This is a genomic window from Sulfurimonas sp., from assembly GCF_041563495.1.
Taxonomy (GTDB): domain Bacteria; phylum Campylobacterota; class Campylobacteria; order Campylobacterales; family Sulfurimonadaceae; genus Sulfurimonas.
The window spans coordinates 1-115,343 of record NZ_JBFFMZ010000005.1 but is presented as its reverse complement, the minus strand read 5'-3'; the positions used below and the strand labels follow the sequence as shown (position 1 = coordinate 115,343).

Below are 115,343 nucleotides of genomic sequence, written 5' to 3'. Positions count from 1 at the left end.
TGTAAAGTGGCTTGAAGATAAAGAGTTTAAAGATGAAGCTGTTATCTGGGTGATGAGCCTTGATACAAAAAAATGGATAGACGGCAGAAAAGCTTTTTACTCACTGACAGATAAAACACCTATGGGGTATGGATTTGGTGCGTATGAGAAAAAAGCTCCTACGCATGTAGATTTTGATACAATGCGATTAAGAATGTTAAGAGGTGAGACTCTTAATAATCCACACATAAGAAAACAACTCTTAGGAAGCTAATAGCATTAAATGGAAACGGTAAATATATTAACTATTATGAGCATAGCCTTCCTCGGGTCTTTCGGTCATTGTATCGGTATGTGCGGAGGCATAGTACTGGCATACTCTACTATTAAAATAGAGCCCAAAAGTTCTAAAGTCTCACAAAGTGTCGCTCACTTACTTTACTCATTGGGAAGAGTTCTTACTTACTCTATTCTTGGTGCAATGTTTGGCGCACTTGGAGGAGTAGTTACCTTTTCAAATAATGCCAATGGAGCTTTGCTTATATTTGCCGGAATAGCCATGGTTTTAGCAGGGCTTTCTCTTATGGGTAAAATAAAGTTTTTAACTCTCATAGAGCACTCATTTTCTTCATCACCACTATACAAAAATGCGTTTAAAAAAGTTTTAAACTCAAAATCAAACCTTAGTTTTTTTGTTCTCGGTATGTTAAACGGTCTACTGCCTTGCGGGTTTGTATATTTCTTTGCTATAACAGCAGCAAGTACGGCTGATCCGTTGTATGGGGCTTTAGTTATGGCAATATTCGGGATTAGTACTATACCGGCTATGTTTGGGCTTGGATTTTTGGCATCACTTACTTCTGCTACAAGTTTTAGAAATATGATGATGAGTCTTGCATCCGTGGCAGTAATATTATATGGCACATATACAATTTATAACGGTTATGATTACATAGTAAACCCAAAAAAAACATTAACAAATTGTCACAATTAAGTTTTATAATATGTAAAAAATAGTATCATTAATGCATTGAGGTGTGCTATGCATAGTGAATTTCATAAGAATTTTTTTAAAATATTATTGACTGTTATTTTGCCGATTGTATTGGTTGTGGCAGTCTTCAGCTTATATCTTTTTGACAGACTTATAGATGAGAAGAAGAAGTTTCTTTTAGAAAAATCTGCAACAATGTCCGGTCTGATCGCTAATGTAGCAGGTTTTGACAGAAAATTCTCAATAGAAAAAGACTTTAATAATCAATCTTCAGCCGCTACAATTTTCCAAATTCAAAACACATTTCAAACTCTTGATGAAAGAGTTCTAAAATTAGAATATGCAATTGGAGAAATATCTGATGGTAAAATCAATTTTATAGCCTATTCCGGCGGTCAAAAACCTCCATCTATAAAACTCGAAGATGCAAGTATGCACTTACCAATGAGAAAAGCACTTTTTGGAGAAGAAGGTGTAGGAATAGGAATCGATTACAAGAGGCAAAAAGTTTTTGCTTCTTATTCACCTATAGCAGATACGAAATGGGGACTTGTGATTAAACAGCCGTATTCTTCTCATATGAAACCTTTTTATAAAACAGCTTGGATGAGTTCATTGACATTATTGATTTTCATGGTTATTTTATATCTTATTTTACAAAGGTATGATGCAAAAACCAGAAAAAAAATTGCATTCAGTGAGCATAGATATCAACAACTTGTAGAAAGCAGTGATGATTTTATATGGGAAGTTGATGTTAACGGAGTATATACCTATGCGAGTAAGCAGTGTGAAAATCTTTTGGGTTATAAAAGTCAGGAAATGATAGGAAAAACACCGTTTGATTTTATGAGTCCGCAAGAAGCTAAAAGAGTAGCTGCAGGTTTTATGAAAATTTTTTCCAGAGAAGAAAAAATCACAAATCTTGAAAATGTAAATTTACACAAAGACGGACATGAAGTGTGTCTTCTGACAAACGGTTCTCCGTTTTATGACGATAAAGGAACACTAAGCGGTTACAGAGGAGTTGACAGAGATATCACACCTCTTAAACAGAAACAAAAAGAGATTGAGTATCTGGCTTTTTACGATGCCTTAACAGGTTTGGCGAATCGTCAAAACATCAGTGAAAGAATCTCTCAAGAGATAAATTATACACAGAGAAATCATATAGAATCAGCACTTTTATTTCTTGATTTGGATGATTTTAAAATTATTAATGACACAGAGGGGCATGCTCACGGTGATGAAGTTTTAAAAGTCGTCTCTAAGAGAATATTAAAATCTATCAGAAGTTTCGATATTGCAGGAAGAATAGGCGGTGATGAGTTTGTTATTTTGGTCCGCGGTACAAATGAAGATGATGAAAGCACTTTAAAGCACTTGGATAGTTTGATTGCTAGGGTAGTTGATGAGATAAATAAACCAATTATTTTTGGTAAAAATATGTATCATGTCGGAGTAAGTATAGGTGTGGTAATACTGCCTAAAGACGGTGATACTCTTGAAGAAATATTAAGTAATGCCGACGATGCTATGTATGAAGCAAAGCATCTTGGAAAAAACCGTGTGGTATTTCATAAAAAAGTGATATAATAAATCTAAAAAAGGACTGTTGTGAAAAGTTCGATTGTTGATAGTATAAAATCTCTTCCTCCTCTTTCAAAAACAATTGTTGATATAAATAGGATTTATGCAAATGAAGAGGCTTCTATACATGATTTAGCAGAAATTATTGAACATGATCCTATGATTGTGGCAAACCTATTAAAGGTTGCTAACTCACCGCTTTACAGCTTTGGTAAAGAAATAAGAAATATTGGACAGGCAGTAAGTCTATTTGGTATGGGTATGACTCGAACTATAGCTTTAGGAAACTCTGTAAGGAAGCTTTTAAATGTTGATATGCAGCCATACGGCATAAGCTCTGAAAAATTTGCACATATTTCAAACCTACAAGCTAGTTTTGCTCATAAATGGTATAAAAATATAGATAAAGAAAAAGCAGATAAGTTATATCTTAGTGCATTTTTACAAGAGACTGGAAAGATACTTATAGCAAGTGCGATTATTGAAGAAGATGAGACAATCAGTTTTAAATCAGAAGTAGAAAATTCAAATGATTTAGCTATGGTTGAAAAATCTTATGTTGGAGTTACGACTTCTCAGATAACCGCTGAAGTATTTGAACACTGGGGATTTGACAAAGAGTTTATTGAAATAATAAGATATGCAGATAATCCAAAAGAAGCTTCAGAGGATTTACGGGAATACAGCACTGTGCTTCATATTGTAAAGACCATAATACCGGTTAATCAGCCGTTTTCTGAAAGATCTATAAACTTTGGACTCAAAGAGGCCCAAGATGCAGGATATGATGTAGCATTAATAGAAAGTGTTATCAAAGAGTTTAAAGATAACCACATAGAAATAGCGTCAGACGCAGAGGATTAGAATGAGCAAAACGGTTACAATTATAGATACATTTGGTTTTTTCTTCCGTAGTTTTTATGCACTCCCACAACATTTAAAAAACAAAGATGGCTTTCCAACCGGACTTTTAACAGGTTTTACGAATTTTATATCAACTTTGCAAAAACAACATGACAGTGATTATTTGGTATTTGCCATTGACAGTAAGGGTGATACTTTTAGAAATGAGATAGACCCAAATTATAAGGCAAACCGTACGGCACCACCGGAAGAACTAAGTATGCAGCTTCCAATAGCCATAGAGTGGATAGATAAGATGGGTTACAAGACACTTGGTCAAGTAGGTTTTGAAGCCGATGATATTATTGCAACGGTTGTAAAGTATGCAAAAGAGAAAAACTATAACGTCAGAGTCGTTTCTCATGACAAGGACCTTTACCAGCTAATAGATGATGGACGGGTTGTAGTCGTAGATGCCATAAAACGAAAGAGCATGGACGAAGATGCTTGTTTTGAGAAGTATGGTATTTCTCCAAAGCAGTTTATAGATTATCAGTCTATTCTTGGAGACAGTGCAGATAATGTACCAGGTATCAGGGGTATAGGTAAAGTAGGCGCAGAGAAGCTTTTAAAAGAGTATGGTAGTCTAGACGCAATATATGAAAATATTGAGTCTATAAAAGGTGCAAATCAAAAAAAACTTATAGAATCAAAAGATAATGCTTACATGTCAAAAAAGCTTGTTACCTTAAGAGATGATGTCTTAGATGAGTTTGATTTTGAAGAGTATAAAATGGATATCGAGCATCCGTTTTTAAATATCTATGATGAACTTGTAAAGTATGAACAAAATGCTGTTCTTAGAGCTCTTCATGCTAAAAATATGATAAGTGATGAAAAAAAAGAAGAAGCAGAAGTTAAACTTAAAGATGTCAAAGAGAGTAATAATCTTGATTTTAAAGCTACACTTATTACAGACTCAAAAGAGTTAGATCAGATTTTAGACACTTTAACAGCTCAAACAGTCGTAGCTTTTGATACTGAGACAACAGGACTTGATTATGAAAAAGATAAGCTAGTCGGTTTTAGTTTTTGTTTTAATGATTCAGAGGCGTATTACGTGCCGTTTGCTCACAACTATTTAGGAGTACCTGAACAGATAAGTGAACAAGATGCTGTAGTTGCTATAAAAAAAATATTTGGCTCAAAAACAGTTGGACATAACATTAAATTTGATCTTCATTTTGTAAGCAGATTTTTAAATGAAGATAGTTTAAATGTCTATGCGGACAGTATGATTTTGGCATGGCTTATAAATCCGGAAAGTGCGCTAAGTCTTGATAAACTGAGTGAAAAACTTCTAGAGCATACAATGGTAGCATTTAAAGAGACTGTAAAAAAAGGTGAGACTTTTGCAAGTGTTGAACTTGAAGATGCAGCCAAATATGCAGCTGAAGATGCTTACATAACTCTAAAGCTTTTTAATCTCTTCAATGAAAAACTTCGTTTGCAAAATGCAGAGCATCTCATAGAAGAGTCACAAAAAGTAGAGGTGCCTTTCATAATTACTCTTTTGGATATGGAAAAAGCCGGTATAAAAGTGGATGCAGAGTTTTTAGAAAAGTTTTTGGTAGAAGTAAAAGAGACTTTATCGGATTTGACCAAAAAGATATATGAACTTGCGGGAAGCGAGTTTAACATCAACTCCACAAAACAACTTGGTGTTATTTTGTTTGAACATCTAGGATTGCCGGTAGGTAAAAAGACAAAGACAGGTTACTCAACAGATGAAAAAGTACTAAGTTCTTTAAAAGACAAGCATGAGATAATCTCTTTTCTATTAGAATATCGAGAAGTCTATAAACTATATTCGACATATATAGAACCTCTTATAAAACTTTCTCGTGAAGATAAAGACGGCCGTGTTCATACATCTTTTGTTCAAACGGGAACAGCAACGGGAAGGCTTAGTTCCAAAAACCCTAATCTTCAAAATATTCCTGCAAGAAGTGCTCTTGGTCTTAAGATAAGAGAAGCATTTGTCGCACCTGAGGGTAAAAAACTAATCGGTATAGATTATTCGCAGATAGAACTGAGACTTCTGGCGCATTTTTCACAAGATTCCGTTTTGGTGGATGCATTTAAGGAAAATAAAGATATTCACTTACAGACTGCAATAGCACTTTTTGGCGAAGACGAAGCACCAAATAAAAGAGCAATAGCAAAAACGGTAAACTTTGGACTCCTTTACGGGATGGGGCAGAAAAAACTCTCTGATACATTAGGCATCTCAACAAAAGAGGCCAAAGAGATCATAGAAAAGTATTTTGAGTCATTTTCAACGGTAAAAACATACTTCAGAGCTATTGTAGATAGTTCTAAAGAGAACGGTTTCATAGAGACTCTGCTTAAAAGACGCAGATATTTTGACTATGAAAATGCCTCTCCAATGTTTAGGGCTGCTTACGACAGGGAATCAGTAAACAGTGTGTTTCAGGGAAGTGTGTCTGATATCATTAAACTTTCTATGAATAAAATAGCAAAAGTTATAAAAGAAGAAAAACTAAATGCCAAAATTCTTTTACAAATCCATGATGAATTGATCTTTGAAGTAGAAGCCGGTGAAGCACAGATGCTTGGAGAGAGGTTTCAAGAGATGATGGAAACTATATATGAGTTAAACATCCCACTCAAAGCCAGCCTGAATATAGGTGACAACTGGGGTCAACTAAAATAAATCAGGACTGAGTGTTGCTCTTTAGTATTGGTTCGGGTTCACAAAATAGATAACCTTGTGAATACTCGATTCCCAACTTATCTATTATCTTTTGAACTTCAATATTATGCACAAACTCTGCTATACAAGGGATATTTGCATTTTTAGCAAAAAATACTATAGCTTTTGTTATCTCATAACTTTTTGTATTTTTGTAGATATCTTTAATGTATTTGGCATCTATCTTTAAGTAGTCAATATCCAAATCAAGTACTCTCTCAAAATTAGAATATTCAGAGCCAAAATCATCTATAGCTATAGAGTAACCTCTATTTTTTAGCTGGGTAAGCTGTCTTACATGACTTTTCTTACCGTTAGCACTGATTCCCTCTAATATCTCTAAAATAACCCGGTTACTTGATATCCCGTACTCTAGCTCTTTTTCATTTAGATACTCTAAAAGGTAATCTTTACTTAAATCATCTTCAGCGATGTTGATAGAGAATGTGTAGTTGTTAGAAGCCATAAATTCAAAACTTTTATCTATCATAGCTTTTGTTATTTCTGGAAGCAGACCGGATAAGCGGGCAGGCTCTAAAAATTCATAAGGAGAAATTATTTCTCCATCATATTCTATTCTTGCAAGAACTTCATACTTTGTTATCTCTTTAGTCTTGTTGTTTCGTATACCTTGAAAGTAGGGAATTACTTTGCCTTCATTCAGTGCACTGTGTAAAATATTATTTAGTGCTATAAAGGTTTCTCTTTGTGAATGTCCGATGCTGTCCGCATCTTGATTGAAAATATATAGGTTGTTTTTTCCATTTTCTTTAGCCTGCTTAAGAGCAAGGGCACTGTTTCTTAGAAGATTATTGATTCCTTGTGCGGCGCCATAGGTGAAAGATATATTTAAAGTAATATTATCTATTACAATCTCTTTGTTGTAGAAGTAATCTTGTATATCTTCAGTGATATGCTTCATATCCACATATTCATCAAAAAGAAGGGCAAACTCATCGGAGTTAATTCTGCATGTACTCTTTGTATTAAATTGATTTTTAAGTATATTTGCAAGTTTTATAAGTAGCTTATCACCGACTTCAAATCCGTAGGCAGTGTTTATGTAACTAAAGTTATTTACGTTAAGAAGTAAAAGAGTTTTTTCTTTATCCGTATTTAGCAGAAGCTCAAGCTGTATTTTATTACAAAGTCCTGTCAATGAGTCCTTATACGCCATGTTTTCTATCTTTTTTTGCGTATTTTTAAGTTCTGTAAGGTCACTAAATACAGCAAGGTAGTTATAGTTTTTATCGTGGTCGTCGTATAAAGAACTGATACTCATCCATTGGATAATTTCAGTGCCGTCTGCTCTATGGTTGATTATTTCTCCTGCCCACTTTGACTCATCGTGTATACTTTTCCACATCTGGGCATAAAATTTTTCATCGTGTTTTTTAGAAGAGAGTATATTTGGATTATGACCAAGGACTTCCTCTTCTGTATAACCGTAAATATCTTCAAATGCCTGGTTTACTTCTACGATTTTATTATGCTCATTTGTTATAATCATACCGTCTGCGGCGTTTTGGGCAGCGGCTGCAAACAGTTTGACGCGTTTTTCTATGTTCTTGTTTTTAAGTATGATATTTACAATCGAAGCGGATGTTTGAAGCAGTTTTTTATGAAATGGAGCAGGTGAGCGCTGCTCAAAAGAAGATAGGGCAAAAGATCCTATTGCATTGTTGTTTTCATCACGAATCGGCATAGACCAGCATGCAGAGAGATTAAAATCAACTGCAAGTTTACGTAAATCTTTCCATCTGGGGTCGGTAAAAGTGTCTTGCACATACTGAGGTTCATTGTGAAAAACTGCATTTCCGCATGAGCCTCCGCTAGTCCCGGGCTTTAAGTTTGCCAGGGCATCGTGACCTACTTGAGGTACGGACGGAGCAGACAGTACATTCATTAGGCCGCTGCTTTTATCAATAAGCATAATAGAAGCTACAGAGTTAGGAAGTAAACTCTCTGCTAAGGTACATAAGTTCGTTAGAATATCTGTACAATGATCTCTTGAGGCGATCATATCCAGTATAGTCTGTTGCATCTCTAGAATGTCAGTGTATTCCTGTGAAGTAATCGGTACTTCATCAAGTGAAATATCCCTTTTAGAATTACAAGAAAATTCTTTTGTCATAATAGCTTCTTATATAAATTTGGTTATGAATTCTATCTGAATAATGTAAATTGTATGTTAAATGGTCTATTTATTTGTTGTTTTATAAATAAAACTAAAAACTTCGGCGACAGCTTTATACAATGCGGCGGGAACTTCTTTGTCAATTTCTACTTTTGAGAGTAGTTCAATAAGATCTTCATCTTTTTTTATCGGCAGATTATGAAGCTCTGCAATCTTTATGATGTTTTCTGCACTTTTACCTTTCCCTTTGGCAATAACCCTGGGTGCAGATTCTTTTTCTGTGTTATATCTTAGTGCTGCTGCTTTTCTCATGCTTTTATCTCAAACCCCACATTTATGTTATCAGAAGAACTTTCATATGAAGATGCGGGAACTTTTTTGCTTGCATCCAGTAAACGTATCTCTCTTGGTGTTATGTGAGACTCTATAAGTGCTGAGCGAAGAGAAGGAATGTTCTCTTTTATAATCTTTTTAAACTCTTCGTTGTCTGAGTGTATCTGTATGTTTAGCTGATTTTCTTCATAGAGAACCAGTCTGAGACTTAACTCTCCATACTCTTTTAGTTTTAGCTCGATATCGCAGTAAAACTTATCTTCTTCAGCTTTTTTGATGTTTATATTTCCTTTTTCCAAGGCATCCCATGAAAATGGCAGATAAAGCAAAGATGAGTTTGAGAGATGTGACATAAGCTGATAGTAATCTATTTGCAGAGCAAGTTTATCGAGGTTTTTAAGTATCTCGGCTTGGTTCGGATACGAAGATTTTGCTATATCGTTTTGAGTATTTAAAATGAGTGCTTTAAGGTCATTTGCAAGTATCTCTTTTATATTGTTTGAAGAAGAGAGCTTCTGTGTGCCGTTCATAGAACTCAGTTTATTTAAAAGCAGTCCGACTTCTTTTGAAAAAAGAGGATCAGCTTTATTAATTGCAGATTTTAATGAGAGCATCGCATTTTGTACTTCTTGAGGCATCTTTGTGTTGGCAAACTCTTTTAAAGAAGTGTTTGAATTTAGTTGCAGTATCTTTGCCAAAGCATCCATCAGGCCCTTTGCTTCGCTAAGGGCACTTCTGTTTAACACTAAAGTGAGTTGTCCCATTGTATCTTGTATGGCTGATAGTTTGAAGTTCTCAGGAGTTAGTAGTTTTGCCTGCATCTGATGTTCAAGTTTATCCAGCAAAGTTCTAACTCTCTTAGTTGTTGCTACATCGCCTTCTTTTAGGTTTGTCTGTAAGGTATCCATAATCTTTTCGATGCCTTTTGCAAGTAGAGATAAAGCTTTTTTATCATCTGTAGCAGTTTGTGTAAGGGAAGTGTTGGAGGCATTTTTAAGCGTTTCGCTATTTAACATTGCATCTATATGTTTTGCTAAAGATTTTACAGGATATATAGAACTTTTTTCTACCAAAGACTGGAGTGACTTTAGAGTCTCTTTAAGCTCTAGCTGCGGGTTTTGTGCATTTTTAAGTTTTGATTCTAAAAATATACCGGAATCTATTATCTTAGATTTTAATTCCGTACCGCTGCCGAGCTGTTTTATATCTCCTAAAAACTCTTTAAGCACTTTTTCTATCGGCAGAGGAGCGTTTGTCTTCTCCGATGTTGTATTGCCGAGTGCATCTTTTAAGCTTGACAAATCAATGTCTTTGATGTTTGATTGCAGAGTTGTCAGGACTTTTTCAATTGACTTGCTCAGCTGTGCCAATGATTGGGCTGATGCAGCGGAAGATGAGTTTTTAAGTGCTTCGTTATTTATGAGGTTTTTTATCTCCGAACTTAAAGACTTTACAGGAAATGAAGAGCTTTTTTCTACTACGTCAAGAAGTGATTTGAATGTACCTTTTAGTTCGCTTTGTGCATCTTGTGTTTTTGAGCTATGGGTATTAATATTTTTTTCACTAGGAGGCATATCGCTGAGTTTTTTCATCTCAGAGATAAATTTACTTAAAATTTTCTCTATCGGTAAAGCCTCTTGACCTGCTTTTAAAGAGCTTAATAACTCTTTTATAGTGGCAGAAACATTGCCAAGCTCTTTAAGTGTAGGGTTGTTTTTTAGCATCTGCAAAAGCACTTTGTCAGAGGCAGAATTTTTTGAGGTTTCGCTTAAGAGTGAGCTTACAACCGATCCAAGGTCTTTACTCTTTGTAATTACTTCAAGCTCCTGCGGTGATGCACTGCTGAGAACTTCTTTTAAAGCTTTGTTTGTATTAGGTAAAATAATGTCAAGTTGCTTGTTGCCTGAGATCTTAATCATGGATTAGTATAGCATCTATCTATTGAAAATATCAATACTTCCATATATCAAGTTCATCATAAATATGCTGTGATATAATCATATCATGTTAAAGCAGTACAAAGAAGCCATTGAAAAAAGCAATATCATCTCAAGAACGGATGTTAATGGAATCATAACATTTGTAAATGATGAATTTTGCAAGATCTCAGGTTATTCAAAAGATGAACTTATCGGTAAAAACCATAATATCGTAAGACATCCGGATGTAGATGCTTCAAAGTTCAAAGCGCTTTGGGATACTATAAATGATAAAAAAATATACAAAGACACTGTTAAAAACCTAGCAAAAGACGGCTCTACTTTTTATGTAAATACAACCGTCATCCCTATCTTGGATAAAGACGATAACATTGCCGAATTTATCGCCATTCGTTACGATGTCACAAAAGAGGTCTTTTATAAAGAGCAGCTTTTAAAAAAAGAAAAAGAGCTAGAAGAGCTGAACAAGACTCTTGAACAAAGAGTTCAGGATAAGACAAAAGAGCTGGAAGAGTTAAATATTACGCTTGAGCAGCGTGTACAAGAAGAAGTCTCTAAAAATGAAGAGAAACAAAGGGTGATGTTTTTACAGTCTCGTCAGGCAGTTCTTGGTCAGATGCTTGCAAATATTGCCCATCAGTGGAGACAACCGCTAACAGAGTTAAATCTTGCAATGTTTAGCATGAAAAAAGCGGCTATAAATCATGAAGCACAAAAACTGAATGAGCTTTATGATGAGAGCAAGAACATCATCAAAAATATGTCTGATACTATTGATGACTTTACAAATTTTTTTAATCCCCAAAAAGAAAAACATCCATTTAATGTATGTGACAGCATCAATGAGTCGCTTAGCCTTTTAGACAAGATGCTTGATTCTGAGATGATAAGTGTAAAAACAAATTTTCAAGAGCTGAGAGTTCTTGGCATCTCTAATGAACTCAGCCAAGTAATCATAAACCTTATAAAAAATGCAAAAGATGCTTTTGTAAGTAACAGTATTCTCATAAGAGAGATAAGTATAACGACAAAAAAAGAAGAGGAGTTTGCACTTATAGAAGTCAAAGATAATGCAGGCGGCATCTCTAAAGAAAACATTGAAAATATTTTTGAACCGTACTTTACTACAAAGCATCAAAGCAAAGGAACTGGTCTTGGTCTTTTTATGTCCAAGATGATTTGCGAGCAGGGTATGGATGGTCATTTAGATGTTATAAGTAAAAAAGGTACCACGACCTTTAGTATAAAAATACCGCTGGTAAGTCATGAGAAATAAGTCGTTAAAAAACCTGCGGGTGCTTCTGGTAGAAGATGAAGAAAACATTGCAAGACTTCTAAAGGGTGCCATAGGAGACAGCTTTCATAGTTTTACTATTGCCAAAGACGGTAAAGAAGGTTTAGAGAAATTTATACAGATATCACCTGATATCGTTATAACAGATATCAATATGCCTCGCCTTACGGGTCTGGAAATGGCAGGAGAATTAAAGAAATTCAATCCTAACGTACCCGTTATCATTCTTAGTGCTTTTAGCGAGCGAGAAAAGCTTTTCAATGCGATAGACGTGGGCGTAGCAAAGTACTTTTTAAAACCATATGACCCTGATGAGATACTTGAGTATATCTCAAGCATTGCAGATGAACTTGGCAGTAAGACGGTGGAACTTTGTGACGGTTTTAGTTTTAACAAGACGACACACGCTCTTTACAAAGAGTCAAGGTTTGTAGCCCTTTCTAAAAATGAGAAGAAGTTTATAACACTGCTTGTAGAAAACGAGAACACTATCCTAGACGATGAGACTATAAAACACAGTGTATGGGGCGAGAGTGTTAGTGATGAGAGACTCAGGACTTTTGTTAGACGTCTTAGAAGCAAGACTTCAAAGACTCTTATCATTAATATTAAGGGTCTAGGCTATAAACTCAGGTTTTTTTCTTAGTTTGAGTAATGCAACATTATTAAATATTATCAAAATAGGTCAGCATTTTCATCTATCCATTTAAAATATTCTATAATATCCTTAATCTCCTGATCTTTCATATTTTGATTAGGCATTTTTAGATTAAAAAACTCAATCAACTTCTTCATATACGGTTCGTGAAATTTACTTTTAGGATTTTTAATATACTCCGCAACCCATTGTTCTGCATTTCTATGCCGTTTTAGAACACCTATTAAATTTGGACCAGAACTGACTCTTCCTATAACATGACATCCAGAACATCCTCCTTCACGAAATGCTTCTTCTCCTCTTTTTGCTTCTTTTGATTTTGATGTAGCTAGAGTAGCTACAAGAAGGTCTTTTGCTCTGATAGCAGAATCTGCAGTTTTAATCATGTACTGCCACACCATATTTTCAAAAAGAACCGCATTCTCTAGATTATTCTTGTTATATGCTTTTGTAGCTTTTTCTCTTTGAGAATTAATCTTTGCATATTGATCTTTCGCATCGTTTACAAGGTTGTTGATTGTGGGATACTTAGTGTAATCTCTATCTTTTAAAAATGTAAATAATGACTTAATAACACGATCAGTTGCCTTGTTGTTAGCTGTAATTTTTTTATATTCTTTTTGTAGCTCTTTTGTGGACAATCCTTTTATTTTAGTTTTTTGAATCCATTCATAATTCTTATTTGAATCTTTAACCAACATATATCCCATCATTTCAATGTGCAAAGCGGAACAAAATTCTGTACAGTAGTATGGAAAAACCCCCTCAATATCCGCTACAAAGTCTATTTGGACTGTTTCTCCCGGTTCCACAGAAGCATGGATGTCATGATGATCAATAGTAAAACCGTGTGTCTCATCTTGAGCTCGTTCTACATTAGTGATATACATCGTGACTTTATCTCCCTTGTTTAGAGTGATATGTTCAGGATTGATATGAGAGCGCACCATGGTTGAATAAATATACACATGATTTCCTTTTCGCTCAATTCTTTCTTCACCAGCGAGTGTTTTTCCTACGTGAGGTTTTCCCGTTTTGGAATTGCTTCCCATATTGTATCTGACCTCGGGGTGAATCTTACTTGCTCTGATTGAAGCAGCCTGATGCGGTTCTCCAAGTGGAACAGGCATATCATAAAGAAGCTCCATCTTTTTTTTACCAATTTCTATAAGCTGATTATTTTGTGGATGCAATGGTCCTACTGGCAAAAATCTGTCAATGGAGAGTTTATTGAGAGCAATAAGGTATTCTCCCTGTGGATCAGCTGATTTACCTTCCATAGCTTCTAGATGACCGACATTGTAATGTATGTTGACTCTATCTATAAGTTTTAAGCGCTTGTAATCCCATTTTACAATTTGAGAATCCACATACAAAGAACTATAAACTATACCATCCTCTTTGCCAAAAGTATTGTGTAAATGTCCAAGCCCAAGCTCTAGCTGTCCATACAATGATTTTTTCATATCTAAAATCGGTATGCCATAGAGATCCTTTCCAACATACTCTTTATTTTTTATTTGCTTTAAAATTTTTTTAAAATCATAAACAGATGCGTGAGTATCTAATTTACCAGAAACTATAATATATTGACCATCTGGGGTTACATCAACTCCATGAGGAGATTTATTTTCGGGAATTAAAAAAAGTGCATCGTTTTTAATAGCTATTTCTATGGGCACTATTTTGTGACCATTGATTATTTTAAAATTTTTCTTATCTTTGACTAACTCTGCTAATTTTTTCCAATTATATACATGTAAAAAGTCTGTATCATTACGACTACACCCAGCTTCAAATGGAGGAAGACCTTTTTCTATGCCTCCTGTATAAAGTTCAGAATTAAAGGAGTTTGTAAATGCCCAACCATTTGAAATACCCTTACCTGTGTCTGTTAAATCTTGCATATAAGGAGGGAGTTCAAGAGTAAAAGAATCTTTTTTTAAAATCTTTCCTTTTTCTTTAGCAAACTTCCAAAATGTTATTCCTCCTCGATAAACATCGCTATAAGCTTCCATAGGATAATAATCATTTGTAAATGGAGCCGCATATTGGCAAGATTCTAGTATGTACTCTGTATTAGGGGTAACAAATGCACCTCCGTGACTTGATTTAAAGATGGGATTTACTACAATTTGAGAAGTTTCAAAGTATTGTAAATCAATTACAGCAATTCTAGCATTTGCCTTATCGTTGATAAATAGATATTCTCCATTATACTTTCCTTCTGTTTCAGAAAGAGCAGGGTGGTGTGTATCTCCCCAATTAATCTCTCTTCCTCTGATATTCCCTTGTCTTAAAATTTTTTTTGAGTCAGTATCGAAGCCATACCCTTGCCATGGTTCTGGGGTAAAAACAGCAATATATTTTAAAATTCTCATGGAGGGGATACCATAAACCAATACTTGACCAGATTGTCCTCCACTGGCAAAAGCATAATATTCATCATGTTTACCACTTGGGTTATAGACTTTAAGTGCTGCAAGTGCATCTTTTTCAGTAAGTCCGCGTTTTTTCATTATTTTTTGAAACTCTGATTCGGCTACCACAGTCTGTGTCATAATCAATAGAACTATTACTACATTACAAGCAATTTGTAAACATTTTTTCATTCTCATTTCCTTGGCTGTGTTTATTGATCTTTAAATGTTGCAATCTCTTCGACAAGTTCTTTCATATCTGTATCTGATAAGTACTCAAAAACAGCTATATGCATCTCGTCTTCACTCGCTTTAAGATTGAGTGTTTTTTTTGTTAATTCATCTTTATTCAATTCAACAAGTTTGGGTCCTATATTACCTTCTCCGCTGGCTCCATGGCATGGAGCACAATTGCTTTTATACATTGTACTTACCTTGAATTTTCCAACAGATCCAGCTCTGTTTTCCAATGATTTTATTTTTGTTTCTTGTTCTATTCTTTGATTTTCTCTCTCTTTTAGAATCGCCTCTTTTTGTTCTTTTGTGGAGTTGGATGTCTCTGTAATGGTTAGTGGTTTAACTTTTGAAGAATTGATTAGAGTAGAAATTTTCCCTAAAGTATCTACTTCGATATCAGTTTTTAAAACATGTGCACTCACTCCTATCCCCACCAACAAAGTAATAATAAAAATATAATGTTGCAGAGGTGTTGCTTTTTTTGATGGTTGTTTTTTTAGTGATTTTGATTTAAGCCACCATGCTATTAAGGAGAAGATACTAATAGCTAACAACACCCAAAAACCAACGACAGGATAGGCATGTGTTGTAAATTGTGCTACTTTGCCATCACCCAATATAACAGGAGTAAATGGTTTAATAGTGATAGCTCCCGCATGAAGATTATGTCCAAACCAATAAAGCCAATAAGAATATATTCCTAAAAATATAAAGGGTAAAAGTACAGGAATTACCATAAATCGGTTAACCCATTTATTGTCATAAATAATAAAAAGCATAAATAGCATCGCTAAGAAAATAAGTGCATAAGGAGCAAGAAAACTTTCGTATACTCCTCCTCTTTCCATGCTAGCCATGCCTACATAATGATTAATAGTATTCATCTCATGAACTTCTCCGCTCAAACCATCAAAATGGATATATACGGGAAGTCCATATGGAAAAGCTTCTTTAGGATAGTTAGGTGCCTCTAAAGAAAAATTCCATATCGGCAGTGATGGCACTCCTATCTCTTCAGATATTTCAATCATTTTTTTTAGGTTGCCTCTAGCTTCCTTTTGAGTATTGATACCAATATATTTACCTTTTTGATAAAAATTCCAAATTGGATAAACATATGAAGGAATATTTTCAACTTTATTATCTTTGATACGCTCCAATGTCCCATTAAAACTTACCGAGGGTATGATAAAGCCATACGTTAAAAGTATCAAGGCAATGCCGGCAAAGACCTTTGCCATCAAAGAACTAATATTCACAAAAACTCCTTGTATGAAAATTATATCAACTATGTTGTAAAGAGTATATTAATAATTAAATTCTTGAAAGTATGTTGCAATGACGCTAAGCACTGTTCTTAAAAGCTTTAATGCAGATTGTATGGGGCGAAGATGTAAGTGATGAAAAACTCAGGTTTTTCTCTTAGTCTTGTTTGTTGCCTGAGCCGTTAGCGGGTCATTCGGCCAGTAGTGCTTTTTGTACTTTCCTCTTAGCTCCTTTTTTACTTCGTCATAAGTGTTTGCCCAGAAACTTTCCAAGTCTTGCGTTACCTGCATAGGTCTGGATGCAGGAGAGAGCAGGTGGATCATCAGTTTTACTTTGCCATTCATTACCGTGGGTGTGGTTTTCGTGCCAAACATCTCTTGAAGTCTTACTGCAAGAACGGGTTTTTGTGCATCTGAATAGTCAATGTAGATATTTGAACCGCTTGCGACTTTCATCTTGGCAGGTGCCAAAGCATCTAACTCCTGCATCTGCTCCCATGTCAGTAAGCCTGAAAGTATGGAATAAAGGTTTAAAGATGCAAGAGACTTTAGTGAGTTCTTGCCATCTAAGTAGGGGAGTAACCACTCTTGCATCGTCTCAAGCAGATGCTCATCACTAAAGTCTGGAAATTCACAACTCATTTTAAGAGCCTTGTGAGCGTTTATAAAGTTTACCCTATCTCTGAGACCAAGAGAGTCTTTTGTCCATGCCAGAGAGTCTAATCCTGCTTCTTTTATGCCATTTAGTAAGACTTTTGAGACTTCTTCGTTTGAAGAGCTTTGCATCTGAGTCTCATCTATGACAATACTTCCGAGATAGCTTTTTTTTCTGGATTCGACTCTTTGAAGTTCAGAGTTCCATAAAACACTCTCTTTTGTTTGTATGTTATCAGCCAGATAAAGTTCTATTTGCGCTTTTGTTATGGACGCTGCTTTGTAGATGAGAGCATTTTGCCCCAGGGCACCCTCTCTGGCTACGCAATTCACCTTGTCACTTTTTGCATCCAAATCACAGACAACTAAATATGCGGAGTCAAACAGTTCATGGTCTTCTTGATGCAGATAAGCACCCTTTTTGTTTGAAAGAAGATATGAGCAACTGTTCTTCTCTCTGCGTTTTGCAACTCTCTCAGGGTAGGCTAGAGCGAGCAAAACACCAAGCATCTCCAAGTTGATATCGCTCTTTTGTTTTTTCTCAATCTTGGATGCACTTTGAAGTAAAAACTTGCACTGTTTTATGTCTATGTGAGATGCGTTTATGGAGATGCCGCAATTTACTTCGTGTAAAACAGAGACTCTTTCTCTAATGTCTGAAGATTTGTACGCTGAGGTGTAGATGTCTTTTTCTTGTATTAACACACAAAGCAGAGACGCTTCGTATGAGAGTCGCATCTCTTGGGCTTTTATTGTCATGTGGGCAAGGCGCGGATGCATACCAAAAGATGACATCTGTTTGCCGTGCGCAGTTATTTTGCCTTTTGCATCTGTTGCTCCGAGTTCAAACAAAAGCTCTTTTGCATGAGTCATAGCAGCCTCAGGCGGTAAATCCATCCATTGAAGCTCACTTATCTCTTCATTTCCCCAAAGAGAGAGTTCGAGCAGCATCTGAGTCAAGTCTGTTGAGAGAATCTCAGGTTTGTCATGTTTTTGAAGTATCTTGCCCTTGTGCCAGAGACGGTAACATTTTCCTGCACTCAAACGCCCAGCACGACCCGCTCTTTGAGTGGCCGAATCTTGCGAGATAAAAGAGCTTTGAAGTCTGTTCATCCCGGAACTTGAGTTAAAAACAGAAGTGTTGGCAAGACCAGAGTCTATGACTATTTTGATGCCCTCAATAGTCAGACTTGTTTGTGCTATGTTAGTCGATAGGACTATTTTTCTTTTGCCTTTTGGCGGTGCTTTTATGGCTTTGTCTTGCTCTTCTTTGGATAGGTTTCCATAAAGGGCGGAGACAAAAACAGCGGAGTTGTTAGTCTCTTTTAGCATTTCAGCTATGAGCATCTGAGTCTTTTTAATCTCAGCCATTCCAGGCAAGAATACAAGTATGTTACCATCGTCACTTTTTAAAACATCAGTTATAAGTTTAGATACAAAATATGGAAGTTCTTTTTTAGTCGGCTGAGTGGTCTTGGCATCCAGATAAACGTTCTCAACCGCAAAACTGCGACCTTCGCTCTCTATAAGCGCAGCATTGCCAAGAAGCTCACAAATTGCATGAGTGTTTAGAGTAGCTGACATAACAAGCAGTTTTAAATCTTCTCGTATTAATGCTTGAGACTCAAGTGAAAGTGCCAAAGACAAATCCGCATGGATGCTTCTCTCATGAAACTCATCAAAGATTATTAGGGCAACGTCTTCCAAACTAGGGTCGGCTTGGAGTTTTCTGGTTAGGATTCCCTCTGTGACTATGAGTATCTTTGTATCTTTACTTTTAAGAGAGTCCATTTTTATCTGATAGCCAATCCTTTGACCTACCTTTTCACCCAGAAGTTCCGCCATACGGGATGCACAGGAACGAACAGCCAAACGACGAGGTTCTAGCATGATAATGATTTTATCTTCAAGCCAAGGCTCATCCAAAAGTGCAAGAGGAAGAACCGTACTCTTTCCAGCTCCAGGAGGCGCTTGAAGCACAAGACGGTTGGAAGTTAATAGCTCAGATTTTACCTGAGGCAGGACTTGGTTTATGGGTAGGTTTTGCATGTGCAATTATACTAGAACTTTAGAACGTTTGTTTTTGCTCCGACACTATTATGTTTTCCATCTCCATGAGCATTAACACGAGCCGACACACAACCTGAGAAAATAAGAATGGTTATGATGCTAATGGTTAGTGTTTTCATCTCTAACGAAAGTTAACTCTGTTTATCTTCGGTTTGTAAGTAGGGTCTTCTCCCTCTACTGTCCACAGTTTTTTAGCCATAGCACTGACTGAGTGAGAGAATTCTTCATCTATAGGTTCTAAGAAGTCCACATCAGCGAAGTTTGTTTTAAGCAGGTTCTTTTCGTACTCAAACCCTGAACCTTTTGGTTCAAGTTTTATAGCTTTTTTAGTTGTCAGGTTTGCAAGTACCCAAAGTGCCAAGAACTCTTCAGAGAACTTGTTTAAAATGGCATCTGAGAACTCTTCAAAGTTACTGTAAGCGCTGAGTTCGTAGAGCTTGATTATGAGTTCAAGCGTCTCATGCAGATGCACTAATGGAACCATGGAAAAAAGCATACGACCGACACTTTGTCCCGTAGTGTGAACTGCACCTATGAAGATTCTAGCTCCTCCGTCCGTGTCACCGAAGTTGTTAGTCTTTAGACCGACCAGACCTATGTCCGTATGTCTGTGTCTTCCACACCCTTTTATACAGCCTGAAAAACCGATTGTGATGCCGTGCTGGGCTATTTTAGATAGAGGCAGATATTGTGTCTCGTTTTTTATACTCCAAAATGAGTAAGGACAAAGACTTCCCGCACAAGTGACTATGGTAGAACTCTCTTTTGGAGATGCAAAAGGAGTAGATGCATCTTTTAGACCAAGCAAGTATATGTTTTGGTCAACTCCTATTCTTATCTCTACGTCATTATCAGATGCGAATTTTGATATCTCTTTCATCTCATCCGCATTTAGACGGGCGAAGTCTGTCTGGTAGCAGTAAGAGTAAGTCCCGTCTTTAAGTTTTTCATTTTGTGAGAAAAGTTTTTTATCAAGTTGCAGTTCTCCGCTTGATTCAAACGGTTTGCCGTACTCTTTTTCTACATGAGCTTTTAGAGCGTCGATTCCAATATCTTCTATGAGATAAAACAGACGTGTCTTAGAGCGCGAAAAACGTGAACCGTGCAGGTAAAAGGCTTCTACGAAAGCTTTGAAAAAGTCAAATACTTCCGTCTCTAGCAAAAAGATGTCCGCATCTTGAGCTATCTCCGTGTTTTTACCGCCCATGTAGACATTAAAACCGTAAACATCTCCTTTTTTTGCCAAAGCAAAATACAAGTCATTTGCAAAAAATGATGTTACACTTGCAGTGTTTCCTGATATTCCGATGCTGACACGGCGCGGAAGCATCCCGACATAGCGTGGATTTTTCAAGATGTATTCTTGCATCTGCATGACAATAGGATACGTCTCTATTTTGTTGTATTTTCCGCATCCGTCAAAAACATCTGTAACGATATTTCTGATGTTGTCACCAAAGCTTTGCCAAGTTGTAAGAGAGTGAGAGTTTAGTTTTTTCCAGATTTCTAAAACATCATCGACATCAATGTTATGGAGTTGAAGACCGCCCCTGGCAGTCGTGATAAGAGTCAGGTCATATTCTTCGACTATATCGGCTATATAAGCAAACTGTTCGTTTGTTATTCTTCCTGCTGGAACGCGAAGACGCATAGTAAACTCATCTTCTAAAAAGTCGGTAGTAAAGATACCAAAGTCTTGAAGAAAAAATCTGTCTCCCTCTCCAAGGCTCTCAAAGTCAAGCTCTTCAAACTCTTTAAAGTAGTCTATTGGTCTTAGTCTTGCTTTGTATCTCTCACGTTTGTTCAGCTTTTGTTCTAGCTCTTGTGTCTGCATAAAAATCAACTCCGATGTTTTTAATGCTTTATTTTATCTAATAATTATTATTAAAAAATTGATATATGTTAACGCCAGACAATATTTAGCTTATCTGAGAGAAGTGTTTCATCAAAAGGACTCGAACCTTCACCGATGCCGGCAATGCTCTCTCCAGTGTCTTGAAACTTTTGAATATAGTAGTTTTTGTCATAACCTCTTAAAGTAAGGTCATCTATGATGCTGTTTATGTCATCAGGATTTAGTAAATCAGAGTGCAGGGTTGTTCTTACTTCAAAATCTGTGAAGTTTTGTATGAGAAAATCCAGTGTTTTTGAGAACTCATCATACTTGTTTGAATGGGTGATTTGTGTAAACTTTTCTTTTGGTGCTTTATAGTCCAACGCTACGAAGTCCAAGAGTTCCAGTTCAAGCAGTTCTTTTACTTGTGAGAAGTAAGTTCCGTTTGTGTCGAGTTTGATTTTAAAACCGAGTTTTCTTACTTCTTGGCAGAATTCTACCAAGGTATGTGAGCTTGCTTCTCCGCCTGAGAGTACTACAGCTTCGAGCAGGTTTACCCTTGTCTCTAAAAACTCTAAAACTTCGGCAACAGTATAGCTTCCACTCTTGGCAAATACAATCTCTTTGTTGTAGCAGTAATCGCATCTCATGTTGCATCCGCTAAACCATACTATACAAGCTAGGTGGTCAGGATAGTCAACATGAGTGAATTTTGTTACATCGTAAACAGTCTTAACACTCTGTAAATTGTTTTCTTTGTTTGTGCTCACCAGTTTTCCCTACATTGAAACTTTCAACAGGTCTGTGGTAACCCATAACTCTCGTATATACAATACACTTTTGTCTTTTGTCTTTTAGTAACGCCAATGCTTCATTTTTACTCATAATATTTTCCTTTGTTTTGGTTTTAATTTATGAAACTTCAAGTTTCAGTTTTTCTTGCTCGTGAATCAGTTCATCATCACATTTCGGACAGTACTCGTGTTCTCCTGCAATGTATCCGTGTTTTGGACATACAGAGAAAAGAGGTGTCACAGTGATGTATGGAAGTCTAAAGTTTGAGATAACGTTTTTAACTAACTTCCTACATGCCTCAGTTGAACTGACTTGCTCTTGCATATATAGATGCAGAACTGTTCCGCCCGTATATTTACATTGTAAATCATCTTGAAGAGTTAAGGCTTCAAAAGGGTCGTTTGTTAAATCAACCGGAATCTGAGAAGAGTTGGTATAGTAGATGTTTTTATCCATTCCGGCTTGTAAAATAGAATCACCGTATCTTTTCTTGTCTTCTTTTGCAAACCTGTAAGTTGTTCCTTCTGCAGGCGTAGCCTCAAGGTTGTAAAGATTTCCTGTGTCTTCTTGAAACTCTACCATTCTGTCTCTCATATGGTTTAAGATCTCAGTTGCAAACTCTATGCCTTTTTCCGAACTGATATCAAAAGCATCTGAAGTGAAGTTTCTTATCATCTCGTTGATTCCGTTTACACCGATAGTAGAGAAGTGGTTTTTAAAGCCCGGTAGATATCTCATAGTATATGGAAAAAGTCCTCTGTCATACATCTCTTGGATAAAAACACGTTTTTTCTCTAAAGTGTTTTTCGCATGTTCCATAAGCTGGTCAATGCGAAGCATAAGAGCCTCTTTGTCACCTTTGTAAAGAAAACCAAGTCTGGCCATGTTTAGTGTAACAACACCGATACTACCGGTCATCTCAGCACTTCCAAAAAGTCCGCCGCCACGCTTAAGCAGTTCTCTAAGGTCAAGTTGAAGTCTACAACACATACTTCTAACATGCCCTGGTTTGTAAGCTTCTTCATTAGCTATAAGCTCACCGTTTTTATCTCTTTTATACTGAGAGCCTATAAAGTTTTGAAAGTAAGAAGAACCGATTTTTGCAGTGTTTTCAAAAAGAACATCCGTGTTTTCTCCATACCAGTCAAAATCTTCCGTAATGTTTACGGTAGGGATAGGGAACGTAAAAGGTTGACCTGTCTTGTCGCCCTCAGTCATTACCTCATAGTAAGCTTTGTTTATCTGGTTCATTTCAGGTTGAAAGTACTTGTATGTCATTTCTTCAAGTGATTTACATCCTCTGTTCTTTGCCTCGGCTTCTAACTCACTGTCAAGAAGATTCTTAAAAAGATGCGTCTGTTTAGATGTCGGTATTTGGTCTTTAAGGTCTTCTGGAACAGTCCAGTCGATTGTTACGTTTGTAAAAGGAGACTGACCCCAGCGTGCAGGTACATTTAGGTTGTAGATGAAACTTCTTACAGCCTTTTTAATCTCTTTGTACGGAAGTTTGTCACGAAAAACGTAAGGAGCCAAGTATGTATCAAACGATGAAAATGCCTGAGCACCTGCCCACTCACTCTGCAAGATGCCAAGAAAGTTAGCCATCTGTCCAAGAGCTTCACGAAAGTGCTTAGGCGCGTCACTCTCAACCCTGCCGCGAACACCGTTAAAACCTTCATCTAAAAGTACACGAAGACTCCAGCCTGCACAATAACCAGTAAGACAGTCTAAGTCGTGGATATGATAATCACCGTTTCTATGAGCATAACCCTCTTCTTTAGAGTAGATTTTATCTAACCAGTAGTTTGCTATTACTTTACCAGCAGTGTTGTTTACAAGACCTGCGTTTGAATAGCCAGTGTTAGAGTTTGCTTTGATTCTCCAGTCACTTTTGTTGATGTACTCTTCAATAGTCTGAGTAGAGTTTATGTAAGTAGTGTCTTCATCAAGAAGAGCGTCTCTTTGCATTTTGTGCATATGTCTGTAGAGGATAAAAGAGCGCATTACATCAAAGTATCTGCCTTTGTAAAGCTCTTTTTCTATAGCATCTTGGATATCTTCAACAGCAACAACACGCTTACTTTTAAGACGGTCTAATACATTAAAAAATATAGAACTGTCATAAATAACATGTTCACTCTTGAAAGCTTTTTTTATTGCATCTTCTATCTTAAACGATAAAAACTCTTTGTGCGTGCCATCTCTTTTTAGAATTGTTTCAACCATAGATAATCCCCTTTTAGTTGTTGAGAGAATTTTATAGGAAGATGATTTAAAGAGTTATAATAAAATCTGTCACTTTCGTGTCACTAAAAGCTCTATTAATTGCTATAGGGTATAATTGTGCCATGAATAAAAAAATAGAAAAAGTTTTAGAAATTTGGCATAATCATTTTCTTGACGAAGAAAAACAATATTCTGAGTTTGAGAGTTCAGATATAGAGTATTTTGTAGGTTGTATGTTATACAATCATTTTAATTTTTCAACTGCTCTTGATACTATGAAGACTATAGACTTGTCATATGATTTTTTAAGTTCTTGCGATAAAGAGTATGATGAGATAAAAGATATTATAAAGAGCATAGAATTTGATGATGAGAGAGATTCTATAGCTTTCTTGCAAGACTTCATAGCACAGGCACAGAAGAAGTACAGCGGTGATGAACTCTACTTGTTAAATCGTTTAGCTTATCATGTAAATGGAGTTGCCCAGAGATACAAAAGCGGTGAAGAAGCCAAAAAAGTAGACTTTGTAGCTCCTGTTAAAAAGTCACCTAATCCTCTTTTGAGATAAAGATGGAGAAGTATCTTATAACCTCAAAAGAGTTTTATACAGATATTCCCACCACCTTTCGTGACATCTTATATGAGCAGTTTAAAAAGCACAAACCTACATATGCTCTTTACAGAGATAAATCAAATCCCAACTATGACAATCAAGCACTTTATTTTGTAGAAGTTTGCAAACAGTTTGAAACTATAAAAAGCTTTATACACAGAGATGCCAAACTGGCAAAAAGCTTAGACGCGACCGGTGTGCATCTGACATCTACTCAGTTTGATGAGATACAAACGGCTAAAGAACTTGGCTTGGAGGTTATCATAAGCACACATACTCACGAAGAAGTCTTAAAAGCAGAGTTGCTCGGTGCCGATGCCGTAACATACAGTCCTATCTTTGCATCTCCTGACAAGGGTAAACCAAAGGGCATTGATGATTTAAACAATCTTCTTAAAAAATGCAAGATAAAAGTCTTTGCCCTAGGCGGTATAGTGACACAAGAACATGTCAATAAAATACAAAAAAGCAGGGCTTACGGCTTTGCATCTATCCGTTACTTTTACTAAATATAAATTGTCTTTAAAATATCTCACAAAAAATCACAAGTTTTATTCTGTGTTAATTAAATTTCATTATAATAATAAAAATTAATTGAGGATTTTATATGTTTTTACTGAAAACCTTTAAAGCGCGTCTTATGGCAGTAAGCGTAATGTTTATGCTGTCATTTCTTATTTTAGGTATTTTTTCTTACTTGTCTTCAAAAGACATGGAAGAATTGTCTCAAATAAAATATGAAGTTAAAAATGTTGAAACAACAATACTTAAACTTCGGCGTAATGAAAAAGATTTTCTCTCCAGAAAAACTTTAAAGTATCAGGAAAAATTTCAAAAAAACCATAAGCAATTAGTACAAAGCTTAGAAAAACTCTCTCATGATTTTGAAAAGCATAATATGGAAAAAAAAACATTAGTCGCTCTATTGGATATTGTAAATACATATTCTAAGGATTTTAATCAAATAGTATCGATTCAAAAAATTATTGGTTTAAATCCAAAAGACGGACTTTACGGTTCATTAAGAGATAGTGTGCATAACTTAGAAGATTTACTTAAAAAAGAATCTAACTATAAATTGCAGGTTGATATGCTTATGCTTCGTCGTGCTGAGAAAGATTTTATGCTAAGAAGTGATTTAAAATATCTTAAAAAGTTTGATAAATCATTTGCTAAATTTTTAAAAGATAACGAAGAAGAAAAACTCAATGGTAATGTCACAAACTATTTAAGTGACTATAAAAGAGATTTTTACGCTTTAGTCGATGGATATAAAAAAATTGGTTTAACACCAAAAGACGGCGCTTTAGGTGATTTAAGAGACACCATACATAAAACGGATACTTTACTTAAAAAACTTATTGTAACCGCAGATTTAACTTTAAGTGTAAAGAAAAGCAGTGTACTCAATATTATGACTATAACTTTTGTTATATTGTTGATAGTAATGGGAACATTTACACATGTTATTTCGAGAAGTATAAACAGACAAATAGAAAAAATTTCTAAAGCAATAAATACAATTACAAAAAACAAAGATGTTTCTCTTGCTATTCCTGTAGAAGGGGAAAACGAAATAAGTGCACTGGCTCAAAACTTAAATAAAATGTTCAGTGAGTTAAGAGATACCATAAAAGATGCTAAAAATAGTTCTACAGAGAACGCTTCTATCTCTCATGAACTCTCTACAAGTTCACTTCAAGTAGGTAAAAATGTAGAGACGTCAGTTCTTATTATAAAAGAAGCTACAGAGAAAACCGCAAATATAACTAACGAAATAATACAAGCAGTAGAAAATTCTAAACAAAATAAAAAAGAGATGGTAGATGCAAACAACATGCTCAATGACACAAGAGATGAGATAGTAAATTTAGCAGTAAAAGTTCAACGTACTGCAGAAGGAGAAGCAGAACTTTCTACTAATATAGAAAACCTTGCAAAAGATATGGACCAGGTTAAAGAGGTACTAACAATCATATCTGATATAGCAGACCAAACAAACTTGCTTGCACTTAATGCAGCTATTGAAGCGGCAAGAGCAGGTGAACATGGAAGAGGTTTTGCCGTTGTTGCAGATGAAGTTAGAAAATTAGCAGAGAGAACACAAAAAACACTTACAGAGATAAATGCAACTATTAACGTTATTGTACAGTCAAGCAGTACCGCAAGCGAGCATATGGAGATAAACTATAAACAGATGAATGAGTTGGTTGATATTTTTACAGAGATAGAGACTAAGATAAATAAAACGACTACGATTGTAAACAACGCTACAAAAGCAAGCGATAAAACTGTAACAGATTTTGAAAATACTGGTCAGGGAATAAACTCAATCTCTAAAAGAATTAGCGAAATAAATTCTATATCAACGGAAAATGCAAGAAGCGTAGAAGAGATAGCATCTGCATCTGATCACTTAAATGGAATGACTCAATCATTAACAAATAAGCTAGAGCAGTTTAAAACGTAGAACTTGTTTCTGAGTCTTCTTTTTTAACGGGTTTTTTTTTCTTTGCAAAACCCGCACCCTTTTTTACTTTAGCTTGAAGTTCTAAGGCTTCAACAATAGAGCGAAAATCCATTCCTTCTTTATGCATAGATGCAAAACATGTGATTATCACGGCTATCGTATTTGGCACTTCGCCTTTTTGTTTATAAGACTGAAGGTTCTTCTCACTTACCTTTATGAGTTTGCTGAATTTTGGTAGAGTAATTTCAGCATCTAGCAGTAATTTTTTAAAATCTATAAATGTCATAATAATTCTTTGTAATCTTTTTGTAACCATAATTATAGCAAATTTGTTGACATTGATATATATAAAGTGTATAATCACTATAATTTATTACTAAAAGTAAGTAATAAGTCAAAAACTTAACCTCAAAAGGAGCCTCAAATGGCAAAAGAACTAAAGAAAAAAGCTATCAAAAAAGTTGTAGCAAAAGCAACAAAGAAAGCTGTAAAGAAAAATGTTGTTAAGAAAAAAGATGCAAAGTCTGTAGCAAAAAGCATTGCTAAAACTGTTACAAAGAAAAAACCGGCTAACAAAAAAGCTGCAAAAAAACTTGTAAAAAAAGTTTTAAAAAAGTAGTAGTGTCAGTTTTTTAATTCTCCTGCCAAATAACCGCTGGCAAAAGACCATTGGAGGTTATACCCTCCGCATGGTCCATCTAAATCCATAACTTCTCCGCAAAAATACAATCCTTTTATTATTTTACTCTGCATTGTCTTAGGGTCTATCTCTTTTAAAACTATTCCGCCGCGTGTAATCATCGCCATTTTAAAGCCGTCATGTCCAGCAACGGTAAGCGGTGTCCACGCAAGATAGTTTATAAGTTTTGCTCTTGCTTTGCCTGGAACAGCTTTTAGTTTTGCATCAGGATCAATATCACTTTGCAGGCATAACTCTAAAGCTAGAGGACTTGGAAGCAGGGTAGAGACAAGTTCGTGTATACTCGCATCTTGATTTTTTAGAGCTTCATCTTTTAGATGCTTTGTTATCTGCTCTTCATTCATCCCTTTTGTAAGGTTTAAGATAACAGGTACTTCGCCGTATTTGTCTATAAGAGGAGTTATCTCCCTTGCAAAGTCCAGGACGACGGGACCTCTGATGCCGTTTTTTGTAAAGATAAGGTCACCGTAGGCTTTCAGTTTTTTATGTTTTTTCATATCTACGCGAATTTCTACTTTTGGTATGGTGTCGGCACGACAATTTTGAACCCATGTCTCTTTTGTGCGGAGTGGCATCATCGCCGGATGCAACTGAGTTGTTTTGTGTCCAAGCTCGTGAGCAAGTGAGTAGCCGTCACCCTCAGCACCCAAAGCCGGATAACCTAAACCTCCTGTTGCTATGATGACATTTGGAGCTGAAAATGACTCAGTTGATGTTTGTACACCGCTTACATGATTGTTTTGGCTGAGTAGTTTTTCAACTTTTTGTGAACATAAAACATCGATGCCGAGTTTTTGCATCTCAAGCGTGAGTGCCGAGATTATAGTAGCAGAGCTGTGAGAAGTCGGAAAGACTCTAAAGCCGTCAGGGGCATGAGTCTCTACTCCTATTTCATCAAAAAATCTTATTAGGTCTTTATAGTCAAATCCATTTAGAGCATCCTGCATAAAACGGCCATCTCGTCCGAATTTTGCCATAAACTCTTCATTTGAGAGAGTGTTTGTAAGGTTACAGCGACCACCTCCCGTAGCACGGAGTTTTGCGCCTATTTGGGAGAGTTTTTCCAAAAGAAGAACATTTTTAGCATCTCTTGCAGCCTTTATGGCAGCTATCATTCCTGCCGCACCGGCTCCGACAACGATAAGATCATAGTTTTTTGACAAGAGACGTCCTCTGGGTTTTAGCGTTTTAATAGATGCAATTGTAGTATAATAAAACTATGAAAAATCTCATTTTAATTTTTTTTACCATTTTTATTTTAGCAGGATGTTCTACAAGCTCTTTGAAACTTAACAAAGACAAAGAGCTTATTCTTAACTACAGTTCCAATGAAGTCTTACTTACAAACAAAATCGTAGATTCAAAATTTTTGAACTTTAAAGACCTCTTTGTGACGATATATAAACTTGAAGATGAAAATGGCAGAGTGCTTTTTTACGAAGATGCAAGAACCGCACTTAACTTTGAGTTTAACTTTAATGGTTTATATACTGTTATGTATATTTTTGATGATAGAAAAAATTATGATTTGGTGTATGAAAGAAATAACCTTATGCTGGTTCAGTTTCACCTAAGAGACAAGAGTCATCTAAACGTAATGATTCAAGCGAGCGATTCACAGGGGTACTTATATGTCTATGGATTTTCAAACAAAGAGTTCATGGAGCTTGCAAACAGAGTAAAAGTAAAAGATGGCGATGAGATACAAGAGTTAAAACATGAAGGAACACTGCTTCATCGTTCATCAGACATTTTGAGTGACTGGAATGATATATTGGTTTTTTTTACACCGCTTATAACGCCTCTTCGTACAATGGAGAGACGTTGAAAACATATTTTGCAGATAGAGAAAAGTGTTACCGATGTTACAGGCCTAAAAGTTCTTGCATGTGTACTCATGTGCAACAAATAAAAACTAAAACAAAATTTGTTATACTTATGCATCCAAAAGAGTTTAAAAAAGTAAAAAACGGGACAGGGCATCTGACCCATTTGTCACTTGGGGATTCTGAGCTTTTTATCGGTGTTGATTTTACCGAGCATAAAAGAATAAATGAGATCATACGAGACTATGACAGTTTTGTTTTATATCCATCACAAGATGCTATAAACCTTTCCAAAGAGAAGCCTGCCGTTGAAAAAGACATGGCTGTTTTTATTATAGACTCTACTTGGTCTTGTTCAGTGAAGATGTTGCGGGATTCTAAAAATCTGCAAGCTTTAAAACATGTGAGTTTTGATTCGACAAAGCTCTCACAGTTTAAGATAAAGCAGCAGCCTGCAGACTTTTGTCTCTCAACCATAGAATCAACTCTCAGTGTTTTGGAGTTGTTAAATAAGTACGGTATTGAAGATTTAAGCAAAGAGGACTTGGATGGATTTTTAAATCCTTTTGAGCAGATGATAGAGTATCAGCAAGAGATAATCGCCAACCCGATTAGTAATGCTGTTAGATTCAAACGAAGACATTAGAGGTAGTTTATGGACATTAAAACTTATCTTTACAAAAACAAAAATTGGAATGAGATGCTCGATGAGGGTATGGATTCTGAAAACACTTTGGTTATCGTGTTTGGAAGTACAAATATCCTAAAAGTAAAAAGCGGGATTGATGATATACTCAAGACATATTCCAAAGCAACAATAATCGGTGCTTCAACTTCCGGTGAAATATACGGCAGTGAGATTTTTCACGATTCCTTGAGTGTATCTGTTGTCCGATTTCAAAAAAGCAGTTTTAAAGTCATAGTCAAAGATATAAGCGAAGCCAACTCATATGAGGTTGGAAAAGAGATTGTAAAAAATCTGCCAAAAGAGGATTTAAAATCAATTTTTCTTTTAAGTAATATTTTAAACGTCAACGGATCTGAATTAACAAAAGGTTTGAGTACAAATATCCCAAAAGATTGTGTCATTTCAGGCGGTCTGGCAGGAGACGGCGTCGAGTTTAACAAGACCTGGATTATGCTTAATTGTCAGTTGATGAAAAAACAGATTTGTGCGGTTGGTTTGTACGGAAAAGACCTGCATGTTCACAGCGGATGTAAAAGTGGCTGGACAAGATTCGGACTTGACAGAAAAGTCACATATTCCGTAGAAAACGTTTTATATACGCTTGATAACAAACCTGCCTTAGAGTTATACAAAAGGTACTTGGGAGATCACGCATCCGAACTTCCGACGTCTGGACTCTACTTTCCTCTTATGTTACTTGAAGAAGGCTATGAGGAGCCGAAACTCAGGGCTATTAAGGCTATAGATGAAGAAAAGAACTCTATAACTCTTGCTGCTAGCATCCCACAAAACAGTATGGTCTCTTTTGCCAAAGCAAACCTTGACGATTTGATCGACAGTTCTCAAGTAGCTGCAGAAAACCTGAAAAAATCTTATGACGGCACTCAAAAAGCCTTATGTGTCTGTATAAGCTGTGTTGCAAGAAAGTTTGTTTTAAAACAAGAAGCAGAAGATGAGATAGAAGTCATAACTGACGTGCTTGGACCAAATGTTTCGACAATCGGGTTTTACTCTTATGGAGAAATCTCACAAATCGCATCAGGCGGCTGCGATTTTCACAATCAGACAATGACTTTGATGCTGATGTATGAATCATAGGACTCTCATGACTGAAAATAGATTATTAAAGAGACAGCTGAAAAAAGCAGGGATAACCTCTTTTGAATCCTTGAATGAAAAAGCATTTAAAAAGCTTCTTAAACAAGTTGAACAATCATATGCAGACAACAGTGATTCACGCCGCATGGTTGAACATTCACTTGATATTGCTTCACAGGAGATGCAAGAGGTTATCAATGAACTGGAAGGTGCACACAGAGATGTTGAAAAAAAAGACAAGTTAATGTTTCAGCAATCTCGTTTTGCTCAGATGGGTGAGATGATAAGCATGATAGCACACCAATGGAGGCAACCTCTTAATATGATAAGCGTGGCTACAGCCTCAATTCAGTTTGATATTTTACTAGATAAAATTGACAAAGACAAACTTTTAGAATCAACAGATAATATATCTAGTTATTCGCAGCACTTAAGTGATACTATAGATGATTTTAGAAACTTTTTCAAACCAAACAAAGTAGTTGAAACAACAACATTCTGTAATGAAATTAAAAGCGTGTTAAATATCATAGGAATATCAATTTTAGAAAAAAATATAGAGTTGATAAAAGAGTTAAACTGTAAAAGTGAATTTAGTATATATTCAAATGAACTAAAACACGTAATCATAAATCTTATAAAAAATTCTGAAGATGCTTTGGTGGAAAATAATGTCCAAAACCCATATATAAAGATAAAAACATATAAAGAGCTAAATACCAGAGTCTTGGAGATAAGTGATAACGGCGGTGGGATATCAAAAAAAAATATTGATAAAATATTTGATCCTTACTTTTCTACTAAAACAAAAAAAAGCGGAACGGGCTTAGGTCTTTATATGAGTAAAATAATTATTGAAGAACATTGTGGAGGTCGTCTGGAAGTAAGTAATAACAGCGATGGAGCGGTGTTTAAAATTATCTTGTCGCACTAATAAATATTTTTTATAGTGATTAAATCAATGCTTTTGTGCTTCTAAAGTTCACTTTCTAAAATATAACATAAATTATAAAATTAATTTATAACCATTTAATAATTAAAAGTGTAACATAGCATATATATAACAAAAAAACCACGGAGAGATAAATGAAGAAAATGATTTTGGCATTGGTTGCAAGTTCGGTACTGGCACTAGCAAATGAAACTACAATAAACGCGACAATGAGTCTAATGACACAAGGGATGAATCAGATTCAAGCTGGTTTTTTATATAGTAACAAAGAAGATATCAAAGGTGGACTTACTGTACTAGAAAATGCAAACGCAATTTTTTCTAAAGTAGATGTATCTACTTTTATTGCACACAACAACAAAATCCAAGTTACTCACAACATCAACAAAAATTTAGATAAAAACATTAAGGGACTAAAAAAAGCTATAGCAGCTGAAAACTATTCAGATGCTACAAGAGAATATGGTGAGCTTACTGCTAACTGTATCGCATGCCACAAAATAGTAAGAGGCTGGTAAGAGCCCCTTATTATTTATTAAACATAATCGAGCCGAGTCTAATCATGTTAGACCCGCACTCTATAGCAAGCTCAAAGTCTCCGCTCATCCCCATAGAACAAATCGTTGCTCCATCTAAAGATTTATAAATCTCATAAGTAGTATCAAAACTCTTTTTAATGATATCTCTGTCATCGCTGTGTGCACCTATGCTCATAACACCTTTTAGGTGGATGTTAGGACACTCTTTTTGAATTTGAATATAAGCTTCTCGTGCATCTTCCGGCATAAAGCCGTGCTTTGATTCTTCTTTCGCAGAGTTTATCTGAAGCAGGGCATCCAGAGTCATATCTCTGGCTTCGAGCTTCTTTTGTAACTCTTGTGCAAGTTCTAAAGAATCCAGTGCATGAAAGAGAGCGGGGTTGATGTCTAAAAGGTTGTTAATCTTGTTTTTTTGCAAGTTGCCGACAAAGTGCCACTCTAAAGGCAAATCTTCAAGCTCGGCAGCTTTTGCTTTTAAATCCTGAACTTTATTCTCGCCAAATGCCCTTTGCCCGATCTCATAAAGCTTCGCTATGTCATCGGCAGTTGAGTACTTACTGATTGCAACCGTTTTTACTATGTGATAGTCGCTGACTTTAAGTCTTGCAGTCTCGACTCTTCTTACTATGTTATCAATGTATATTTTGTATTCTTCAGTATTCATCTTTTACCCCATCAATCTATTAATATCATTATAGAGACCTAGCCCCATAAGTGAAAAAAGTATTACCCATCCGGCAATTGTAAGTTTTATGATTATAGCTTCACTTGCTTCTCTTCTAAAGATAAACTCGTAAAGGTTGAACATAATATGCCCTCCATCAAGCGCAGGAATTGGCAGAAGGTTTAGAACTCCCAAGTTCACCGAGATAAGCGCCGCAAAAAAGAGTACACTCATCCAGCCTGCATCCGTAGCATCTGAAGTAAGTTTTACGATGCTAATAACTCCGCCAAGCTCTTTTGCAGGGACTTCACCGACTATAAGCTTTTTAAGTCCCGTAAATATCATGGTAGATGCAAAGATAGTCTGCTCTGTTGCATAGCTAAGAGTCTCACCGGCACTTAGCTCAAGTTTGTGAGAAACTCCTGCACTTCCGATTCCTATCATCTTCTTTTGGATGACTTCATTGAACATGTTTTTTGTTTCTCTAATGCTAGGAGTAAGTGTTTTAAACTCTACAAAACCATCTCTTAAAATCTCTAAATTTAAAGAACCCTCAGAGTGTTCAATAATCTTAGCCATCTCTTTCCAAGTGGTTATCTTAACGCCGTTTATAGATTTTACTGTGTCGTTAGTTTTAAGCCCGGCTTTTTCTGCAGGAGAGTTCTTGACAACATCACCGATAACGGGAGATAAAATACTCGGTCCGCCTAATGCGATCATAAAGTAAAGGACAAATGCCAGAACAAAGTTAGCAAGAGGTCCTGCAAAAAGAATAAACATCTTTTGCAGAGGAGTCTTTACGTTGTAACTGTCTTCATCAAAGCTTTTCTTGCTCGGATCAGAGTCATCCTGACCTTTCATCCTTACATATCCGCCAAGAGGAATAGCAGAGATGCTCCACTCAGTTCCCCACTTTTTGAACGTCATCATTCTTTTGCCAAAACCGATGCTGAATACTTCTACATAAACACCCATCGCTCTTGCTGCAAAGTAGTGACCTAACTCATGAAAAAATATTAGTGCCGATAAGACTAAGAGGGATACTAAAATACTCATTAAATCTCGTCCTTAAGAAGTGCCTTTCTAAAGCCCCATAGATATTCTAAACCGGAGTAAACAGTAAGTGCAACCGCGAACCATAAAAGCTCGTTTCCAAACTGCCAGTGCATAAGTAAAAAACCTATAGCAATCATCTGTGCCACTGTTTTTACTTTCCCGGCCCATGAAGCTTTTACATCAAGACCTTCGCTGACTGCTATTGTTCTGATTCCAGTGATAAAAAGTTCACGAACGATGATGATATAGATAGCCCAAGCAGAAGCTTCTCCAATCATCATAAGACCTAAAAATGCCGCTAAGGTAAGCATCTTGTCTGCAAGTGGGTCTAAGATGCCGCCAAGCAGAGTCATTTGGTTCCATTCACGAGCTATATAACCGTCAAAAAAGTCAGTAGCAGATGCCAAGACAAAAAGTAAAGATGCAAAGTAGTAGTTCCAAGTAATATGGAAGCCGTTGTCTGTAAATACGGCAGGGTTTAAAATTACCCAAAACATCAACGGCGCTATTAGTATGCGAAGTGATGCTAAGGCATTTGGGAGGTTTAACAAAAAAAGTCCTTGAATTTATAATAACGTGATTTTAGCTTTTTTTTGCTTACTAATGGTTTACTTCCCTGTTTAAAGCTTTTTCAACAGATTCTATTTTAGTTTTGAGTCTGTTTTTTGTGTTTTTACGGATATCAAACTTTAAAGATGAGTAGACTCTCTCACACTCACTCAGTTGTTCATACGCCAGTTCTATAATTGAGAGCGCCTCTTTCATAGTGTCAGTCTCAACTACTGTGCCCATAGGTGTAAGTTGGTAAGATGCGCCCGACTTGTCTATGGCATCTATAATTTTACTGACCTGTGCAGAAACTGAAGAGCCGTCTCTGCAATCATCCGAAGTCGGAAACATGCTAAATTCTAGTAATACACTCATTTACAGCTTCTTTTTTATGACAGTACGTCGTACATATCGACACGACCGAATTTTTGTGCAAGCATTGGAGCTGTGACACCTCTGGCATTTGCGATTGATTTGTCGGCACCTCTATCTACTAAAATCTTGCAAAGGTTTGTCATATCGTCCATAATAGCTTCCATAAGAGGAGTCCAGCCAACACCGTCGATTTTGTTTATGTCTGCACCGTTGTCCAGTAAGAAGTTGACCATATCTGTTCTGTTTCTTCTAATGCCAATGTGAAGAAGCGTCCAGCCGTATTTGTTTTGAATGTTGATGTCATCTAGTTTGGCAACTTCACTCTTAAAAAGCTCTAAGTCATTGTCGTAAACTATTTTTTCAAATTTCTCAAAAGTATTGTTGTCTTGCATATTTTTTCCTTTTATTAAAACATATTTATGATGCCGTAGTCCAGCAGTTCTTCGTACTGCTCTGCAGTCAGTATTGATTTGACCTTTTCTATGCATCTAAGATGAGACTTTGTGAGGTCGGCTTTAAGTTTTGCTATCTCGTCAATCTTTGCGTCGAGGTCTTCTGCCGGAACACCTTTGTATTTTAAAGATATAGCGTCAACCACTTCAAGTTCAAGTTTTTTGACTTTTAAACCCACTTCGGTAATGTAAGGCGTAATTGTTTTTTTGACTTCAAGCAGAGCTTCTATCTGTTTTTTTGAAAGGTTCAACCCAGAACTTGCCGGATGATATAGGCTTAGACCAATCAGGTATGGCAGATTTTTAGGGATTAGAAAATAACTTTTCGGAAAGTCCTCTTTAGATGTAAAGGGACCTGTATTTCCGGCTATTTTTTTAAGTTTTACAAAATCTTCAACAGGAGGGGGCAGATTTGGCTTAGCAAAGAGAGTAGATGCTAATAATAGTGAAACTGATATAAGTGAAACTCGTAAATTTTTCATCATTATTTCCTTTAAAAATTGTTATTAAGAATTGATATTATACATTTGTAAGTGCAACCACAACTTAACACAAGTCAAGTAAAACTTGATATAAGTCAAGATTATCAGTTTTATAAGATAAAGCTTAAAAAAAAATAGTAGTTTAAAAATGAATTGTTATTCAAAAGTTAAATCGGATAAAATTACTCCGATTTAAAAATACTAGAGCGTAAGGCGCTCTTACCAAAGGAAAACAAGATGAAAAAAATCATTTTACTAATCGCATTAACATTAGGTGCTCTTCAGGCAGAGTCAGCAGTTCATTATGACACGACAAATAATGACGACAACTCAGGAATCAGTAAACCTAACTATCCAAATGATGATATTCACTCAGGAAAATAGTCTTATTTTTAAAGTGTAATATTTTACTCCCTTTAGACGCTATTTTATAGCGTCTGTTATTCAACTCATACAAATATCAAATAAATCTAATTTAAGTATCTTATCAAGTCAATTTAGACTATAATATAGGTAAATAACAGGAGGATTGTATGAAAAAATCAATCGTATTATTAGCTATATTAGGTTTAAGTTCATTAGCAATGGCAGATGCATATACAAAGTGTGTGGTGTGTCACGGTAAAACTGGTGAAAAAGCTGCTCTTGGCGGTAAAAGTAAAGTTATTAAAGACATGCCAAAGGCTGATATTGTAGCAGCTATGAAAGGTTATCAAGCCGGTACATACGGCGGAGCTATGAAAGCGATGATGGTTGAACACTCAAAAGGTCTTTCAGAAGCTGATATAAATGCTATTGCGGATAAAATAGGTAAGTAGTTTTAAAAGTTTTCACCTCATAAGAGGTGAAAATTATGTATTGTTTATTGAAAAGATGTTCCACCGTCTACAACGATGGTTTGGCCTGTCAACCATGAAGAGCCGCCTTCACATAAAAAAAGACATGCTCCTGTAAGGTCTGTTGCATCTCCCATACGGCTTAGTGGAGAACGATTTACAACTTCTTGTTTTACTTCCTCATAATTTGGAAATGCTTTTAGTGCATCCGTGTCTATTGGACCGCCGCTTACTGCATTAACACGGATATTCTTTTCACCAAGTTCGGCAGCAGCATATTTTACCATTGTCTCAACAGCAGCTTTATTTGTACCGTGACCTGCATAGTTTGGAGTGTAAACAAGGTTTCCTGTAGAACTCATTGAGATAATGCTTCCGCCACCTGTTTTTTCCATTCTCTTAGCAGCTTCTTGAGCACCGACAACAAAAGCTTCAACAGTTGCAGTCCAGATATTACCTAGACCTTTTGGTTTTAGTCTCATAAACGGTGCAAAACCGCCTACAACTGCGCGACCTGAAATAATAGCGTTAGATATAAAGTAGTCAAGTCTGTCAAAGTCTTCGTCAAACTCTTTATATACATCTTTATATGTAAGAGGTTCTAGGATGTTTAGTTTATAAGCACGAGCTTTAACACCATACTTACTCTCAACATCAGCAATGATATCGTTTGCTGCATCTGCACTAGAAGCATATGTAAATGCTACATCACAACCTTTTGCAGCAAAGGCATAAACGATAGCTTTACCTATACCGCGGGTTCCACCACTTACAAATAATACTCTGTCTTTCATATATTATAGTCCTTTAATATCGTAATTTTTCATTACTTCTTCGATTTTTTTCATATTTTGGGCACTTGGAGCGACAAGTGGAAGTCTGTATTCTAGAGTTTCAATCAGACCTGCGATATACATAGCAGCTTTAATAGGAACAGGGTTTGACTCACAAAACATTACTGCATTAAGCGGGTAAAGTTTGTCGTTGATAGCTTTTGCACCTGCAAAGTCACCTGCTAGAGCAAGTCTTACCAACTCTGATTTAAGATCAGGCATCAGGTTTGAGGTAACAGAAGTGATTCCTGCTCCACCGTTTGCAAGGATAGGGTAGTCGATAGCATCATCGCCTGAAAATACTTTTAGCTCAGGACAACGTGAAAGAAGTTCAACTGTACGCTCTAGTGAACCTGTTGCTTCTTTGATACCATAGATATTTTTACAATCGTTAAAGAGACGTATAGTAGTGTCTGCAGTGATATCAACGCCTGTACGACCAGGAACATTGTAAAGCATAAAAGGCAGTTCGCTTACAGAATCAGCAATAGCTTTATAGTGTTGGTATAGACCTTCTTGAGAGGGTTTGTTATAGTATGGGCTGACAGAAAAGACGGCATCTACACCGCAGTCTTGCGCGCGTTTTGCCGTGTTGATAGCTTCTGCAGTTGAGTTACTGCCTGCACCTGCAAGTACTTTTGTCTTAGTACCTTTACAGACTTCAACTGCTATTTCCATACATCTTATATCTTCATCATATGTAAGTGTAGCGCTCTCACCGGTAGTTCCTACCGGACATACTGCATCCATACCGTTGTCAATCTGTCTTTGTACAAGCGCAGCATAAGTCTGCTCATCAAGTTTTCCATTTTTAAACGGAGTTATCAATGCTGTAGAAGAACCGGTTACTATATTCATTTATTGCCCTTTTTAAATAATGCGCAATTATATCAAAAAACTATTAAAACTGTATTTTCTAACCAGCTAGATATTCTTTAAAATGTAGTTCTATCTTCTCTTTTGAGTAGGAGGTCTCTTTATCCCTTATTTTGTAGACTTTTTTATAAAAGATGTATTTTTCTATGATGTTCATAGTATGAAATTTATCATATATTTTGAGTAGAAAATCACCTTTTATAGATAGGTTTTTGGCTTCAAGTGTTATGAATATTTTGTGCAGATCATCTATCTCTTCAATGGTGTGAGGGTTAATGTCGGAATTTATTATGTAATGAATTTCTTCAACGCTAAAGTCCTTGTTTATGGACTTTGCATAATAATCAAGCAGTACGTTTATCTCTTTATTTCTCTCTTTGTTGTAATCAGCGTGTTGGAGATAGGCATAAAGTTTCGGTTTACTTTTTTGCCAGTTGTAAAGGGTATTTACCTGAACTTCAAATCTGTCACTTATTTCTCTATTATTTAGCATTGTCTAAAGCCTTTTCTTCATCTAAAACATGGTAAGTTCCGGTTGCATATGCTACCAGAGTGTCCTTTGAAAATATCTCAATTGTTGTAAATATAGTTCTCTTTGACTGATTTATAACTCTTGCCTCAGCTTTTAAAACTTCATCTTTTGCAGGTTTTAAGTAGTTGATTTTTATCTCAATTGTTACGGCGCTGAGACCTTTGTCCAGTACGGAAACAGCGGCACACCACCCACAGTGGTCAGCCAAAGTAGCAATAGCACCGCCGTGAACTATGCCAAAATGCTGTTTGTGATGAGGCTCTACATCAAATCCAAGTTGAGCATAACCGTCACCTAAGTCAAGGACTTCACCACCAATAAATTTTAAGAAATCTATATCTCTTTTGTCAATTTCCTGAGCTTTCATAATATCCTTACTAAACTATATTTCTACAAGCAGGTTCACACCTTCTTTTTCAAGCGTCTTAATAGCGTGATTTAACTCTCTATCTGAGACTTTAAATATGAACGCCCCGATTTTAGCGTTTGATAAAGTGTAAGTGTATTCTATATTGATATTTTCTTTTGCAAGTGCTTTTATAACAGAATTAAAGCTGCCGACATGGTCACTCACTTCAACCGCAAACACATCAGTAAAACGAGATGAAAAACCGGCTTCATCTAAAATAGACTTCGCTTTTTCATTATCGTTTACCATTAATCTAAGTATACCAAAATCACTGGCATCAGAGAGGTTAATTGAACTGATAGAGATATTATTTGATGCCAGAAGTGTAGTTATATCACTAAGTTCACCCTTTTTGTTTTCCACAAAGACAGATAATTGCTTTAATATTTTTGACATTTTATACCCTTTTATCTACAACTCTTACGGCTTTGCCCATACTTCGCTCAATACTGCGAGGTTCAACAAGTTTAACATTTGCATTTATGTAGAGGTTGTTTGCAAGCGAGTGTTGTATGTCTTTTTTGATTTTTTCCATCTCGGCGACGGAATCACTTATAACATCTTCGCTTACTTCTACTAAGATATCAATCTTATCAAGATGACCTTTTTTATCTGCAATAATTTGGTAGTTTAGTGTTACACCTTCGGTATTTGCTATAACGTGTTCAACTTGGGACGGGTAGACATTTACACCGTTAACTATAATCATATCATCAACACGACCGACTATGCTCTCCATACGTACTAAAGTTCTTCCGCATCCGCAAGGTTCACGGTGAAGAGAAGTGATGTCTCCGGTACGGTAACGAATAATCGGCAACGCCTGTTTTGTAAGTGAAGTAATAACCAGCTCACCGCGTTCACCATCTGGAAGAACTTCACCTGTTTTATGGTCGATTATCTCAGGAAAGAAATGGTCTTCGTTTACGTGAAGCAGTTTAGAGTGTTTGCAGTTTGAGCTTACACCCGGTCCTATTATCTCGCTAAGTCCGTAAACTTCATGGTAGTCTATTCCCCAAACACGGGAAACTTCTTCTTTAAGACCGTCACTTGTAGGTTCAGCTCCAAATACACCAGCTTTTAGTTTGAAGTCTTTTAGGTAGTCATTGCCTGATTTTTTAGCGGCTTCATACATATGAAGAGCAAAAGACGGAGTAGATGCCATTATGGTTGCGTTGAAATCTTTCATAAGCATTATCTGTCTATCCGTAAAACCGCTGCTTGCAGGGATGGTAGTTGCACCTATCTTTTTAGCGCCACCGTCAAATCCAAGTCCGCCCGTAAAAAGTCCGTAACCATAAGCGTTATGTACAACATCCTCTGCAGTCGTTCCAGCCATTGTGAAGACTCTAGCCATTACTTCATCCCAGACGTCCATATCTGATTGAGTGTATCCTACAACAGTAGGTTTTCCCGTAGTACCGCTTGAACTGTGGACTCTTACCACTTCACTCATCGGCACTGTAAAAAGTCCGAAAGGATAGTGGTTTCTTAAGTCCTGTTTTTTTGTAAAGGGCAGTTTTTGTATATCTTTGAGAGAAGTGATGTCTTTAGGTGAGATGCCGAGTTCTTTGAACTTTTCCTTGTAAAAAGGTGTAAGCTCATAGACTCTTGTAACGGTGTCTTGCAGTCTTTTTAGTTGAGTTTGTTCTATCTTTTCTCTTGATTCGCCTTCTATTTTATTCCACATTATTTCAACTCCTTGGCATCTTTCATAGCTTTGTCTAAAATCTCAATATTTTGAGCTGCTACTTTTGCATTCATCTGAGTAATAGCAGTTTTTATTTCCTCTATGCTAAATGGAAATTTTTTGTCATTTACAAGAGCAAAACCCAGCATGTATACATTTAGCCCTTGAATAGGAAACTCTCCATTTTCAGCTTTTTTAAAAGCATCTACTTTGGCAAATCCTTTAAATGGAAGAGCAGGGTAATCATCTTTGTCCTTTGCATTTGTTACCATTGTAGCATCTAGTTTTAAATATGCAACATTTCTAAGCCCCTCATTTCTCTCCAGTGCTATCATCAAATCGGCTTGATTTTTATCGATTACCGGGTTGGTAAAGTCGCCAATCTTGATGTCACAAGAAACCGCTCCACCTCTTTGACTCATACCATGGTTTTCAGTTCCCAAAAAAGCGATGTTTCGGTTACCTGCACAGATGGCTAAAACTTTTACAAGAAAAACAACACCTTGACCGCCAAAACCGGCAATTACTATTTGATATTTCATCTTAGTTACCTCTTTTTAAGTAGTCAAAATCTTGTACAAACGCATCTGTAGGACATACTACATCCAGACATCCGCCGCAGCCTGCACAAAGAAAAGGGTCTATCTCAATGACTCCGTCATCATTGTAAGCCATAGGAGGACATTTATAAACTGTTGTACATTGGTCACAGGCAACACAAAGATCAGGATCGACTTTTGCAAAGATATTTGGAATGAATTCAGGAGCTCTCTCTCTGTCTAAGATACAAAACTCTCTTACAACTACGACGGTTGGTCCTGTTGCACTTTTATGTACTTCTTTTACCTCTCTAAAGAAGTCTATGTTATCTTGCATCTCATAAGAGTATTGATGCTCCATACAATCAATTCCCATACCTTCTACAATCTTTTTGATGTCGATATTTTTGTTACTTCTTGAAGGTGTAGTCTGACGGCCTGTCATTGCTATTGTTGAGTTGTCAAGGATGACAAGTATAAATTTGTGGTTTTGATATACGGCATTTAAAAGCGGCGGGATGCCCGAGTGAAAAAATGTCCCGTCACCGATAGTCGCAACCGTAGTCTTATCTGGGTCGCTTATGGAAAAACCGCTTGCCATGGAGACGCTTGCACCCATACAAAGGATAGTGTCTATTGCCCCTTGAGCAAGAGCCAGAGTATAACAGCCTATGTCTGATGGATAGATGGCTTTTTTCTTTTTAAAGACTTTTGTAATAGCGTAGTAAACATCACGGTGAGGACAGCCAGGACAAAGTGCCGGAGGTCTTGCTTCTATGTCAAAGTCAAGTGACGGCGGAGTTGCATAGATATTTTCACCCTCATAAAGACCGATATTTTGGAATGCTTTTAAAATCTCTTCTTTGCTCATTTCATCAATTTGGTGAATAGAGTTTGTGTTCTTGCCATATACATTAGGAGCTGCAATCTGCTCTTCTACACAAGGATACGGCTCTTCAACGACTAAAACTTTGTCATAAGACTTGAATCTTTCTTGCATCTGCTCCACAGGAAGAGGGTAAGGCATCAGAACTTTGACAACATCAGCATCTAGCCCGAGGTCGCTAAGGGTTTCTTTTACAAAACCGTGACCTGTCCCACTTGTTATGATAAGAGTATTTTTTCCTTCACACTCGTCAAATTCAGGCTTTAGTAGATGCTCCCAGTTGTACTCTTTGATGACCTCGATGCGGTTTAACTGCTCGATGCCCTGAGCAAATCTGCCATCACGAGGAACTGCACCCCAGCGTGGAACATTACGCTGAAATTCGCCTTTGTTTGGTCTGAAGTTTGTTTCTTCATCCATCTCTATGATTTCACGGGCATGACAAACACGCATAACCGGGCGGAGCATTACAGGGATTTGGAATTTTTCTGATAGCTCAACACCGTATCTTGTAAGGTCATAGGCATCTTGTGGAGTTGCAGGGTCTAAAACAGGGATACGTGCAAACTTTGCAAATACACGAGAGTCCTGTTCAGTCTGAGAAGAGTGAAAGCCCGGGTCATCAGCGGCAATAAGAAGCATACCGCCAAGGTTTCCGATGTAAGCGGCACTCATAAGAGCATCGCTTGCAACATTCAGTCCGACTTGCTTCATGGTAGCGCAAGTGCGTTTGCCTGCAATGGCACCCGCATAAGCTACTTCAAAACCGACTTTTTCGTTCGTTCCCCACTCGGCATATATATCTAAGTTTAGTTTGTACTTGATTTTTTGAACTTCGCTTAGTATCTCACTTGACGGAGTTCCGGGATATCCGCTAACCATATCAACATTTGCATGAATAAGTCCCCAAGCAATTGCGTCATTTCCCATTAATGTTTGTTTCATAAAATTCTCACTCATAATTATTAATCTATAAAAGATTTCTTAATGATAATTTACACAATAATTGTATAATAATTCCTTAAACTAAGGATTATTAATACAATTATTGAGAATTACTAAAATTTATAGTACGCTATTAAACGATATTCATCAAAACTTAGTCGCGTAGTACCGCCTAAGTCAAACCAATCTCTTGGAAAGTTTGCACGTGCACGTAGTTTAAAGTTTTTTGTCACTTTGTAGATGAAGTCTAAATCAACTTCTTTTGTTTTCCAAGAGTATCCGCTTTGGTAACCGTTGTATTTGCCGATGTCATATTCAAAGTACTTAACCATTGCAAGTAAGTCTATACCTGTAAGTGGTTTAAACTGATAATCAACTCCTGCCATATATGAAGACGTATCTCCAAAGTTGGCGTGAAGTGCACCTTGAGAGATGATGAAAGGATTTGCTCCACCCATTGCATTTACGATACCACCGTCTAAAACGCTTCCAGCAGATGCAGGAGTGTTTACGTAACGAAGGTCTATTCCTAAGCCGTTATCCAGTGAAGCTTTTAGCATCGCACCGTATTGAGTACTATCTACATCTAATGCTCCGCTTCCAGTATCAAATGCTTTTCCTAAAAGATTGTCTCCAACGCTGTCTTGCTTTGTGTAAAACAGAGCTGCAAATGTATTTACACTGCCTAGTTTGCCTTTATAGCTTGCTTTGGCAACAACAATATTCATAATGTCATGTATGTATTGATCCCAGATAGAGAAAGTAAAACCTTTAAGACCGGTGTATTTAACATTTAGGTATGTCATACCAGCTGTTGATTTGTTGTTTGTAGAACCTAAATAAACATCTGCAATGTTTTCAAACTGACCTACCTGATAACCCGGGCCAAAGCCATAGAGTAAACTTAGTCTTGTAAGGGAACTGCTTGGATTAAGTACACCGTTTGCAACCGGAACTGAGTTTGCAAAACCGTTTGTCTGAACTCTGCTGATATGACCTAACTCAAGCTTAGTATCGGTGATATCGCTGTTTTTTACAACTAGACCTTCAAATGTATTTGGCAGCATCCTGAAGTTATTTGGTGCTGCAAATGGAGTGTTTATACTTTGCTGACCAAATCTAAAAGATGTCTTTCCTGCCGTATAACCGATATAAGCTTCACCTAAAACACTATAGCCGTTGCCGTCTGCGCCAAAAAGTGTGTTGTCGTTTTCATTGGCAGTTGAAGATTTTTCATCTATTTTGTTTGTAGTGTAAAATGTAGCACCTGCATCAAAACCGTAGTACTTAGCCGTTTTATAGCCTAAGTGTCCGCCAACTGAGAGACCGTCACGGGTTTGTGTCGCTGCACCGTCATAACTACGGTTGATGTAAAAAGATTTTAACTCTCCTTGAACTTTACCTTTGGCAAAAGCTTCTTCAATCGTATCTGCCGATACACTCACACCGGCACTTAAAAGTGCGGCCAATATTAAACTTCTTTTCTTCATACTTCTTCCTTTTTTTAGTCGTTAAAACATTTATTTAGATGTGCTTCATCCATTTTTTTAGTCATTAAAGATACAACTATAGCCGTCATGATAGACAACGGCAGTGCAATCATAAGTGCATCTACAAAGATTATATCTCCGCTTAGCAGTGAGTGTTTTCCAAATATAGCTTTTGCAACTCCAAGTGATTTTGCTTCTTTGAAGTGAACAAAAAGAAGCCAAAAGCTTGATATAAATAGACCGACTATCATAGAAGAGATAGCCCCCGTTTTTGTCATCCCTTTCCAGAACAAGCCCCCGATAAAGCTTGGAAGAAAGATACTCGCACATAGAGCGAAAAATATTGCAGTAGAGCGGGCGATGATTGCAGGTTGATCATCAAAAGCGTAAGCAAGACTCACAGAAAAGATAATCATCAAAACAACACCAAGTCTGGTTACTGTTACAGAGTTGTGCTCTTTTTTGCTTATCTGCTCAAACAAGTCGCGTCCTACAGCAGTCCCCATAGTATGAAACTGAGAAGACAAGGTACTCATAGCAGCAGATATAAGTGCAAACAAAAATATAAATGCAAACCATTTTGGCATTGCAGTATTTATGAAGTGAGGGATTACCTTACCGATTGCACCTGCACTTTGAAGTGCGTTTTTACCTTCGTTGAACTCATAATACCAAGCGTTTGAGAGTGCTCCTACTATAAAGATGATTCCCGTCATCGCAACTATAAATACAGAACCTATAAGAACTGCACGGTTTAACTCCTGTTTTGACTTAACAGTCATAAATCTGACTATGAGTTGCGGCTGTGCAAGAACACCGATGCCAACACCCATGGTAATAGTAGTGATTACAAATAACCAGCCCTTACTTAAAAACACAGGCATCGAGTTCCAACCTTCAAACCCCCATAGAAGAGAAAGCTTCATCATAAAGTCAGGTGAACCCGGTTTTAAATCTTTTATGTTCGTAGATGCAAGGTGGTCTATGACCGTTACTTTCCAAACATGGTCAAGTTTAGTAAATGCCGCATCTATACCGCCAAGAGAATCAAAGGTAACTACTATCAGAATAATCATCGCTATAAACATGATGCTTCCTTGAAGTGCATCTGTGAGCATTACCCCTTTTAGCCCGCCTGCGATAACATAAGCTGTGATGATTATAGAAAAGACCATAAGTGACATATGATAATCTGTTCCAAAGTAAAGAGCGATAAACTGTGTGCCGCCTATAAGAACCGCAGTTGCATAAAGCGGCATAAAGAGCAGGATGATAGCCGCTCCAAAAACCTGGATGAACTTTGAGTCAAATCTTTTTGCTAGAAGTTCCGGAAATGTGTGAGCATTCAGACGGTAACCCATCTTTCTTGTCGGATTTCCCAAAAAAACAAACGCGATAAAGATACCTACAAAGATGTTAAACACCGTAAGCCAAAGCAGAGAGTTTCCAAGCCAGGCAGCGACTCCGCCAAAACCGACTATAGCCGCAGTAGATATAAAAGTAGCTCCGTAACTCAGTGCCATGATGAATGGATGCGTGTTGCGACCTGCTACAAGATAATCTTCCGTACTCTTAGTCTGTTTGTATCCTTTAAAGCCCAAGTAACCCAAAACGGCCAAATAGAGGATGATGATTATGTTTTCAAAAATACCCATTACAGTTCATCCTCTATCTCTTTTTCAGTCTTGTTCCACTCTTTAACAAATTCAGGCGGTTTCACATACCCGTCCTTGTTCCAGTTGATTGCTCCATAGATAACACTGGCTAGTGTGCTGATTATCATGAGAGTAAAAGCCATATTGACCCCAAAATCAAAATATTCCATTTCTTCCCTTTAATTATTTGTATGATTTTACAAATATTGAAATTTTCAATAGCAATATTCTAATTATTGGAATAAATATTGTATTGTTTTCAAATCACTACAATTATTGCAAAGCTAAGCATAAATTAATATTAAAGCATTATAAAAAGTTATAGTTTTTTTTTAAACTGCAGTTAAAGTAAAGTATCATGGTTTTTTAGTGTTTTTTAGATAGAATTTATTAAAATTTAAAATAAAACGTGGATTAGTTAATGCCTTCTATTAGAATAAGAATTATTCTTTTAACATTTTTTTCATTGCTTTTTTTGCTATTTGCTATTGTAAACGAGTATCTTCATGTCGAAAATGATGTGTTAACTTCTCAAAAATCATTAAGTGTTGTGGAAAAACTATCTTGCGTTTCACAGCTTATACACTCTCTTCAAAAAGAGAGAGGCTTAACATCTATATATCTGCTAAATCATGATATAGATTTTTACGACAAGCTTACACAACAAAGAAAGATTACTGACAGCAAATTGAAAAGTAATCAGGAATTTGTTGATTTATCAAGCAACATACAAAAGATAAGAAATAGTGTAGATGCAAATGCTTCTAATGCAAATGAGATTAGATGTGACATTATCAAAGGACTCTACACTGTAGAAATTGATAAGTTATTGTTAAATATTTCACTTGAGTTGACAGAACTAAGACATGCAAAAGAGATTTCTCATCAACTTTATGCAATCCTATATCTTCTAAAAGCACGGGAAAATTTAGGAATATTGAGAGCCGATACTCTATGCTATTATGAAAAAAACAAACTAAGCCAGAGTGAAATCTTAAAAAGCAGTTATCAGTTTGATATTTTTATTGGACAACTAGACTACTTTAAAGCTCATATAAAAAAGACTCCATACGATGCAAGTAAATATCAAAACGATGAATTTTTAAAACCTGTAAAATTACAAATAGCTTCAATAGTAAAAGAAGGAAAACTTTTAGATAGAAGTTCTTCTTTATCTTGGTGGACAGATATGACATCAGCGATAGATTCTATGAAAAAGACAGAAGACACTATCTTTAAAAAAATAAAAGAGTATTCACAACATAACATACATGTAAATGAGAGAAATCTTTTTTGGTATTTAACAGTGGCTTTAGTAGCATTATTGTTGATAAGCGTCTTGACAATTTCAACAGTAGTTCGTATCTTGAGAGCATCATCTTCTTTAATTAGCTCTTTAAATAAAGTTGAACAGACACAAGATTTTAGTTTACGCTTATGTGTAAAATCTAAAGATGAGTTTGGTCAGCTGAGCTCTTCTGTAAATAAACTTTTAAGCTATACGAATCAAATCCTAAAAGAAAAAGAGAGATTGGCATCTATTGATTTACTTACCGGATTGATGAATAGGCGCAGTTTTATAGCAATAGCAGAGAAAGAGATTGCTCGTAGTAATCGTCATGGACAACCACTTTCGCTAATATTTTGTGATATAGATAATTTTAAATTTATCAACGATAATCATGGACATAATGTTGGTGATGATGTACTAAAATCTTTTGCAAATATTTTATCTCTGTACATTCGCAAAAATGACTATCTTGCAAGGTGGGGCGGAGAGGAATTTTTGGTTCTGGCTCCTGAGACAAATGAAGCTCAAGCTGCTAAACTTGCAGAAAGTTTGAGACAGATGACAGAAAAACTATGCATGCAGAAGATAAACGGCATAACATGCAGTTTCGGTGTGGCTCAGTTGAAAAAAAATGAATCCTTGGAAAGTTTACACAAGAGAGCAGACCACGCTATGTACAGTGCCAAAAAGCTTGGAAGAAATCAAGTTTGCGTTGCAAGCGCTAATGATTTGAGAGAGTAATAAAAAGATATAATTTTGCTATGATAAAAAAAATAATAATAAATAAAAAATATTACGGCACTATAGAGCTTGCCAAGACAAAAAATGCTTACAACATCTTCATATCTGTCATACGTGCTTATAAAGCAAATGAGTATATTTCATTAAGAACTATCTATTCAGAAGAAAAGTTAAAAAGTTTTGAGAGTTATAAGAGCGGCGGTTTTGAATATGAGCTGCAAGAGCTGGATATGTACATAGAACTATCTAAACTACTCAACTTTACATCAGCAGATGCCAAAAAGCTAAAAGAGCAGATGGAGTTTGTAAAAGACGATGCTTTTGTGCATCTGAACATTTCGAAGAGCTTGGTACTCTTTAACAAAAAGAAGCAAAGCAAAGCTAAAAAGTCATACCTCTTTTGGGATATAGAGAACTTCTCAAACATCTCTCCCATGTTTAGTGACATCATAGAGCCCTTAAAGATAGAAGACGAACATATTTACATCTCATGTAACCCAGACTCACTTTATCTCTTCAGAGCAGAGTGGGAAGCAGATCTTTTTGACTTTTCAAAAACATTTAACTCTTTTAACTTCACAAAATGCGACCACGGTAAAAACGTGGCCGACGGAGTTCTGCTGGAGAATTTCAAAGACCTAAAAGCCAGAGATGCAAACATATATCTAATGACTTACGACAGAGAACTAAAAGAGAGGTTCAAAGATGCCTGCCATGAGAGCAATAACTTGTATGCTTTAGAGAGAAAGATACTCTACTAAAATACATTCTAAATATATAAAATAAGGAAAAAAATGAACTGGATAAAAGCAATGATTGTGATATGCATACTTGGAACAAGCATGATGTATGCGGATGAAGCAAAAGCTGTTTATGACGTGACAAGCGGTGATAGTGCTAAAATTGAGAAACATATGATTAAAAGTATCAAAAATGTTTACAAACATTACAAAGGACAAAATAAAGAAGTTAAGACAATTGTGGTGATTTCCGGTGATGCCTATAAGTATTTCATAAGAGATTTGTCAGACTCTCCATATGCTAAAGATAAAAGTGCCACTGAGATACAACCTAAGTTTATATCTGCATTAAAAGAACTTAACGACCGTTATAACGTAACATTTAAAATGTGTTCAGCAGGGATGAAAGCAAGAGGAATCAAGCAAGAAACAATATACAAATTTGTTCACGCAGATGCAATAAAAAATGTTTATCTTATAGACGCACAAAATGACGGATATGCGTACATCCCTGTACATTAAATTATAGAGCTTCAAAGATGCTTGCCATAAGAGCAATAACTTGTATGCTTTAGAGAGGAAGATATTGTATTAGGAACTGCTAGATAGATGATAGTTAAAAGTGGAGATTCATTCACAGGGGTGTGTGACGACTGTATTGAGAAATAAGTCGTTGCTAGGCTACTTATTTTTCTCTCCTAGTACTTGTTATATGATGTTTTTGCTTCTTAAAGCTTCCATTACAATTTGCTTTCTATATTCAAGCTTATCTTTCGTTACATCTGCATTCAATGCAAAAAACCAAACTCCATTTTTCGTTTCTACATAGCCAACATACCAACCAATTTTTCCAGAAAATCCACTTTTTGCTTTTATAATATAATTTTCTTTTTTTTCAACTGTTAATATTTTTTTGGTGATATCAATATATTGTTGCTTAAACGGTAATTCATTTTTATATAACTTTTTTAGAAATTCTATTTGTTCTATAGCTGATATTTTTATATCACCATCCAACCAAAATGTTGTTACCTTGGAACCTGTCTTGTGATTACCATAATTTATATTTTTCAGATAAGTTAAATACTTATCATTGCCTATTTCTTTTGCAAATTTTTGATAGCACCATATACATGAAACTGAAATAGCACTTTGTAAAGTTTGGTCTTTGTTCCAAGAGCTATAAGAGCGAACTTTTCCATCCCATTTTATAATTTCATTTTCATTTTTTATAACTTTTTCTTCTAAGGCAATAAGTGTATTTATTATTTTAAATGTTGAAGCAGGTATATACCCTTTAATAGCTCTCTGCTTATTGTATATATATTTTACATCATCATTTAATGCGGATATAACTATTGTACCGTTTAATTTACTTTTATCAAAAATACTTGTTAAATCATTGTCTTGTGCAATGGCTAGATTTAAGATAAGACTAATGAGTAAAATTACTCTTTTAAAGTTCATTGTTTTCCTTCATATAACGTTTAAATACACCAATAAAGTACCTGTGGCACTTTATTGGTGTGCTATGTTTTGTTATTTGTTTTTCAAAGTTCACTACATTTATCCTTATAAGTTGAGCAAATACGGTATTGATAATCAATAATAGGGTATACATTGGGTAGTTTTTCTGGTAAGTTTGGCATAGTTATAAAAAATTCGATTTCTTTATCTTTTACCGCTAATAAAGATGAAACCATATGTGTAAATAGTTTGTTTTCGCAAAAAAGTCTAATAATCGCACTGTTTATATCAAATTTAATAAAACCAATAGGGTATTTGTTGTTCATATCAATTGACGGTATTTCTAAAACATCTACACGTACCTGTTTAAATGGGAAACTACCATAATCGTCTACTACTGTTACCAGTGTATCATAGTAAAGAAATGTTCCACTATCATCAATATCAACTGATAAGTTTATACCTGCTGTGTATGGAGTTGTTTGTATCCAAAAGTTTTCATTATTTTTAAGTTCTTCATATGAAGGTGCTTGGTTCATAAAGTCTTCCTTTACACATAACTATTTGTTCAAGGAACAGTATAACACAAATACCTACTAATATGATTATTTAAGGTACATTTAATATGTTCCTTAAAAATTGGAAATATCGTTAATTTTATGACAAATTGTCCCTTAAGTATAAGGTGTATATTATGGAAGTGAAAAAGAAACTTTTAGATATTGTTCGTAATTTTTTTTACGAAAAACTGCCAAATTTAACACCGCGGTTGACGCAACATAAGCAACTAAGAATATAATAACTGATATATAGACTTTCAAGCAAAAGGATAAAACTTGTCTCTAATCACTCTTGAATACGTAGATGCTCTTGACTCAAACAATGAAAAAAAAGTTTTGGAATTTTCTGTCAGCTTACTTAAAGAACCGATAAACAAAGGTTCGCTTTTTGTCATAAAGGTTGATGGTGAGTCAATGGAACCTGTGATTAAAGATTGTACACTTGTTGTTGCTGATCTTTCTCAAAGAGAAGTTGTAGATGCTGGTATATACTTGGTCTATTATGAGAACAAAATGTGGATAAAAAAAGCTAAACAAGAATCAGATGGCATGACATTTGTATCTATTAACAAAGCCTATTCGCATCTAGTATACAAAGAAGAGGAAGTTCGTGTAGTAGCTAAGGCTGTTTTGTCTTTTAACAGCCTCTAAGATATTATAAATGCTATTGAAACGTCTTCTTTATAAACCCACTACCTAAAACCTTGTTTCCATCATAAAAAACAGAGACTTGTCCCGTAGCTACTCCGTCTACATTTGTATCTAGGTATATCATGGCTTCACTATCTTCTATAACTACTTTACAAGGTATTTTAAAAGTTCTGTATCTTAGTTTTACACTACACTCAAACTCTTGCTTGTCTATGAAAAGGTTAAGTGTGTCTATGCGTACTTTTGAGATGCCAAGGTCGTCTTTTTTACAGACTACTATGGTGTTAGCATCCGGGTCTATCTCTTTAACATAGTGAGGCTCATGTGCGCCATGGACTGTGAAGCCTTTTCTTTTTCCTATGGTGTAGTGCATGTAGCCTTTGTGATGACCGACTTCATTTCCATCAGCATCTAGAGCGATGCCGGGCAGGTCTATGTCTGTATGTTTTTTGATGATGTCTGTGTAGACATTTTCAACAAAACATATCTCTTGAGACTCTTTTTTTTGGGCTATGTCTCTTATGGCGGGCAGGGTGCTTCCGAGTTTTACGATGTCCGTTTTTTTGTACTTGTTCATAGGGAAGATGAGATGCTTTAAGACATCCTGCTTTATCTGTGCAAGAAAGTAGCTCTGGTCTTTTGTGTCATCTTCAGCTTCATAGATAAACTCGCCGTCTGTTTTTGCGTAGTGTCCTGTTGCCAAAAAGTCAGCGCCAAGTTCTTTTGAAAAGTCAAAGAGTGCTCCAAACTTGATGGTGCGGTTGCACTTTACACACGGGTTTGGAGTCTTGCCTTTGATGTACTCGCCTACGAAGTAGTCATAGACCTCTTCTTGAAACTTGGCGCTAAGGTCAAGCACATGATGCTCGATGCCAAGAGATTCGGCAACTTTTTTCCCGGATGCTATGTTGTTTTCATGGTAGCCTTCTATGAGGTCGTGAAGTTTCATGTAAACACCTATGACCTCGAAACCATCCTGTTGAAGCAGATACGCCGTGACGGAAGAATCTATTCCGCCGCTCATACCTACTATTACTTTCTTTTTCATGATATCAAGAGTCTAAAGCAGTTTTTAAATCTTCTATGAGGTCATCTGCATTTTCAAGTCCGACACTCAGTCTTATGAGACCTTCAGTGATGCCAATCTTCTTTTGCTCGTCAAGCGGAATCTGCTGATGCGTAGTTGAAGAGGGATGTGTGATGATTGACTTAGAATCACCGATGTTTACAACAATCGAGAAAAGTTTAGTAGCATCTAGAACTTTCCATGCACTCTCTTTATCTGCAACCTCAAAACTGATAAGACCGCTACACTGTCCGTCTGTGAAGTATTTGTTTGCAAGAGCATTATAACCGTTGCTCTCAAGCCCAGGGTAGTTAAGGTTAAATACTTTAGGATGCGACTCTAGGAACTTTGCAACTTTTAGTGCATTGTTAGAGTGCTTTTCTATCCTTAGACTAAGTGTCTCAAGACTTTGAATCAGAGACCATGAGTTAAACGGTGAAGGTGTTGCACCGATGTCTCTAAGAAGTGCAAGTCTCACACGCAGGTTAAACGGAGGAAACGGCAAGTCTGTATATACCAGACCTTGGTAACTCTCATCCGGCTCATTGAAGTGTTCATATCTTGGGTTAGTTTTAAAGAACTCTGTTAAACCGTCTCTGTCTATGATGGCACCGCCGAGAGCGAGACCCTGACCTGAGATATATTTACTACAACTGTGTACGACTATATCTGCACCGTGAGCTATCGGGTTTACCAAAAGTGGAGTCGCTACCGTGTTGTCACAGATGCTGATGATTCCATGTTTTTGTGCTACTGCACTGATTGCATCTATGTCTGCTACTGCGATTTGAGGGTTTGAAAGCGACTCATAAAATATCGCTTTTGTCTTCTCGTCTACAAGTGCTTCTATCGTAGATGCATCGTCAAGGTTAAAAACTCTCGCTTCAATACCAAACCTCTTAATGGTATGTTTTAAAAGCGTAACGCTTCCGCCGTATATCTTGTCAGAGATGATGATGTTATCTCCTGCTTCTACGAGATTGATGATAGAGTAAAATATAGCCGCCTGACCGCTTGAAGTGGCAATGGCGCTTACTCCGCCTTCTATCTCTGCAAGTCTAGCTTCTAAGACCGCTGTAGTAGGGTTATTTAGTCTTGTATAGATATTTCCCAAGTCCTGAAGGCTAAACAGATCAGATGCATGTTTGGCACTTTTAAATGCGTATGCTGTCGTCTGATATATCGGGACCGTAGTCGTGCCTTGAGAATCTTTCTCGTATCCGTGGTGAATTGCTATTGTTTCTTTGTTCATTTTATTTCCTTTTTTAATTCATATATTGACTCTTTGAGTGCAAAGAGCAGATGTTTAATACTATCTACACTATGTGTGTAGTTTACGCTGATTCTAAGCCAGCCCGGTTTTTCATCATCGGCATCGATTTTTGAGATGCCAAAGAGATCATGTCCATATGGTCCGGCACAGCTACAGCCTGCACGAGTCTGGATGCCAAACTCTTGTGAGAGCTTCTCACACAGGTCAAATGGGCTAATCCCGTGAAAGTTTATAGCCAAGATGCCGACACTGCCGTGCTTTTCGTTTTGCCCGTAAATGGTGCAGCCATTAAACTCTAAAAGACCATCTTTGAGTATCTTAAAGAGTTTTACTTTTCTATCTTGGATTCTTTTGATTCCTATCTCGTTTCTGAGCTGGTAGGCAAAAGAAGCCTTTATAAGTTGGAGGATTGCAGGAGTTCCCGCATCTTCACGTATCTCAATATCTGAGTTAAATATATGCTCGTTTGACGAGACATAAGCCACTGTTCCGCCACCTGCAAAAGTAGGGGACTCTTTTTCGTTTATGAGGCTTTTTCTAATCGCTAAAAGACCACATGTTCCCGGGCCTCCCAAAAGTTTGTGAGGTGAGAGAAACAGAGCATCAAAGAGAGTAGAATCTACATTTAAGCACGGTGATGAAGCAGCACTGTCAAATGCTACTACCGCCTTGTACTTTCTGAGCAGTTTTGAAATCTCCGCATATGGAGGAACAATCCCCGTGACATTTGAAGCAGTTGAAAATGCTCCGATAATCTGACGGGATTTATTTTTTTCAAGTAATTCTGCCAAAAATTCCAAATCAACATTTCCGCTCTTATCTAAAGGAATTCTTTGTGTATCACAGAGGGCTTCTCTATAGCTTATCTCGTTAGAGTGATGCTCAAAGGGTCCTATGACTATAAGCGGTTTTTCAAGGTTCTCAAAGTTGAGATTAAACCTTGCTCTTGTAGCAGGAGGAATATAAAGACCAAGAAGTTCTTGAAACTTTTTAATAGCTCCTGTAGCACCGGTACCGCAAGGAAGAAGAACAAACTCTTTTTCCAGTTGCAGATGCTTTTTTAAGTTTGCTCTTGCTATATCGTAGTAAAAAGACGTAGTTTTGGCATCACTTGCAAACTCTGAGTGAGTGTTTGCGTATGTTGTGAGTACTTCTTGTATCCTCTGCTCGATAGGCTCATATGCAAGACCTGAAGCCGTATAGTCAAAGTAATTCTCTTTATTGATCCCGATAATACCCTCAGATATCTCCCTAAAAGAGATGCCTTCATCAACAAAGGGTCTAAAAATATCTTTAGTGTTTCGCATAAATTACCTTCAACTCTTTAGGAATAAAGGCTTGTACTAAGATATCTCTCTCCCGTATCACACAGGATTGTAACTATAGTTTTACCTTTATTTTCAACCCTTTGGGCTATCTGTTTTGCTACAAATACATTTGCACCAGATGAGATGCCGACAAGCAGACCTTCTGTTCTTGCCAACTCTTTAGATGTCGCAAAAGCATCTTCATCATCTACTTTGATGATTTCATCAAAGATTTCAGTGTTTAAAACACCAGGAATTATTCCCGCACCTATACCTTGTATCTTATGAGCTCCCGGTTTTCCTCCCGAAATAACGGGAGAGTTTGAAGGCTCTACCGCAATAACTCGGATATTTGGATTGTGCTTTTTTAAAACTTCTCCGATTCCGCTTAATGAACCGCCTGTTCCGACTGCCGCAACTAAAATATCTACTTTGCCTTCAGTGTCTTTTAAAATCTCAAGAGCCGTTGTTCTTCTGTGCATCTCTGGATTTGCAGGGTTGTTAAACTGTTGAGGCATAAAACTCTTTGGCATCTGTGCATCTAACTCAGCTGCCTTGTCAATCGCACCCTTCATACCCAAAGCAGCAGGAGTCAGTACAATGTTCGCTCCTAGTGCACTCAGTAGCTGTCTTCGTTCGAGACTCATGGATTCTGGCATCGTAAGGGTCAGCTGAAGACCTTTAGCCGCACAAACCATTGCTAGGCCTATCCCGGTATTTCCGCTTGTAGGTTCGACAATTATGGTGCCTTCGTTTATTTTTCCCTCTTCAAGAGCTGCATCTATCATTGCCAGAGCGATTCTGTCTTTTACAGAACTAGAAGGATTCATAAATTCACATTTGCCTAAAATAGTAGTCTTTGTTTCGTTAGAGAATTTATTTATTCTCACCAATGGAGTATTCCCGATTAACTCAGTTACATCTTTTGCAATGTTCATTTTATATTCCTTAATTTTATTTCATAACATACCCTTAGATATGATATGTAATGTTTTGAGAGTCTTTTTCTAAAAACTCCTCCAGTTCCTTTATAGAGAGTTGGAAAATCTCTTTTACTTTTTCTTGGGTATCTTCCCAAAACGGCTGTAACATGTTGTCGTTGCTTTTGTTATCTGTCTGGGCAAGACAACATTCCAAAGAGTTCAGTACTTCATATACCGTTATGTTGTTAGTATCTTTGGCAAGTTTATATCCGCCGTTTGCACCTCTGACACTCTCGACAAGACCGCTTTTCTTGAGCAGTACAAGTATCTGCTCAAGATAGTTTTGAGGAATATCACCTTTTGCAGCGATATCCTTAATCTGTAACAGTTTTTTGTTATCCTCTTTTGCAAGAATGACTATTGCCGTTAAGCCGTAAGCACCTTTAGTTGATATGATTGCCATTTTTTATACCTTTATTTAAATCTGTCAAATGATAACAGATTTTAAAACCCTGTTCAAGTAACTCTATTGATTTACTATAGTATGGATTATTTTTTATTCAAATCATAGATAGTAAACTCATCACCGTCTATCAAGTCTTTCAAAAATAACCCTAAATACTTTTTAGAGCTTTTTATATATGAAGCAATAATCTGCTCAACTGTACGATTTACGTTTTGAGGTTTAATTTTTAGTTTCATCTTTTCTCCATATCTAGATTTATCTCCCTCAAGGGTTCCGCCTAAGACCAACTCAAAACCTGAGACAGTCTCACCATTTTCATCTTTAAACTTTGTACCTACAAGACCGATATCCACTATGTTTGGGTGTGCACAAGAATTTGGACATCCATTCATCGAGATACTTACGGTTTCTTCAAAATCAGGAAACTTTTCATGCAGATGCTCTGCTAAAGATATAGCTGCATCTTTAGTCTCACTGATTCCAAACTTACAAAACTTCATCCCTGTACAAGAGATGGTTCTCGCTTTAAAAGGGTTTGGATTTGCATCTATGTTTATAGCCTGTAAATCCTTTACCAAATCATCAGCCGCTTTTTTCGGTGCATCCAGTATTACAAAGTTTTGCGTTGTCGTCAGTTTTATCTTTGTCGCACCGTGCTTTTGTAACAAATTGACAATGTTTTTTAAACCATTTGCCCCTATATCTCCGCCATTTACGGCACAACCTATGTATACTTTGGAATTTTCTTTTGAGTTGTGAACTCCAAAGTGTTCTCTTTTTGCATAAGGAGTATACTCCTGTGCTTTGCCCTGTTTAAACTCAAAGCCAAGACTCTTCTCGAGAGTTTCTTTAAACTTTTCAAGACCCCACTCACTTATGAGGTGACCCAGTCTTGCTTTTCTTCTGTTTTCTCTTAACCCGTGGTCTCTGTATATAAGCGATACGGCTTCTACAACTTCTAAAATATTGGTAGCTTCAACAAACCCAAGATGCAAAGCAAACTGCTTGTTAGATGCCAAACCTCCGCCGACACTTACATCAAAAAGGATTTTTCCGTCTTCAAATGCTACTGCACTAAAAGATAGGTCTTGTATCTCATGTCCCATACAGTGTTTGGCACATCCTGAGATTCCTACTTTGTACTTTCTTGGTAAGTTAACTAAGTCTTTATTCCCATCAAAATACTCATTAACTTCTTTTACGATCTCTCTTACATCATAGAGTTCATTTTCATCTACACCTGCTACTGCACAAGTGACAATATTTCTTGGAACATCGCCTGCGGCAAAAACTGTGCTTAGTCCGACATTGTTGAGTCTGTGAAAGATTTCCGCCAAATCACGAACTCTTATAAAGTGAAACTGTATAGACTGTCTTGTCGTAAAGTGCGCAGTCGATCTTGCAAACTCTCTGGAAATCTCAGAAAGAATTTTCAATTGAGCTTTATTTATAGACCCTTGCACCAGCTTTACTCTTAACATGAAATACAGAGTCTCATCATCAGCTGCCTGAAGATTTCTGTTTTGAGTATAGAGACCATACCATTTGAATCTGTCTATATCCTCGCCATGAACTTCTTCACCGCTGATTGAGTAGTGATAAATATCCCTAAGAACGTCCAGACCGTTTTTTTCGACCTTGATTCGCTCAACTCTCTGCGCTGCTGTTTCCTTTGCCATAATTTTTCCTATAATATCTCTTTAGCTTCCCAATGAGGAAAGTGTTTTCTAACTAGCGCATTAAACTCAACCTCAAACTCTGAGTGTTCGTTTGTCACTGCTTTTGGTGTTTGCTCCGACTTCTTTACGATCATTCCTGCACCGACGGTATTGTTTGTAATCCTGTCTATGATGATAAAACTGCCCATCGCTTTAATGTGGTCGTATGAATCATATGCAATACTTTGATTGAGTGACAATCTTGCAAATCCAATCTCATTAAGTTCTAGTTTATTGACACTTTGTTTCTCTAGTGTATTTACGTCAGTCCTATGATAAAAACTATCAATAGAACCAGTAACTACTGTTGAAGCACGTTTAAAAAAGTATTGTTTACCTTTTATAAGCGGCTCTTCATCCATCCAAACGATGTTTACATCCAACTCGCTTGCCTTGTCAGGTTGTTCATCACTCTTTACCAAAATATCTCCACGTGAGATATCTATCTCATCGTTTAGAGTGATGGTAATAGCCTGCTGTGCATAAGCACTTTGAAGATTACCATCGTAAGTAACTATCTCTTTAACACTCGAGCTTTTACCAGAAGGTAAAACAGTAACTGAATCACCGATGTTAATAATTCCAGATGAAATAGTTCCACAAAAACCTCTAAAGTTTAAGTTTGGTCTATTTACATACTGAACAGGCAATCTAAAGTGAGTCAAGTCTCTGTCAGACGCTATCTCAATAGTCTCAAGCGTATCCATAAGAGTCTTACCTTCATACCAAGGCGATTTCTCACTGATATTTACAACGTTGTCACCATTTAAAGCGGACATTGGAATAAGTGTCAAGTCAGATGTCAAACCTAACTCGTCTGCAAATTCCAAATAATCTTTTTTGATCTCTTCATATCTATCTTGGCTGAAGTCAACCAAGTCCATCTTGTTTATCGCAATGACCAGATGCTTGATACCAAGCAGTTTTGTAATGAATGAGTGACGTCTAGTCTGAGTCTGCACACCATATCTTGCATCTATCAGGATGATGGCCAAGTCTGCTGTTGAAGCACCTGTCGCCATGTTTCTTGTGTACTGCTCGTGACCAGGAGTATCAGCGATGATAAACTTTCTCTTATCAGTAGCAAAATATCTGTACGCAACATCGATAGTAATACCTTGTTCTCTCTCAGACGCCAGTCCGTCAACTAAAAGTGCCAAGTCAAACTCTTCACCTGTTGTTCCAGACTTTTTAGAGTCGTTTTTAATGGCAGCCAACTGGTCTTCAAAAATCATCTTTGAATCATGAAGAAGTCTTCCTATGAGCGTACTTTTACCATCATCAACACTTCCGCAAGTGATGAATCTGAGCAGTTGTTTGTTTTCATGTTCTCTTAAATAACTCTCTATATCGTTAGCTATTTTTGTTTCTTGTTTTGACATCTTAAAAGTACCCCTCTATTTTTTTCTTTTCCATTGATCCCGCACTGTCGTTATCAATAACTCTGCCTTGTCTCTCACTTGTTTTAGTAAGAAGCATCTCCTGAATAATCTCAGGAAGTGTCGTTGCACTCGACTCAACTGCCCCCGTTAACGGGTAACATCCAAGTGTTCTAAATCTTACGTTTTCAAGACTTGGGCTTTCTCCTTCTTCAAGAGGTAGTCTCTCATCGTCAACTAAAATTTTTACACCGTCTCTTACAACTACAGGTCTCTTTTGAGACAAATAAAGAGGAACAATAGGAATACTTTCTAAATAGATGTATTGCCAAATATCGAGCTCCGTCCAGTTAGAAAGCGGAAATACTCTGATAGATTCACCTTTCTTAACTTTTGAGTTGTAAATATTCCAAAGTTCCGGTCTTTGGTTTTTTGGATCCCATCTGTGCTTCTCATCTCTAAATGAGTAGATTCTCTCTTTTGCACGACTCTTCTCTTCGTCACGTCTTGCGCCGCCAAATACAGCGTCAAATTTGTACTTGTTAAGTGCCTGTTTCAGACCTTCTGTCTTCATCACATCCGTATGAACAGCAGAACCGTGGCTAAAAGGTCCAATGTCTTGAGCTATTCCATCTGGATTTGTATGAACTAAAAGTTCAAACCCGATATCTTTAGCCATTTTGTCACGAAACTCGATCATCTCTTTAAACTTCCATCTTGTATCTACATGAAGCAGAGGAAATGGTAACTTAGCCGGGAAAAAGGCTTTTTGAGCAAGATGCAACATCACCGCAGAATCTTTACCGACAGAGTAAAGCATAGCCGGGTTTTCAAACTCGGATATAACCTCTCTCATTATATGAATAGACTCGGCTTCCAGCTGTTTTAAATGTGTTAATTTTTCTTTATCAATCATCTTTGTCTCCTACGCAGACTTTAAGTGCAATCCGCACTCTTTATGTTCAGGGTTTTCCCACCACCATCTACCGCTTCTAATATCACCGCCTTCTCTTACAGGTCTTGTACACGGTGCACAACCTATACTCGGATAGCCAAGCTTATGAAGCTTGTTATAAGGGACTCTATAGTTTTTTATGTAAGCCCATATATCTTCTTCGGACCAGTCCATCAAAGGAGAGACTTTGATAACATTGTTTGTCTCATCAAACTCAAAGAGTTCTATATTTTCTCTTGTCACACTTTGAGCAGATCTAAGACCTGTTATCCAGAAGTCAACATTTCTTAGAGCTCTTTTTAGAGGAGCGATCTTTCTGACATAACAACAGTTTTTTCTATTTTCAATAGATTCATAAAAACCGTTTATTCCTTGTTTTTTATATAATAGTTCAATCTCTCTGGCTCTTGGAAAAAAGACATTCACCTTGATTTGGTATTTTAAGTTTGTCTCATCCATAACACTGTAAGTCTCATCAGGAAGCCTTCCGGTATCGAGAGTAAAAATACACGCCTTATTGTCGATTTTTAGCATCATGTCCGTAAGCACCTGATCTTCAGCCCCAAAGCTAGAAGATAGTGCAACTTTTTTATCTCTTAGTTTTAAAAGATATTCTAACACTTCAAGTGTAGACGCATTTTTGAACTGTTTGTTTAATTCTTTTACTTTAGTTTCCATTTTATTTCCTATATATGATAATCCGGGCTTTGGACTTTGCCTAGTTGTATTTTGTTCCATCCTCTCTCATGTAAATAGTAGAGAACCATTTTTGTTACAACTTCAATCGACCCTATAGATGCAGCCATTGTAAAACTGCCTGTAATAAAATATGAAATCACAATAGTGTCTATAGTCCCAAGTGTTCTCCAAGAGATTGTCTTGACAATAGATCTATAAGCCTTTTCTTTCATATTAATTCCTCTTAATTGATATCAAATATCAAATGTATGTTAAAATTGTAACTGAATGATTGTTCATTGTCAAGTAAATCTATAGGGTTAGTAGGGTATAGTTGACTAGATTAGTAGGGATAAAAATAAAATAAAATAAATTAATGTCATTGAAAGTACTTATTTTAGGGGTTTGTAAGGTGCGTATAATTTTTTATTTTTGTTGTATATTTTTAAAATTTAATCTCTATTAAATTACATGAGTATGAAATAAAAATGAATTATTTTCAGAAAAAAATTGAAAAATTGAAAAAAAAAGCTTTTTTGGAAGAGAAAAAAGATTACACAGGATAATCCGTATAACCTTTTTCATCTTGAGTATAAAATGTACTTGGATCTGCTTCTCTTAACTTTTTGTTGTTTTTAAAAGCTTCAGGCAGATTAGGATTTGAGATATATAGTGCCGCAAAAGCTACAGCATCTGCTAGATTATTTTGGATAGTCTTATTTCCTCTATCTTTTGTATATCCTCCGTTTACAATCAAAATACCTTTATATGCTTCTCTTAGTATAGAGAGTTCTACAACATTTGCACCATGACGGATATCGCCTTCTAGTGCATCTACGATATGCAGATAAGCTAGGTTGTAATCATTTAGCTTTTCGCACACATATTTGAAATGTTCTTGCGGGTTTGAGTCGCTCATATCATTAAAAGTACCGCTTGGAGAAAGTCTGAGTCCTACTTTATCAGCCTCGACTTCCTTCGTTACGGCTTCAATGATCTCAAACAGGAAACGGCTTCTGTTTTGTATGTTCGAGCCGTATTCATCTTCTCTTTTATTGGTACCGTCTCTTAAGAACTGATCTATGAGATAACCGTTTGCACCGTGAATCTCAACTCCGTCAAAGCCTGCTTCTATTGCATTTTTAGCTCCTTTTGCATACTCTTTTACTATTTCTTTTATCTCTTCTACGCCTAGAGCTTTAGGGGTTTCAAACTCTTTCATACCTTCATAAGTGTATATTTCACCGCTTGGTTTGATGGCAGATGGAGCTAGGGGCAGTTTGCCTTTGTGATAAGCTGAGTGAGAGATTCTTCCTACATGCCAAAGCTGTAAAAAGATTCTGGAACCTTTTTCATGTACTATCTGTGTAATTTTTTTCCAGCCTTGTACTTGTTCTTTTGTGTGGATGCCCGGAGTACAAGGATAGCCGATGCCAAGTGTTGAGATCTGAGTTGCTTCGGTTATTATGAGTCCTGCACTTGCTCTTTGTCCGTAGTAGGTTGCCATAAGGTCGTTTGGAATGTTGTTATCAACACTTCTGCATCTTGTCATCGGTGCCATGAATATTCTGTTTTTTAAAGTGTAGTCTCCGATTTTAATGGGTGAGAAAAGATCCATAACTAACTCCTTAAAATATTTATAACTATTATCTCACAGTATAAATTTTATTAATATAAAGAAAAGAAACTAATAGGATTTATTTTTAAAATTTGAAAAAAATTTAATTTTTTGTCTAAAATAGAGCTTATTTTAAACTCATTATTATATAGTTTCATTAACAAAACATTTAGGAAGACACAATGAGAATTATATTATTAGGAGCACCTGGTGCAGGTAAGGGTACTCAGGCGCAATTTTTAACAAAAAAGTTTAACATTCCTCAGATCTCGACTGGTGATATGTTAAGAGCAGCAATCAAAGCCGGCACAGAGATGGGTAAAATGGCAAAAGCAGCTATGGATGCAGGTCAACTTGTTACTGATGAGATTATTATCGGACTTGTAAAAGACCGTATAGCTGAAGATGACTGTAAAAACGGTTATTTACTAGACGGTTTTCCTCGTACACTTCCTCAAGCAGATGCCGTTACGAATGCAGGTATCGATATCGATGCAGTTATCGAGATTGACGTTCCTGATGAAGAGATAGTTAAACGTATGTCAGGTCGTCGTGCTCACTTGGCATCTGGTAGAACTTACCATGTTGTTTACAATCCTCCTAAAGTAGAAGGTAAAGATGATGAGACGGGCGAAGATTTAGTTCAGCGTGATGATGACAAAGAGGACGTAGTTCTTGACCGTCTTAAAGTTTATCATGAGCTTACTCAACCTCTTATCGGTTACTACAAAGAACAAGCAAAAAAAGTTGATACTTTAACTTACATAACGGTAGATGGAACGGCTCACATCTCTGAAGTTGAAGCTGCTATTACTTCTCAACTAGGTTAATAATTATATTTTGTGCCCAAGTTTTACTTGGGCATAATTAATCTTATGAAGACAGATTTTGAGACATCCTGGTCTCTATACTATATCCGTTAAGAAAATTACTATTTAGTTTGATTTTTTTGTTAATATTTTTATTTGAAGGGATACGACTTATTCCTTGTGAGAGCATCAGAGCAACTACATCATCATAATCAAATTTATTTTCTATTTCACATGATTTTGGAAAATAACTTGAGCCATATGTCATTCCGGGAACTAGATTTACTTCCATGAAATAACAGACATTATCTTTATCTATTTTAATGTCAACACGACCATAATCCCTTATGCCTAAACCAAAGTAGACTTCAGTAGCCATTTTTATCAGTCTGACTTTCGTCATATTGTCTGTGATTTTACAAAGTTTTTCAGAATCATCTGTTTTTGCCTTATGACCTAAAATTTTAAGACCGTTTGCTGAAGTTAAAGGTACTATTTCAATTGGTGATATAACTAAGCGTCCACTACTTGTTTGAATGATTGATACTGTGTATTCTTTACCGTCTAAATACTCTTCTACCAATACAGGAGAATTGTACTGCCCATACAAGGAAAGTACTTTAGTTTCAAATTCTTCATAATTGGTTACATATGATAAGTCATCAATTCCGTTTCCGTTTGCAGCATCTATGGGTTTTAAAAATAGTGGAAACTTAAGAGGTAAATCTTCTTGTGTTGTATATTGTCCGGGAACAGCAGTAAAGTAATCAGCTGTTTTTACCCCTCTGTTTTTTAAGTAGGACTTGGCAATAACCTTACTTGAATCAAATTTTAGTACATTTTTTGATGAACCTGTGTAATTTATCTTGTGATTAGAAAAATATTCACTTAGCCAAACATCAGGTTCATCTTTAAATGTCAAATACTTAACCCCCAAAACAACTAAGTCAGGTTCTCTAAGAACTATATGAAGTAAGTCTTCTTTAGTCTTACATACGCTTAGGACAACATTGTGTCCCATATTAATTATTGCTTCTAACATAGTGTTACAAGAGTTGAGACTTCCAAAGCCACTCTCTTTTAAATCTTCATTTGGTGTAGTTATTATTTCTATATTCAATTAAGGATACCTTGATTTTGTATGCATCAGTAGTTTTGTTAGATATATAAAGTGCATATGAAAAAGCCTAACTAAAATCTGTTAATGTTAATTTGAGTAGATCTAAGCTTTATGTGTAGTTATTATGTTTTTGAAGTATTACAAAAACGAAGTCAAATACAGATCAAGTATTATGATATTATACAAAGTATAGCAGAATAAAGGAGAAGAATTCACAAAGATATGCAATTTTTTATTTTAAAAAGGGCTTACTCAGCCTTTTTTAAAATAAGTGTAGTCGATTTGTCAAAGTTAAAGTATTTTTTAGCAGCCTCTTGAACTTTTGCGGCTGTTATCTTCTTGATGTCTTCTTCATAAGTAAGAAGTGGATTTAAATCACCGCGGACCAGATAGCTTCCATAAAGGTTAGCCACAGAAGTAGAACTCTCTAACGAATAGATAAAGTCGGCTTTCGTGTTGATTTTCACCTTGTCCAGTTCTGCTTTTGTAACTTTTGTAGTCTTCATTAACTCTATTTGTTCTATTAGCTCTTTTTCAACTTCTTCAGCTTTTACACCAGGGTTGCAAGATGCTAAAAAGATAAAAAGACCCGGATCGATGTTCTCCATATTGTACGCGTATACTTGGTTTACGAGACGTTTTTTGTTAATGAGCTCTTTATACAGTCTTGAGCTTTTACCTGAGTAAAGAATCTCAGAGATCACGCTAAGTGTAACCTGGTCTTTGTCTTTAAAGTCAGGAATATGAAATGTAATAGCAAGCATCTCTACTTCACTATCTTTATGGATAGTTACTCTTTTTGCTCCGTCTTGTTCAGGTTCTATAGCTTTAACCTCGGGAATCTTAGCTTTGTTTTTGATTTTGCCGAACTCTTTTTTAGCTTTTTTAAACACTTCTTTAGGGTCAACGTCACCTGTAACCATCAAGATAGCGTTGCTTGGTTGATAGTAAGTCTTGTGAAAGTCTTTGATATCTTTTATAGTCCAAGTCTGGATGTCGTTCATAAAACCGATAGGTGTCCAATGGTACGGATGGTAAACATAAGCGTTGTTAAACATCGAAAAGTAAAGGTAACCAAGTGGAGAGTTCTCTGTTCTCCAACGTCTCTCTTCTGCAACAACATCACGTTCTGGCTGAAACTCTTTGTCTTTTAGGTTCAGGTTTTGCATAAGCTCAGAATAAAGACTAAGTGATTTAGAGAGGTTGTCTGTGCTTGATTTTATAAAGTAGTGAGTATAGTCAAAACTCGTAGATGCGTTGTTTACTCCGCCGATGCTTTTAACTTCTTTGTCAAACTCTCCGGCTTGGAGGTTTTTTGTAGACTTGAAGTTCATATGTTCTAGCATATGAGCTATTCCGGTTTTGCCCATAACCTCATTTCTGCTTCCGACTTTATAAAAGATATCAGTAGAAATTACGTTTGTAGAATTTTTAAGAGGGATGACAACAATCTGTAATCCGTTCTTTAGTGTTTTAGTCTCATATTTTGGTAATGATGATGCCATTAGTGTCCCTAAAATTAGTATGAGTGCTAAGAAAGTTTTCATTTTCTGTCTGCACCGATTGCTTCAGTGATATTTGCATATCCGTCAGCTTTAATAAGCTCTATGAGCTTTTTGTTTATATTCATAATCATATCAGGACCATGAAATACGAGTCCGCTTAGTATCTGCACAAGAGAAGCTCCTGCTTTGATTCTTCTGTACGCTTCTTCTGCCGAGTCGATTCCGCCGACAGATATAAGTGTAGTCTTGCCGTAAAGCTCTTTTGCTACAGCTTCAAAGATTTTAAAACTTTTTTCTTTTAAAACTGCACCGCTAAGTCCGCCGACATCATAAGGGTCGCTGACCAAAGAGTAATCTATTGTCGTGTTTGTGGCGACGATGCCGTCAGCTCCTTTTTCTACAGCCATTTTAGTAAGTGCAACAGCATCTTCTTCGCTCATATCAGGTGCTATTTTTAAGAGTATAGGCATATCTGTAAGTGCCTTTGCTTCTGCAAAAAGTCTGCTTATAAACTCTTCATTCTGCAAGTCTCTTAGACCCGGAGTATTTGGAGAAGAAATGTTTATAACAAAGTAATCACCCAAACCGTTAAAGGTTTTTATGAGATGTGTGTAGTCGTTGATAGCTTCACTCTCAGGAGTTACTTTGTTCTTACCTATGTTTACACCAATAGGAGTTGTAAAAGGGTAGATTTTTTTAAGTCTTCCTTGGACTTTTAATGCACCGTCATTGTTAAAGCCCATAGCGTTTTGAATAGACTCTTGTGCTATATGACGCCACATTCTTGGTTTTGGGTTTCCTTCTTGAGGTTTAGGCGTTACGGTGCCTATCTCAGTAAAACCAAACCCAAGTATCTGCATACCGCGAATCATCGTAGCATTTTTATCAAATCCTGCTCCAAGTCCTACAGGGTTTAAAAAAGTACGTCCGAAAAGCTCTTGTTTTAAAACATCATCTGTTATGAAGTGGGATTCTAAAAAAGAGTTAAACGGAATCTGGCAAATATTTGCAGTTCTAATAGCTGTTTCAGCTATGTGGTGTGCATTCTCTGGCTGTAGTTTAAAAAGCCAAGGTTTTATACTTTTATAATTTATCATATTCGCAAATTTACCTTTTAATATTTTAGAGATTATACTAAAATAAAGGTAAAAATATACTAATGTAAGCAGTCATGGCTATATTGCGTATATTGAGCCATGACATTAACCTTTATTACAGCTATCTTATTTAAAAGGCAGCATCAAATCCAAATAAAATATAATTTTCCTGTGTTAGGTGACCGGTGTAAAATACTCCGCTTTTTTCTTCTTTACTAAGAAAGTCTGCATTGACCTCAATTACTCCTTTGACGTTGCGCATAAAATAGTAAGAAGCATTTAGTGTTAGACTGTTGATATCAATACCTTCGTATACTGTATCGGTGTTATCAAAGTCATATCCATCGGCATAGTTATATAGCAATGAATAGCTCCAATTTCCTCCAGGAGTATAGTCGGCTCCAACAAATCCTCCAAGCCAAGTGTATTTAGTATTTATATCAATAAAGCCATCCCATTCATTCCATAAGAGTTGTCCAAACCAAGAGATATCACTTCCATATGTTCCTGAGAAATCAACTCCCGCAATCTGCTTGTCGGTATTACGTGTGCCGCTGTCAATTCCGGCATTACCAGTTGCATTCTTTTGTGTACCGTAATAATAGAATAAACCCGTCGAAACAGGACCTAATTCTGTACCGATTCTGCCAAAGATAGCCTTTCCACTGTTGTTATCAAACATATGGTCTGGACGGCGATAACCTGGGCTGTTAATCGTCACATTTTCATTAATACCGTTGCCGTTGACAAGTCCTAGACCGATTTCGATCGGACCAATATCTCTTTCAAATATAACACCCCTATCATAAGTGATTCCAGCCATACGGTAAGCCATATAATCTTGGAAAGTCAGCCTGGTCTCACGCGGAAACATCAGATCAGAGACTTGAAACTGTCCGAGTAACATACTAATTTCACTACCAAACAGATCATCATAAGAAAACCAAGCATCTTCTACTATTACTTCACCGTTTCCACCTTTCTCTGCAAAGATTGCATAAAAGTAATAACTAATATGTTCTGAGAGTGGTGCACTGGAGAGCATTTTAATCAAATACGGAGCTTGGAAATCGACATCAGTTTTACTTGACTCTCCTGTAACTACATCAACTGCTTCTCCTTCACGTGCCTGAACAAAACCCTGTAAGCGAAAAGAAAGTGGTACAGAACTCGGCAGAGCGAGCTGATCGTCACCAACCTTTAGAGTTGTATCTTTCCAATTTGGCATCCTAAAATTATTGGACATAAACTCTTTTCCGTACTCATTAAGCTTTGGAAAGGCTGAATGACATGTAGTACAGCTTACATTGTATTTACGTGCAAACATCGGTGCGGCATATAACTCTATACTGAAAAATGCTATAAGACTAAAAAAAATAAAGAGCTTAGTCCTTATTTGATAAGATTCTCTTTTCATTATCTTTCTCCTTTTAAACTACAATGAGTGCAGTTTGGCATTTTTTTAATTTTTCATGATATATTTCAAGAAAAATTATCTCAACCTTTTACGCTCTGTTTTCAAAGCATATACAAAGCGTCTTTTAAAGAATAACTCATTAATACTTAAGTGATTCTTTATTATAAATAATTATAATTCAGGACTATTTTTAATAGTAGATTACTATATATGTCTTCTAATATTTTGATATAATTAAAAATATTATAAATTAAACAGGAGATATCATGAGTAAAGTTTTAGTACCTATAGCTGGCGGTTTTGAAGAGATAGAAGCTGTGTCCGTAATAGACATCTTAAGACGGGCAGAAGTAGAAGTCTTGGTTGCTTCTTTAAATGAGCATAGTGCCGTAAAAGGAGCGAACGGCATTACAATAGTGTGTGATATGAACATAAAAGACGTAAGTGCAGATTCTTTAGATATGATAATCCTTCCAGGCGGCTGGGGCGGGACTCACGCCTTGGCCGATGATGAGAATGTTCAAAGTATTTTAAAAGAGATGGATGCAAAGGGTAAAAATATTGCTGCGATTTGTGCGGCGCCGTTTGCTCTTAACAAAGCAGGTGTACTAAAGCACAACTACACATGTTATCCTTCTGTACAAGAACAGATCAGAGAAGAGGGATATATGGGCGATAAAGCAATGGTAGTCGAAGATGGTAATGTTATGACATCCCGCGGACCGGGAACGGCTATATGTTTTGCACTGGCAATAGTCAAAAAACTAAAAGGCCAAGAGACATACCAAGCCATCAAGAGCGGAGTTTTAGCTGGCTTCTGTGACTAATCTTTCAAACTTATTGGCAGGTACTGCTTTGGATGTAATAAATCCTTGGTAGTACTCGCAATCTAAAAATCTTAAGAACTCAACCTGTTCTTTAGTCTCTACACCTTCTGCAATCACATAAAATTTAAACTGCTTTGAAATAGTTAAAATTGTTTTTACCAAAGAAGCATCATCTTGATTATCCAGAGCGTTCTTAATAAAACTACGGTCTATCTTAAGACAGTCAAACGGCAGATTTTTCAGATATGAAAGAGATGAATAGCCTGTGCCAAAATCATCCATGACTATCGTAAATCCGTGTGACTTTAAGAGATTCATTTTTTTTATGGTAGTTGAAAGATTGTTAATAGCCACCGACTCTGTAAGTTCGAGTTTAAATGCAGTTGGATCGATGTTATATTTTTCTACTGTCTTTAAGATGTTTTGCACAAAATTTTCTTGATTGAACTGTTTAGAGCTTATATTTATTGATATTGTTTTTATGCTTTTTTTGAGTTCTTCATAATCCATACAGGCCTTTTCAATAACCCAATCTCCTATAGAAATAATCAGACCGCTTTCTTCTGCGAACGGTATAAAATTGTCCGGATAAACTAAGCCGCGGGTAGGGTGGTTCCATCTTATTAATGCTTCGCAGGAGCTAATCCCGGAATTTTTCATTTCAACTATAGGCTGGTAGTATAGTTCAAACTGATTTAGTTTTAAAGCTTCACGCAGTTCATTGTCCAGTGTAAGTTGGTCTTCGATTTTTTTACTCATATCTTGTTCAAAAATACATGTAGTGTTTCGACCGGACTGTTTTGCTTTATACATGGCTATATCAGCATGTTTTAAAATGTCATTTATATTTTCATATTGTAAAGATATAGTTGTTATACCAATGCTTAGGGTTACATATAGAGAGTGTTGTTCAACATCGATATGTTTTTTCATCAGAGTATGCAGTTTTTCAGCTATATGATGTGAATACTCTGTTGCATGAAGTTCATCTTCGCTTAATTCAGATAACAAGATAACGAACTCATCGCCACCCAATCTTGCGACAGTATCTTCTTTTCGTACAACGCTAGAGGCTCTTGAGGCAAAAGTTTTAAGAATCTCATCACCTATATGATGTCCAAGAGAGTCGTTAATGGTTTTGAAGTTATCAAGGTCTATAAAAAGTACAGCTCCATAACGGTTATGTCTTGATAGTCTTGCAAGCTCGCGTTCTAGGCGTTCATTGAAAGTCAGACGGTTTGCAAGACCTGTGAGATGGTCGTAAAAAGCTTGATGACGAATCTTCTTCTCTGACTCAATACGGCTTGTAATGTCTTCAATTATAGCAAGTCCGCCTTTAATGTTGTTATCGGCATCATACATAGGAACGGTCTGCATTTTTAGCCAAAGATCTAAACCTAAAATCTTTGTGTGATAACTACCTTCGTAAAAGCCGTTTTCACCTTTTAGAGTTGCATCCATTGCCGGTCTTAAAGATTGGTCAGGAAGTTGTTTGAGATCCATATTAATCAATTTTTCTGAAGGGACTTTTAGTAAAGAAGAAAGTTCCTGATTTAATTCTCGAATGATTAGATCTTTGTCGTATGTTAAAACACCGACAGGTGCTTGTTTAAAAATAGTATAGAAATGATCTTGAGAAAGTTTTAGTTCTTTTTCAGACCTATTGATTAATAATTTTGACCTAATTACTTCTACGATGCTGTTATGATATTTTTTTGAGAAACCAATAAGTAAAAGTAAAAAAAGAGTTATTAAAATTGACATAAGTATGTGTAAATCAGAGCCAAGACTGTACATAGAATAGATAAAAGGCACCAGAAAAATTATTAAATAATTTTTTGCAAGATTTTTATATATGGATAAACTCATAACGATACCGGCTGATAAACCTGCCATTATCATTGTTAAAAAGGCTTGATGAAACGGTTTGTTCTCGGGCAAGAGATATGAGATGCCTGCACCCATAATCAATGCTGTCAGTAAAGCTAAGTTTATGAAGAGCTTCTCTTGAGAATAAAGTGAAAAATTTTCAATATTTTTGAGATAAAGTCTTACGTTGATATTTCTAATCAGAAATATCAGAGAAACAGACAACAGCCATACAGACAACAACGCTTTATCGGCTATGTTCCAAAATGCAACTGTAATAATTAAAGCGTTTACGACTACGGCAAAAGATGAGAGAAGAAGATTTGAAGATGCGATGCGCATCAATTCTTTTCTCACTTCCAAACTATTTTCATCTATTGTTAGCATTTGTTATATCCAGATTGTTTTTGTAAAAAAAGTATACTGTTAGTTAACTTTTTTTTATCTTTGAAAGACAAGATTTTTTAAAGACTTTTGTTCGTTGTCACTTTTAAACTCTTCAACATTTTCCAGACGTTTTATAAACTTAAAACTTGGAGCAAGTTCTTTTATAAGTTCTTTTATGAACTCTTCGTCCAAGTCAGGAGAGTTTAGACATGCCAAAAGTGTACAATCCTCAGATGCTATCTGAGGCAGTTTCATTATAATCTTTTTGTAGTCCTTTGTAGCTTCAAAGCTTCCCTTTTGGAAGGTAGGAGGGTCAATGATAATCAAATCATAAGGACCTTTTTTCTTTATGCGCGAGAATGATTTTAAGATGTTGTAGGGAAGAAAGCTGACACCTCTGGTATCTATATCATTAAGATGGTGGTTTTTGCGTCCTGTACTAAGAGCACCCTTGCTCATGTCAATGTTAGAGACTTTGTATGCACCGCCCATCATTGCAGCCACGCTAAAAGCACAAGTGTATGAGAAAAGGTTTAGTACACTTTTGTCTTTGGAGTTTTGTCTTACAAATTCCCTGCCGTTTTTCATATCTGCAAAATATCCGCTGTTGCGGTTAGATAAGAGGTTGAGTTTTATCTTCATGCCGTTTTCAACTACAAAGATATCATCAGCCAACTCTCCGACTATAACTTCACTTGGAGCACCTTTGATGTAACGGCGTTGAACAACTAGGCTGTTATGTCTGCTAGAGCTGGTAAAATCTTTTAGCATCTCTAAGAGTTCTGTTTCATTGTCCTCTTCAAAGTAAAGTGCAACACTTAAAATGTCATCTATGGAGTCGATAGTAAGATGCTTCCAACCTTCATAAAGTCCGCCGCGACCGTGAAAAAGTCTTTTAAACTCAGAAGTTAAATCTTTTGAATTTTCTTCCAGGTGTTTTTGTATATCTAAGATAGTCATCTAAACCTTTTCCCAAAAAGTACCTTGCGGTGTATCCATTATGCTTACACCGAATGCTAATATCTCATCACGAAGTCTGTCCGACTCTTGAAAGTTTTTCTCTTTTTTTGCAGCATCTCTTTTCATTATAAGGTCGAATATCTGCTCTTTAGTGTGGGCATCTACGCCAAACTGGAAGTATTCAAAAGGGTTTTTAACACCAAAACCTAAAAGCTCTTCTATGTATGCAAGGTTTGAGAGAGTTTCACGTTTTAACTCTTTATGTTTTCCTGCAGTGTCAAGTGTCTCGTTTGCATTTGATATCATCTCATCAATAAGTGCAAGAGCAGAAGATACGTTCATATCATCACTTAGAGCTTTTAGCAGAGCTTCTTTAAACGGTGTGGCATCTGCAGAGTCAGGCAGTCCGAAAAGTCTCTTTTTAAGTCTGTATATCTTGTCAAGTCTCTTTTTAGAAGCCGCTAAGTCTTGTGTGTTGAAGTTGAAGTTACTTCTGTAGTGTGTGCTTAAAAGGTAAAAACGCAGAACCTCTCCGTCATACTCTTTTAGTGCATCTTTTAAGAAGAAACTGTTTCCAAGACTCTTAGACATCTTTTCGCCGTCAATGTTTACGAAACCGTTATGCATCCAGTAGTTTGCAAGTGCGTGGTTAGTCGCGCATCTGGTCTGTGCAGCTTCGTTTTCATGGTGAGGAAAGAGCAGGTCAGCTCCACCGCCGTGGATATCAACCGCAAACTCTGCACCATCAGATCCCAAGTGCTTTTCTATCATCGCAGAACACTCCAGATGCCAGCCTGGACGACCTTTACCAAATGGAGAGTCAAATGTTACAGTGTTGTCTTTTACGCTTTTCCACAGAGCAAAGTCGGCAGGATTTCTTTTTTGCAGAGAGTTCTCGACTCTTTGTTGTTTGTCATCTTCATCTTGGACCCTTGAGGAGAGAGAAAGATACTCGCCATCGCTTGAAGTGTCAAAGTAAACATCACCCTCAGCAGTCTTGTAAGCATGTTTTGAGTCTATAAGCTTTTGTATAAGTTCGTACATAGCATCTAGGCTCTCTGTCGCTTTTGGCTCTAAGTCCGGACGAGAGACACCGATGGCATCCATCTCTTTGTGAAAGGCAGTTGTGTAAAAATCTGTAATTTCCTTGATATCTTTGCCTGATTCTGCAGCTTTTTTGATAATCTTGTCATCGATGTCCGTGATGTTTCTCGCATAAGTAACATCGTAACCGTTTGCTTTTAGGACACGAGAGAGAAGGTCAAAAACTAAAGCACTTTTAGCGTGACCAAGGTGTGCGTCATCATAAACAGTCGGTCCACATACATAAAGAGAAGCTTTACCTTCTACGAGCGGAGTAAACTCACGTTTTATTTTTTGTACTGAGTCGTATATGTACATCTGATGGTTTCCTATGATTGTAATTATTTATTGAAGTTATTATATTCGTGATTATAGCACAGTAAGGCTAAAGACATTCCTTAGTAAGTAGCCGGTAGCAAATGCAAGTATGGCGGCTGTACCACCTGTTAAAAGAGTACTGAGTCCTGATAGGAATATTGGCTTGGAAACAAACCGACTCTTTAAAGCACCTATAGAAAAGAACATAAGCGCTGCAAGAGATGCACTTATTGCAAACTGTACATTCTTTTCGATTTCAGAGAACATGAATGGTATCAAAGGCATTGCGCCAACAACAACAAATGAAGTAAATGTTGCAATTGCGGCCTTGAACGGGTTTTTGCTTGTTTTTTGTACGCCATGCTCTTCTGTCAGCATGGTATCAATCCATAAGTGCTGATCGGCACTTATGGTATTTACAATCTTTTCAAGTGTATCCCCAAAAAAGCCTTTGTTTTTAAATATTTGACGGATCTCTTCGCGTTCCCCTTCCGGTATGTTGTCGATGTGTTCTTTTTCCGAATCTCGAATACTTTGAACAAATTCGTCAGTAGTCTTAAGTGACTCATAGTTGCTGACAGCCATGCTAAATCCGTCTGCTATGAGGTTTGAAAATCCCAAGATCAAAGCTACAAAAGGAGAAAAGTCTGCACCAATGACACCGGCCACGACGGCAAAGGTCGTCACGCATCCGTCTATCCCTCCTAAAACGGCATCAGATGCTACATTTTCTTTGCCTGGACTTTTCAGTTTTTTTCTTATAACTTCCGGGCGATGTTCTTCTGATAGTTTTTGATTTCTTTCATGAGTCATGTGGCGATACACCTCTGCAAAGTTTTGTTAGCTTTTTATTCAAACACATTATAAACATATTAACCTAAAAAAATAAAAAAAATTAACATATAAGATGTGTGTTAAATATAACTATTGACAAAATCCTTAAAAACCAAAAGCAATCCGGTAAACACAACAGCCCCGATTACAAGAAAGAGCGCATTTTTAGAGCGTAGCATCTCAAGGAAGTTTTTAACTCCGAAGACTCTTATAGTCAGAGTGAAGCTTACAAAACCGCCAACTGTAGATGCAAGTGCCAGACCGCTTACTCCCATGGGTGAGATAAGCGAAAGTGCAAAGATGACGTAAGTGACTAGGGAAAAAGTTGCTATTTTTGCGGCCTTCATCTGCATCTCTTTGGCGTAGAGCCACAGGACAAAGAGCTTTTGAAGACCAAAAGGCAGAAGTCCTATCATGTACATCTGCAGAACCAAAGTAGTGTTCTTGGTGTCTTCTGCGCTAAATGCACCTCTTTCAAAAAGAAGCCATGTTATCTCACGTGAAAGTATAAGCCCTCCAATAGTACTAGCAGTCAGTAAAAATGCTAAAAACCAAAATGCACGTTGCAAAAAGAGTAGAGCTTTTTCTTCGTCCTTGTTCTTTATGTATCTTGCGACTCTTGGAAAAAGAGCTATGGAAGTTGCAATGGCAAAAAGAGCCAGGGGGAGTTGGAAGATGCGGTTAGCGTAGTATAGGTATGAGATAGAACCTGTTACTAAAAAAGAGGCTAAGAAAGTATCTAAAAATGCACTTACCTGAGCGGTAGAGTTTCCCCACATGGCAGGAAAGAATTGTTTTCTAAACTCTCTTGTATCTTTTTTGATAATCTTTGATTTTACTCTCAGGTGTTTAAATCCGCCTGAGAGTAGTTTCACAAGTCCCATCTTATATATGGCTACGACATGAACTCCAAGCTGCATCAGCCCGCCCGCGACCACACCCCAGCTTAGGTAATAGACTATCTCTGCTTGAGTTTTATCCCGTGATAAAAGAAGAGCAAAAATAAGTGATAAGTTTAAAAGAGCAGTCGAGAAAGCTGATGTTGCAAAGTGGTGTTTGTACTGAAGCATCGTACTAAGAAACGTGACTGCAAATATAAGCGGCAGATACCAAAAGTTTATGGCTACATACGGAGATGCCAACTCTATTGTCTTCTCGTCAAAACCGACAGCTATGGCTTGCGTTGCAAGAGCAGGCAGAAGGTTTACAAGTAGAGTTATGATTAGTATGACAGAGACAAAGATGACAAAGATATTTGCTGAAAATACTCCCTTGTGTTTGGACTTTGCAAAAGCAGGGATAAAGACTTGTGTAAATGCACCCTCTGCAAAGATGCGGCGAAAAAGATTCGGCAGTTTAAAGGCTATGAAAAAGATATCACTATATATGTTTGCACCAAGAACAGATGCCGTTAGTAAATCTCTTATAAATCCTAAAATTCTTGAAAATAAAATTCCAAAACTGTTTGTGAAAATAGCTTTAAACATGGGCTTCTTTGTGTCTGTTTAGTTGTTTTTACGAAAGTTTAACAAAAGAATACGTAAAACTACATTATTTATTTTATTATTTGTGCATATCAAATATTGAGCTCCAGTACAGGATTATGCTTTTTTTAGATGTAGAAATAGAGTTATTTTATTAAAGTTTCAATACAATGTTGAAAGTAAGATTATTATTTTTAGGACTAAAAACTTGAAGTTTATAGTAAATTTTTTATTAATATTGATTTCTTCTGCAAGTCTATTTTCTGCAGAAAAACAGTATGTTACAAAAGAACTTCTTGAAAAAGTTGTAAATAAATATGGTGAATTTGCAAAAAACAGATTTAACTCTCTTCAAAAAACCCTAGATGCAAATAAAAAATCAAATGTATCGGAACAGTTAAAAGCCGTAAACGACTTTTATAACGGGGTAAGATACGCAACTGATAAAAAACTTTATAATGAAGATGATTATTGGGCTACTCCGGCTGAGTTTTTAGGTAAGGATAGAGGTGATTGCGAAGATTATGTGATCTCAAAATACTTTGCTTTACTGTACCTTGGAATGGATCCGACAAAATTATATTTTACATATGCAAAATCTACGAAATTTAAAGAAAAACATATGGTTTTGACTTATTTTCAGGCTCCGGGAGTTGAGCCGTTAGTCCTTGACAACTACAATCGTAAAATCCTTAAAGCTTCACAAAGAAAAGATTTGATTCCAATTTACAACTTTAATCCGACTTTGTTAAAAAAAGGTAAAAAGAAAAAATCTCACAAAAAATGGGACAAACTAAAGTATAATATGAGGATGGGAAAGATATGACACTTTTTAAAGAAATAGCACTATTATTATCAATATTTTTGTTTATGTTGCTTTTGACGGTTTTAACTTTAAACTTTAAAAATGCAAGTGAATCGGTTAATGAAAGATTATATGAAGATGCAAAAAATACGGCAACTTCTCTTAGTTTATCGTTGGCTAGAGCCAAAGGTGATATTTCCATGATGTCTATTATGATAGATGCCAACTTTGAAAGTGGGCATTACGGAAATATATCTTTAGTAAGCTTAGAAGATGAACTTCTGCACGAGAGAAAGGCTAAGAAGGAAATACCAAACGTTCCTTCATGGTTTTTAAATATTGTTAATTTAAAAGCACCTGTAGCCTCAGCAAATGTTTCTGCCGGCTGGAATCCAATTGGAGTATTAAATGTCCAGAGTGATGTATCATATGCTTATACTCAATTGTATGATATTCTAATAAGTCTTTGTATATCGTTTTCAATTTTAGCAGTAATAGCTCTTATAGTATTAAACTCTGTTCTAATTATAATATTGAGACCGCTTAAAAGGGTTCAGTTACAGGCTGAAGCCGTTGTAAGAAATGAGTTTGTTGTAGAAAGTACAGATATCTTCACAAAAGAGTTTAGAGATGTAGTTATTGGGATGAATACTATGGTTTTAAAAGCTAAAGCCATGTTTGACAAAGGAAATAAAGCTCTTAAAAAACAAAAAGAGCTGGAGTACACAGATAAAGTTACAAAACTTAAAAATCGTAAATACTTTATGCATAAATTACCGGAGTATTTAAAAGTAGATTCATCATCAAAAGGCGGTATAAACATAATCATAGAAATAAGCGGTTTGATAGAAGCAAACGATGTTATAGGACGTGAAAACGTTAATAAGCTGTTGAATGATATAGCCGATGTACTCAGAGATTATGCAAGCCAGCATCAACATGCCATAGTTACAAGAATGACTCCGAAAGAGTTCTTTATGTTGATTCCAGACTTATCTTATGAAGATGGAATGATATTAGTCGACGGTATCGATAGTTTTATTCAAGATATTGTGCAAGAGTATGACCTTGAGTCTTCTGAAGTATATGTGGCGCTTGGACTCAGCGAGTATAGCTACAAAGATAAAATCGGTGTACTATTGGCACGGGCAGACAGTGCACTTACTCATTCAAAATATTTAAAAAACAATAAATATTTGCAAAAAGTTGAAAATACTTCTGAGATTATGAGTAAATATGAATGGAAAAATGTCATAGTAAATGCTATAGAAAAAAATAATTTCTCATTGATAACATACAATATAGTAGATGCCAAAAATAAAGAAGAAATTTATAAGTCTATAAGTTATATATTGAAAACTGATGATGGCATTACATACAGTTATGATCAATTTATGCTGCCAGCCAATCAGCTTGGATTAAGCAATGGTATTTATAAACACATTTTAAATGTGATATTTAAAAAACCGGATACAAAATTAAGAGGGAGAGTATGCTCAATTAAGCTCTCTTACGATTATATTATGCATGATGAGACTTATAAAGATATGAAAAATCTTTTTGATAACTATGCTTCAGGTTTACCTTTTAAATTGATTATTGAGTTGCCGGATAAATTAGTTCGTACAAATTCTCAAGAGATAAAAGAGTATAAAGCCTTATTTGACAGGTATAAAATAGAAATTGCAATAGTAGAGTTTATTGGTGAAGGTACAGATTATCAATATTTACAAGACCTGAGACCTGTATATATTAAAGCAGATAAAAATTATTTTATAGATCAAAATGAACATATTTTATCCGCACTCAAACTTATAACAGATTCTGCAGGTATCTCTCTTATAGCTACAGGTGTAAGTAACATGACAACATTGAATACTTTAACCAAAAGAGATATCTATGTGATAGAAGGAGAGGTTACGGAGATGATCGAACTTTAACATATTATTAACAAATATTTGACTAAAATAAATGGTTTAATTTTTTAAATTTAATCATGGCAGGTAATAATGGCACTTTTTGGTTCAAGTAAACAAAGCGCTGATACATCATCAAAAAAGATTCGTCCAACTGTAATACGCACACAAAATGTAGCAAAAGAGTTAATGGCACTGGCGAAATCATATGAAGTGAATGTATATAGTATAGATTTTAATATACTTGAAGTCCAAACTTATACAAGATTGAATAAAGATGGTAAAGAAGTAGACTGGGAAGAAGCTTCCGATAAAGACCTCTCAGAGATGGAGGACAAAGGTCTTGTTTTAGATAAAAATTTTCAAATTAAACAAATGTATGAGATAGAGATATTTTCAAGAGTAGAAAATGATCCATACGGTGACTTTCACTTGGCAGTGGGTGCAAACGCAACAAAGTGCAAAGTCTATTTAAGCATTAAAGAGGGTTCTAAAGTATCTTATAGCCCAAGATTCGAGCAAGAGTTGCTGATTCTTATAAACAAAAGTAAAGTTCGTGCAAACATCTTAATAAACATCTTTGATGAGATGCTGCCCGCTGTCGTCTCAAAGATCGGGGCACATGTCAGAGTGTCAGAAACCGCAGTATACGATAAAAATGAAACACACTTGATAGCTGAGGCATATGAACCTACACCTACAACAGATGACGCAATAATACTTCATTATGATAAAAAAGACTCTGTAAGTGAAAAAGACAAAATAGACTACGCTAACAGAGGCTTTATTCAGAGTGTCCATAAAGACGAACTTCTTATAGAATATATAAAGATAAAAGAAGGCAAACCCGGAAGAAACTGCCGTGGTGAGTTTTTAGAACCAAGAGAACCGGTTGAATCTAACGCACCTACTTTTACGACAGATGATACGATAAAAGTAATAGAAACTGACAAAAACATAGAGTATCGAGCAGTTGAGAATGGATATATAGCGCTTGAAGGCACACTTTACACTATTAAATCAGAAGTTGATATAGGCGAAATCAGTTTTAGAACTACCGGATCCATATCAGCGGGTGTAGATTCAGATGTAAGTATTAATGTAAAAGAAACGGATTTGATCAAGGATGCCATTGGAACAGGAATGAATGTTGAGGTAAGTGAGATTGATATTGAAGGCAATGTCGGCTCAAATACTAAAGTGACGGCACTAAAAGCCAACATAGGCGGTCAGACTCATAAAACTGCAACGGTAAGAGCAGAGAACTTAAGTGTTAATATTCATAAAGGAAAGGCATATGGAAAAAATATTCATATAACCAGGCTTGAACACGGAGAGATAGAGGGAGACATCGTTGATATCTCACAGGCTATGGGCGGTCATATCAGAGCTAAAGAGATATCTATAGAACTTTGTGGCTCTTACGTGCATGCTACGGCTTCAAGACTCATAGAGATAAAGAAACTCCAAGGAAGTGAAAATATTTTTACCATAGATCCTCTTCTTAAAAAATCTGTACAAGAGAGTCTTAATGAAAACCAGGAAAACATTGATGAACTTTCAAACTCTGTTAAAAACATAGGAAAAGAGATAGAAGAATATACCTCTATTGTTAAGAATAATCAAGCAACTTTCAATGATGTAAAAAAACGCTTAATGCACTACAAAAAAAACGGCGTAAAAATGCCGGCATCATTTGTTAAGCAATATAAACAGTTTCAAAAAGCCCAGGATCATTTGAAGAATATTAAAAAAGAGTTTGAAGTTAAGAAGGATCAACTGAATCTTTTGACAACTAAAACAGCTTCCTTTCAAGATAATATCTTTGATGCAAGGATTATCAACAGAGATAGATGGATAGGACATAATGAGATAATCTTCAAATTGGTAGATCCTCCCATCGAAGTCTCATTGAAACCGCCTGAAGGCTCCCCTGAGAAAATTTTCGCAATAGTTGAACTTGAAGACGGAACATATGAAATCGAGGCGGTAAGAGAGTAGATGATAGTCGGGATAAACGGTAATATAGTATATAAAGAACTAAGTTTTGTACATGTTGATGTCAGAGGTGTAGTTTATGAGGTTTTTATCTCTTTGCATAGTTTTTCAGCCTTGGGAAGTGCTGAGGTAAGACTTTTTACGACGCAGATTATTCGTGAAGATGCACAACTGCTTTTTGGTTTTTTAGACATGTCGGAAAAAAAGATGTTTGAAAGACTTATAAAGATAAACGGAGTCGGACCAAAAGTCGCGATGGCAATATGTTCGACTTATACACCAAATCAGTTTGCAACAGTGATAAATAACAAAGATATAAACGGTGTAAAAAAAGTGCCTGGAATAGGTCCTAAAAGTGCAGGGCGAATCTTGGTGGAGCTTAACGGTTTTGATGTAGAACTTGTTTCTTCTGCAGATGCACCTAAAAGTTTTGCATTTAACCAAGCAAGCGAAGCATTGGAATCTTTAGGCTTTAAAAAAGACAAAATATCCAAGGCATTAAGTTCATGCGGCGGAGATGACACGGCTTCACTTGTAAAAGAAGCTTTAAAACTGCTTCAAACTATTTAATACATTTTACTTTTGTAAATAAGGGAAATTATATGAAAATAATAAGCTATATATTTCTAGTATTGACTCTTACAACGACTCTGCCGGCATCTGAAAGTGCAATGTTAGATATAGACACCAGAGGTCATACAGGCATCATTAAAAGTATCATAGTCACTAAAAATAAAGATTTTATTACGGCTTCCAATGATAAAAGCATAAGAGTATGGGACTCTAAAACGGGTAAAGAAAAACGAAAAATACTAGGTCAGACAGGAAGCGGTTCAGAAGGTATGATATTTGCCATGTCTCTTAGCAGTGATGAAAAATATTTGGCAGTAAGCGGATATTTTGACGATACAATGGCTACAGCAAATTCCAGGCACGGAAGAATAAGAATCTATGACTATGTCACAGGAAAACTTGTAAAGGTCTTGACATCTCATACAAGTGTTGTCTTTGGTCTTTCCTTTAGTGAAGATGACAGATACCTTATCTCAGGTTCAGCAGATAAAACAGCGAAGATATGGGATGTTAAGAATGATTTTGCTCTAAAAGACACCATAATCTTTCATAAAAACGATATTTATGTCGTAAAAATAATAAAAAAACAGGGAAGTTACTATGCTGTAACGGCAGGATATGACAGCAAGATAGCATTTTACGATATGGATAAAAAGAAGATAGTCAAAAGTGATGAAAGCGCATATAAACTTCAATATTCGGCAGTATCAAAAGATAATATAGCACTTTGCGGATATGGTCATGAAATATTGATATATGATTACTCTTTCAATCTTATTCAAACAATTAAAACGGATACTAAATCTTCAGGATTGGCATATTCTGAAGATGGAAAACTATTAATAGCCGGAACAGGCTCTTCCCCGTACAATGTTAATATCTATGATGCAAAAAACAGCTATGTAAAAACTAAAAGCTTTAAACAACATACAAACCTGACTATGGCAGTCGGTTTTTTAGACAATAACACAGTTGTAAGTGCAGGTGGCGGTAACAAAGAAATATATATTTGGGATATAAATACCAAAAAAACGATAAAGAGCATAACAGGAGTCGGTAAGCTTGTTTGGAGTGTTGGAATAAACGGTGATGAAATTGCATTTGGTAATATATTTGATGCAAAGGGTGATTATCATGTAAAACAAAGCTCTTTTCAAAGATCTATAAACTTAAAAAACTTTACGGTAAACGGTGCTAAAGAAGATTCATACTACAAAAGAATCAGCACTATAAACGGCAGCTATTCACTTGTCCATAAGAAAGGCGGATTTTACGGCTATAAAGATGGTATTCTTGATATAAAAAAAGACAATAAAGTAGTGGCATCCATTGAAAAAGACGCTACAACAGGACTGCAACACTATTGTTACGGATGGCATAAAGATTTTATTATCAGCGGCGGAAGCGGAGGATTGTTAAAAATCTATACCAAAGATGCAAAGGAAGTGGCAGATCTTGTAGGGCATACGGGAGTTGTTTGGAGTGCTGCAATCGATGGAGACAGGATGGTTACTGGAAGTAGTGATCAGACCATGAGATTGTGGGATTTGAGTAAATTAAAACCAAACACTAAAAATCAAATACTTGAACCTATATTAAATATTTTTGTTGCAAAAGACAATGAATGGGTGGTCTGGTCAAAAAGCGGTTATTTTAACTCTTCTGTAGGCGGAGACAAATATGTGGGTTACCATATCAATCAAGGTGATGAACATGAAGCGAGATACGTAGGAAGTGATAAATATTTCGACACTCTCTACAGACCAGATATCATCTCTACTATTTTGCAAACTAACAGTGAGAAAAAAGCTATTGCTTATGTTAACACAACTAAGAAGGTGAAAAAAGTAAATATTTCCTCTTCGCTTCCACCTGTAGTAAGTCTGCTTAGTGACTCAAAGATAAAAACCTCTCAAGACTCTATAAAAATCGAGTTTAGTGTTAGTTCTAAAGAAGATATAAAAGAAATCATTGTTTTGCATAACGGTGAGCGTATAAACAGTAGAGGGCTTAAAAAGAAAAAAGATATAAACTCAAAACGCGTGACAATAGACCTTGTTTCCGGAGAAAACATCATAAGCATAAAAGCTAGAAACAAGTTTGCCATGAGTGATGAAGTACTTGTCTATGCTACTAAGCTTACAAAAACAAAAAATATTTATAAACCGACTCTTTATATGCTGAGCATCGGAGTCAGCAAGTATGAAAATCCGGAGTATAACTTAGGTGTGGCAGATAAAGATGCCAACTCTATGGCTGAGATGTTTAAGCAGCAAAAAGGCAAGATTTATAAAGATGTAGTTGTTAAAACACTTGTAAACAGAGATGCTAACAGCGATAATATCCTCGATGGTCTCGACTGGATAGACAGAGAAGCGACAAGCAAGGATGTTGTCATTTTGTTTATTGCAGGTCATGGAGTGAATGATGACAAAGGTATTTACTACTTTTTAAGTCACGATGCAAATCTGGAGAGACTTAGAAGAACCGCTGTAAAATGGACAGAGATACAAGACACAATGAGTAATCTTCCATCAAAAGTTATACTCATAGCAGATACTTGTCACAGCGGAAATATAACGGGAACAAGACGTGATATAACAAGTGCAATAAAAAGCATAGTAAACTCAGGGAGCGGCAGTGTCGTGATGACGGCGACAACGGGAAGTGGATACTCGTATGAAAAAAAAGAGTGGGGGCACGGTGCTTTTACCAAAAGCTTTATAGATGGACTTAAAGGTATGAAAGCCGACTATGACAGCGATGGAACAATAACAATAAAAGAGATCGACCTTTATGTTACTTCAATGGTGAAAAAACTTACAGACGGTAAGCAGAAACCGACAACAATCATACCTTCTTCCGTGCCTGACTTTGCCATAGGGGTCAGGTGATTTAGATATTATATAGCTAAAGGTAAAAATGCTATAATTGCGAGTTTTAAATTTTGGGGAGATATTATATGAAACTATACGGGATACCGACTTGCGGTAGCGTAAGAAATGCAAGAAAATTTTTTAAAGATAATGATATTGATTTAGAATTTATTGATTTTAAAAAGACTTCTGTTGATTGCGTGAAAGTTGATGAGTGGTTGAAACAGATAAGCATGGATGTTCTTTTTAACAATCGCGGTACTAAGTACAGAACTTTGAAGCTAAAAGAGTTAAACCTTGATGACAATGGGAAACGTGAGTGGTTGTGTAAAGATAATATGCTTTTTAAAAGACCAATCATTGAGTTTGAAGGTCAAGTTGTTGTTGGCTGGGATGAAGAAAAATATAAAGAAATATTTATAAAATAAAGGGTATATATTTGAAATTAACTATTTTATTTGGCGGTGCTAGTTTTGAACATGAGATCAGTATCGTAAGTGCTATAACTTTAAAAGAAAAATTATCAGGATTTGATTTGACTTTCATATTCTGTGATCAGGATCATAGATTTTATTTGATAGAGGCATCAAAGATGAAAGCTGTCACATTCTCTAAAGGTGAACATAAAAAAATGCCGCAGCTAAACATAACAAACGGTTCTTTTACTCAAAAGACTATGTTTAGTTCAATTGAGCATACAGGTCCGGTTTTAAATCTTATTCACGGAGCTGACGGTGAAGATGGGACTATTGCGTCTCTGCTTGATTTCTTTTCTATAAAATACATAGGACCAAGAACAGATGCAAGCGTATTTTCTTATGATAAGAGATATACAAAATGGCTCTGTGAAGCGAAAAAAATTAAAAGCGTACACTATGAAGTTATCTCATCAAATGAACATAAAAACATAAATATTCCATATCCTATCATCATTAAACCTGCAAGACTTGGAAGCTCTATCGGAGTGAGTATAGTCAAAGATGAAAGCGAACTGGATTATGCCTTAGATGTGGCTTTTGAGTTTGATAACTCTGTTATAGTAGAACCGTTTATAGAGGGTGTAAAAGAGTATAATCTAGCCGGTTTTATAGCAAAAGGTGAAATACACTTTTCTATAGTTGAAGAGCCTCAGAAAAATGAATTTTTGGATTTTGAGAAAAAGTATATGGATTTTTCACGCTCTGAGCAGGTTCTAAAAGCGGACATAGATTCTGCTTTGGAAGCAAAACTGAAAAACAGTTTTGAAAAAGTATATAAGAATCTTTTTGAAGGCGCACTTATCAGATGTGACTTTTTTGTAGTTGACGGGGAAGTGCTTTTAAATGAGATAAACCCGATTCCCGGTTCTATGGGCAACTACCTTTTTGAAGATTTTAAAAGTTCAATAGAATTGCTTGCAAATTCACTTCCGACAAACAAAAGAGCAAAAGTAAATTATGAATATATTCACTCGATCAGTAAGGCAAAAGGTAAATAATGGCTATAAAATCTATACAGTATAACCAGCATACTTTAGATATAAGTTATGAAATTATTAATCCAGAGGCAAAAATAGACTTGATTATCCTTCATGGTTGGGGAAGCAACAAGGGTTTGATGAAAAAATCGTTTTCTCCATACATGGATACATTTCGTCATATTTACATCGATCTTCCCGGTTTTGGCGGCAGTACATGCAATGTTGCGCTAGAGACAAAAGACTATGCAAGAATAGTCGAACTTCTTATGATTCACATCAATGCATCTAAAGACATAATACTCGGTCACTCTTTTGGCGGCAAAGTTGCTTTGCTGTTAGAGCCAAAGGTGCTTGTTTTAGTCGGCAGTGCCGGAATATATATACCTAAATCTTTTAAAGTAAGAGCAAAGATAGCACTTTATAAAGCACTTAAAGTATTTGGTTTTGCAAAACTTCGTTCTTTGTTTGTGGCTGATGATGCAAAATCTTTAAGCGAACCGATGTATCAGACATTTAAAAATGTCGTGGATGAAGACTTTTCTGATGATTTTGCTTCTTACGGCGGTAAAGCACTTCTTTGCTGGGGAGAAGAAGATACGGATACACCGCTTAGTTCTGCCCACAAGATTAATGAGCTTATAGATGATTCAACACTTAAGGTATATGACGGTAATCACTACTTTTTTATGATTCATGCACAAGAAGTATCCCGTGAGATTAAAGATGTCTTCTTGAAGAGTTTAGGGAATTAATAATTATGGATTTTGAGATTTTAAATGCATTTGTGACTAATGTACTATTTGTAACGGTTCTTGGATGGTATTTGATCACAAATCTACAATGGTATGATTATAAACTCTCCCGTGTCATTTTAAAGCATCATAAGCCTCACTGGCATTTGATGTACTTTTTTATTCCTCTTATAGCTTACTACACTACTGGGCAGTTTTTTACGATTTTCTTCTATTTCGCGGTGATTCCAGCTATCTTTATTTGGCATAAAAAGCTCGATAAAAAGCTGGTCCTTACTTGGCGCGTTAAAAGATTTTTGATTCTTTTGGTGTCTTTAACTCTTTTTCAAGATGTGCTTTGTACTCTAAAAGAAGCTTGTGAAGTTTACGGTGTATTTATGCCTTTGGCAATGGCGTATATAGGTAGTTTTTTAATAGAAAAATTTCTATTTGCTGCATTTGCCAAAGAAGCAAAAAAGAAGTTAAACGAGATAAAAGATTTACAAATAGTCTGTATTACGGGAAGCTACGGAAAAACAAGCATCAAAAACTTTGTAGCAGAGATACTTAGTAAAAAGTACAGAGTCTATGCGACTCCTAGAAGCGTAAACACTCTTGGCGGAATCATGCGTGATGTAAATGAATCCCTTCCAAGCGACACTGAGATCTATGTATGTGAAGCAGGTGCAAGAGAGAGCGGTGATATTTATGATATCACGACTTTCTTAGAACCACAGGTAGTTGTTGTGGGAAAAGTCGGTGAAGCTCACTTGGAGTATTTTAAATCCCTGCAAAACATCATAGCGACTAAGTTAGAGATTATGCAGTCTCCAAGATTGATGAAAGCGTTTATACACACTTCTGTAACGGATGAACCGCATGAGAAAGTGACTTTTTTCGGCGATGATATACAAAACGTGGAATCAAATCTAGAGGGAACAGACTTTGAACTGAATCTTGGCAAAGAGACACTGGCTCTGCATACAGACATACTCGGTTCGTTTCAAACTATGAATATTGATGTAGCGGTGCGTATTGCCAAAAGCTTCGGCATGAGCAGTGAAGAGATATTTAAAGCAGTAGCAAACCTTACTCCTGTAGAACACAGACTGCAAAAAATAGTGGCAGGTGGAAAAATTATCCTTGATGACGGTTATAACGGCAACATAGACGGGATGCTAGAAGGAATCAGACTCTGCTCTCTCCACGAAGGCAGAAAAGTCATTGTGACTCCGGGACTTGTAGAGAGCAGTGATGAACTTAATTTAAAACTCATAGATGCTATAAACGAAGTCTTTGACATAGTTATAGTAACGGGTTCTCTAAACGCCGCACTTTTTGAGAAAAACATAAAAGTCACGAACAAGACTATGCTCCATGACAAATCAAAAATCCAAGATGTCCTCGCATCTCAGACAAGAGCAGGAGACATCATCCTCTTTGCGAACGACGCACCGAACTTTATTTAGACATGATAGATAAGAGCATAAAGTATTTAGGATATTTTACAGCTTTTGTCTTGGCTCTGCTTGTCTTGTTAGTCGTGTACGACGCGACTGCAAGGTACTTGTTTTCAACAGGCTCTATCGCACTTCAAGAGCTTGAGTGGCATCTCTTTGATGTTATTATATTATTTGGAATTGCATATACCTTAGAAGAAAATGCCCATGTTAGGGTTGATATATTTTATGCCTCATACAGTGAGAAGACAAAAGCAATCATAAATATGATCTCTTCACTCTTTTTTATACTTCCTTTTTCATTTCTTATCATCTACATAGGTGTTGATTTTGTTGCACTCAGTTTTACTCAAAATGAGGCTTCTTCAAACCCCGGCGGACTGGAATATAGATTTTTGGTTAAATCTCTTCTTCCGCTCTCGTTTGTATTATTGGTTCTTGTCGCCATCAAAGATGTAAAAACAAATTATGTTAAATGGAAGTCGCTGTGATAGCTCTGTTTATGTTTGTAGTCGTCTTGGCACTGCTTCTTATCGGAATACCAGTAGCTTTTGTTTTTGGAAGTGTTGCTATCGCTTTTGCTTTTCTCATCCCGAGTCTTGGCTTTGATGTCTTTGAAATACTGCCTTTTAGGATCTACGGAATAATGTCAAACACGACTCTGATGGCAGTTCCTCTTTTTATAACTATGGGGTTAATTTTAGAGAAGTCAAAAATGGCGGAGAGACTTTTAGTATCCATGAGTGCCATGTTCCGCGATGTACGCGGCGGTTTGGCAGTTAGCGTGATTCTTGTAGGTGCGATGCTGGCTGCATCTACGGGTATAGTATCTGCATCTGTCGTTATGATGAGTGTCATAGCACTTCCTTTGATGCTAAAAGCAGGGTATGACAAAGGTCTTGCAGCAGGAACCGTAGCCGCTTCCGGAACTTTGGGGCAGATTATACCTCCATCAATCATATTAATCATCTTAGGTGACGTTATGAGTGTAAGCGTAGGTGAACTTTTTATGGGTGCAGTATTACCTGGACTTGTCTTGGTAGGTCTATACATAGCCTACATCCTTATACGTTCATATTTTTCTCCTGAGGTAGCTCCGATAGCAAAAAACATAAAAGAAGTAAGTTCAAAAGAGATAATCATCTCAATAGTTCCTCCTCTTCTTTTAATGGTAGCAGTTTTGGGAAGTATCTTTGCGGGTATAGCATCTCCTACCGAGTCGGCTGCCTTTGGTGTTGTAGGTGCTTTAGTCCTTAGCTATATAAACAAGTCACTCAACTTAGAGATGCTAAAGTATGCATCGCTTGAGAGTGTAAAACTCACGGGCATGATCTTTATGATACTTATCGGTGCTACGGCCTTTTCCCTTGTCTTTAACGAGCTTGGCGGTACTGACCTTATAGTTGAGTTCTTTCATGATGACATTGGCGATGTCTGGGTTTTTATAGCCATCTCTATGATTAGCATCTTCATACTCGGTTTTTTCATAGACTTCATAGAAATATCTTTTATCATCGTGCCGATACTCATACCCGTTATGGAAGGCTTTGGCATCGACCCAATTTGGTTTGCGGTTCTTATTGCTCTGAACCTTCAGGCATCTTTTTTAACACCGCCGTTTGGACTCTCGCTCTTTTTTCTAAAAGGTGCGGCAGGCGATACCATAAAGACCATTGAGATATACAAGGGTATCATCCCTTTTATACTTTTACAGCTTTTGGGGTTAGGATTAGTTATACTTTTCCCAGATTTAGTTTTTGCTTTCATTTAATTTGTACGCTAAGACCACTTGGGTCACTAAAGCTTTGCCTCTTTGAGGCAGAGAAGCTGTAAAAATAACTTTTTAAGGAGAATAAATTGGAAGATATTTTATACGCACCGTGGAGAGATGAATATGTGACAGGTAAAAAGATAGAGGGGTGTGTCTTTTGCCATATAAGTTCTCATGAAGACGATGATGCCCAGCAACATGTCCTTTACAGAGATGAACACTGTTTTATGGTGATGAATGTCTATCCATACACTCCTGGACACTTTATGATTATTCCTAATCTTCATACAGACAAACTTGAGGATCTTCCATCAGAAACTTGGCTTCATATGAGTGCTTTGGCTCAAAAAAGTGTAAGGCTTTTAAAAGAGGGTCTTAAAGCTCAGGGCGTAAATATAGGTATGAACCTTGGAAAGGCTGGCGGTGCAGGGATAGCAGAACACATCCATATGCATCTTGTCCCAAGATGGGAGAGAGATACGAACTTCATTACTTCTATCGCTCAGACAAGAGTATATTCTACAGACTTTGATAAAGTATACCAAAAGATCAAAAGTCTTATTCCAACATATATAGATGCTGATTAGGTTTGTATTTTTATTATTAGCATTACAACTGCTCCTAAGTGCAGCGGAGTATCCAAAAAGCTACGCGCAAATGGGAACATCGCTTTTTAAATCAGCCAAATCCATAAGTCAGTTATCTGATATTGAGTTTTCAAAAGAGTATTTAAAATCTGCAGATAAGACCATAAAGTATGGATTTGCGGTTGATAAGACAAACGACGATACGAAAAAAAAGAAATATCTTCTACAGCTAAGAGAACTGCAAAAAAAGTATGATAAGTTTTTACACCAACTTCACAAAAAAATAGATGCATCTATAAAAACCAAAGATTATGATACATTTTATAAACTCACATCTTATGAGTTGGACGGACTTTTAAAGAGTAGGGCTTTGTTGAAGAAGTCCATAGCCTTTTATGGGACTAACAAAGAGAAAAAAAGAAGCAGTTTTTTAGATAAAAAGATAAGTTATAAAAAGATGTTAAAAGCATCTAGCAGTGTTATCTATACAAAAGTAACAAGAGCTACTTATGACCCATCAAACAAAAATAAAAAAAGTAGAAGTGTAGATCTTTTTATAAAAAAATCATCCAAGTATATAACTGTTTTTGTCAGCAATAAAAACCCGTACAGTGTTACTTTAAAAGTAAATGGGAATTATAAAAACATGGGACATGCTGATGTGTCAAACACTTTTTCACTAAAACCAAATTCTACAAAAGAGTATATTAAACTCTATAAACAAAAAGGGTCTTACAGCTATAGTTTTAGTTATAGCTGGATAAAAGGCTCTATGGATGCTGTACATGATGATGGTTATCTATACAGACTTCCTTATGCAAGGGATACATCAAAAACAGTTTCGCAGGGTTATAACGGAAAAAATACACATAAGGGTGATAGTAGATATGCCGTAGATTTTATGATGGACATAGGTACGAAAATTTATGCTGCAAGAGGCGGTACTGTAGTGGATATAAAAGAAGATTCAAACAAAGCAGGTTACAGCAAAGAATTTGCAAAATACGGAAACTTCGTAACAATAGAACATGAAGATGCAACATTTGCTACCTATTATCATCTAAAGAAATTCGGAGCTTATGTAAATGTAGGAGATATGGTAAATAGGGGTGATCTCATAGGATACTCTGGAAACACAGGATACTCTAGCGGACCGCATCTGCATTTTCAAGTTTATAAGACTAAAGACTCAAGAAGCATAGAGTCGATTCCTGTAAAGTTTTTAACACAAAACGGAGTTATAAATAAACCAAAAAAAGGAACTTCATATAAAGCTAAATAAGCTTTAATGCAATTACTTTTTATCTTCTTTTTTTCTAGTTAGAATAAAGCCGAATATTCCAGCTATTGATAACAACACAAGTGTTCGTATTACGATAGTTAAACCATCAGTTTCAGCCATATTATGCCCTTGATTGTATAATTTATGTAGTTGTTGATTTATCTTGTTGGTGGATGGGGTAGAGGGATTCGAACCCCCGAATGCCAGTACCAAAAACTAGTGCCTTACCGCTTGGCGATACCCCAACATCGAAAATGTGCCGAAATTTTATCATATAAAACTTAGACTTCTATAAAAACACTATCTTTTTTTAAGTGTCAATTCTAAAATCAAATGTAATTTTATCAGAGAGGCTCAAAGATAGGTTTAATTGTATATTTGATATTCTGTTAATAACAGATTTAACCGTAAATTTGAAAAGTTATTGACTCTTAAACAACTATATATGGTCATTTGGTTGATTTGGTATAGATAAGATATTTATAAATGTGAAGGTTTATTATGAAAAAAGTTATTTTCTTTTTGGCTGCTATTTTTATTGTTCTATTTACCGTTGTAATAAATCTTCTAGAAACTTCAAATAATCAAAAACAAGATAATGCAGTTGAGAAAAAAAAAGATGATGTAATAAAGTTGAAATTTGCACATCATATGCCTGAAAATACGGTTGTAAATCAAGCTGCTCTTCGTTTTGCACAAGAAATAAATAAAAAAACAAAAGGTAAGGTAGAGATAACTGTTTATCCAAGTCAAGAACTTGGAAACAGCCACCAGATGCTCGAACTCTCACGACTTGGTCAAATAGATATCCTTTTAACAGCAACGGCTAAAGTAAGTGTGGCATCTCCCTCGATGCAGTATGCTGATCTGCCGTTTTTATTTCCTACAAAAGAAGATGCTTATGTTCTTCTTGATGGAAAAGTGGGAAATATGTTATTTCGGGATCTAAGTCAGGTAGATCTGTTTGGAGTCGCATTTTGGGATGGAGGTTTTAAAAACTTTACTTCAAATAAGCCATTGACAAAGTTGGAAGATTTCAAAGATTTAAAGGTAAGAGTTATGAAGAGTCGCATAATCATGGAACAATATTATGCCTTAAATGCCAAACCGATAACGATTGATTTTCATGAGACTAAAAAGGCGCTTCAAGACGGTGTTGTCGATGCACAGGAAAATCCTCTTAGTGAAATTGTAAGTATGGGGTTTCATAAGCTTCAAAGCGACATCACTTTAAGTAAGCACTCATATTTGCCTTATGTCCTGACATTCAGCACAAAAAGTATCTCAAAGCTTCCCTTAGATATTCAAAATATTTTAATTCAAACAGCAAAAGAGATAACGTCATGGGAAAGAGAAGAGATAGCAAAAAAAGAGAAAAATCTTCTTGAAGATATCAAAAAAGCGAGTGTTAAAATTCATACATTATCTTCTTCTGAGAGAAAAAGACTCCAAAAAGCGACAGCATATATTGCAAAGTCCTATGAAAATGTTATAGGTTCACATATTATTTCAAAAACACAAGAGTATTTTTACAAAAAAAATAAAAAAGACAATATGGTAGTAATCGGAGTTGATGCCGATTTGTCTATGGGAGCTAAAGGCGGCGGACTTGCTATAAAAAGAGGAGTCGAGCTTGCTGTTGATAATATAAATCAAAATGGCGGCTTGCTAGGCAAAAAAGTTCTTGTCGTTGCAAAAGATCATCAAGGTATCTCAACTCAAGCGGACCAAAATATAAAAGAGTTTATAGATGATAACAATACTATCGCCGTTATCGGCGGTAAACACAGCGCTATCATCTCATCGTACACAAAAGAGATACAAGACAATAAGCTTATCTACTTTTCACCTTGGGCTGCGGCTGCTACTGTCACAGAAAACGGATATGATGAAAATTATATTTTCAGGGTCTCTCTAAATGACAAATACGCTGCCAGATTTTTGGCACAAAACGCACTCAAGAAGAGTTCAAATCCGCTAGTAGTCGTAGAAAACTCCGTCTGGGGAAAAGAAGCCTTAAATAATATAAATCTTTATCTTTCCTCAAAAGGTCTGAAGCAACAAAACGGAATCATTATAAATAGAGGAGAGACTAATTTTGAAAAAGTCTTTGAGACTATGCAAAATAAATTTCATGATTCTATTATCATGGTATTGAATTCTCAAGAAGGCACAAAACTTGTCGAGTATATGGGGAAAAATGCTATTCATATTCCTGTTATTTCTCATTGGGGTATTGTAGGAGATTCTTTTTTCAAGGTAAATCAGACATATTTAAAAGATATAGACCTTATCTTTATTCAAACTGTTTCGCTCATAAACAACAATAAAAAACAGATGCAGAATCTTGTAAAAGATTATTTAAAAGCATATGCCAAGTCTTCAACTAAACAAATAAATGCGATTACCGGGGTTGTTCAAGCATATGACTCAGTAATGCTTTTAGCACATGCAATCAAAAAATGTAAGAGTTTTGATGCAGTAAAAATAAAATTGTCTTTAGAAAGTATTGACAGCTATGATGGTGTGCTAAAAATGTATAAGAGACCATTTAAGAAGACAAATCATGATGCGCTAAATATAGAAGATTTTTTTATGGCAAAATTTGATAAAGATGGCAATATTCTGCCTACTAGAGACTGAAAATGCATATTGGAGACAAATTTAAAAACAGCATTAAAACAAAAGTTGTATTTCAGGTAACTACGCTTATCGCATTTATACTAATACTTGCTACTAGCTTTATTCTATATTTGGATGTGACTTCTTTACAAGAAAAAGCAGAGTTGAATTTAAAAAATAAAGCTAAAGAACTCGCTGACGGAGTAGAGCAGATGTTAGGTTATCTCCAAGAAAACACGGAACTTTTGGCCAACAATGAACTCTTTATTAATGCTCTGATTGATGAAAAAGAAAAAAACAAGTATTTACTGCCGCTGATCAATAATTTTAAAAACGCTAAGTTCTTAAATAGTTTAAGTGTTGTAGATTTTGACGGAAGAGTAGTATTTAAAACAGCTGATGAAATTTTGGGATTTAATCAATCTGATGAGCTAAGGCTTTCTTTGAATTTAGGACAGACAGTAGCTTATATTAAAGCACAAACGAGAGAAATTGTGTTTATTGTTCCCATAAAATATTATGCTACTACGCAAGGTGCAATAGTCGCTACATATGATATAAACAAAATAATTCAAAAGTATAATCAAAACGAGGAGTTTATTTATACTAAATTTTTTAAAAATTCTCTTGAGTACTATAAGAACAATTATCAAAAAAACAAAGATTATTATACCTATGAATTTCAAGTACAAGATGCCGGTAATTATCACCTGCTTTCCAATCTTGGAACAAGAGTAGAAATGGGTATGCTTGAAGATGTATATATAGAGCCGTTAAAAAAAGAAATAGTCATACTGGTAATTTTTGGTGTGCTTATTTTAGCAGTCGGTATGATAATATCATACTTTTTGGCTACAGCCATAACAGACCCTATATTGAAACTTTATAAAGCAGTAAACCTAATATCATCTAAAGATGAAATAGATGAATATCAACCCCTGGGAACCAAAGATGAGTTGGAAGTGTTGGGATATGCTTTTTACAAGAAGACTAAAGAGCTAGAAAAATTAAACCAAACTTTGGACGCAAAGGTGCAACATGCTATAAAAGAACAAAATACGCTGTTATCCCTCTTTGACAAAGGTGATCTTGTATTGTTTAAGTGGAAAAATGATAAGAACTGGAATGTTGAATATGTATCACAAAGTGTTGAAAAACTTTTGGGGTATACTCAAGATGAGTTTTTAAACGGTAAGATAAACTATGCTTATTGTATTCATAAAGATGATCTACACCAGGTAATAGACGAAGTCGCAAATGAAATAAATGTAGAAGGTCTGTATAAACATACACCTTATAGAGTAATAACTAAAGAGGGTGATGAAAAATGGATTTTAGATTACACCTCGGCGGTAAAAGATGAAGATGGGAATATTACCCACTTTATAGGCTATATCTCAGATATTTCATCTACGAAAAACTTAGAAATAGCCCTGCGAGAGCAAATAAACTTTAATCGTTCTTTAGTAGAGAGTGCAAATTCCATAATTGCGGTAATAGATAGAAACGGTGTGATGATAGATATAAATCCATACGGAGAACAGTTTACGGGCTATACAAAAGCACAGATAGCATCTAAGCCCTTTTTCTGGGACAGATTTTTACCGGAAGATATTCAAAAAAAAGTCATCACTATTATTGATAATGCTAAAAAAGGTCAAGTCACTCATCACTTTAGAAATGCCTGGATATCAAAAAATGGAATAAAAAAGACTTTTGAGTGGTCCAATGCTGCCATAAAAGATGAGAATGGAGATCTAAAATATCTGACTACAATCGGGGTAGATGTTACCGATATGATAACCTATCAAATAGATCTTGAAAAAGCAAAACTGGAAGCTGAAAAAGCGAATATGGCAAAATCGGAATTTTTGGCAAATATGTCTCATGAGATAAGGACACCTTTAAATGGGGTTATAGGATTAACAGAGTTAGCCTTACAGACTGAACTTGATGAGAGGCAGCGAGATTATCTTGAAAAAGCAGAAACATCTTCAAAAGCACTTTTGCACATCATTAATGATGTTCTAGACTACTCTAAAATTGAAGCAGGAAAACTAAGTTTAGAAAAGAATACTTTTGAATTAGAGAGAGTAATAAAAAATTTAGTGGATCTTTTTGAATATCAGGCAAACAAGAAAGGACTGCTTCTCAATATAAATATAAAAAATAAACTGACACTTGAAGGCGATGCGCTTCGTTTGACGCAAGTACTTACAAATATAGTAGGTAATGCTATCAAGTTTACAAATAAAGGTTCTATTGATATGAGTATTCAGATTACAGAAGAAGATACTCATAGTGTAAAATTAAAGTTTTCCATCAAAGACAGCGGCATGGGAATGAATAAAGAGATTCAAAATAACCTCTTTAAAGAGTTTACGCAGGCCGATAATTCAATAACCCGCAAATACGGCGGAACAGGACTCGGTCTCTCCATATCAAAACATCTTGTAGAGATGATGGGCGGTGAAATCTGGGTAGAGAGTAAAGAAGGAGAGGGAAGCACATTTACTTTCAGTTCTGTTTTTGAAAAAGCAGATGATAAGACGGCGGATAAAAAAAATTCTGATAAACAAGTTTATAGATCGAATAGCACTATAGAAGGCGCACACCTACTTCTTGTAGAAGATAATATAATCAATCAGATAGTAGCTGTTGGAATATTAGAAGAATTTAATATAACGGTAGATATTGCTAACAACGGAAAAGAAGCAGTTGAGATGATAGAAGCAGGTGATGAGTATGACTTGATTCTTATGGATCTTCAAATGCCTGTCATGGACGGCTTTGAAGCCAGCAGGCATATTAAACAAATCAATGAAAATATTCCTATAATTGCACTTAGTGCTGCTGTAATGGAAGAAGATATGACAAAAACCAGAGAAGCTAGGATGTCGGCACATCTGGCAAAACCTATAGAAAAAGATGAATTATTCAGAGTTCTCTCTCAATACATAAAACCAAAAAAACTCAACACAGACGTTTTAAAAAGAGAAGAATCTGCTGATCATTCTATACAATTTTACGGAATAGATTTAGAAGAGTTAAAACATAGAATCGGTGAAAAACCAAAAATAATCAAACAAATGGTTTTAAATTTCTGCCGTCAGTATGAGGATGTGGAAGTACTTTTTGATATTTCAAAAATAGATTCTGATGAGTTTGAGAGTGCAATTCATTCATTAAAAGGCGTAAGCGGGAATTTGGCATTAAAAGAGGTGTATTTACTTGCAAAAGAGATACATGATGCATCTGATGTTGAAATAAGAGAAGAGCTTACCACAAGACTTATTGCACTGCTAAAAAATACAGTTGAAAATTTAAAAATTCAATTGGAAAAAGTAGATGATACAGTCTCAGATAAAGAGTATAAAAAAGAGGATGTTTTAAAATATATAAAAGATATGGAAAAAAATATAAGGCACTTCAGGGTTATAACGCAAGATAAAATCAAACAGCTAGAAGAGATGTTAGTCAGGTATGTAGATGAAAAAACAGTTAAAGAGCTAAGCTCTTATCTTCTTGCATATAAATACAAAGATGCAGACAAATTGTTAAATGAAATTTGCAAATTATTGGGAAATTAAGATGAAAAAAGAAAATATTTTAATTGTAGACGATGAAAGTACAAATATCTCCATTTTGGTAGAGATATTAAAAGATACATATAACTTGTTGGTGGCTACAGACGCTGTAACCGCATTGGAAATTGCTAATTCAAATGAAGATATTGATCTTATTTTACTTGATATTGTAATGCCTGATATAGATGGCTATGAAGTGGCATACAAACTTAAACATACGGAAAAAACATCGGGTATACCCATTATTTTTTTAACGGCTAAAAATGACGAAAAAAGTATTATTAAAGGATTTAAGAGAGGGGCAGTAGATTATATTTCCAAACCTTTTGCAAAAGAAGAGCTTTTAGTCAGAGTTAATACTCATCTTAAAGTCCATAGATTAAATATGGAACTTGCCAATGCTTTAGATGATTTACACGTAAAAATGGACAAATTAAGTGAACTTGAACAAAGGTTTGAGACTATCTTTAACAAATCACCAAACGGAATTGCTCTGATAGACTTAGATACTAATTTTGTTCTTGTCAACGATTCTTATTCACGAATAACAGGATTTACAAAAGAGGAACTGTTTACAAAAAGTTGTATGGAGCTCACGGAAGAAAAAGATAGAGAAAGCTCAAAAGAGATACTAAAAAAAGTTTTAGATATCGGATATGTAGAAGACTTTGAAAAAAGATGTAAAGGAAAAAATAAAATTTTTGAAGCTAAAACATCTATAACGCTTATGCCTGATAAAAAAAGGTTTCTTTTAAATATGAACGATATAACAAAACTCAAAAATGCAGAAAAAAAGATAGCAAAATATCTGGATATTATGGACAAGAACGTTATCTCATCTTCTACAGATTTAGATGGAATAATTACTGAAGTCTCAGAGGCATTTTGTAATTTAAGCGGATATTCAAGAGATGAGTTTATAGGGAAAAAGCATAATTTTTTAAAACATAGTGACATGAAGGATGAGACATATAAAGGAATGTGGGATTCTCTTGTTAGTAATAAGATATGGCATGGTGAGGTGAAAAATATAAAAAAAGACGGCTCTGTGTTTTGGTTCAATGTAACGATAGTTCCAATATTTAATGATGATAATATTAAAACAGGTTATATGGCTATAAGAGAAGACATAACTGATAAAAAACGTATAGAGGAACTGTCTATAACCGATGAACTGACAAGCCTCTATAACCGACGCTACTTTAATGATGTGTTTGAAAAAGAGCTAAATCGTGCAAAAAGAAAAAATACAAGCATTTCATTATTAATGCTGGATGTTGACTATTTTAAATTATACAATGACACTTACGGTCATCAAGATGGAGATAACGTACTTTCAAAAATAGGCGGGATTTTAAATGATTTTTCAAAGCGGGCAGGAGATTTTGCTTTTAGACTCGGTGGTGAAGAGTTTGGAATTTTGTTTCATGAAGATAGTTTTGAAGAAGCAGATCAGTTTGCAAATAACCTTTTAAAAGCCGTAGAAAAGTTGAAAATCCCACACGATAAAAGCTTGACGTCAAAATTTGTAACAGTATCTATTGGCTTGGTTCATAGAGATGTAGATAAAGCAACAATATTGGAAGATGTATACAAACAAGTTGATGATAATTTATATAAAGCTAAAGAGCTTGGTAGAAACAGAGTTGTGAGTACATAAAGAAATTGGTTGCGGAAACAGGATTTGAACCTGTGACCTTCGGGTTATGAGCCCGACGAGCTACCGAACTGCTCTATTCCGCGATATTTTAAAAAATTGTCTTTGCTTTACTCTTTATCAGTGTTTCTTTCGGATACTAATGTATGTCCAATCGAAACTTCTTTAGATTAAATCAAAAAATCAATTATTTTTATAAAAGGTGGATGGGGTAGAGGGATTCGAACCCCCGAATGCCAGTACCAAAAACTAGTGCCTTACCGCTTGGCGATACCCCAACATTAAAAATTTAAAGAATTGGTTGCGGAAACAGGATTTGAACCTGTGACCTTCGGGTTATGAGCCCGACGAGCTACCGAACTGCTCTATTCCGCGGTGTTTAACAAACTTGATTACCATGTTTGTTGGAGCGAAATTATAGGCAAAACAACTTTCTTTGTCAAGGATTTTAATTACAAATTTGTAAATAAAGTTTAGTTGTGAAAATATAGCTTTAAACTACTATTGCTTAATTGAGATTGTTGTCGGAAGAGCATACTTGAATTATAGTCTATTTATTTAGCATAATAGTTCAGATTAAACTATACATTGTATAATTACGAAAACAATTTATGCGCAGTAAATTAATTTATATGAAAGAGAATATATGACACCTACACAAAGAGTACTAGAAGCCATAGATGAGATAAAAAAAGGCAAGATGGTCATCATGATTGATGATGAAGATAGAGAGAATGAGGGTGATTTAGTATATGCATCTGCATTTTCAACTCCTGCTCATGTTAACTTTATGGCTACACATGCAAGAGGCTTGATTTGTGTAGCACTTAGTAAGTCTATAGCTACCCGTCTTGATTTGAATCCTATGGTAAGTTCAAATACATCTTCTTATGAGACGGCATTTACAGTATCTGTAGATGCAAAAAACGCTTTGACTGGTATTTCTGCGGGAGAGAGAGACGATACTATTAAAATTCTGGCAAATCCTATCTCTCATGCAGATGAGTTAGTTAAGCCTGGACATATCTTTCCTCTTATAGCTAAAGACGGCGGTACGCTTGTAAGAACAGGTCATACGGAGGGCTCTGTCGATCTTTGTCGTTTAGCAGGTTTAAGTGAATCCGCTGTAATATGTGAAATCATAAAAGAAGACGGCACAATGGCAAGACGTGATGACCTTGATATCTTTGGGGAAACACACAATCTTAAAACAGTTTTTATCTCTGATATAGTTGAGTATCGTTTAGCAAATGAAAGACTTGTAAATGAAACAAATGTTGAAGAGATAGACTTTTTTGGTGTAAAAGTCAAACAACATACATTTCAAGATCATGACAATGTAGAACATACTGCCATTGTATTTTACAATGCAGGCGAAGTCTCAAATGTAAGGGTTCATAATGTTATCCCTGATATCGAACTCCTCTTAAATCAGAAAAAATATAATAATCTTGTGAATTCCATAGAATACCTAAAGAAAAACAGCGGTGTTTTAGTTTTTATCAACAAAACAAACCATCAAGATAACGCTGCAATGAAAGAGATAGGGACAGGTGCCCAGATATTAAAATCTCTTGGTATCTCTAAAATGAATCTTCTGACATCTCTTAAACAAACAGACTTTGTAGGTTTAGGCGGATTTGGATTAGAAGTAAATGAAATAGTAAATATTTAATTGATATATGTCAACTGCCATTTTTAGTGCTTTGCATATAATCATATAATATATACGAATAAGATAATATGATGACGCAATGGTAGCAACCCCAGTACTTATAGTCGATGACAGTCCTATGATTGTCAAGATTATTAAAAAAGCATTACTTACAAACATGATTGACGGATGTCAGTTTGATGAACAAAATATTTATACTGCTTCAGACGGTATGGAAGCTTTTGGCATTATGGGTTCAAAACACAATATAAAGCTAATAATAAGCGATATAAACATGCCTAACCTTAACGGCGATGAGTTTATTGAGATACTGCAAGATATAGGAAAACTAGAAGAGCTGCGAGTTGTGTTTGTAACGGCTTCTTCGACAAAACTTACTCTTTCTCCTGCTATAAAAGAAAATACTCTAGGAATTATTTACAAGCCTTTTAGATACGATTCATTTGTAGAAAAACTAAAAGATTTACAAAAGCAAAAATCCTTAAAAGATGCAGAACTACAGAGGATAAAAGAACGACAAATTGAGAAAAAAAAGTTTATTGAGAAGATTTGTCTCATCTATCTGGAAGATTTAAAACTGGAATGGATTACTGATACGTTAGATACCTTAATCAATGAAACATTCAGTAATGCAGAAATACCTGAAGAAGATTATCTTGAGATGCTCTATTCAATTCTCTCAACTTATTTGTTTGAAATGGAAATACCACACTCAATAGATGCTAAAAGAATTTCTTGCATCCTTAAAAATAATGCCAAAAAAGTAGAATTTAGTGAGAATCGTTTTGCCTTTATCGATGGTTTTAAAGCACAAATCAAATATGTAAACTCAAAAGAATTACAACCAAAGGAAATACTTCAAGCATTGGTAACTTCCCTTCTTGATAAAGTCTCTATGGCAACAAGTAAGGTTAAAAAATATCATATGCTAAAGACTAAACTTTACGCCCCTTATTTTGAGTATATTATAGAGGAATTTACAAAATTAGATTGTGATTTTACCGACATACAACTGCAAAAGTTAATATTAGAACAAAAAGAAATAGCAAATTTTTCACAGTATTTATATGATTTTATAAATAAAAATGAAGTAAAAAATAGTCTCAAAGCTGTATCTAAATCTGAAGCTTTAGAATTGGAATTAATAAGAGGACTTAATAAGGTGTTGAATCATATTTCTACCTTGTCTCGTCATTATTGTGGAAATATAGAGTTTTACATCTGGAAAAGAGCCAGAGAATCAAATGAGATATATGAGTATTTGAAAAATAATATGCCTAAGTCTATACCGTGTACTTCAAGATTCTTGCTGCATAAAAATAAGATAACAAATAGACAGCATCAAAACTATCTGCCTTATGAGAAACAAAAAGTCCTTGTTCTTTCAAATAGTCTGGAAACACTTGCTATTTTTAAAGGTGAAGTTAGCGAATCATTTGATAAATGGAACTTCTTTTGTTTTACAAAAACATCGCTTTTAGACGCTTGGTTACACAGCAACATACCTGATAAAATTATTGTTGATTACGGTTTTAAAGCTTTTGAATTTGATAATGGATTGGAATTTTTAAAATTAGCTTTTAAAGTATACCCGACTATTCAAGATGTTGTCAGTATGGATCAACTATATATAGTTGCAAAAGAAATTGATTATACAGAACTAAAAAAGTACAAGAGCAGTTATAATTTTTCAATAATGCAAGAGCCGTTAACCCTTGATGGAATATACGATAGTCTTCTCTATGACTAAGGATTTCAAATCAAATTCTTAATCATAAGCTTACTTATCTTTCTCGGAGTGCTTCTAGAAGCTCAAACACTCTCCAGGACACAAGTTATTATGTCAACCTTTATAACCATATCCGTAGATGATAAAGACAAGCATCTTGTAGAACATGGTTTTAATATCATGAAAAACATAGATTCTTCTCTGTCTTCATATAAAAAGAGTGCCGTGATTTATAGGTTAAATAGAGATAGAAAAGTAAAACTTGATAGTTATGCATACCAAGCACTTAAAGAGAGCGAAAAGCTCTATAAGATAAGTGATGGTTACTTTGATATAACAATCGGTTCTATTACAAAAGATTTATATTGTTTTGGAGAACAAGAGAGAGTCCCTTCAGGTAAAGAGCTAAGAGATGCAAAGGTAAACTTCAAAGGGATACATTTTAATAAATACAAGGCTTCTTTAGATAAAGATATAAAGGTTGACCTTGGCGGTATGGGCAAAGGTTTTGCAGTTGACAAAGTAGCCGCTTACTTTAGAGCAAACTCTATAGAGGCAAGAATCTCCGCAAGTGGAGATATCCGTTGCTTGGGCATCTGCTCCATCGATGTTCAAGATCCATTTTCACAGGACAAGCTTTTATCTTTTAAAACATCTAGAAAAGACCTCGGAATCACTACAAGCGGAAATTACAACAGATACGTAAAGTCTACTGATAATAATCATCTTATAAATCCGAAAATCAAAAAATCGCAGACAAAGTTTGTTTCTATAACCCTGATAGGAAGTATGAGCAGCTCTTTTCTTGATGCTTATGCGACAGCTTCAAGTGTTATGCCTCTTAAAAAGGCTTATGAGTTTTTAGATTCGCAAAAACTTGCCTACATAGTTTTACAGAGTGACGGAGAGATGAGAATAAGCTCGAATATTCACGAGTATACAGATTGTTTAGTCATGAATGATGCTGTAAAAAAGTAACCAAGATACATATAAAATCAGAGCTAAAAAGACAAAAAACGATAAAAGTTTCAAAAGTGCGGCAAATTCAAAACCGTTTAAAATCAGCATCGGTGTAAATATCTCCAGCACAGCACTAAAAAAAGTGATGTAGATAAGAGTCAAAGTACTCTTTTTATATCTGAGTTTTGTAAAAACTAAAAAGTGCAAAAGTACCATAGAGATAAGCCCAAATGAAAATATGTGCGGCAGAACTATTTTTAAGACACCACTTGTACTTTTTGCAGGTATGAACTGCTCTTCACTGCCTAAATAATAATCTAACACTCCCTGGTAAGTAAAGCCGATTTTGTACTCAAAAAGCATAACCGCACTGATTATAAGAAGTAGTGAAAAAACAAGATAGTAGATGATGGAGAGTTTATACACTTTTTGCATAGAGTTTCCAAAATGAGTATAAAATCATATAGATGGCACTTAGATGCCAGATAAAAAAAGTAATAACGTATATATAAACAAATATAGCAGACATGAAGTAGGCTAGGGCAACAGCCACAAGAGAAGTAATAGCACTAATCATAAGAGTATTGGTCATAAGAGTCCTGCTTCTGTTTGCCAGACGAATAAAAACAGCACTTAGAGTAAGAAGAAGCATCATCATAAAAAATATCTCGGTATGCCAAAACTCTAAAAATGAGGATTTTGTTATGGGGTCTATAAATTCATCAGCATTTCCAAAGAGTGTAATAGTGACGGCATCTACTGAGATGCCAAAACTAAAATATTTAACTAAGATATCTGAGATGATATACAGAAGTATAAAGCTAAGAAAACCAGTGAGAATAAGTCTCATAGCATTGTCTTTCTTGATATTGTTTATAAGAGTGAACTTCACTACTTATCCTTTAGCATCTCGTTGTAAAAAGCAAATGCAAGTCGTGAAGAGTCTGTTATGCTTCTGGCACTTAGCGTAGCACCTGTTATCGTAGGTATCTCTCTGCCAACGTTTAGTTGCTTATCTGTAGGAATATTCTCAAACTGAGAGATCCATTTTTTTGACGGTATATACTCCATTGGTTCGTTAAAAGCGATGATTTCAATGCCTAAAAGAGTAGATTCCTTTGAGATAAGATATAAAACGACAGCATTTTTTGAACGTACTTTATTGTTTATAAGAATGCCGTAACCCAGAGTCTTGCCACCTTTTGTAGCTTTAAAGGTTCTAAATATCTTAGAACTGAGTTTTACTTTTGCATTCGTTTGAATTGTTTTTGCCTGTTCATTATTTACAAGAATGTTTTTTTTCACCACCGTTGCGCTAGTGCTAAAGCTTTGTTTCATAGCATCTATAGGAGAAATTATCATTTTTGAACTGAGTGGTATAGTAATAAGCATAAAAAGCGTAAGGTATATTTTTTTCATATTTATTTTCTTTTTTTAAATTTTTAGGATTGTATATGATTATTTTTCAATTGTCAATTGTGAATATCAATAAAAAGAGGTTTGCATTGTCTCAGATGCAAACCTCTTTATTAAACAGGAAAATATTTTATGTTTTAGAAAATGAATCCCATAGAGACACTTGCAGTATCCGTATCAACCGAACCTTGGCTTGCCATTGCATAGTCAAGTTTTAACACGACTTGCTCGTGAGGAAAGTAATTTATACCAACTGTAGTTGTATCAAGTCTGTTTCCGGATGTTCCATCAGCTCTCTCTTCTTCAGGGTTGATGCTCTCATACTGAACAAAAATAGGAAGCTGTGTTTTCATAGATGTTAAAGATAAAACATCAAAACTAGCATTTATAAAACCACCTTGAGCTTTTTCTACTGCAGCTGCTGCAATATCCGAAGCATCTGATCTGTCTGTTTGAGTATAAACACCATAAACTCTTGCACCGCTGTTTTTGTAGTCTACGTGTACATCGTACATATTTGTAGTAGAACTTTTTCCGTTAACTGATGGTGCAGTATATGCAGAAGCACCAATAAGTAGACCATTGATACCAGTGTAATCAACTCTTGCAACAAAAGCCATGTTCGCATCTGTCTGTTTAAATGATCCGCCACGTCCGCTTCTTAACCATGAAGATCCGCTAACGCCTGTTTGTAAAGCGCTTACTGCTGCAAATTTATATGACAAATTATCTATTATCTCACCATAAACCATAGCGCCGCTTTCATGCCAAGTTGAAGGTATTAGATATTTTGACGTATTTGGTCTTTGGACAGTAGTAAAGAGTGTCGGCTCATGTCTTTCATTAATAAGCCCCATTGGCATTAACATATTACCGACTCGAATATTGGCATGTTTGTTTATAAGAAAGTCAAGGTACATAAACTCTACTATAACCTCACCACCTTCAGCTGTACCGCTTTCATTTGCTACACCGCCATGCTCAAACTCTATTTCAGTATTTAGGATGATGTTATCGCTAAATTTATAACCGATATATGGAACAAATCTATATACATCTAAAGTTGTTTTATCTGCATTGTTATTTGTTTTAGCATCTGAGTAATACATCTCACCGTAACCACCGATGCTTAGAGGAGATTTTGAATAGTAAACTTTAGAAGCTGCACTGCCAAGACCACTATGAGACTTTTCACTTTCAACTACAGTATAGTTAAATCCTGTTTTTAAGTCGCTTGTCTCATCAACCAATGTTTGTGTCATTTCACGAAGTTCTTTGACTTCTTTTTTAAGGGCTTGCATATCAGTTGATTCGCCTGCATATGCAGTGCTGCCAAGTAGTAAAAAAGTACTTAGTGCTAATGTTGTATTTATTGTTTTCATTTCTTTTCCTTTTGGTAATGATATTTGTTATCATTAAAGTTGTAATTGAATTGTAACTCAATAATTCTTAAATGAATATAAAAATGATAATTGTTATTAATATAAACACTGTAAATAAAAGAGCTTAATAATAAATCAGCTATAATAAGTAAAAAAATATAGAGAGTATATGAGAGAAATTTTTAATAGAGAAGAAGATGATTCAACAGTAATTACTGAAGTTAACATCGAAGCATTAGACGTAAAAGATATGAATCCGTGGTTGTTGAGTGTATTTGTAAAGTATGAAAACACTGATGATAGTGGGGAAGCTTACGAAGAATTTTTAGAGACAAAAGAAGCTCTTATAATCGCTTTAGAACATCAAGACAGAGCAAAATATGTCGGAAGCAGAGTAGTGGACGGCTGGTATGAGTTTTACTTTTACGCATATGATTCTAAAAAGCTTGACTCCATCGTCAGTAAAATTCTTACGCCATCAAACTATGTTTATGAAAGCAATGTTGTAAGAGATACAAAATGGGGCTTTTACGAGACACAACTCTTTCCTACAGAGTTAGAATTTTGTCATATCCAAAGTGCAAAGATAATTTTTTTGCTTGAGGAAGAAGATGAAGACCTTAGCATTGAGAGAGATGTTGAACATTATGTCTCTTTTGAGACTCCTACGCAAAAGAACAGATTTATAAACACGCTTGAGCTTGAGGGTTTCAGTTTTAAAGATGAGATAAGCAGTGATGAGTTTGAACACGGTGTAGCTCTTGTCAAAAAGCATGCCGTAACTGGGGATGAAGTTAAAAAAGTTGTTGATGAACTTTTTGTAAAAATAAAAGAGAACAACGGTTACTACGAGGGTTGGAGTACGATTTTAGTAAGTGAAGAAGAGAACTAGATGAAAGATATGTTCAAAATCGTAGGAGTAATAAACTACCTTATAGTAGTGTTCTTAAATGCTTTTACGGACTTGGGACACAAGATAATCATTCAAAACACTATCTTTAAAGTTTATGACGGTGAGATGCAGATTGTTTTGACGGCTGTTGTAAACGCACTTATTATATTGCCTTTTATAATTGCATTTTCTCCGACAGGTTTTTTGGCAGACAGATTTCCTAAAAATCAGATTATGAAATACTCTGCTTTGTTTGCCGTGTTTATCACAATGGCAATTACTTACTCTTATTATAACGGGCATTTTTATATGGCATTTGCTTTTACTTTTTTACTGGCTTTTCAGAGTGCTATATACGGACCGGCTAAATACGGCTACATCAAAGAGTTGGTTGGTGTAAAGTATATAAGCAGCGGTAATGGAGCTGTACAGGCTGTGACAACAGTGGCAATCCTCGGCGGTATGCTTTTTTATACGGTTTTATTTGAAGTTGTGTTAAAAGACAGTTTTGTCTCTAAAGAAGATATCTTAGTTACTATAGCTCCTATAGGCTGGCTCTTGGTCCTTGGTTCAGTCATCCAATTTTATCTGGCTTTAAAACTTCCGAATAAGATGACTAAAGACAGTGAGAAAGAGTTTGATTTTAACAGATATATCAGAGGGGAATATTTACAAAAAAACATAAAAATAATAAGAAGAAAAAAAGAGATTTTTGAAGATATTATTGCTCTTGGTCTTTTTTGGTCTATCTCTCAGGTTATTCTTGCCGTTTTTGGCGAGTATGCCAAGAGTGAACTGGGTGTGACAAATACTATATATATTCAAGGAGTTATGACTCTCGCAGGCATAGGAATGGTCAGCGGTGCGATTATAGCTGCCAATTTTTCAAAGTATTATATAAACACGGGACTAACGGCTATAGGCTCTTCTGCTATAACAATAATCGTATTGTTAATTCCATTTTCAAGCTCCATGATTACTATGTCAGTCCTATTTATTCTGTTTGGTATTTTTGCAGGATTTATTATGGTGCCGCTAAATGCGCAAATACAGTTTCTTTCTCCGCGTGTTCACTTGGGTACGATACTTGCGGGAAATAATTTTATACAAAATATTTTTATGTTTTCTTTTTTGGTTTTGACAACTGTTTTTGCATACTACGGCATGAATGCCAAAATCCTTATGTATGCTATGGTTTTTGTGGGACTTTATCTGAGCTATATGTTATTTAAGCGCTACTTTGTAATGTCTTTTTGGGCATTTTTAGAAATTGTTTTAAAAATAAGATATAACTTTATATATGTCGGATTACAAAACATACCACACTCCGGAGGAGTTTTGTTATTGGGAAACCATGTAAGCTGGGTTGACTGGGCAATCATACAGATACCAATAAAAAGACGGCTAAACTTTATGCTCGATAAAGATATATATAACTGGAAATTATTTAACAAAGCACTAAAAAAGGGAGAAGCTATTCCTATTTCACAAAAAGCTTCAAAAGATGCTTTTATAGAAGCTTCACAAAGACTAAAAAATGGTAAAATTGTGGCTTTATTTCCGGAGGGGCAAATCAGCCCTGACGGAGAGACAGGAAAGTTTTACAAAGGTTATGAACTTATCTCAAATGATTATGACGGAAAGATAGTTACCTTTTTCATAGACGGCATGAATGGAAGTATATTCTCAAAGACAAGAAAATTCAAGCTATTTAGCAGAAGAGATGTGAGTGTATATTTTTCAAAGCCTGTCTGTAGAAAAACAAAAACAGAAGAGATAAGAGAGATTATTACAAATTTAAAGGACAAACATGAAACTGAACAAGCCTAAGCATTCACTCTTTCGTAACGGAATATATGCTGTAGAAGGTTTTATAGATATAACAAAAAATGAGACATCATTTAAGTGGCAGCTGTTAATGCTCACAGTCATGGGTATTACAGCTTGGAACTTACCTCTTAGTTTTGGGTATTCAAGCATTTTGTTTATATCTCTATTTATACCGGTATTGGCAGAGGTTACAAACAGTTCTATTGAGCGGGTTGTTGATTTGGTGACAACAGATTATCATATCCTGGCAAAACAGGCAAAAGATGCAGGTGCGACCTTGGTACTTTTAAGTCTTATTGTAACAGCCCTTATCTGGCTCTCAGTTTTAGCAGTGGCATTTAATTTAGTATAAATAAAATTTAGGAGAAAAATTTTGACAACTTTAATAATTGGTGCAGGTGGAGTTAGCCGCGTAGTAGTACACAAGTGTGTACAAAATTCAAATGTATTTGGAAAAATCGTTTTGGCAAGCAGAAGTATAGGCAGATGCGAAGTCATAAAGAGTGATTTGCCTGATGCAGATATTGAGATAACAACGGTAGATGCTGATGTTACTGAAGAAGTTATAGACCTTATCAAAGCTTGTAATGCCGATATCGTCATAAATGTCGCTCTTCCTTATCAGGACTTGACAATTATGGATGCTTGTATTGCTACAAAAACACCATACTTAGATACTGCTAACTATGAGCATCCTGATGAGGCTAAGTTTGAGTACAAGCTTCAGTGGGCAAGAGATGAAAAGTTTAAAGAAGCCGGAATCATGGGACTTCTTGGAAGCGGGTTTGACCCTGGAGCTACAAATGTGTTTTGTGCATACGCTCAAAAACATTACTTTGATGAGATTCATTACATAGACATACTCGATTGTAACGCGGGCGATCACGGTTATCCTTTTGCTACAAACTTCAACCCTGAGATAAACCTAAGAGAGGTAAGTTCAAAAGGTCGTTACTGGGAAAACGGAGAGTGGATAGAGACCGAGCCGATGGAGATTATGCAGGTTTGGGACTATCCTGAAGTAGGACCGAAAGACAGTTATCTTCTTTATCATGAAGAGATGGAGTCTCTTGTTAAGCATATCAAAGGTCTAAAGCGCATCAGATTCTTTATGACATTTGGTCAAAGTTACTTGACTCATATGAAGTGTTTGGAAAATGTCGGGATGCTTGGAATTGAGCCGGTTGAACATAAAGGGCAGCAGATCATACCTATTGAGTTTTTAAAGACTCTTTTACCTGATCCTGCATCTCTGGGACCAAGAACTACGGGAAAGACAAACATCGGTATAGTCGCCGAGGGAATCAAAGACGGTGTTAAAAAGAAGATTTATATCTATCAGGTAAAAGATCATCAAGATTGTTTTGCAGAGACTAACTCTCAAGGTGTATCTTACTCTACGGGTGTTCCTGCAATGATAGGTGCTAAGCTTATGCTTCAAGGTAAGTGGAGCGGAAAAGGTGTGTTTAATATGGAGCAATTGGATCCAGACCCGTTTATGGATGAGATGAACACTCAAGGACTGCCTTGGGAGATAAAAGAGTTAGAAGTTTAGAATGAAATTTAATGCTATTGTCCAGAGAATAGAGTCTCTTCCTCCTCTTTCCAATGCTACTGTATTTGTACAGCGGTTATATAAAGAAGGGGCAGAAAATGTAGATATCATTAAGTTGGTTCGCATTATAGAATCAGACGCATTGCTGACATTAAATATATTGAAAATGATTAATGCTCCGATATATGGATTTTCAAGGAAGATAGCATCTATAGCTCAGGCAGTAACATTATTTGGAACAGAGATCATATATGGTCTTGTTATGAACTACTCAATTATGGAAGCTTTAAAAGCCAATACATCGTCATATGGTATTAGCAGTTCAGAGTTTAACGATGTCTGTCACCTGCAAAGTGCCTTAATGATGCAGTGGTACTCAAAAGTAGATCTCAGACATGCTCAGTTTTTAGCACCATTGGCCCTTGTCATGGAAGCTGGAAAGCTGATACTTGTAAAAGAAATAGCGTCCAGTGATTATGTAAAAGAGTTTAAAAGAGGTCTTAAAGAATGCAGCAGTATAGAAGATTATGAATACTCTTTATTGGATACTACTTCATATTATGTAAGCGGTATGCTGTTTGAGCATTGGAATCTCGAACCGCTTTACGTAGATATGTTAAAAGGTTTGGACTTTAAACATGATGACGGTTTTAAGATGGAGTACTACATAGACACTTTGCATGTTGTAAGAACCGCTGTGAATGTAAAAGATATACTGACAGATGAATCTATTGAAAAGGCATGTCTATTGGTAGAAGAGATGAATTTGGATGTAGAACATTTCAAAAATGTAGCAAAAAGAATAAAAGAGACACATGAAAAATTTACAAAACATTAATACACCTTGTTATATTTGTGAAGAAGAATTACTTGAAAATAATCTAGAGCTTCTTGATTATGTTCAAAAAAAGAGTGGTGCAAAGATTATACTGGCTCTTAAGGGCTTTGCTATGTGGAGTACATTTCCCCTTGTTAGAAAATATTTGCAAGGCTGTACCGCAAGCGGACTTCATGAAGCAAAACTTGCATATGAAAAGTTTGGCAAAGAAGTACATACTTACTCTCCTGCATATAAAGATGAAGATATAGATGAAATAGCGCAGATTTCAGACCATATAGTATTTAACTCACCGAACCAGCTCTTTAAATACTCACAAAGAGTCAAAGAAATCAATCCGAATGTCAGCATCTCACTTCGTATAAATCCAGAGCACTCTGCATCCCCTAAAGAGATATACAACCCGTGTGGCATATACAGCCGTTTAGGAACAACTTTAGCAAACTTTGATGAGGAAGCTTTAAGGCACATTGAGGGACTAAACTTCCATGCTCTTTGTGAACAGGGTGCAGACGAACTTGAAGGTGTGTTAAATGCTTTTGAAGAGAAGTTTTCTAAATACTTTAAAGGTCTTAAATACATCAACTTCGGCGGTGGTCATCACATAACCAAAAAAGGTTATGACGTTGATAAACTAATAAGAATTATCAAAGAGTTCAAAGCCAAGTATGATGTGGAGGTTTATTTAGAACCTGGAGAAGCTGTAGGCTGGGAGACAGGTGTTTTGGTATCTAGTGTTTTAGATATAGTTCACAACGGTATGGATATCGCTATCTTGGATACTTCCGCAGAAGCACATATGCCTGACACTTTAGCGATGCCATATCGCGCGGATGTAAGAGGCTCAGGTGAAGCTGGTGAAAAAGAATTTACTTATAGATTTGGCGGAAATACATGTCTTGCTGGTGATATTATGGGTGATTACTCTTTTGATAAAGCCTTAAAGATTGGAGATAAAGTAATTTTTGAAGACCAGATTCACTATACTTTTGTTAAAAATACTACATTCAATGGAATCAAACTCCCATCACTTGCAATCAAAAGAAGAGATGGTAGTATAGATATAATAAAAGAGTTTGGATATGAAGATTATAAAAATAGATTATCATGATTTAGCTATAGTACATAATTATAAGTTTTAGGTATAATCAAATCATGTTAATAACAAGCAATATATGGAAAGTATTTTATCTGATTTTACTGGGTGGAGTTCTTCTAGTCATCTCTTTACTATATGTAAGTTTTAATGATATAAATAATAGATACCATACTCAGATGCAACATTATACGGAGATTTTATCCAAATCTGTAAATGCTGATTTTTTGCAAAAAGATATGCTTCTAGACATTATTGGAAAGCAGCTATTTAAAAACAACAACTATACAGATATAAAAAAATCAAAACGTATATTAGATGATATACTAAAGCATAATTCATACTTGGTAAGTTTTGGACTTGCAGACGTAAATGGCAATATCCTTCTCTCGAATTCAAAAATAAAACTCAAACACAAAAAAAATCTTTTAACAGATGCCGTCACCAGTTACGATTTTAAAAAGTCACTAAGCACCCAAAATATGGTTGTTGCAAGGACATATTATTTTGAAGCTATAAAAGAGTGGATTATACCGCTTAGAAAAGCTATCCGTGATGAAAATGGCAATGTTCTGGGAGTGGTAATAGCAGGAGTTAAAAATAGCAAAAAAGGACACTACCTTGATACTCTTGAGTTTTCAAAAGATATAACTCTTGAAATAACCAAGGATTTTGATGGCAATAACAAAATCTATAGACAGTATTACAGCAATAACGAAAACATATCATATGAAGAATTATATAATGATCATATTCCTGATCAGGCTGTTAGCAGCGTAGAGGAAGGATTACAGAAAAAGTATAACTACTCTTTTGATAAGTTAAGAAAAAATGCAAAGACTCTAAGTATAGATGCTATAAACCCGTTTGGAAAGGAGATGATATTTGGTATTACCTATGAT

General features: G+C 35.8%; 106 protein-coding genes and 4 tRNA genes (1 of these 110 running past the window's edge). 50 read left to right on the top strand and 60 right to left on the bottom strand.

The window, feature by feature from the left end:
* The 5 genes in view from ABYK18_RS06820 to polA are tightly spaced (at most 48 nt apart) and all read left to right on the top strand, a layout consistent with a single transcriptional unit that may run on beyond the window.
* On the top strand, positions 1-253 hold the final stretch of the coding sequence (locus ABYK18_RS06820; RefSeq protein WP_373035905.1) for a hypothetical protein. The gene continues 254 nt to the left of window position 1, outside the view; only the last 253 of its 507 coding nucleotides appear in the window; its start codon lies off the left edge, out of view; its stop codon occupies positions 251-253.
* 9 nt (positions 254-262) lie between these two features.
* Complete coding sequence (locus tag ABYK18_RS06815; RefSeq protein WP_373035904.1) at positions 263-973, top strand: sulfite exporter TauE/SafE family protein; 711 nt, start codon at positions 263-265, stop codon at positions 971-973.
* A 48-nt stretch (positions 974-1,021) separates the two neighbouring features.
* Complete coding sequence (locus ABYK18_RS06810) at positions 1,022-2,569, top strand: diguanylate cyclase domain-containing protein (protein ID WP_373035903.1); 1,548 nt, start codon at positions 1,022-1,024, stop codon at positions 2,567-2,569.
* A 21-nt stretch (positions 2,570-2,590) separates the two neighbouring features.
* Positions 2,591-3,427 carry an HDOD domain-containing protein gene (locus ABYK18_RS06805; RefSeq protein WP_373035902.1) on the top strand — a complete coding sequence of 279 codons (837 nt, stop codon included), beginning with the start codon at positions 2,591-2,593 and terminating at the stop codon, positions 3,425-3,427.
* A 1-nt stretch (position 3,428) separates the two neighbouring features.
* On the top strand, positions 3,429-6,143 hold the full coding sequence (gene polA, locus ABYK18_RS06800; RefSeq protein WP_373035901.1) for a DNA polymerase I: 2,715 nt from the start codon (positions 3,429-3,431) through the stop codon (positions 6,141-6,143).
* A 1-nt stretch (position 6,144) separates the two neighbouring features.
* Here the strand turns inward: polA and ABYK18_RS06795 are convergent, their stop codons facing one another.
* The 3 genes from ABYK18_RS06795 to ABYK18_RS06785 all read right to left on the bottom strand — a co-directional run bounded on the left by ABYK18_RS06795 (position 6,145) and on the right by ABYK18_RS06785 (position 10,571).
* A complete protein-coding gene (locus tag ABYK18_RS06795) occupies positions 6,145-8,316 on the bottom strand; it encodes an EAL domain-containing protein (RefSeq protein WP_373035900.1) in 2,172 nt (723 codons plus the stop codon).
* A 66-nt stretch (positions 8,317-8,382) separates the two neighbouring features.
* A complete protein-coding gene (locus tag ABYK18_RS06790; RefSeq protein WP_373035899.1) occupies positions 8,383-8,631 on the bottom strand; it encodes an EscU/YscU/HrcU family type III secretion system export apparatus switch protein in 249 nt (82 codons plus the stop codon).
* Entirely contained in the window at positions 8,628-10,571 is a 1,944-nt protein-coding gene (locus ABYK18_RS06785; RefSeq protein WP_373035898.1) for a flagellar hook-length control protein FliK, read from the bottom strand. The genes ABYK18_RS06790 and ABYK18_RS06785 overlap by 4 nt, the downstream gene beginning before the upstream one ends.
* 85 nt (positions 10,572-10,656) lie before the next feature.
* On the opposite strand from ABYK18_RS06785, the gene ABYK18_RS06780 reads away from it, so the two are divergent.
* A complete protein-coding gene (locus tag ABYK18_RS06780) occupies positions 10,657-11,868 on the top strand; it encodes a PAS domain S-box protein (protein WP_373035897.1) in 1,212 nt (403 codons plus the stop codon).
* A complete protein-coding gene (locus tag ABYK18_RS06775; RefSeq protein WP_373035896.1) occupies positions 11,858-12,532 on the top strand; it encodes a response regulator transcription factor in 675 nt (224 codons plus the stop codon). Before ABYK18_RS06780 ends, ABYK18_RS06775 begins: the two co-directional genes overlap by 11 nt.
* Before the next feature lie 29 nt (positions 12,533-12,561).
* On the opposite strand, the gene nosZ is transcribed toward ABYK18_RS06775, so the two are convergent.
* The 8 genes from nosZ to ABYK18_RS06735 form a co-directional block, all read right to left on the bottom strand.
* The gene (gene nosZ / locus ABYK18_RS06770) at positions 12,562-15,156 is read right to left on the bottom strand and encodes a Sec-dependent nitrous-oxide reductase (RefSeq protein WP_373035895.1); all 2,595 of its coding nucleotides are present in this window, start codon (positions 15,154-15,156) and stop codon (positions 12,562-12,564) included.
* Between the two features lie 20 nt (positions 15,157-15,176).
* A complete protein-coding gene (locus ABYK18_RS06765; protein ID WP_373035894.1) occupies positions 15,177-16,460 on the bottom strand; it encodes a cytochrome c in 1,284 nt (427 codons plus the stop codon).
* 150 nt (positions 16,461-16,610) lie between these two features.
* Positions 16,611-19,169, bottom strand: a complete 2,559-nt coding sequence (gene hrpB / locus ABYK18_RS06760) for an ATP-dependent helicase HrpB (RefSeq protein ID WP_373035893.1) — start codon at positions 19,167-19,169, stop codon at positions 16,611-16,613.
* An 11-nt stretch (positions 19,170-19,180) separates the two neighbouring features.
* Positions 19,181-19,309, bottom strand: coding sequence for a hypothetical protein (locus tag ABYK18_RS06755; RefSeq protein ID WP_373035892.1), 129 nt, complete (start codon positions 19,307-19,309; stop codon positions 19,181-19,183).
* 2 nt (positions 19,310-19,311) lie between these two features.
* Complete coding sequence (locus tag ABYK18_RS06750; RefSeq protein ID WP_373035891.1) at positions 19,312-21,024, bottom strand: nitrite/sulfite reductase; 1,713 nt, start codon at positions 21,022-21,024, stop codon at positions 19,312-19,314.
* Positions 21,025-21,092: 68 nt separating this feature from the next.
* Positions 21,093-21,794, bottom strand: a complete 702-nt coding sequence (locus ABYK18_RS06745; RefSeq protein ID WP_373035890.1) for an anaerobic ribonucleoside-triphosphate reductase activating protein — start codon at positions 21,792-21,794, stop codon at positions 21,093-21,095.
* Entirely contained in the window at positions 21,757-21,909 is a 153-nt protein-coding gene (gene nrdD, locus ABYK18_RS06740; protein ID WP_008339701.1) for an anaerobic ribonucleoside-triphosphate reductase, read from the bottom strand. The genes ABYK18_RS06745 and nrdD overlap by 38 nt, the downstream gene beginning before the upstream one ends.
* Before the next feature lie 27 nt (positions 21,910-21,936).
* A complete protein-coding gene (locus tag ABYK18_RS06735; RefSeq protein WP_373035889.1) occupies positions 21,937-24,045 on the bottom strand; it encodes a ribonucleoside triphosphate reductase in 2,109 nt (702 codons plus the stop codon).
* A gap of 122 nt (positions 24,046-24,167) precedes the next feature.
* On the opposite strand from ABYK18_RS06735, the gene ABYK18_RS06730 reads away from it, so the two are divergent.
* From ABYK18_RS06730 to ABYK18_RS06720, 3 genes are all read left to right on the top strand, one after another.
* Positions 24,168-24,614, top strand: a complete 447-nt coding sequence (locus ABYK18_RS06730; protein WP_373035888.1) for a hypothetical protein — start codon at positions 24,168-24,170, stop codon at positions 24,612-24,614.
* A gap of 2 nt (positions 24,615-24,616) precedes the next feature.
* Complete coding sequence (locus ABYK18_RS06725) at positions 24,617-25,168, top strand: thiamine phosphate synthase (protein WP_373035887.1); 552 nt, start codon at positions 24,617-24,619, stop codon at positions 25,166-25,168.
* 98 nt (positions 25,169-25,266) lie between these two features.
* Positions 25,267-27,129: a methyl-accepting chemotaxis protein gene (locus tag ABYK18_RS06720; RefSeq protein WP_373035886.1), complete on the top strand. Its 1,863-nt coding sequence runs from the start codon at positions 25,267-25,269 to the stop codon at positions 27,127-27,129.
* Here ABYK18_RS06720 and ABYK18_RS06715 read toward each other — a convergent pair.
* On the bottom strand, positions 27,119-27,415 hold the full coding sequence (locus tag ABYK18_RS06715) for a hypothetical protein (RefSeq protein WP_373035885.1): 297 nt from the start codon (positions 27,413-27,415) through the stop codon (positions 27,119-27,121). The two genes, ABYK18_RS06720 and ABYK18_RS06715, sit on opposite strands and share 11 nt — an antisense overlap.
* 138 nt (positions 27,416-27,553) lie before the next feature.
* Here ABYK18_RS06715 and ABYK18_RS06710 point away from each other — a divergent pair, with 138 nt between their 5' ends.
* Positions 27,554-27,748, top strand: coding sequence for a hypothetical protein (locus ABYK18_RS06710; RefSeq protein ID WP_373035884.1), 195 nt, complete (start codon positions 27,554-27,556; stop codon positions 27,746-27,748).
* Positions 27,749-27,753: 5 nt separating this feature from the next.
* Here ABYK18_RS06710 and ABYK18_RS06705 read toward each other — a convergent pair whose 3' ends face one another.
* Positions 27,754-28,992 carry an NAD(P)/FAD-dependent oxidoreductase gene (locus ABYK18_RS06705; RefSeq protein WP_373035883.1) on the bottom strand — a complete coding sequence of 413 codons (1,239 nt, stop codon included), beginning with the start codon at positions 28,990-28,992 and terminating at the stop codon, positions 27,754-27,756.
* Positions 28,993-29,048: 56 nt separating this feature from the next.
* Here ABYK18_RS06705 and ABYK18_RS06700 point away from each other — a divergent pair, with 56 nt between their 5' ends.
* The 5 genes from ABYK18_RS06700 (at position 29,049) to ABYK18_RS06680 (ending at position 32,911) form a co-directional block, all read left to right on the top strand.
* The gene (locus ABYK18_RS06700; RefSeq protein WP_373035882.1) at positions 29,049-29,657 is read left to right on the top strand and encodes a hypothetical protein; all 609 of its coding nucleotides are present in this window, start codon (positions 29,049-29,051) and stop codon (positions 29,655-29,657) included.
* Positions 29,654-30,301 carry a tRNA-uridine aminocarboxypropyltransferase gene (locus ABYK18_RS06695; protein WP_373035881.1) on the top strand — a complete coding sequence of 216 codons (648 nt, stop codon included), beginning with the start codon at positions 29,654-29,656 and terminating at the stop codon, positions 30,299-30,301. The genes ABYK18_RS06700 and ABYK18_RS06695 overlap by 4 nt, the downstream gene beginning before the upstream one ends.
* A gap of 9 nt (positions 30,302-30,310) precedes the next feature.
* Complete coding sequence (locus tag ABYK18_RS06690; RefSeq protein ID WP_373035880.1) at positions 30,311-31,441, top strand: FIST signal transduction protein; 1,131 nt, start codon at positions 30,311-30,313, stop codon at positions 31,439-31,441.
* 7 nt (positions 31,442-31,448) lie between these two features.
* Complete coding sequence (locus tag ABYK18_RS06685; protein ID WP_373035879.1) at positions 31,449-32,375, top strand: sensor histidine kinase; 927 nt, start codon at positions 31,449-31,451, stop codon at positions 32,373-32,375.
* 152 nt (positions 32,376-32,527) lie between these two features.
* Complete coding sequence (locus ABYK18_RS06680) at positions 32,528-32,911, top strand: cytochrome C (protein WP_373035878.1); 384 nt, start codon at positions 32,528-32,530, stop codon at positions 32,909-32,911.
* A gap of 10 nt (positions 32,912-32,921) precedes the next feature.
* On the opposite strand, the gene ABYK18_RS06675 is transcribed toward ABYK18_RS06680, so the two are convergent.
* From ABYK18_RS06675 to ABYK18_RS06650, 6 genes are read right to left on the bottom strand one after another with little or no spacing between them, the layout of a single operon-like run.
* Positions 32,922-33,596 carry a YggS family pyridoxal phosphate-dependent enzyme gene (locus ABYK18_RS06675; protein ID WP_373035877.1) on the bottom strand — a complete coding sequence of 225 codons (675 nt, stop codon included), beginning with the start codon at positions 33,594-33,596 and terminating at the stop codon, positions 32,922-32,924.
* Between the two features lie 3 nt (positions 33,597-33,599).
* Complete coding sequence (rseP, locus tag ABYK18_RS06670) at positions 33,600-34,652, bottom strand: RIP metalloprotease RseP (RefSeq protein ID WP_373035876.1); 1,053 nt, start codon at positions 34,650-34,652, stop codon at positions 33,600-33,602.
* Positions 34,652-35,203, bottom strand: coding sequence for a CDP-diacylglycerol--glycerol-3-phosphate 3-phosphatidyltransferase (gene pgsA, locus ABYK18_RS06665; protein WP_373035875.1), 552 nt, complete (start codon positions 35,201-35,203; stop codon positions 34,652-34,654). Before pgsA ends, rseP begins: the two co-directional genes overlap by 1 nt.
* 49 nt (positions 35,204-35,252) lie before the next feature.
* Entirely contained in the window at positions 35,253-35,576 is a 324-nt protein-coding gene (locus tag ABYK18_RS06660; RefSeq protein ID WP_373035874.1) for an MTH1187 family thiamine-binding protein, read from the bottom strand.
* Between the two features lie 14 nt (positions 35,577-35,590).
* Positions 35,591-35,968 (bottom strand): ankyrin repeat domain-containing protein, encoded by a 378-nt coding sequence (locus tag ABYK18_RS06655; RefSeq protein WP_373035873.1) that lies wholly within the window; start codon positions 35,966-35,968, stop codon positions 35,591-35,593.
* A 14-nt stretch (positions 35,969-35,982) separates the two neighbouring features.
* Entirely contained in the window at positions 35,983-36,510 is a 528-nt protein-coding gene (locus ABYK18_RS06650) for a hypothetical protein (RefSeq protein WP_373035872.1), read from the bottom strand.
* A 237-nt stretch (positions 36,511-36,747) separates the two neighbouring features.
* Between ABYK18_RS06650 and ABYK18_RS06645 the strand changes: the two genes are divergently transcribed.
* Together ABYK18_RS06645 and ABYK18_RS06640 are read left to right on the top strand one after the other, a co-directional pair.
* Positions 36,748-36,894, top strand: coding sequence for a hypothetical protein (locus tag ABYK18_RS06645; RefSeq protein WP_373035871.1), 147 nt, complete (start codon positions 36,748-36,750; stop codon positions 36,892-36,894).
* 149 nt (positions 36,895-37,043) lie between these two features.
* On the top strand, positions 37,044-37,328 hold the full coding sequence (locus tag ABYK18_RS06640) for a cytochrome c (RefSeq protein ID WP_373035870.1): 285 nt from the start codon (positions 37,044-37,046) through the stop codon (positions 37,326-37,328).
* A gap of 44 nt (positions 37,329-37,372) precedes the next feature.
* Here ABYK18_RS06640 and ABYK18_RS06635 read toward each other — a convergent pair whose 3' ends face one another.
* The 11 genes from ABYK18_RS06635 to ABYK18_RS06585 form a co-directional block, all read right to left on the bottom strand.
* Positions 37,373-38,140 carry an enoyl-ACP reductase gene (locus tag ABYK18_RS06635; RefSeq protein ID WP_373035869.1) on the bottom strand — a complete coding sequence of 256 codons (768 nt, stop codon included), beginning with the start codon at positions 38,138-38,140 and terminating at the stop codon, positions 37,373-37,375.
* A 3-nt stretch (positions 38,141-38,143) separates the two neighbouring features.
* Positions 38,144-39,037 carry a 4-hydroxy-tetrahydrodipicolinate synthase gene (dapA, locus tag ABYK18_RS06630; protein WP_373035868.1) on the bottom strand — a complete coding sequence of 298 codons (894 nt, stop codon included), beginning with the start codon at positions 39,035-39,037 and terminating at the stop codon, positions 38,144-38,146.
* A gap of 58 nt (positions 39,038-39,095) precedes the next feature.
* Complete coding sequence (locus ABYK18_RS06625; RefSeq protein ID WP_373035867.1) at positions 39,096-39,548, bottom strand: hypothetical protein; 453 nt, start codon at positions 39,546-39,548, stop codon at positions 39,096-39,098.
* Complete coding sequence (locus tag ABYK18_RS06620; protein ID WP_373035866.1) at positions 39,538-39,954, bottom strand: PaaI family thioesterase; 417 nt, start codon at positions 39,952-39,954, stop codon at positions 39,538-39,540. Before ABYK18_RS06620 ends, ABYK18_RS06625 begins: the two co-directional genes overlap by 11 nt.
* Before the next feature lie 15 nt (positions 39,955-39,969).
* Positions 39,970-40,392, bottom strand: coding sequence for an ACT domain-containing protein (locus ABYK18_RS06615; protein WP_373035865.1), 423 nt, complete (start codon positions 40,390-40,392; stop codon positions 39,970-39,972).
* A gap of 1 nt (position 40,393) precedes the next feature.
* Positions 40,394-41,686: a phenylacetate--CoA ligase family protein gene (locus ABYK18_RS06610; protein WP_373035864.1), complete on the bottom strand. Its 1,293-nt coding sequence runs from the start codon at positions 41,684-41,686 to the stop codon at positions 40,394-40,396.
* Positions 41,686-42,228, bottom strand: a complete 543-nt coding sequence (locus ABYK18_RS06605; protein WP_373035863.1) for a 2-oxoacid:acceptor oxidoreductase family protein — start codon at positions 42,226-42,228, stop codon at positions 41,686-41,688. Before ABYK18_RS06605 ends, ABYK18_RS06610 begins: the two co-directional genes overlap by 1 nt.
* Position 42,229: 1 nt before the next feature.
* A complete protein-coding gene (locus ABYK18_RS06600) occupies positions 42,230-44,056 on the bottom strand; it encodes a thiamine pyrophosphate-dependent enzyme (RefSeq protein WP_373035862.1) in 1,827 nt (608 codons plus the stop codon).
* Positions 44,057-44,169: 113 nt separating this feature from the next.
* Positions 44,170-45,546 (bottom strand): OprD family outer membrane porin, encoded by a 1,377-nt coding sequence (locus ABYK18_RS06595; protein WP_373035861.1) that lies wholly within the window; start codon positions 45,544-45,546, stop codon positions 44,170-44,172.
* Positions 45,547-45,560: 14 nt separating this feature from the next.
* Positions 45,561-47,201, bottom strand: coding sequence for a sodium:solute symporter (locus ABYK18_RS06590; protein ID WP_373035860.1), 1,641 nt, complete (start codon positions 47,199-47,201; stop codon positions 45,561-45,563).
* Complete coding sequence (locus tag ABYK18_RS06585) at positions 47,201-47,371, bottom strand: symporter small accessory protein (RefSeq protein ID WP_373035859.1); 171 nt, start codon at positions 47,369-47,371, stop codon at positions 47,201-47,203. Before ABYK18_RS06585 ends, ABYK18_RS06590 begins: the two co-directional genes overlap by 1 nt.
* 251 nt (positions 47,372-47,622) lie before the next feature.
* Between ABYK18_RS06585 and ABYK18_RS06580 the strand changes: the two genes are divergently transcribed.
* From ABYK18_RS06580 to ABYK18_RS06570, 3 genes are read left to right on the top strand one after another with little or no spacing between them, the layout of a single operon-like run.
* Positions 47,623-49,233 (top strand): diguanylate cyclase, encoded by a 1,611-nt coding sequence (locus tag ABYK18_RS06580; protein ID WP_373035858.1) that lies wholly within the window; start codon positions 47,623-47,625, stop codon positions 49,231-49,233.
* 20 nt (positions 49,234-49,253) lie between these two features.
* Positions 49,254-49,994 (top strand): hypothetical protein, encoded by a 741-nt coding sequence (locus ABYK18_RS06575; protein ID WP_373035857.1) that lies wholly within the window; start codon positions 49,254-49,256, stop codon positions 49,992-49,994.
* Positions 49,995-50,027: 33 nt separating this feature from the next.
* Positions 50,028-50,495 (top strand): DsrE family protein, encoded by a 468-nt coding sequence (locus tag ABYK18_RS06570; protein ID WP_373035856.1) that lies wholly within the window; start codon positions 50,028-50,030, stop codon positions 50,493-50,495.
* A gap of 186 nt (positions 50,496-50,681) precedes the next feature.
* On the opposite strand, the gene blaOXA is transcribed toward ABYK18_RS06570, so the two are convergent.
* Complete coding sequence (gene blaOXA / locus ABYK18_RS06565) at positions 50,682-51,440, bottom strand: class D beta-lactamase (RefSeq protein WP_373035855.1); 759 nt, start codon at positions 51,438-51,440, stop codon at positions 50,682-50,684.
* An 83-nt stretch (positions 51,441-51,523) separates the two neighbouring features.
* Positions 51,524-51,979: a hypothetical protein gene (locus ABYK18_RS06560; protein WP_373035854.1), complete on the bottom strand. Its 456-nt coding sequence runs from the start codon at positions 51,977-51,979 to the stop codon at positions 51,524-51,526.
* Between the two features lie 297 nt (positions 51,980-52,276).
* Here ABYK18_RS06560 and ABYK18_RS06555 point away from each other — a divergent pair, with 297 nt between their 5' ends.
* Positions 52,277-52,651, top strand: a complete 375-nt coding sequence (locus ABYK18_RS06555; protein ID WP_373035853.1) for a helix-turn-helix transcriptional regulator — start codon at positions 52,277-52,279, stop codon at positions 52,649-52,651.
* 13 nt (positions 52,652-52,664) lie between these two features.
* Here ABYK18_RS06555 and mnmA read toward each other — a convergent pair whose 3' ends face one another.
* The 11 genes from mnmA to ABYK18_RS06500 all read right to left on the bottom strand — a co-directional run bounded on the left by mnmA (position 52,665) and on the right by ABYK18_RS06500 (position 64,034).
* Positions 52,665-53,699: a tRNA 2-thiouridine(34) synthase MnmA gene (gene mnmA, locus ABYK18_RS06550; protein WP_373035852.1), complete on the bottom strand. Its 1,035-nt coding sequence runs from the start codon at positions 53,697-53,699 to the stop codon at positions 52,665-52,667.
* 4 nt (positions 53,700-53,703) lie between these two features.
* Positions 53,704-54,969, bottom strand: a complete 1,266-nt coding sequence (locus tag ABYK18_RS06545; RefSeq protein ID WP_373035851.1) for an O-acetylhomoserine aminocarboxypropyltransferase/cysteine synthase family protein — start codon at positions 54,967-54,969, stop codon at positions 53,704-53,706.
* Positions 54,966-56,297, bottom strand: a complete 1,332-nt coding sequence (locus ABYK18_RS06540) for an aminotransferase class V-fold PLP-dependent enzyme (RefSeq protein WP_373035850.1) — start codon at positions 56,295-56,297, stop codon at positions 54,966-54,968. Before ABYK18_RS06540 ends, ABYK18_RS06545 begins: the two co-directional genes overlap by 4 nt.
* A gap of 17 nt (positions 56,298-56,314) precedes the next feature.
* Positions 56,315-57,235, bottom strand: coding sequence for a cysteine synthase A (gene cysK / locus ABYK18_RS06535; RefSeq protein ID WP_373035849.1), 921 nt, complete (start codon positions 57,233-57,235; stop codon positions 56,315-56,317).
* A 34-nt stretch (positions 57,236-57,269) separates the two neighbouring features.
* Positions 57,270-57,683: an Rrf2 family transcriptional regulator gene (locus ABYK18_RS06530; protein WP_373035848.1), complete on the bottom strand. Its 414-nt coding sequence runs from the start codon at positions 57,681-57,683 to the stop codon at positions 57,270-57,272.
* A gap of 86 nt (positions 57,684-57,769) precedes the next feature.
* Positions 57,770-59,365: a nitrite/sulfite reductase gene (locus ABYK18_RS06525; protein WP_373035847.1), complete on the bottom strand. Its 1,596-nt coding sequence runs from the start codon at positions 59,363-59,365 to the stop codon at positions 57,770-57,772.
* Between the two features lie 8 nt (positions 59,366-59,373).
* Positions 59,374-60,786: a sulfate adenylyltransferase subunit CysN gene (gene cysN, locus ABYK18_RS06520; RefSeq protein ID WP_373035846.1), complete on the bottom strand. Its 1,413-nt coding sequence runs from the start codon at positions 60,784-60,786 to the stop codon at positions 59,374-59,376.
* A gap of 1 nt (position 60,787) precedes the next feature.
* On the bottom strand, positions 60,788-61,699 hold the full coding sequence (cysD, locus tag ABYK18_RS06515) for a sulfate adenylyltransferase subunit CysD (protein ID WP_373035845.1): 912 nt from the start codon (positions 61,697-61,699) through the stop codon (positions 60,788-60,790).
* Between the two features lie 9 nt (positions 61,700-61,708).
* Complete coding sequence (locus ABYK18_RS06510; RefSeq protein ID WP_373035844.1) at positions 61,709-62,416, bottom strand: phosphoadenylyl-sulfate reductase; 708 nt, start codon at positions 62,414-62,416, stop codon at positions 61,709-61,711.
* A gap of 8 nt (positions 62,417-62,424) precedes the next feature.
* On the bottom strand, positions 62,425-62,649 hold the full coding sequence (locus tag ABYK18_RS06505) for a DUF2061 domain-containing protein (RefSeq protein WP_373035843.1): 225 nt from the start codon (positions 62,647-62,649) through the stop codon (positions 62,425-62,427).
* Positions 62,650-62,969: 320 nt separating this feature from the next.
* Positions 62,970-64,034, bottom strand: a complete 1,065-nt coding sequence (locus ABYK18_RS06500; RefSeq protein ID WP_373035842.1) for an alkene reductase — start codon at positions 64,032-64,034, stop codon at positions 62,970-62,972.
* A 182-nt stretch (positions 64,035-64,216) separates the two neighbouring features.
* On the opposite strand from ABYK18_RS06500, the gene adk reads away from it, so the two are divergent.
* Entirely contained in the window at positions 64,217-64,864 is a 648-nt protein-coding gene (gene adk, locus ABYK18_RS06495) for an adenylate kinase (RefSeq protein ID WP_373035841.1), read from the top strand.
* Positions 64,865-64,907: 43 nt separating this feature from the next.
* Here the strand turns inward: adk and ABYK18_RS06490 are convergent, their stop codons facing one another.
* The 4 genes from ABYK18_RS06490 to ABYK18_RS06475 all read right to left on the bottom strand — a co-directional run bounded on the left by ABYK18_RS06490 (position 64,908) and on the right by ABYK18_RS06475 (position 69,982).
* Complete coding sequence (locus ABYK18_RS06490) at positions 64,908-65,963, bottom strand: D-alanine--D-alanine ligase (RefSeq protein WP_373035840.1); 1,056 nt, start codon at positions 65,961-65,963, stop codon at positions 64,908-64,910.
* 248 nt (positions 65,964-66,211) lie between these two features.
* On the bottom strand, positions 66,212-67,510 hold the full coding sequence (locus tag ABYK18_RS06485) for a M16 family metallopeptidase (RefSeq protein WP_373035839.1): 1,299 nt from the start codon (positions 67,508-67,510) through the stop codon (positions 66,212-66,214).
* Positions 67,507-68,565, bottom strand: a complete 1,059-nt coding sequence (locus ABYK18_RS06480; protein ID WP_373035838.1) for a quinone-dependent dihydroorotate dehydrogenase — start codon at positions 68,563-68,565, stop codon at positions 67,507-67,509. The genes ABYK18_RS06485 and ABYK18_RS06480 overlap by 4 nt, the downstream gene beginning before the upstream one ends.
* A gap of 130 nt (positions 68,566-68,695) precedes the next feature.
* Positions 68,696-69,982, bottom strand: coding sequence for a hypothetical protein (locus ABYK18_RS06475; protein WP_373035837.1), 1,287 nt, complete (start codon positions 69,980-69,982; stop codon positions 68,696-68,698).
* A gap of 266 nt (positions 69,983-70,248) precedes the next feature.
* Here ABYK18_RS06475 and ABYK18_RS06470 point away from each other — a divergent pair, with 266 nt between their 5' ends.
* Entirely contained in the window at positions 70,249-70,809 is a 561-nt protein-coding gene (locus tag ABYK18_RS06470) for a DJ-1 family glyoxalase III (protein ID WP_373035836.1), read from the top strand.
* Here the strand turns inward: ABYK18_RS06470 and ABYK18_RS06465 are convergent.
* The 5 genes from ABYK18_RS06465 to murJ form a co-directional block, all read right to left on the bottom strand.
* On the bottom strand, positions 70,789-73,065 hold the full coding sequence (locus tag ABYK18_RS06465; protein ID WP_373035835.1) for an EAL domain-containing protein: 2,277 nt from the start codon (positions 73,063-73,065) through the stop codon (positions 70,789-70,791). The genes ABYK18_RS06470 and ABYK18_RS06465 overlap by 21 nt on opposite strands.
* Positions 73,066-73,119: 54 nt before the next feature.
* Entirely contained in the window at positions 73,120-74,025 is a 906-nt protein-coding gene (locus ABYK18_RS06460) for a class I SAM-dependent methyltransferase (protein WP_373035834.1), read from the bottom strand.
* Positions 74,026-75,426 (bottom strand): cysteine--tRNA ligase, encoded by a 1,401-nt coding sequence (cysS, locus tag ABYK18_RS06455; protein WP_373035833.1) that lies wholly within the window; start codon positions 75,424-75,426, stop codon positions 74,026-74,028.
* Positions 75,427-75,477: 51 nt separating this feature from the next.
* Positions 75,478-76,239: a VIT1/CCC1 transporter family protein gene (locus ABYK18_RS06450; protein WP_373035831.1), complete on the bottom strand. Its 762-nt coding sequence runs from the start codon at positions 76,237-76,239 to the stop codon at positions 75,478-75,480.
* Between the two features lie 101 nt (positions 76,240-76,340).
* Positions 76,341-77,747, bottom strand: coding sequence for a murein biosynthesis integral membrane protein MurJ (murJ, locus tag ABYK18_RS06445; RefSeq protein ID WP_373035830.1), 1,407 nt, complete (start codon positions 77,745-77,747; stop codon positions 76,341-76,343).
* A 205-nt stretch (positions 77,748-77,952) separates the two neighbouring features.
* On the opposite strand from murJ, the gene ABYK18_RS06440 reads away from it, so the two are divergent.
* The 13 genes from ABYK18_RS06440 to ABYK18_RS06380 all read left to right on the top strand — a co-directional run bounded on the left by ABYK18_RS06440 (position 77,953) and on the right by ABYK18_RS06380 (position 93,202).
* Entirely contained in the window at positions 77,953-78,570 is a 618-nt protein-coding gene (locus tag ABYK18_RS06440) for a transglutaminase-like cysteine peptidase (RefSeq protein ID WP_373035829.1), read from the top strand.
* Positions 78,567-80,489, top strand: coding sequence for a LapD/MoxY N-terminal periplasmic domain-containing protein (locus ABYK18_RS06435; protein ID WP_373035828.1), 1,923 nt, complete (start codon positions 78,567-78,569; stop codon positions 80,487-80,489). Before ABYK18_RS06440 ends, ABYK18_RS06435 begins: the two co-directional genes overlap by 4 nt.
* Positions 80,490-80,558: 69 nt before the next feature.
* Positions 80,559-82,466 (top strand): flagellar assembly protein A, encoded by a 1,908-nt coding sequence (locus tag ABYK18_RS06430; RefSeq protein WP_373035827.1) that lies wholly within the window; start codon positions 80,559-80,561, stop codon positions 82,464-82,466.
* Complete coding sequence (gene ruvA, locus ABYK18_RS06425; RefSeq protein WP_373035826.1) at positions 82,467-83,033, top strand: Holliday junction branch migration protein RuvA; 567 nt, start codon at positions 82,467-82,469, stop codon at positions 83,031-83,033.
* A 32-nt stretch (positions 83,034-83,065) separates the two neighbouring features.
* The gene (locus ABYK18_RS06420) at positions 83,066-85,930 is read left to right on the top strand and encodes a caspase family protein (RefSeq protein ID WP_373035825.1); all 2,865 of its coding nucleotides are present in this window, start codon (positions 83,066-83,068) and stop codon (positions 85,928-85,930) included.
* A gap of 68 nt (positions 85,931-85,998) precedes the next feature.
* Positions 85,999-86,340 carry an arsenate reductase family protein gene (locus tag ABYK18_RS06415; RefSeq protein ID WP_373035824.1) on the top strand — a complete coding sequence of 114 codons (342 nt, stop codon included), beginning with the start codon at positions 85,999-86,001 and terminating at the stop codon, positions 86,338-86,340.
* 11 nt (positions 86,341-86,351) lie between these two features.
* Positions 86,352-87,389: a D-alanine--D-alanine ligase gene (locus tag ABYK18_RS06410; protein WP_373035823.1), complete on the top strand. Its 1,038-nt coding sequence runs from the start codon at positions 86,352-86,354 to the stop codon at positions 87,387-87,389.
* Entirely contained in the window at positions 87,389-88,123 is a 735-nt protein-coding gene (locus ABYK18_RS06405; protein WP_373035822.1) for an alpha/beta fold hydrolase, read from the top strand. Before ABYK18_RS06410 ends, ABYK18_RS06405 begins: the two co-directional genes overlap by 1 nt.
* Before the next feature lie 2 nt (positions 88,124-88,125).
* Entirely contained in the window at positions 88,126-89,571 is a 1,446-nt protein-coding gene (locus ABYK18_RS06400; protein ID WP_373036039.1) for a Mur ligase family protein, read from the top strand.
* A 2-nt stretch (positions 89,572-89,573) separates the two neighbouring features.
* On the top strand, positions 89,574-90,053 hold the full coding sequence (locus ABYK18_RS06395) for a TRAP transporter small permease subunit (protein ID WP_373035820.1): 480 nt from the start codon (positions 89,574-89,576) through the stop codon (positions 90,051-90,053).
* Positions 90,050-91,333: a TRAP transporter large permease subunit gene (locus ABYK18_RS06390; RefSeq protein ID WP_373036038.1), complete on the top strand. Its 1,284-nt coding sequence runs from the start codon at positions 90,050-90,052 to the stop codon at positions 91,331-91,333. Before ABYK18_RS06395 ends, ABYK18_RS06390 begins: the two co-directional genes overlap by 4 nt.
* Positions 91,334-91,419: 86 nt before the next feature.
* Positions 91,420-91,920 (top strand): HIT domain-containing protein, encoded by a 501-nt coding sequence (locus tag ABYK18_RS06385; protein ID WP_373035819.1) that lies wholly within the window; start codon positions 91,420-91,422, stop codon positions 91,918-91,920.
* Positions 91,910-93,202: a M23 family metallopeptidase gene (locus ABYK18_RS06380; RefSeq protein ID WP_373035818.1), complete on the top strand. Its 1,293-nt coding sequence runs from the start codon at positions 91,910-91,912 to the stop codon at positions 93,200-93,202. Before ABYK18_RS06385 ends, ABYK18_RS06380 begins: the two co-directional genes overlap by 11 nt.
* Before the next feature lie 170 nt (positions 93,203-93,372).
* Here ABYK18_RS06380 and ABYK18_RS06375 read toward each other — a convergent pair.
* Positions 93,373-93,447: transfer RNA gene (locus ABYK18_RS06375), tRNA-Gln, on the bottom strand.
* Positions 93,448-93,703: 256 nt separating this feature from the next.
* Here ABYK18_RS06375 and ABYK18_RS06370 point away from each other — a divergent pair.
* The 3 genes from ABYK18_RS06370 to ABYK18_RS06360 are packed head-to-tail and all read left to right on the top strand — an operon-like array spanning position 93,704 to position 101,071.
* Entirely contained in the window at positions 93,704-95,845 is a 2,142-nt protein-coding gene (locus ABYK18_RS06370; RefSeq protein ID WP_373035817.1) for a DctP family TRAP transporter solute-binding subunit, read from the top strand.
* 2 nt (positions 95,846-95,847) lie between these two features.
* Positions 95,848-99,414 (top strand): PAS domain S-box protein, encoded by a 3,567-nt coding sequence (locus ABYK18_RS06365; RefSeq protein ID WP_373035816.1) that lies wholly within the window; start codon positions 95,848-95,850, stop codon positions 99,412-99,414.
* 1 nt (position 99,415) lies between these two features.
* Positions 99,416-101,071: a PAS domain S-box protein gene (locus tag ABYK18_RS06360; RefSeq protein WP_373035815.1), complete on the top strand. Its 1,656-nt coding sequence runs from the start codon at positions 99,416-99,418 to the stop codon at positions 101,069-101,071.
* 6 nt (positions 101,072-101,077) lie between these two features.
* Here the strand turns inward: ABYK18_RS06360 and ABYK18_RS06355 are convergent.
* The 3 genes from ABYK18_RS06355 to ABYK18_RS06345 form a co-directional block, all read right to left on the bottom strand.
* Positions 101,078-101,154 (bottom strand) — tRNA-Met (locus ABYK18_RS06355).
* A gap of 117 nt (positions 101,155-101,271) precedes the next feature.
* Positions 101,272-101,346, bottom strand: a tRNA-Gln gene (locus tag ABYK18_RS06350).
* 20 nt (positions 101,347-101,366) lie between these two features.
* Positions 101,367-101,443: transfer RNA gene (locus ABYK18_RS06345), tRNA-Met, on the bottom strand.
* Positions 101,444-101,714: 271 nt separating this feature from the next.
* Between ABYK18_RS06345 and ABYK18_RS06340 the strand changes: the two genes are divergently transcribed.
* The 3 genes from ABYK18_RS06340 (at position 101,715) to ABYK18_RS06330 (ending at position 105,450) form a co-directional block, all read left to right on the top strand.
* Complete coding sequence (locus ABYK18_RS06340) at positions 101,715-102,743, top strand: bifunctional 3,4-dihydroxy-2-butanone 4-phosphate synthase/GTP cyclohydrolase II (RefSeq protein ID WP_373035814.1); 1,029 nt, start codon at positions 101,715-101,717, stop codon at positions 102,741-102,743.
* Positions 102,744-102,822: 79 nt separating this feature from the next.
* On the top strand, positions 102,823-104,493 hold the full coding sequence (locus ABYK18_RS06335; RefSeq protein ID WP_373035813.1) for a response regulator: 1,671 nt from the start codon (positions 102,823-102,825) through the stop codon (positions 104,491-104,493).
* A gap of 90 nt (positions 104,494-104,583) precedes the next feature.
* Positions 104,584-105,450: an FAD:protein FMN transferase gene (locus ABYK18_RS06330; protein WP_373035812.1), complete on the top strand. Its 867-nt coding sequence runs from the start codon at positions 104,584-104,586 to the stop codon at positions 105,448-105,450.
* Here the strand turns inward: ABYK18_RS06330 and ABYK18_RS06325 are convergent.
* The 4 genes from ABYK18_RS06325 to ABYK18_RS06310 form a co-directional block, all read right to left on the bottom strand.
* Positions 105,421-105,867 carry a hypothetical protein gene (locus ABYK18_RS06325; protein ID WP_373035811.1) on the bottom strand — a complete coding sequence of 149 codons (447 nt, stop codon included), beginning with the start codon at positions 105,865-105,867 and terminating at the stop codon, positions 105,421-105,423. The genes ABYK18_RS06330 and ABYK18_RS06325 overlap by 30 nt on opposite strands.
* Complete coding sequence (locus ABYK18_RS06320; protein ID WP_373035810.1) at positions 105,851-106,324, bottom strand: hypothetical protein; 474 nt, start codon at positions 106,322-106,324, stop codon at positions 105,851-105,853. Before ABYK18_RS06320 ends, ABYK18_RS06325 begins: the two co-directional genes overlap by 17 nt.
* Complete coding sequence (locus ABYK18_RS06315) at positions 106,324-106,851, bottom strand: FMN-binding protein (RefSeq protein ID WP_373035809.1); 528 nt, start codon at positions 106,849-106,851, stop codon at positions 106,324-106,326. Before ABYK18_RS06315 ends, ABYK18_RS06320 begins: the two co-directional genes overlap by 1 nt.
* A 134-nt stretch (positions 106,852-106,985) precedes the next feature.
* Complete coding sequence (locus ABYK18_RS06310) at positions 106,986-108,230, bottom strand: porin (protein WP_373035808.1); 1,245 nt, start codon at positions 108,228-108,230, stop codon at positions 106,986-106,988.
* Between the two features lie 169 nt (positions 108,231-108,399).
* Between ABYK18_RS06310 and ABYK18_RS06305 the strand changes: the two genes are divergently transcribed.
* From ABYK18_RS06305 to ABYK18_RS06275, 7 genes are all read left to right on the top strand, one after another.
* A complete protein-coding gene (locus ABYK18_RS06305) occupies positions 108,400-109,122 on the top strand; it encodes a DUF695 domain-containing protein (RefSeq protein ID WP_373035807.1) in 723 nt (240 codons plus the stop codon).
* Positions 109,123-110,952 (top strand): MFS transporter, encoded by a 1,830-nt coding sequence (locus ABYK18_RS06300; RefSeq protein ID WP_373035806.1) that lies wholly within the window; start codon positions 109,123-109,125, stop codon positions 110,950-110,952. It begins immediately after the preceding gene.
* Positions 110,933-111,304: a diacylglycerol kinase gene (locus tag ABYK18_RS06295; protein WP_373035805.1), complete on the top strand. Its 372-nt coding sequence runs from the start codon at positions 110,933-110,935 to the stop codon at positions 111,302-111,304. The genes ABYK18_RS06300 and ABYK18_RS06295 overlap by 20 nt, the downstream gene beginning before the upstream one ends.
* Before the next feature lie 18 nt (positions 111,305-111,322).
* Complete coding sequence (locus tag ABYK18_RS06290; RefSeq protein ID WP_373036037.1) at positions 111,323-112,507, top strand: saccharopine dehydrogenase family protein; 1,185 nt, start codon at positions 111,323-111,325, stop codon at positions 112,505-112,507.
* A gap of 1 nt (position 112,508) precedes the next feature.
* The gene (locus ABYK18_RS06285; RefSeq protein WP_373035804.1) at positions 112,509-113,345 is read left to right on the top strand and encodes an HDOD domain-containing protein; all 837 of its coding nucleotides are present in this window, start codon (positions 112,509-112,511) and stop codon (positions 113,343-113,345) included.
* Entirely contained in the window at positions 113,323-114,456 is a 1,134-nt protein-coding gene (gene nspC / locus ABYK18_RS06280; RefSeq protein ID WP_373035803.1) for a carboxynorspermidine decarboxylase, read from the top strand. The genes ABYK18_RS06285 and nspC overlap by 23 nt, the downstream gene beginning before the upstream one ends.
* A 44-nt stretch (positions 114,457-114,500) precedes the next feature.
* A partial coding sequence (locus tag ABYK18_RS06275; RefSeq protein ID WP_373035802.1) for a PDC sensor domain-containing protein occupies positions 114,501-115,343 on the top strand: 843 nt, incomplete at its 3' end.

Coding starts and splice junctions, on each gene's coding strand:
- ABYK18_RS06470 (WP_373035836.1), top strand. CDS start 70,249: ATGAGTAAAGTTTTAGTACCTATAGCTGGCGGTTTTGAAGAGATAGAA.
- ABYK18_RS06595 (WP_373035861.1), bottom strand. CDS start 45,546: ATGAAGAAAAGAAGTTTAATATTGGCCGCACTTTTAAGTGCCGGTGTG.
- cysN (WP_373035846.1), bottom strand. CDS start 60,786: ATGTCAAAACAAGAAACAAAAATAGCTAACGATATAGAGAGTTATTTA.
- ABYK18_RS06700 (WP_373035882.1), top strand. CDS start 29,049: ATGAAAAATCTCATTTTAATTTTTTTTACCATTTTTATTTTAGCAGGA.
- ABYK18_RS06725 (WP_373035887.1), top strand. CDS start 24,617: ATGGAGAAGTATCTTATAACCTCAAAAGAGTTTTATACAGATATTCCC.
- ABYK18_RS06525 (WP_373035847.1), bottom strand. CDS start 59,365: ATGGCAAAGGAAACAGCAGCGCAGAGAGTTGAGCGAATCAAGGTCGAA.
- ABYK18_RS06795 (WP_373035900.1), bottom strand. CDS start 8,316: ATGACAAAAGAATTTTCTTGTAATTCTAAAAGGGATATTTCACTTGAT.
- ABYK18_RS06310 (WP_373035808.1), bottom strand. CDS start 108,230: ATGAAAACAATAAATACAACATTAGCACTAAGTACTTTTTTACTACTT.
- nspC (WP_373035803.1), top strand. CDS start 113,323: ATGAAAAATTTACAAAACATTAATACACCTTGTTATATTTGTGAAGAA.
- ABYK18_RS06645 (WP_373035871.1), top strand. CDS start 36,748: ATGAAAAAAATCATTTTACTAATCGCATTAACATTAGGTGCTCTTCAG.
- ABYK18_RS06560 (WP_373035854.1), bottom strand. CDS start 51,979: ATGAACCAAGCACCTTCATATGAAGAACTTAAAAATAATGAAAACTTT.
- ABYK18_RS06715 (WP_373035885.1), bottom strand. CDS start 27,415: ATGACATTTATAGATTTTAAAAAATTACTGCTAGATGCTGAAATTACT.
- ABYK18_RS06420 (WP_373035825.1), top strand. CDS start 83,066: ATGAAAATAATAAGCTATATATTTCTAGTATTGACTCTTACAACGACT.
- ABYK18_RS06540 (WP_373035850.1), bottom strand. CDS start 56,297: ATGCGAAACACTAAAGATATTTTTAGACCCTTTGTTGATGAAGGCATC.
- ABYK18_RS06710 (WP_373035884.1), top strand. CDS start 27,554: ATGGCAAAAGAACTAAAGAAAAAAGCTATCAAAAAAGTTGTAGCAAAA.
- nrdD (WP_008339701.1), bottom strand. CDS start 21,909: ATGAGTAAAAATGAAGCATTGGCGTTACTAAAAGACAAAAGACAAAAG.
- ABYK18_RS06690 (WP_373035880.1), top strand. CDS start 30,311: ATGGACATTAAAACTTATCTTTACAAAAACAAAAATTGGAATGAGATG.
- ABYK18_RS06605 (WP_373035863.1), bottom strand. CDS start 42,228: ATGAAATATCAAATAGTAATTGCCGGTTTTGGCGGTCAAGGTGTTGTT.
- ABYK18_RS06330 (WP_373035812.1), top strand. CDS start 104,584: ATGTCAACCTTTATAACCATATCCGTAGATGATAAAGACAAGCATCTT.
- ABYK18_RS06530 (WP_373035848.1), bottom strand. CDS start 57,683: ATGGCAATCATATCAACTAAAGGTGCTTACGGCTTAACGGCAATAGTC.
- ABYK18_RS06675 (WP_373035877.1), bottom strand. CDS start 33,596: ATGAATACTGAAGAATACAAAATATACATTGATAACATAGTAAGAAGA.
- ABYK18_RS06640 (WP_373035870.1), top strand. CDS start 37,044: ATGAAAAAATCAATCGTATTATTAGCTATATTAGGTTTAAGTTCATTA.
- ABYK18_RS06480 (WP_373035838.1), bottom strand. CDS start 68,565: ATGATAAATTATAAAAGTATAAAACCTTGGCTTTTTAAACTACAGCCA.
- cysD (WP_373035845.1), bottom strand. CDS start 61,699: ATGATTGATAAAGAAAAATTAACACATTTAAAACAGCTGGAAGCCGAG.
- ABYK18_RS06590 (WP_373035860.1), bottom strand. CDS start 47,201: ATGGGTATTTTTGAAAACATAATCATCATCCTCTATTTGGCCGTTTTG.
- ABYK18_RS06500 (WP_373035842.1), bottom strand. CDS start 64,034: ATGGATCTTTTCTCACCCATTAAAATCGGAGACTACACTTTAAAAAAC.
- ABYK18_RS06810 (WP_373035903.1), top strand. CDS start 1,022: ATGCATAGTGAATTTCATAAGAATTTTTTTAAAATATTATTGACTGTT.
- ABYK18_RS06650 (WP_373035872.1), bottom strand. CDS start 36,510: ATGAAAAATTTACGAGTTTCACTTATATCAGTTTCACTATTATTAGCA.
- ABYK18_RS06430 (WP_373035827.1), top strand. CDS start 80,559: ATGGCACTTTTTGGTTCAAGTAAACAAAGCGCTGATACATCATCAAAA.
- ABYK18_RS06505 (WP_373035843.1), bottom strand. CDS start 62,649: ATGAAAGAAAAGGCTTATAGATCTATTGTCAAGACAATCTCTTGGAGA.
- cysK (WP_373035849.1), bottom strand. CDS start 57,235: ATGAACATTGCAAAAGATGTAACTGAGTTAATCGGGAATACTCCATTG.
- ABYK18_RS06465 (WP_373035835.1), bottom strand. CDS start 73,065: ATGCTAACAATAGATGAAAATAGTTTGGAAGTGAGAAAAGAATTGATG.
- ABYK18_RS06305 (WP_373035807.1), top strand. CDS start 108,400: ATGAGAGAAATTTTTAATAGAGAAGAAGATGATTCAACAGTAATTACT.
- ABYK18_RS06615 (WP_373035865.1), bottom strand. CDS start 40,392: ATGTCAAAAATATTAAAGCAATTATCTGTCTTTGTGGAAAACAAAAAG.
- ABYK18_RS06340 (WP_373035814.1), top strand. CDS start 101,715: ATGACACCTACACAAAGAGTACTAGAAGCCATAGATGAGATAAAAAAA.
- ABYK18_RS06335 (WP_373035813.1), top strand. CDS start 102,823: ATGGTAGCAACCCCAGTACTTATAGTCGATGACAGTCCTATGATTGTC.
- murJ (WP_373035830.1), bottom strand. CDS start 77,747: ATGTTTAAAGCTATTTTCACAAACAGTTTTGGAATTTTATTTTCAAGA.
- ABYK18_RS06655 (WP_373035873.1), bottom strand. CDS start 35,968: ATGCAAGACAACAATACTTTTGAGAAATTTGAAAAAATAGTTTACGAC.
- ABYK18_RS06370 (WP_373035817.1), top strand. CDS start 93,704: ATGAAAAAAGTTATTTTCTTTTTGGCTGCTATTTTTATTGTTCTATTT.
- ABYK18_RS06790 (WP_373035899.1), bottom strand. CDS start 8,631: ATGAGAAAAGCAGCAGCACTAAGATATAACACAGAAAAAGAATCTGCA.
- ABYK18_RS06580 (WP_373035858.1), top strand. CDS start 47,623: ATGCCTTCTATTAGAATAAGAATTATTCTTTTAACATTTTTTTCATTG.
- ABYK18_RS06775 (WP_373035896.1), top strand. CDS start 11,858: ATGAGAAATAAGTCGTTAAAAAACCTGCGGGTGCTTCTGGTAGAAGAT.
- adk (WP_373035841.1), top strand. CDS start 64,217: ATGAGAATTATATTATTAGGAGCACCTGGTGCAGGTAAGGGTACTCAG.
- ABYK18_RS06360 (WP_373035815.1), top strand. CDS start 99,416: ATGAAAAAAGAAAATATTTTAATTGTAGACGATGAAAGTACAAATATC.
- ABYK18_RS06730 (WP_373035888.1), top strand. CDS start 24,168: ATGAATAAAAAAATAGAAAAAGTTTTAGAAATTTGGCATAATCATTTT.
- ABYK18_RS06300 (WP_373035806.1), top strand. CDS start 109,123: ATGAAAGATATGTTCAAAATCGTAGGAGTAATAAACTACCTTATAGTA.
- ABYK18_RS06680 (WP_373035878.1), top strand. CDS start 32,528: ATGAAGAAAATGATTTTGGCATTGGTTGCAAGTTCGGTACTGGCACTA.
- ABYK18_RS06750 (WP_373035891.1), bottom strand. CDS start 21,024: ATGCAGACACAAGAGCTAGAACAAAAGCTGAACAAACGTGAGAGATAC.
- dapA (WP_373035868.1), bottom strand. CDS start 39,037: ATGAATATAGTAACCGGTTCTTCTACAGCATTGATAACTCCGTTTAAA.
- ABYK18_RS06325 (WP_373035811.1), bottom strand. CDS start 105,867: ATGCAAAAAGTGTATAAACTCTCCATCATCTACTATCTTGTTTTTTCA.
- cysS (WP_373035833.1), bottom strand. CDS start 75,426: ATGTACATATACGACTCAGTACAAAAAATAAAACGTGAGTTTACTCCG.
- hrpB (WP_373035893.1), bottom strand. CDS start 19,169: ATGCAAAACCTACCCATAAACCAAGTCCTGCCTCAGGTAAAATCTGAG.
- ABYK18_RS06380 (WP_373035818.1), top strand. CDS start 91,910: ATGCTGATTAGGTTTGTATTTTTATTATTAGCATTACAACTGCTCCTA.
- ABYK18_RS06510 (WP_373035844.1), bottom strand. CDS start 62,416: ATGGAAACTAAAGTAAAAGAATTAAACAAACAGTTCAAAAATGCGTCT.
- ABYK18_RS06545 (WP_373035851.1), bottom strand. CDS start 54,969: ATGAACAAAGAAACAATAGCAATTCACCACGGATACGAGAAAGATTCT.
- ABYK18_RS06780 (WP_373035897.1), top strand. CDS start 10,657: ATGTTAAAGCAGTACAAAGAAGCCATTGAAAAAAGCAATATCATCTCA.
- ABYK18_RS06815 (WP_373035904.1), top strand. CDS start 263: ATGGAAACGGTAAATATATTAACTATTATGAGCATAGCCTTCCTCGGG.
- polA (WP_373035901.1), top strand. CDS start 3,429: ATGAGCAAAACGGTTACAATTATAGATACATTTGGTTTTTTCTTCCGT.
- ABYK18_RS06735 (WP_373035889.1), bottom strand. CDS start 24,045: ATGGTTGAAACAATTCTAAAAAGAGATGGCACGCACAAAGAGTTTTTA.
- blaOXA (WP_373035855.1), bottom strand. CDS start 51,440: ATGAACTTTAAAAGAGTAATTTTACTCATTAGTCTTATCTTAAATCTA.
- ABYK18_RS06685 (WP_373035879.1), top strand. CDS start 31,449: ATGACTGAAAATAGATTATTAAAGAGACAGCTGAAAAAAGCAGGGATA.
- ABYK18_RS06570 (WP_373035856.1), top strand. CDS start 50,028: ATGAACTGGATAAAAGCAATGATTGTGATATGCATACTTGGAACAAGC.
- ABYK18_RS06295 (WP_373035805.1), top strand. CDS start 110,933: ATGAAACTGAACAAGCCTAAGCATTCACTCTTTCGTAACGGAATATAT.
- ABYK18_RS06620 (WP_373035866.1), bottom strand. CDS start 39,954: ATGAAAGCTCAGGAAATTGACAAAAGAGATATAGATTTCTTAAAATTT.
- ABYK18_RS06450 (WP_373035831.1), bottom strand. CDS start 76,239: ATGACTCATGAAAGAAATCAAAAACTATCAGAAGAACATCGCCCGGAA.
- ABYK18_RS06635 (WP_373035869.1), bottom strand. CDS start 38,140: ATGAAAGACAGAGTATTATTTGTAAGTGGTGGAACCCGCGGTATAGGT.
- ABYK18_RS06575 (WP_373035857.1), top strand. CDS start 49,254: ATGATAAAAAAAATAATAATAAATAAAAAATATTACGGCACTATAGAG.
- ABYK18_RS06585 (WP_373035859.1), bottom strand. CDS start 47,371: ATGGAATATTTTGATTTTGGGGTCAATATGGCTTTTACTCTCATGATA.
- nosZ (WP_373035895.1), bottom strand. CDS start 15,156: ATGAAAAAATGTTTACAAATTGCTTGTAATGTAGTAATAGTTCTATTG.
- ruvA (WP_373035826.1), top strand. CDS start 82,467: ATGATAGTCGGGATAAACGGTAATATAGTATATAAAGAACTAAGTTTT.
- ABYK18_RS06365 (WP_373035816.1), top strand. CDS start 95,848: ATGCATATTGGAGACAAATTTAAAAACAGCATTAAAACAAAAGTTGTA.
- ABYK18_RS06720 (WP_373035886.1), top strand. CDS start 25,267: ATGTTTTTACTGAAAACCTTTAAAGCGCGTCTTATGGCAGTAAGCGTA.
- ABYK18_RS06285 (WP_373035804.1), top strand. CDS start 112,509: ATGAAATTTAATGCTATTGTCCAGAGAATAGAGTCTCTTCCTCCTCTT.
- ABYK18_RS06485 (WP_373035839.1), bottom strand. CDS start 67,510: ATGAAAACTTTCTTAGCACTCATACTAATTTTAGGGACACTAATGGCA.
- mnmA (WP_373035852.1), bottom strand. CDS start 53,699: ATGAAAAAGAAAGTAATAGTAGGTATGAGCGGCGGAATAGATTCTTCC.
- ABYK18_RS06460 (WP_373035834.1), bottom strand. CDS start 74,025: ATGACTATCTTAGATATACAAAAACACCTGGAAGAAAATTCAAAAGAT.
- ABYK18_RS06405 (WP_373035822.1), top strand. CDS start 87,389: ATGGCTATAAAATCTATACAGTATAACCAGCATACTTTAGATATAAGT.
- ABYK18_RS06435 (WP_373035828.1), top strand. CDS start 78,567: ATGACACTTTTTAAAGAAATAGCACTATTATTATCAATATTTTTGTTT.
- ABYK18_RS06660 (WP_373035874.1), bottom strand. CDS start 35,576: ATGAGTGTATTACTAGAATTTAGCATGTTTCCGACTTCGGATGATTGC.
- ABYK18_RS06755 (WP_373035892.1), bottom strand. CDS start 19,309: ATGAAAACACTAACCATTAGCATCATAACCATTCTTATTTTCTCAGGT.
- ABYK18_RS06610 (WP_373035864.1), bottom strand. CDS start 41,686: ATGTGGAATAAAATAGAAGGCGAATCAAGAGAAAAGATAGAACAAACT.
- ABYK18_RS06625 (WP_373035867.1), bottom strand. CDS start 39,548: ATGCTAAATAATAGAGAAATAAGTGACAGATTTGAAGTTCAGGTAAAT.
- ABYK18_RS06315 (WP_373035809.1), bottom strand. CDS start 106,851: ATGAAAAAAATATACCTTACGCTTTTTATGCTTATTACTATACCACTC.
- ABYK18_RS06600 (WP_373035862.1), bottom strand. CDS start 44,056: ATGAAACAAACATTAATGGGAAATGACGCAATTGCTTGGGGACTTATT.
- ABYK18_RS06785 (WP_373035898.1), bottom strand. CDS start 10,571: ATGATTAAGATCTCAGGCAACAAGCAACTTGACATTATTTTACCTAAT.
- rseP (WP_373035876.1), bottom strand. CDS start 34,652: ATGAGTATTTTAGTATCCCTCTTAGTCTTATCGGCACTAATATTTTTT.
- ABYK18_RS06395 (WP_373035820.1), top strand. CDS start 89,574: ATGATAGATAAGAGCATAAAGTATTTAGGATATTTTACAGCTTTTGTC.
- ABYK18_RS06475 (WP_373035837.1), bottom strand. CDS start 69,982: ATGAAAAGAGAATCTTATCAAATAAGGACTAAGCTCTTTATTTTTTTT.
- ABYK18_RS06415 (WP_373035824.1), top strand. CDS start 85,999: ATGAAACTATACGGGATACCGACTTGCGGTAGCGTAAGAAATGCAAGA.